Source organism: Aeromonas sp. R2-4 (genome assembly GCF_040908365.1).
In the GTDB taxonomy this organism is placed as follows: domain Bacteria; phylum Pseudomonadota; class Gammaproteobacteria; order Enterobacterales; family Aeromonadaceae; genus Aeromonas; species Aeromonas veronii.
Genome location: NZ_JBFODO010000054.1, coordinates 1 through 114,151 on the forward strand (window position 1 = coordinate 1; position 114,151 = coordinate 114,151).

Here is a 114,151-nt window from a genome sequence, read left to right on the forward strand (position 1 = left end):
CGCCGTGGAACCACCTGATCCCATGCCGAACTCAGAAGTGAAACGCGGTAGCGCCGATGGTAGTGTGGCATTCGCCATGCGAGAGTAGGACACTGTCAGGCACCTATTTAGAAGAGGCCTCCCATTCGGGAGGCCTTTTTGCATTTCTGCGTTCCAAAAATCTGTCATGCCACCGGCATTTTAGTAAAAGTGCTGGGCTATCAAGGGATTGCCCGTTACTCTTTAGCCGTTGCCGATTAACACGTGATGCTGCCAGCGAGGTATTGATGGCTACGTTGAAGGAAATTGCACAGGAAGCGGGGGTTTCTCTCGCCACGGTATCCCGGGTATTGAACGAGGATCCCAGCCTGAGCGTCAAGGAAGAGACCAAGCAGCGGATCTTCGAGATTGCCGAACGGCTGGAGTACAAGACCAGCAGCGCCCGCAAGGGGGTACACAAGAGCAAGCTGCACTTTCTGGTGGTCTATGCCTATCCCCAGAGTACCGAGGTCAACGACCCTTACTATCTTGCCATCCGTTATGGTATCGAGACCCAGAGTGCCCGCCTCAATATCGAGCTGACTCATCTCTACAACTGTGGTGAAGGGCGTGAATTGAGCGCCGTGGATGGCATCCTGGTGGTCGGCACCCTCACAGCCGAGCGCCTTGCCCAACTCAGGGCTTGTTCCAGCCAGCTGGTGTTTGTCGACTGCCGTTCACAGGGAGAGTTCGACTCGGTCGATGTGGATCTTGCCCTGATCAGCCAGCAGGTCGTCGATTACTTCATCGCGCAGGGGCACCAGCGTATCGGTTATATCGGTGGCCAGGATGAGAGTCCGGATCTGCGCGAACTGGCCTTCCGGGATTATGGCCAGCGGTTGGGGGTGGTGCAGGAGAGCGATCTCTATCGTGGCGACTTCTCCAGCGCTTCCGGCTACCAGTTGGCGAAGGAGATGCTGGCAGGGGATTGGCCCAAGGCGCTTTTCGTCGCCTCCGACTCCATCGCCATCGGTGTGCTGCGTGCCATTCATGAGAAGGGACTGGCGATTCCCCAGCAGATCGAGCTTATCAGCGTCAACGATATCCCGACCGCCAAGTTCACCTTCCCGCCGCTCTCAACGGTGCGGATCCACTCCGAGTTGATGGGCTCTCAGGGGGTTAATCTGCTGGTTGAGCGGCTGCGAGACGAGCGGGATATTCCACTCCGGGTGTTGGTACCGAGCAAGTTGACCCTGCGTGGCACCACTCGCTGATTTTAGTAAAACCACTAGCTTTTTAGTCGCACCATCTTGCGGTGGTGCGACACCTCTCCCAAGTAAACCTCTTTCCTACATCATCCCATTACGTCATATCATATTGTTTTATCGTTGATTTTATTGCAGTTCAGCCAACGGCTATCAACATCTATGCCACTCATCCATATCTTGCCCTCCTTTATCTCCCGCTTCTGATCTCGCTCACAAAACCATCTGTTCATTGTGATCAGGTTAAAACTTTACCAATCCAAAGCTGATATTTAGTAAATGTTTATCTAGAGTTTACCCAGTTAACGTTGCCTTGTTCCGGGAGGACATGTGAATAACTGGGAAAACGTCCAATTCGTTGGTGAAAACAGGCTGGCTCCGCGCGCCTACTTCTTCTCTTATGCCGACCACGGGCTGGCGGCCACTATGCAGCGCGAGCTGAGCCGCCGTTTTCTGAGCCTTGGCGGCCAGTGGCAGTTCCACTACTTCGACCACCCCCTGCAGGTGCCGGAGGCCTTCTATCACAGCCCCATGAGCGAGTGGGGCCAGATCACCGTGCCCAACATGTGGCAGATGGAAGGACATGGTCAGCTGCAGTACACCGACGAAGGTTTTCCCTTCCCCATCGACGTGCCCTTCGTGCCGACCAACAACCCCACCGGCGCTTATCAGCGCAGCTTCATGCTGAGCCCGGCCTGGGACGGCGAGCAGGTGATCATCAAGTTTGACGGGGTGGAGACCTACTTCGAGGTCTATGTGAACGGCCACTACGTTGGCTTCAGCAAGGGCAGTCGTCTCACCGCCGAGTTCGATATCAGCGCCTACGCCAAGGTTGGCGAGAACCTGCTGTCGGTGCGGGTGATGCAGTGGGCTGACTCCACCTATATCGAAGATCAGGACATGTGGTGGATGGCGGGGATCTTCCGCGATGTCTATCTGGTGGGCAAACCGGCCGCCCATGTGCATGACTTCTTCATCCGCACCGCGCTGGCCGATGACAATCAGAGCGCTACCCTGAGCTGTGATATCCAGCTGGAAAATCTGGGGACGCCCGTCCGTGATCACCGTCTGGTCTGGTCGCTCCTGGATCAGGGCAACGAGCTCGCCAGCGGTTTGCTCGATCATCTCGCCATCGACGGCAAGTGTGATTGCCGCTTCACGCTGGATCTGGCCAATCCCCATCTGTGGAGTGCCGAAGATCCTTACCTCTATCAGCTGCAACTCTCCCTCTACAACGGTCAGGGCGAGCTGCTGGAAGTGATCCCGCAGCGGGTCGGGGTGCGTGAAATCAAGGTCAAGGATGGCCTCTTCTACGTCAACGGCCACTACCTCAAGCTGCACGGTGTGAACCGTCACGACAACGACCACCTCAAGAGCCGCGCGGTCGGTATGGACCGTGTTGAGCGTGATATCGTGCTGATGAAGCAGCACAACCTCAACTCGGTGCGCACCGCCCACTACCCGAACGACCCGCGCTTCTATGAGCTGTGCGACCAGTACGGTCTGTTCGTGATGGCGGAGACCGACGTGGAGACCCACGGTTTTGCCAACGTCGGTGATCTCAGCCGCATCACCGACGACCCCTTCTGGGAGCCGGTGTTCGTGGATCGCATCGAGCGCCACGTGCACGCCCAGAAGAACCACCCCTCCATCATCATCTGGTCGCTCGGCAACGAGTCCGGCTACGGCTGCAACATCAGAGCCATGTACCAGCGCTGCAAGGGGATCGACCCGACCCGGCTGGTGCACTACGAAGAGGATCGCGATGCCGAGGTAGTTGATGTGGTGAGCACCATGTATTCCCGCGTCTCCCAGATGAACTGCTTCGGCGAGTTCCCGATGGCGAAGCCGCGCATCCTCTGCGAATACGCCCACGCCATGGGCAACGGCCCGGGCGGTCTTAGCGAATACCAGCAGGTGTTCGACCGCCATCCCCACATTCAGGGCCACTACATCTGGGAGTGGTGCGATCACGGCATTCTGGATCAGGACGAGCAGGGCCGCCCCGTTTACAAGTACGGTGGCGACTATGGCGACTATCCCAACAACTACAACTTCTGCATGGATGGCCTCATCTATCCGGATCAGACCCCGGGGCCTGGCCTGCGCGAATACAAGCAGGTGATCTGCCCGGTCAAGGTGCGCGCGCTGGATCTGGCCAGCGGCAAGCTGGAAGTGGAAAACCGCTACTGGTTCTCCAATCTCGACGACATCCGTCTGCTGGTCGAAGTGAAGGCGGAGGGCGAGCTGCTGGCGAGCCAGCAAATCCGGCTGGAAGGGGTGGCTCCCGGTGCCACTACAGAGCTGCAACTTGAGCTGCCCTCTCTTGATGCGCGGGAAACCTTCGTCCAGCTGCGGGTCATCAAGGCCACTGCCACCCGCTACAGCGCGGCGGAGCACGAGCTGGGCCAGTACCAGTTCCGGCTGAAAGAGTCGACTCGCCAGCTGCAGCCCTTTGCCAATCCCAACGCCACTCCGTTGCAGATTGCCGACGAACGGCTCGCGCTGACCTTGAGCGGCAGCGGCTTCGCCCTGCGCTTCTCGCGCCTCGATGGCAAGCTGGTGAGCTGGCAGCAGGATTGCAATGAGCTTATCGAGCGCTCGCCGCGCCTCACCTTCTTCAAGCCGATGATTGACAACCACAAGCAGGAGTACGAGAGCCTGTGGCACCCCAACCACCTGCAGATCATGCAGGAGCACTTCCGCACTCTGAGCTGGCGTCAGCTGGGCGAGGCGGTCGAGGTAACGGTCGAGAGTCTGATTGCGCCGCCGGTGTTCGACTTTGGCATGCGCTGCCGCTACGTCTACACCCTGAGCCCGAATGGCCAGCTACACGTGGCACTCTCCGGCCAGCCCTACGGCGGTTATGACGACATCATCCCCAAGATCGGCTTCGAGCTGGGCATTCGTCAGGATCTCGACCGGGTGCACTACTACGGCATGGGGCCGGGTGAAAACTATCAGGACAGCCGCCAGAGCAACTGGATCGACAGCTTCCAGAGCACAGTCGGTGAGATGTGGGAGCACTACCCCTTCCCGCAGGACAACGGCAACCGCCAGCAGGTGCGCTGGGCGACCCTGACCAACCGCCACGGCGCCGGTCTCTACGTGCGGCCTGATGCCCCCATCAACCTGAGCGTCTGGCCCTACAGCTGGGAGCATATCCACGCGGCGCAGCACATCAACGAGCTGGAACCGAGCGGCTATCTCACCCTCAACCTGGATCACAAGGTGTTGGGGCTGGGCTCCAACTCCTGGGGCTCCGAGGTGCTGGACTCTTGGCGGGTGCGCTTCGAGCCGTTCAGCTTCGGCCTGACCCTGCTGCCCATCGCCCGTGGCAACCTCAATCCGGCTGCGCTGGCCGGGCTCGATCTCACCATCAACGGCGGGAGGAACCTCGCATGATCACCCTGGACAACCTGACCCTGTTCAAAAACATCTACCGGGAGGGCAAGAAGTGGGGCCGCTGCGTGGAGGCCATCAACAACCTGCCCAACCTCAAGCCCGGCATCTGCCACTCCATCGGTGACTCTCTCACCTACCGCTTGCAGGAGGGGGCCAGCCCGGCCACCTCCCTGTTCGAGGGGCAGCGCCGCTACTTCGATCTCCACTACTACCTGGAAGGGGAAGAGACGGTGGAGTGGGCTGCCAAGACAGATCTGCGGGTCGAGCAGGCTTATGACGACACCACCGACCGCGAGTGGCTGGCAGGCGAGGTGCGTGAGCGCCAGCAGGTGGGTAATGGGCAGGTAGTGATCTTCGAGAACGACGAGGCTTACCGATTCGTCGGCGACAGCCCGGTGCGCAAGGTGATCATCAAGGTCACCGTCGAAGGCGGCTACTTCAAAAACAAATAACAAGCCGCCGGTTCTGCACTGATAAAAGCCGGAAGGGCGGGGCTCACCCTACAACTAATGCCCCGCCCTTTCGCCGAGATAACTACAGGTCTGGAGATGCACCATGTCTGATTCCAAACGCAATACGATAGGCAAGTTTGGTCTGCTGTCGCTCACCTTCGCGGCGGTATTCAGCTTCAACAACGTCATCAACAACAACATCGAGATCGGTCTGGCCTCGGCCCCGATGTTCTTTCTGGCCACCATTTTTTACTTCATTCCGTTTTGCCTGATCATTGCGGAGTTCGTGTCACTGAACAAAAACTCCGAAGCAGGGGTGTATGCCTGGGTGAAGAGCTCCCTCGGCGGTCGCTGGGCCTTCATCTCCGCCTACACCTACTGGTTCGTGAACCTGTTCTTCTTCACCTCCCTGCTGCCGCGGGTTATCGCCTACGCCTCCTATGCCTTCCTCGGCTACGAGTACATTCTCACCCCGGTGGCGACCACGGCGTTGAGCATGGTGCTGTTTGCCTTTGCCACTTATGTCTCTACCAATGGTGCCAAGATGCTTGGTCCCATCACCTCGGTGACCTCGTCCCTGATGCTGCTGCTGACCCTCTCCTACATCCTGTTGGCGGGTGCGGCACTGGTGGGCGGCGTGCAGCCGGCTGACCCCATCACGGTAGAGGCCATGGTCCCCGATTTCAGCTGGGCCTTCCTCGGCATCACCACCTGGATCTTTATGGCAGCCGGTGGCGCCGAGTCGGTGGCGGTCTACGTCAATGACGTGAAAGGGGGCTCCAAATCCTTCGTGAAGGTGATCATCGTCGCCGGGATCTTTATCGGAGTGCTCTACTCCATCGCATCGCTTTTGATCAACGTGTTCGTCCACAGCGACACCCTGAAATATACCGGCGGCTCGGTGCAGGTGTTTGAAGGGCTGGCAGCCTACTTCGGCCTGCCGGAGATCCTGATGAACCGCTTCGTCGGTCTGGTCTCCTTCACCGCCATGTTCGGCTCCCTGCTGATGTGGACGGCGACCCCGGTGAAGATCTTCTTCTCCGAGATCCCTGCCGGCATCTTCGGCAAGAAGACGGTCGAGCTGAACGAGAACGGCGTACCCGCCCGCGCTGCCTGGATCCAGTACCTCATCGTGCTGCCGCTGATGGTGATCCCGACTTTGGGCTCCAACACAGCGCAGGATCTGATGAACACCGTCATCAACATGACCGCCGCCGCCTCTATGCTGCCGCCGCTGTTCATCATGCTGGCCTACCTCAATCTGCGCCTGAAGCTCGACCACCTGCCACGGGATTTCAAGATGGGCTCACGTACCACCGGCATCGCTGTGGTCTCGGTGCTGATCGCCATCTTCTCGGTGGGCTTCCTCGCCTCCACCTTCCCGACCGGCGCCGACATCATGACCATCATCTTCTACAACGTCGGCGGGATCGTGATCTTCCTCGGCTTCGCCTGGTGGAAGTACAACCGCTACGAGGCTTCCCTCAGCGCCGAGGCGCGCGCGAAAGAGGCCGAGCCGGCGGCGCAGGTCGCCATGCAGGCACCATAAACACAGCATTTACTCCCAATCAAATCGGGTGGCCGTTGGCCACCCGCAAACCGTTGAACCAGAAAAGGAAAAGAGAATGAGCGAGACGATCGAGTTTGCCGAATTCAAGCGGGTCGAGATGAAGGTGGGCAAGATACTGGAGGTGGTGCGTCACCCCGGGGCCGACAAACTCTACATCGTCCAGATCGACGTGGGTGGCGAGCGGCCGCTGCAGACTGTCACCAGTCTGGTGCCCTACTACAGCGAAGCGGAGCTGATGGGCAGCGAGGTGGTGGTACTGACCAACCTCAAGCCCACCAAAATGCGCGGTGAGCGATCCGAGTGCATGTTGCTCTGCGCCGAGACCCCGGACGAGAGCCAGAGCGTGCTGTTGCAACCGCGGGTGCCGATGGCGCCGGGCACTCCGATCGTCTGAATGGTATTGCGAGCCGGTGCGGGAGACGGCACCGGTTCACCAACGAGGCCGTCCACGCGGCCCGATCATAACAAGAGAGTAAAGCGCGGGGCCGACAGACCCTTGCCGAACACATCACAGAGTCACAGCGTTACCCGCAGGGAGCGCGAGTCCACTGGAGGACACCATGTCTGAATCCGTACGCGGCACCATAGGCAAGTTTGCCCTGTTGTCGATGACCTTTGCCGCCGTGTTCAACGTGCGCAACATCGTCAACAACAACATCGAGCTGGGGCTCAGCTCCGCCCCCATCTTCCTGCTGGCGACCATCGTCTACTTCATCCCGTTCGTCTTCATCATTGCCGAGTTCGTCTCGGCCAACAAAAACTCCGAGTCGGGGATGTACGACTGGCTTAAAAAACCGCTCGGCACCCGGATGGCCTATCTGGGCTCGTTTCTCTACTGGTTCGTGAACCTGTTCTGGTTCGTCTCCCTGCTACCCAACGTCATCGCCTACGCCTCCTACGCCATGCTGGGCTATGAGTACAGCTTCTCGCCCATGGTCACCTCGATCATCTCCATCGTGCTGTTTGCGGCGGCGACCCATATCTCCACCAAGGGGGCGAGCTGGCTCGGCAAAATTGCCGAAATAGTGGCCTACGGGGTGTTTGCCCTGTTCGCCATCTATGTGCTGGGTGCCCTCATGGCTCTGAGTGGCGATCATGTGCCGGCTCAGCCCATCACGCTGGAGGCGATGACTCCCACCGTCAACTGGGCGACGCTGGGCATCATGTGCTGGATCTTCCAGGCGGCGGGCGGTGCCGAGACGGCGGCGGCCTACCTCAATGATGTGAAGGGCGGCCAGAAGTCCTTCATCAAGGTGATCATCAGTGCCGGTATCGTCATTGGTGCCATGTATGCGGTCGGTTCCCTCTTGGTGAACGTGTTCGTGCCGCGCGAGAGCCTCACCTATGCCGGCGGCATGGTGGAGATCTTCACCGGCATGGCGCAGTATTTCGGGCTCTCCGAGGCGCTGGTGGGCCGCTTCGTCGGTGTGGTGCTGTTCATCGCCATGTTCGGCTCCATGATGATGTGGACCTCGGCGCCGGTGAAGATCCACTTCTCCGAGATCCCGCAGGGGGTTTACGGCGAGAAGACCACCCAGCTCAACGAGCACGGCGTGCCGGTACGCGCCGCTTGGTGGCAGTTTGTTTTCGTGTTCGCGATGCTGGTGGTCAACGGCTTCGGCTCCGAGTCGGTGCAGCAGATGATGAACACCGCCATTAACCTCACCGCCGGTACCGCCATGTTGCCGCCGATCTTCATCATGGTGGCCTACTTCGTGTTCCGCTGGAAACATGACGACACCCCCCGCGATTTCCGCATGGGGTCGCGCAAGTTCGGGATGGGCGTGGTGTCGGTGCTGATTGCCATCTTCGTGGTGAGCATGAGCGCCTCCGCCTTCCCGGCCGGGGTGGATCTGGTGCGTGCCTTCTTCATCAACGTCTTTATGACCGCGGTCTTCTCGGCGCTGGCCTACTGGTGGATCTCCCGTTTCGAGAAGCGGCAGGCCCGCAAGCTCGGTGGCAATGAGAAGAAAAGCGGCAACGGCAAGCTGGCCAGCCAGCGCTGATTGGCTGGGTGAAAAAGCGTGACGGGCGGCCTTGGTCGCCCGTTTTTTTATCCATTTCGCGCCGGTTTGGCGCTATCTGGCCGCGGGTCATCAACTTCCGCTATTCGACAAAGTAAAGGCGTTAAGCATTGATGAACAATTAACCGCTGCACAACGTTGCGCCTCTCCGTTATCGGGGTAAGCTGGAGGTTCGCTTTAGCGGGAGGTGCCAGACATCTCCCGCTCTGTTTCTTGTCCTCCCCAATCCTGACTGTCGCCATGGCTGCAGGATGCCCTTCTGATGGAGACCTTTCGTGCGTCTGGATCCCTTTACTGTTGTGCTGATTGCGGTGGTCACCCTGGCCTCCCTCTTTCCCTGCGAGGGGCAGGTGGCTGTCTGGTTCGGTCTGCTGACCAAGCTGGCGGTGGCGCTCCTGTTCTTCATGCATGGCGCCAAGCTGTCGCGCCAGAACCTGCTGGCGGGCCTCGGCCACTGGCGGCTCCATCTGGTGGTGATGCTCAGCACTTTCGTGCTGTTTCCGCTGCTCGGGCTGCTGCTCACCCCGCTGGTACCGAGCTGGCTGAGCCCGGCCATCTACCTCGGCTTCCTCTATCTCTGCGCCCTGCCTGCCACCGTGCAGTCGGCCATCGCCTTTACCTCGATGGCGGGGGGCAATGTGTCGGCGGCGGTGTGCAGCGCCTCGGCCTCCAGCATCCTCGGGATCTTCCTCTCGCCGGTGCTGGTGGGGATGATGATCCACGTGCAGGGGGAGGGGATCGACACCTGGCACTCCATCCAGTCCATCATGATGCAGCTGATGCTGCCATTCGTGGTCGGCCACCTGTCACGCCCGCTCATTGGTCGCTGGGTCGACAGCCACCGTCCGCTCATCGGCAAGCTGGATCAGAGCTCCATCCTGCTGGTGGTCTACGTCGCCTTCAGCGAGGCGGTGGTGCAGGGGATTTGGCATCAGGTCGGCTGGTACGATCTGGCCAGTATCGTGCTGCTGAGCTGTGTCTTGCTGGCGCTGGTGCTCTGCTGGAACGTCTGGATCAGCCGTCGCCTCGGCTTCGACAAGGCGGACGAGATCACCATCGTCTTCTGCGGTTCCAAGAAGAGCCTCGCCAACGGGGTGCCGATGGCCAACGTCATGTTCCCGGCCGCCAGCGTCGGTGTCATGGTCTTGCCGCTGATGATCTTCCACCAGATCCAGCTGATGGTCTGCGCCGTGCTGGCGCGCCGCTATCACGAGCAGGGAGGGTGATACTCGCGCCGTTTTGGCTGTCATAACAAGAGGGAGGCCCGTTGGCCTCCCTCTTTTCATCTGCATGTCGATCGGCGTGCTAGCGTTTGCGCCAGACGGTCAGCTGCGCCACCGTGTGCTGGTATTTGCGGGCGGTCTCGCGGATGACGAAAGGCACATCCCGCGGCGGGCAGTGCTCCTCGAACTCCGCCGCCAGCAGCCGTTGCAGCGCCTGATAGGTGGTGAGCGCCTCGCCGTTTTCACGAATGCCGCCGAGCCAGTTGGCGGGCGGGGTATATTCCGCCAGCCAGGTATAAGGGCTGGTAAGCACCAGCAGGCCACCGCTGCGTAGCCGGGGGGCGATATCCCGCAGGAAGCGAGCGGGCTCCCGCAACCGATCGATGAGGTTGGAGGCGAGCACCAGATCGTAGTGGTCATATTTGGGCTTGAGGTTGCAGGCATCCCCCTGACTGAAGTGGATGCGCTCAGCCTGACTTGCCCCCAGCCCGTGGCTCGACAGGCGCGCCTCGCAATACTCCACCAGTTCACCCTCCAGCGGAATGGCGTAGCGGAAGCTGTCCTGGCTGGCGAGGGCCAGCGCCACATCGATGAAGCGGGCCGAGTAGTCCACCCCGTCCACATGCTGGAAGTGGCGAGCCAGTTCGAAGCTGGCGCGGCCGGTGGCACAGCCGATATCCAGTGCCCGCTGGTGGTTGCTGCACAGCTCGCCAGCAAGATCAGCAAGCGTCTTGGCGTAGTTGGCTACCCCGAAGTGGCTCGGGCCGTACTGGAAGTCGAGATATTGAGCGACCAGCGTGTCGGTTTCATAGGGATTCACGATAACGGGTTCCTGATAACGGGAGACCAGATAGCGGAAACCCGCATGCTGGAAAAAGTGACGCCGGAAGGCGTAACGGGATGATTTGAGCGCTTCGTTACCCGTGCTGATCCAGCTGCCGCCCTTGATGAGGGTGTGCTTGCCATCAAAGGTGGGGGTAGAGAAGTCGTCGTAGAGCGGGTGGATTTTAAAGCCGTCGAAGCCATCGATAGCGGTGCTGGTCCACTGCCAGACATTGCCCACCAGATCGAAGAACTCCCCTTGCGGGCAGGCATCCACCGAGCAAGAGGAGGCGAAACGGGTCAGATTGATATTGCCGGGGGCCTGTGTCCAGTCCGGCTGATCGCCGGGAACTTGCTCGCGCAGCAGCATCCATTCTGCCTCGCTCGGCAGCTGGATGGGGAGTCCGGTCCGGGCCGCCTTCCAGCGACAGAAGGCAGCCGCTTCCAGCTGGTTGACCTCGACTGGCCAGTCCCAGGGCATGGCGACCTGCTCGGTCATCAGCCGCAGCTGCAATTGTTCGGGCTTGGTGGAATCACCCACCCAGAAGGTGGGCATCTGCGCCTTGGCATACTGACACCAACCCCAGCCTTCCTCATCCCACCACTGTTGCTGGCCGTAGCCGCCCGCCTGTACGAAGGCGAGGTACTCGGCATTGCTCACCAGCATGCGGCTGGCCTGAAACGGGGCCAGCTCGATATGGCGCTCGCCATATTCGTTGTCCCAGCCGTAGGTGGCGTCCCGCTTGCCAAGGCGCACCTTGCCGCCGGCCACCGGCAGCAGGCTGTTGGCGGGCACCTGATCAATTCGGTGGCGGGCTTCGGTACAGGTGGGCCAATAAGGCTGCGGCCGTACCCAGGCGAGTGGCAACTGGCGGATCAGCACGCTGGAGGTTTCGAGGTGGATGCGCTCGTGCTCTATCCCCATCAGGATCACCCAAGCCGGGCTCTGCCAGTCGATGGGCAGAGTGAGCGGCATCTGGCGAATAAAATCGCACACCAGCGAACGGACTTTGGCTCGATAGCTGCGCAGCTCGGCGACTTTTGGCCAGTCATAGTGGGTCTCGTCCAGATCGTCCCAGCTCATCTCATCCACTCCGATGGCGACCATGGCCTCAATGCGGGCATCCAGCCGCTGATCGATCAGGCGCGCCGCCAGCAGCTTGTTGATAAAGAAGGCGGCGGTGTGGCCGTAGTAGAAGATGAGCGGGTGGCGCAGCGGGATCGCCTTGTTGAACCAGGCCCGCTCATCGGCCAGACAGTCGAACAGCGAGTCGTAGAGATCGAAGGTCTGGCAGAAGTAGGCGAGCAGTTCGCGCCGTTTCTGCTCGGGATCGCTGCCGGTCAGCAGCGGGGTGCGAGTCGGTTCCGGCAGACCGGTGGCGGTGGCATAGAGAGGGCTTGCTTGGGTCACGCTCTGGCTCCTTGTTGGCAGTGAAGACTGACAAGACAGTGGTAATGACATTACCGCAATGGAGAGCTTGGTACGCACGAAGTACCACTATTGGCTCAACAGACCGGCAGGGCAATTAAAAACTTCCACGGGCTGTCAGCATAGTGACCGGCAGGACGACCCGCCAATCAGCCACAATCATATCCGTTCGAGAATGGTTATTTTCACCAAAATATGGTCTAAATGGCTCTCTTAATTCTTCGGTTTGTTCTGGGTTTAATGGTTATTTCCTTTTGAATCATTAGGTTAATTTTTGGCTCACGCTTTGCAGAGCATGAAAACCAATTGGCCCTGGATGGCCAACACATAAGGAGGAGAGTAGTGATGAAATGGATGATGGTTGTCATGTTGATGGCTGGGCTCAGTGGTTGTCACTGGCTGGATCGGACCAGAGTGACCGGAACGGGGGCTGTGGTCGAGCGCCAGCAGGCGCTCGGTGACGGGGTGACCCGGGTGCTGGCGGGGGTGCCTGCCACCCTCCATCTGGTCGCGGGGGAGCCGCGCGGCATCCTGATCAAGGGGCAGGAGAACCTGCTGCCCTATCTGGTGCTGACCGAGAGCGGCGACAAGCTGGAGATCGAGGTGAAGGAGGGTTACCGGCTCGATCCTACCGAGCCGCTGGAGCTGACCATCACCTTGCCTGTGCTGAACGAACTGGCATTGGCCGGGACCGGCAACGGCGATCTGAGCGGCTTCAAGGGGGATGAGCTGGTGCTGTCAGTGGCCGGTACCGGTGACATCGTCGCCAGTCAGCTGGAGCTGAAACGGCTGGAAGGGAATATCGCAGGCACTGGCAGTCTGGAGCTGGGTAGCGGTTCGGCACAAGCCATCGAGCTGAACATTGCCGGTGCTGGCGATGTGCTCGGGAGCGAGATGCGCGGCAACGAGGTAGAGGTCAATATCGCCGGCAGCGGTGATGTGGCGGTACGGGCGCAGGATACGCTGAAAGTCGGCATCGCCGGCTCAGGCAACATCGCCTACTGGGGCGATCCCAAGGTGGAGCAGCAGATCGCAGGCTCCGGCGGCGTGACCCGAGCGGGCAGCTGATATCAACCGATCACCACAACTGAAACAGGCCCGTCACTGGCCTGTGTTGATCAGAGGTGGCGGGCGTGAAAGCGCAGGTGCGCCTCGATGAAGCTCGCCACGAAGTAGTAGCTGTGGTCATAGCCCTCGTGGCGGTTGAGCTCCAGCGGCCACTCCTTGCTGGCGGCCACTTCGGCCAGCGCATCGATATGCAGCTGCTCGGCGAGGAAGGGATCATCCAGCCCCACATCCACCAAGGTTGGTAGCGGTGTAACCGGCTGGTGGCGCAGCAGCTGGCAGGCATCCCACTCCTGCCACAACAAGGGATTGCTGCCGAGGTAGGCGCCGAGCGCCTTCTGGCCCCAGGGGCAGCGGCTCGGGTGGCAGATCGGGCTGAACGCCGACACCGAGCGGTAGCGACCCGGCTCCCGCAACGCGGCGATCAGCGCACCGTGACCGCCCATGGAGTGGCCGCTGATGGCGCGCCGGGTCGAGACCGGGAAGTGGGTCTCTATCACATCGGGCAGCTCGCGGGTGACGTAGTCATACATCTGGTAGTGAGCCTGCCAGGGGCTCTGGCTGGCATTGACGTAAAAGCCTGCTCCCATGCCGAGGTCATAACCGGGATCGTCTGCCACCCCGTCGCCGCGGGGGCTGGTGTCCGGCGCCACCAGGGCGATGCCGAGCTCGGCGGCGATGCGCTGGGCGCCCGCCTTCTGCATAAAGTTCTCATCGGTGCAGGTGAGGCCGCTGAGCCAGTAGAGCACGGGCACCTTCTGGCCGGTGAGGGCCTGAGGTGGCAGATAGATGGCAAAATTCATCTCGCAGCCGAGTACGCTGGCGTGGTGGCGATAGCGCTTGTGCCAGCCGCCGAAGCTCTTGTTGCTGCTGATAATCTCCAGATTCATCGAAGGACTCCTGCACCCCGCCCACGATTGCGGGCGGGGTGATCATGCTCAGTAGTGGATGACGGTGCGGATGCTCTTGCCTTGGTGCATCAGCTCGAACGCCTCGTTGATCTGCTCAAGCCCCATGGTGTGGGTGATGAAGTCATCGAGGCGGAACTCACCCTGCATGTAGCGCTGCACATAGCTCGGCAGCTCGCTGCGACCGCGTACCCCGCCGAAGGCGCTGCCGCGCCAGACCCGACCGGTCACCAGTTGGAACGGACGGGTACTGATCTCCTGACCCGCTCCGGCGACGCCGATGATGACCGACTCGCCCCAACCCTTATGGCAGCACTCCAGCGCCGCACGCATCACCTTGACGTTGCCGATGCACTCGAAGGAGAAGTCGACGCCGCCATCGGTCAGCTCGACGATCACTTCCTGAATCGGTTTGTCGTAATCGTTCGGGTTGATGCAGTCGGTGGCACCCAGCTTGCGGGCCAGTTCGAACTTGCTCTCGTTGATGTCGATGGCGATGATGCGGCCGGCCTTGGCCAGACGGGCGCCGATCACCGCGGAGAGGCCGATGCCGCCCAGCCCGAAGATGGCGACGCTCTCACCCTCCTTCACCTTGGCGGTGTTCATCACGGCGCCGATGCCAGTGGTGACGCCGCAGCCGAGCAGGCAGACCTCTTCCAGCGGGGCGGCCGGGTCCACCTTGGCGATGGAGATCTCCGGCAGTACCGTGTATTCGCTGAAGGTGGAGGTGCCCATGTAGTGATAGATGGGCTGGCCATCTTTCGAGAAGCGGGTGGTACCGTCCGGCATCAGCCCCTTGCCCTGGGTGGCGCGGATCTTCTGGCAGAGATTGGTCTTGCCGGATTTGCAGAACTTGCACTCGCCGCACTCGGGGGTGTAGAGCGGGATCACGTGATCGCCCACCTTGACGCTGGTGACCCCTTCGCCGACCGATTCGACGATGCCGCCCCCCTCGTGGCCGAGAATACAGGGGAAGACCCCTTCCGGATCTTCACCGGAGAGGGTGAAGGCATCGGTGTGGCAGACGCCGGTCGCGACGATGCGCACCCGCACTTCGCCCGCTTGCGGTGGCATGACCTCGACTTCTTCGATGGAGAGGGGCTGACCCGGACCCCAGGCGATGGCGGCCTTACACTTGATGCTTTGAACCTGTGCCATGAATGACATCCTTCTTGTTGAGCAGGGTGAACAGAGATGAGTTCGGACATTCAGTGTAGTTTCCCGTCGATTTGGTGATAATGAGGGCAAATCTCAAATCACTTTTACACACAGGTAATAATGTTCGGCTGGGAAGGGATCTGTGAATTTGTCAGCGTGGCGGAGCAGGGGGGCTTTACCCCGGCTGCGCGCAAGCTGGGAGTGTCGGTGGCGCAAGTCAGCCGTCAGGTGGCACAGCTGGAAGATCGGCTGCAGGCCAAGTTGCTGCTGCGTACCACCCGTCAGGTGCGGCTCACCGAGCTTGGCGAGATCTACTATCGCCACTGCCGTCAGCTGCTCGACAACCTCTACGAGGCGGAGCTGGCGGTGGGGCGTCATCAGGCGGTGCCGCAGGGTACCCTGCGCATCACGGCCCCCGTCTCCTACGGCGAGAGCCGCATCGCCCCGCTGGTGAACGACTTCATGGTGCGTTTCCCCCAGCTGGAGGTGACCCTCAACCTCACCAACCAGCTGCTGGATCTGGTGCATGAGGGTTACGATCTGGCGCTGCGGCTCGGCCATCTCAAGGATTCGACGCTGGTGGCGCGCAAGCTGGCGCAGCGGGTGCCCTATGTCTGCGCCTCACCGGCCTATACCGCCCGCCACGGCATCCCCAACAGCCTCTCCGAGCTGACCCGCCACACCTGTCTGGTGGGCAACAGCGACGAGTGGCACTTCACCCTGGATGGCCGCCCCCACAGCGTGCGGGTGCGCGGCTTGCTGCAGTGCAACAGCGGCCACGCCCTGCTGGACGCGGCGCTCAAGGGGATCGGCATCATCCAGCTGCCGGACTACTACGTGAGCGACCATCTGGCCCGAGGGGAGCTGATCGAGTTGCTGCCTGAACTGCGGGCCCCGGCGGAGGGAATCTGGGCCCTCTATCCCCACAACCGCCACCTCTCCCCCAAGGTGCGGCTGCTGGTGGACTATCTGGCCGAGCGGCTGAGCGACCCTCACCAACCGGCGCTGGTGATGCCGATAGGCTAGGGCTCTCCCCAGCCGTTGACTCACCGGCGGCGGGCGACAGGTGCGATGGCCTGAAAATAAAAGAGCCCTTGAGGAATCAAGGGCTCTTTTGCAGGCAACAACCGGATAGTCAGCGACTCATCACTCGATGTTTTGGATTTGCTCGCGCATCTGCTCGATAAGGACCTTCAGCTCGACGGCGGACTGGGTCACTTCGGCGTTGATCGACTTTGAACCAAGCGTGTTCGACTCGCGGTTGAACTCCTGCATCATAAAGTCGAGACGACGGCCGCAGGCGCCACCCTTCTTCATGATCTTGTTGGTCTCGCTGATGTGCATCTCCAGACGATCCAGCTCTTCGGCTACGTCGATCTTCTGGGCCAGCAGCACGATCTCCTGCTCGATGCGGGCCGGATCCAGCTCAACCTTGGCTTCGGCCAGCCGGTCGGTGAGCTTCTGGCGCTGCCACTCGATGATCTGCGGCAGGTGTTCGCGCACCTTCTTCACTTCCACCTGAATACCGGCCAGACGCTGCTCGATAAGCGCCTTGAGATTGGCCCCTTCGCTGGCGCGGGAGGCGAGGAAATCTTCCATGGTCTGGTCAAAACCGCCGAGCAGCTCGGTGGCGACCGCGTCCATGTCCTGTTCGGCGGCAGCCATGACACCCGGCCAACGCAGTACGTCGACCGGATTGAGTTGGCCCTGACCCGCCTCTTTCATTACCCAGCTGGCGCTGTCGATGATGAGCTTGGCCAGCTCTTCATTGATGTGCAGCTGGCTGGCGGCGGCTTGCGCGGCCTCAAAGCGCAGGTTGCACTCCACCTTGCCGCGCTGCAGCTTGGCGCGGAAACGCTCACGCAGAACCGGTTCCAGGCTGCGCAGTTGCTCCGGCAGGCGAATGTAGGTTTCCAGATAGCGCTGGTTTACCGAACGAATTTCCCAAACGGCTGTGCCCCAGTCGCCCTTGAATTCCTTGCGGGCGTAGGCGGTCATGCTGTGAATCATTGATTGTTCCGGGCTTGATGAAGTGTGCGGCCAGTATACTCAGCCCGGCCCTGCTCGTCAGCCGATGCCGTGGTTTTAGCGGCTGATATTTGGGGCGGGATCACTTATAATCCCCCGCCAATTTGAGCCAGCCCAGAGGTCCGTTCCATGTCACGTCCAAGCGATCGCAGTGCCGCGCAACTTCGCCCGGTTACCATTACCCGCAATTTCACCAAACATGCAGAAGGCTCAGTGCTGGTGGAGTTCGGTAACACTCGCGTGCTCTGCACCGCCAGCGTCGACACCAGCGTGCCGCGCTTCCTGAAAGGGAAGAATCAGGGCTGGGTGACCGCCGAATACGGCATGCTGCCGCGCTCCACCCACTCCCGGATGAACCGCGAAGCGGCCTCCGGCAAGCAGAGTGGCCGTACTCTGGAGATCTCCCGTCTGATCGCCCGCTCCCTGCGCGCGGCGGTAGATCTGACTGCGCTGGGCGAGCACTCCATCACAGTTGACTGTGACGTGCTGCAAGCCGATGGCGGCACCCGCACCGCCTCCATTACCGGTGCCTGCGTGGCGCTGGTGGATGCGCTGAACTGGATGGTCGAGAAGGGCATGATCAAGCAGAGCCCGCTCAAGCAGATGATCGCCGCAGTCTCCGTCGGCATGTATCAGGGCGAAGCCATCTGCGATCTGGAGTATATCGAAGACTCCGCCGCCGAGACCGACATGAACGTGGTGATGACCGAAGATGGTCGCATCATCGAGGTGCAGGGCACCGCGGAGGCCGAGCCCTTCACCCATGAAGAGTTGCTGGAGATGCTGGCGCTCGCCAAGGGCGGCATCGCCGACATCATTGCGCTGCAGAAGCAGTCGCTCTCCTGATTTTAAAAACGCGGCATTGACCGCGTTTTTTTATACCCCCACACAAGACAACGACAAGCCAAGCAAGGAGCCAGAATGAAAGCCTACCAGCGTCAATTTATCGAGTTCGCCCTGGAGAAACAGGTCCTCAAATTCGGTGAATTTACCCTGAAATCCGGTCGTAAAAGCCCCTACTTCTTCAACGCCGGTCTGTTCAACAGCGGCCGCGATCTGGCCCGTCTCGGCCGCTTCTATGCCGCCGCTCTGATGGATGCCGGTATCGAGTTCGATGTGCTGTTTGGCCCGGCCTACAAGGGGATCCCCATCGCCTCCGCCACTGCAGTGCAGCTGGTGGAGCAGCACGATGTGGATGTGCCCTGGTGCTTCAACCGCAAGGAGGCCAAGGATCACGGCGAGGGCGGCAATCTGGTGGGCAGCCCGCTCAATGGGCGCATCATGCTGGTGGATGACGTCATCACCGCTGGTACCGCCATCCGCGAATCCATGGATCTGATCCAGGCCAACGGCGCCTCGCTGGCGGGTGTGCTGATCGCGCTGGATCGTCAGGAGAAGGGCAAGGGTGAGCTCTCCGCCATTCAGGAGGTGGAGCGTGACTACGGCGCCCACATCATCGCCATCATCCAGATGAGCGACTTGATCCAGTATCTGGAAGAGAAGCAGGCCGAACAGCCGGAGCTGGCAGCGCAACTGGCGGCCATGAAGGCTTACCGCGCTCAGTACGGTATCTGAGTTCAGCTCACACCGCGCAATAGCTGAATGCGGCGCCCGTTTGTTCTCTGGCAGCAAACGGGCGCCGTTTTTTCATCTGCAAAAAGTGGATCATGTGGCTTGAGCTTGCCCTTACAGTAAAGGTTAGGGTTTGCCAGTCGGCGTTTTGTGGTGCCGACGGGTTCCGGGGAGGAACAACATGACCACTCATCTTCAATCACCCATTCATCTGCAGTTGCCGCTCAGCGGCATGAGCTGCGCCAACTGCGCAGGCCGCATCGCGACCAGCCTCAACAAACTCGACGGGGTATCGGCCACCGTCAACTTCGCGCTGGAGCAGGCGGCCATCGAGCTGGCCAGCCCCGATCGCCTGCCTGCGGTGCTCGACAGCATCAAGAGTCAGGGTTACGACTACGGCAGCGAGACCTTTTTGTTCCAAATTACCGGCATGACTTGTGCCGGTTGTTCGGCTCGGTTGAACAAGATGCTGGCCGCGCTGCCCGGCGTTATCTCGGCCGAGGTCAATTTCTCTATCGAACAGGCCCGCATCGTGCTGGTCCCCGGGATGCAGACGCCCGCCGCTTTGCGCGAGCAGATCGAAGCGCTCGGCTTTGGCGCCCAGCTGGCACAGGGTTCAGCCAGCGGCCGCCGCCAGCAGTTGCTGGAGCGGGAAGCGCAGGAGGCCGCCACTGCCCGTCAGGCGCAAACCCGGGTCATCGTATCGGCCCTGCTGACCCTGCCGCTGCTGGTGGGGATGCTGGCCATGGCTGGGTTGTTTCCCTGGCATCTGCCCGCCTGGCTCGAGCTGCTGCTCGCCACCCCGGTGCAGTTCTGGGTAGGCAGACGCTTCTATCGTGGTGCCTGGCTCGCCATCAAGAACCGCGCAGCCAATATGGATGTGCTGGTAGCAACCGGTACCAGCGCCGCCTACTTCTACAGCCTCTATCTACTGCTGACGCTGGGGATGGCCGCCAGCGGCAAGCTCTATTTCGAGGCGAGCGCCATCATCATTACCCTGATTTCGTTGGGGAAACTGCTGGAAGCTCGGGCCAGACGCAGCACCCAGTCCGCCATTCGCGAACTGATGGCGCTGCGGCCGGAAACCGCCACCGTCTGGCGTGGCGAGAGCTGGCAGAGCGTCGCCATCGACGAGGTGCTGCGTGGCGATCGGCTGCGGGTGCTGGTGGGTGAGCGGGTGCCGGTGGACGGCAAAATCGTGAGCGGCGCCAGCGAGCTGGATGAGTCTATCCTCACCGGCGAGAGTCTGCCGGTGCCGCGCAGTGTGGGCGACAAGGTGCTGGGTGGCGCTATCAACCGCTCCGGCGTGCTGGAGATCGAAGCCACTACCGTGGGGGAGGACTCCAGTCTCAGCAAGATTATCGCATTGGTGGAGAGTGCCCAGATGGGCAAGGCCCCGCTGCAGCAACTGGTGGACAAGGTTTCTGCCGTGTTCGTACCGGTGGTGATGGCCATCGCCCTGTTCACCCTGCTGGTGTGGTACGCCATCAGCAACGACTTCGGTCAGGCGCTGCTGGCAGCGGTGGCGGTGCTGGTGATCGCCTGCCCCTGTGCGCTGGGGCTGGCCACACCGGCGGCCATCGTCACCGGCACCGGCGTCGCGGCGCGCCACGGCATCCTGATCAAGGATGTGGATACCTTGCAGAAGGCCCACGCCATCAAGGCGCTTATCTTCGACAAGACCGGCACACTCACTCAGGGCAAGCCTGTACTGGCGAGCTGGAGTGGCAACGACGAGCAGCTGCGCCTCGCCGCCGCCCTGCAGCAGGCGAGCGAACACCCGCTGGCGCTGGCCATACGCGAGGCGGTCGGCAGCGGGGTGGCACTGCCTCAGCCGGAGGCGGTGGAGGTGCGGGTCGGTGCCGGCATAGTCGGTCAGGTGGCGGGCCACAGTGTCGCCATCGGCAATGGTTCCCTGCTAGCCCAGCTCGGCATTGAACCGCCGCAACAGGATGAACAAGCCGCCGATGGGGCGACCCGGGTTTGGGTTGCCATCGACGGTGCTGTGGTTGGTATCGCTGCTTTGGCCGATACGCTGCGCCCCGAGAGCCCGGAAGCCATCGCCACCCTGCGCCAGCGCGGCATCGCCAGCTGGCTGGTGAGCGGCGATGCACCGGCGCCGGTGGCCCATATCGCCGCCAAGCTGGGGCTGGACGGGGCCTTTGACTCCGTGCTGCCAGCGGGCAAGGTGGAGAAAGTGGAGGCGCTGCGGGCGCAAACCCGCGGGCTGGTGGCCATGGTGGGGGATGGGGTGAACGATGCCCCGGCACTGGCGGCGGCGGACGTCGGTATCGCCATGGGCTCCGGCTCCGATGTGGCGATGGAGACCGCCTCCATCACCCTGATGCGATCTGACCCGCGGCTGGTGGCCGATGCCATCGACATCTCGGCGGCGACCTGGCGCACCATACAGCAGAATCTGTTCTGGGCCTTCGTGTTCAATATCATCGGCATTCCGCTGGCGGCACTGGGCTACCTCAGCCCCGAGCTGGCGGGGGCGGCCATGGCCCTGAGCAGCATCACCGTTTTGAGCAATTCCCTGTTATTGAAACGCTGGCAGCCCAGGGCGGCGCACGGGCCAGCATCCAACCCGATCAGTAAGGAGGCATAAATGAACATCAGCAAGGTTGCCAAGGCCACTGGGCTGACCGCCAAGACCATCCGTTATTACGAGAGCATTGGCCTCATCACAGCCCCGGTACGCAGTGACAACGGCTATCGCAGCTACACCGAGGGGGCGTTGCGCGAGCTGCGTTTCGTCAAGCGGGCGCGGGAGACCGGCTTCAATCTGGAGGAGTGTCAGGAGCTGCTGGCGCTCTATCGGGACGAGCACAGAACCAGTGCCCAGGTGAAGAAGCTGGCGCAGGAGAAGATCGTCGATCTGCGGGCTCGCATCGCCGGCTTGCAGGCCATGCTTACCTCCCTGGAAGGGCTGGTCTGCTGCTGCCACGGGGATGAAAATCCCGAGTGCCCGATCCTCGACGAATTGGAGAAGGGGTGAGCAAGGACTCACCTGCCAGCGCAGAAGAAATCGTTATTGATTGATTAACTTCTTAATAAGCGGCGCTTTATTGTTGCGGGTCAGGGGGTAATGGTAGACTGCTCGGCTCTTGTACAGGAGTACTCAGTTGACCCAGAGTGTGACACGCCAGGTTAAGCAGGCCATTATGGCCCAGCTCTATACCCATGCATCGTTCAGTCTCCCCTGTTTGGGCGTGTTGGCATTTGGCTGGAGTCTGCTGTTTCACGACTATCTACCCGCCATCGAGGCGCTCGGTTGGCTGGCAGGCACTTTCCTGTGGTTGCTGGGGCGGGGCTGGCACCTGCGCTGGCGTCGAGCCCGCCTGCACCAGACTCCGCTGCCGGTGCTGGAGCGGGAGCTCTTTATCGGAGCCACCATCACCTCCATCATCTGGGCTCTCGGGGTGCTGCTCTACATGGACAAGCTGCCCGATACCTACCGGGCCGCCATGATGATGCTCTCCAGCCTCATTCTTACCGGCAGCGCCATCATGCTGTTTGGCAGCCGCCGCACCCTCTATGGTTCCGCCCTGCCGCTGGGCATGGCGATGCTGTTCGAGCTGGGCAATGGCAACGAGCAGGAGCGGATTGTCTCCTGCATGCTGGCGGGCTATCTGTTTGTCTTTCTGCCGACCCTGTTGCGCCGGATGCGGCGGGATCAGATCGCCTCGCTCCACCACCGTTTCTCCAACGCCGAGCTGGTGGCCGAACTGAAGGCGGTCTCCGAGCATTTGCGCCTCACCTCCCGCCTCGACGGCCTGACCGGCATCGCCAACCGCGCCCATCTCGACGACTCTCTGGAGCGGGCCTGGCGGCGCTGTCACCGCGCCCGGGCGCCGTTGTCGCTGGTGCTGGTGGATGTGGATTACTTCAAGCAGTTCAACGATCTCTACGGCCATCAGCTGGGGGATGACTGCCTGCAACAGGTGGCTGGCTTGCTGGCCGAGGTGGAGCGGCGTGAGGACGATCTGGCGGCCCGTTACGGTGGCGAAGAGTTTGCCTTGCTGCTGCCCTGCACCGGCATGCAGGGGGCACTGCAGGTGGCCGACAATGTGCGGCAGGCGCTCAAGGAGCTGGCCATCCCGCACCAGAAGTCACTGGTCTCCGGTCGGGTCACATGTAGTTTTGGTGTTGCGACACTGATACCGGACAACAGCATGAAAATCGCCGATTTGATCCAAAAAGCGGATGCGGCACTCTATCAGGCCAAGCATAATGGGCGGGATCGAATCGAAGTAGCCTTGATGGGTAAGGTTGCCTGAATTTAACGTGACAGATTAAAGAGGTTGTCTATGCAATGTCATCGTATCGAAGAGCTGCTGGAGTTGTTGCAGCCTGCCTGGATCAAGGAACAGGATCTCAGCCTGGTGCAGTTTGTTGCCAAACTTGCCCAAGAAGCGGGATTTGAAGGGCCTCTGTCCGAGCTGACCGACGACATGCTGATCTATCACCTCAAAATGCGGGAATCCGACAAGCAGGCGATGATCCCCGGTCTGGCCAAGGATCATGTGCCCGATTTCAAAGAGGCACTGCTCAAGGCACGCGGAATCAAGTGAATCTTTAACGGAAGCGCATCACCTTGGGGTGATGCGCTTTTTTGTTGCCAAAAATTGCGATCCAACCCCAATATTAGATACATCTAATCCACACAATTAGCATGCTGTTTAAGATATAATCCGCTCCATAACAAATAAGGGAGCGATGTCTTGCAATGGCCGACCACGATAAAATCGATATCAAGGACGTCACCGACAAGGGCGTAACCGGGACTTTCAACCCCAATACGTTCAAAGCCAGCGACGACAGATTCAACCCGGGCAACCGCATCTATGTGCGGGCCCAGAAAGGGTATTGGCAGCGGATGCGCAAGGCCATGGGCTGGTTCTTTGTGGCGCTGTTCGTGCTGCTGCCCTGGCTGCGTTACGACGGGCGACAGGCGGTGCTGTTCGACCTCGGTCACCAGCAGTTCCATATCTTTGGCGCCACCATCTGGCCGCAGGATCTGACCCTGCTCGCCTGGCTCTTCATGATCGCCGCCTTCGGACTCTTCTTTATTACCACCTTCCTCGGTCGGGTCTGGTGTGGCTATCTCTGCCCGCAGACGGTCTGGACCTTCATGTTCATCTGGTTTGAAGAGAAGCTGGAAGGGCCCGCCAACAAACGGCGCAAGCTGGACGAGGCACCCTGGAGCGGCGAGAAGCTGGCTCGCAAGGGGGCCAAGCATCTGGCCTGGCTGGCGATCTCTCTGGTGACCGGCCTGACCTTCGTCGCCTACTTCCAGGATGTAACTGAACTGGTGCCGGACCTCTTCACCCTGCAGGCCAGCGGATGGGTGCTGTTCTGGGTGATCTTCTTCACCATCATTACCTACGGCAACGCTGGCTGGATGCGTGCCATCATGTGTATCCACATGTGCCCCTATGCCCGCTTCCAGTCCGCCATGTTCGACAAGGACACCTTCATCGTCGGCTATGACACCAAGCGTGGCGAGACCCGTGGCGCCCGCTCCCGCAAGGCGGATCCCAAGGCGATGGGGTTGGGTGACTGTATCGACTGCGATCTCTGCGTGCAGGTCTGCCCGACCGGTATCGATATCCGCGACGGCCTGCAGTACGAGTGCATCAACTGCGGTGCCTGCGTCGATGCCTGCGACCAGACCATGGAGCGGATGGGCTACCCGAAAGGGCTCATCAGCTACACCACCGAGCATAAGCTGGCCAACGACTCGACCCATGTGGCGCGGCCCAAGCTGATTGGTTACGGGCTGGTGATGGCGGTGATGCTGGGGGTCTTTGTCTACAACGCCATGTCCATCATGCCGATGGGGCTCGATATCCTGCGGGATCGCAACCAGCTGTTCCGCGAGAACAGCGAGGGGCTGATTGAGAACACCTACACCCTCAAGATCCTCAACAAGACCCTGCAGTCCCAGACCTACCAGCTGGATGTGGAGGGCTTGCCCGAGTATCAGTGGTTCGGCCCCCGTGAAGTGACCCTGAAGGCGGGCGAGATCTACACCCTGCCGGTCAGTCTGGCGGTCGATCCTTACAACCTGAAACGGCCGGCGCTGGATATCCAGTTCGTGCTGAAACGGGAGGGTGCGGCGCCCGATGACAGCAAGGGCAACCTGCGCCAGGGCAGCAAGTTTATCAGCCGGTTGTAACTGCGTGTGGCTGCGGGTCGGGCGTGACACCAGTCCGGTCACCAGCGAGCACGGCAATGCCGGTCAGTAGTGATAGAATGGGGCGCAACGGCGCCCCTTTCTTATGGTGGATGACATGCGTTTCAACTATTCCGACCTCAATCCCGACCTCATCATGGATGCGCTCGATCTCAGTGGCCTGCGGCTCGACTCCGGCCTTATCGAGCTCAACAGCTACGAAAACCGGGTCTATCAGTTTCAGGATGAGGATCGTCGCCGCTATGTGGTGAAGTTCTACCGTCCCGGCCGCTGGAGCCGGGCCCAGATCCTCGAGGAGCACGAGTTTGCCACCCGTCTCGCGGAGGCTGAGATCCCGGTCGCCGCACCGCTCGCCTTCGCGGGCGAGACTCTGCTGGAGCACGAGGGCTACCCCTTTGCCATCTGGCAGAGCGTCGGTGGCCGCCAGTTCGAGGTGGATAACCTCGATCAGCTGGAGTGGGTGGGGCGTTTCCTCGGCCGCATTCATCAGATCGGCGCCAGCAAGCCGTTTCACCATCGGGTGCGGCTCGATGTGGAGAGCATGCTGCACGAACCGCGTCAGCTGCTGGCGTCTGGCGAATGGCTGCCGAGCGGGCTGGCGAAGCAATTCTTCGGGGTACTCGACGAGCTGATCAAGCATGTCAGCGACGCCATGACCCTGGATGTGGCGCAGATCTCCCTGCATGGCGATTGCCACCCGGGCAACATCCTGTGGCGCGATGGCCCCATGTTTGTCGACCTCGATGATTGCCGCACCGGCCCCGCGATTCAGGATCTCTGGATGATGCTGAGCGGCGAGCGCCACGAGCAGCAGATCCAGCTCGACACCCTGCTGGCGGGCTACGAGGAGTTTATGGAGTTCGACTCGCGGGAGCTGGCGCTGATCGAGCCGCTGCGGGCGATGCGCATCGTTCATTACATGGCCTGGCTGGCACGGCGCTGGGAAGATCCTGCCTTCCCCCGTCACTTCTCCTGGTTCAATACCGATCACTACTGGCGTCAACAGATAGCGACACTGCACGATCAGCTGGAGGCACTGAAGGCGCCACCGTTGAGTCTGATGCCAAACTGGTGAAATAGAAGGGATCTTGCGCGGCAAGGGGGACTCGATCTCCGGCCCTGACCATTGACGTCAGCATGGCGAAACAATAGGCTTGGCACTGCTTCGGTTCGCCGGGCGTGCCTCACAGTGATCCCTTAACAGGAAACATCATGAAAAAAGTTCTATTTTTCCTTGCTGCCATGCTGATGATCCCCATGGTTCACGCCGCCCCCGAGTTCAAGGAAGGCGTCAACTACGATGTGGTCAAACAGACTGGCAGTGCCCAGCCGGAAGTGATGGAGTTTTTCTCCTACTACTGCCCGCACTGCGCTACCTTCGAACCGATCGTTGAACAGTTGAAGGCCGGGTTGCCAGAGGGTGTTCCCCTCAAGAAGAACCCGGTTGCTTTCCTCGGTCGCGAGATGGGCCCCGAGATGCAGCGTGCCTATGCAGTTGCCAGCCTGCTCAATGCCGAAGCCAAGCTGACTCCGGCCATCTTCACCAAGATCCACACCCAACGTCAGCCGCCGATGAGCCGTGACGATGTGAAGAAGATCTTCGTGGACAACGGCGTACCGGCTGAAGAGTTCGACGGTGCCGTCGACAGCTTCGCCGTCTCCGGCATGGTCTCCCAGTTCGATCGCAACACCGAGAGCTACAACATTCGCGGTGTGCCGGCCTTCCTAGTGAATGGCAAGTACATGGTGAAGATTGAATCCATCACCTCTCAAGAGCAGTTCAACAAGCTGGTGCAGTTCCTGCTGGCCAAGAAAGACTGATACCCCTTGAGTCGATAAAAAAGCCCGTCGGTGCGAACCGGCGGGCTTTTTGTTTTCTGGTGATCGGGAAGATCAGACCCCGACGTGGAACGCCTGTTTGAGGTTGCGGATAAACTCCGCATCCCGACAGAGGGTCTTGCCCGGACTGTCGGAGATCTTGGCGACTGGGCCGCCATTGCACTCGATCAGCTTGAAGACGATGTTCATCGGGCTGACACCGGGCAGATCGCAGGTGAGCTTGGTGCCGATGCCGAAACTGGTGTTGATGCGGCCACGGAAGTGGCGGAACAGCTGCACCGCCTTGTCGAGGTTGAGCCCGTCGGAGAAGACCAGGGTCTTGTCGGTGGGGTCGATGCCGAGGCGCTGATAGTGGCTGATCGCCTTCTCGCCCCACACCACGGGATCGCCGGAGTCGTGACGCAAGCCCTGATAGCTGCTGGCCAGCTCGAAGTCGAAGTCGCGCAGGAAGGCATCCATGGTGATGCAGTCGGTCAGGGCGATGCCGAGATGGTCGGTGAACTCGTCCAGCCAGCTGGTGAGGGCGGCGCGCTGGCTGTGCTCCAGCGGGAAGCCGAGCTGTTGGTGCGCCTGGAACCACTCATGGGCCTGGGTGCCGACCGCGGGCAGCTTGTACTTCTGGGCCAGCATGTAGTTGCTGGTGCCGCGAAACGCCGGCAGCCGTTCCTTGAGGCGACCCACTACCGCATCCTGTACCGCGTGGGAGAAGCGGCGGCGGGTGCCGAAGTCGATGAGGTTGAACTCGCTCATCTCGTCGCTGCTCAGCTCCCGTTCCAGCTTGTCGATCTTCTGATCGAGCCGCTCCAGCGCATGACTGACGCCGAACTGGGGGTAGCGGAAGCGGTTGCGCATCTCGCTGATGATGGCGAGCACCGGGATTTCCCACAGGATCACATCCTGCCAGGGCCCCTCGACCCGCACATTGATGCGGCCATCCTGCTCGAACACCTTGAGCAGGGAGGCGTCGAGCGGCTTGCGGCGCAGGTGGTCGAGGTAGTCAGGGGTGAAGAAGGGGCGTTCGGCCAGAAAATCGAGCTCTGGCTTGGTCAGTCGCAGGGATCCGGCGAGGCGCAGTTGCTCCTCGATCTGGCCCATCATGGGCAGCAGATCCTCTTCATTGCGGCTGTGAAACTCGGCCACCACCTCGGCATCCGGATAGCGATGGAACACCGCCTGCTGCATATGCAGCTTGTAGGCGTCGGTGTCGAGCAGGCTGGTGAGGATTGGGGGCATATCAGGCTCCTCGCAGACTGGTGAGCACGATGGAGCTCCCCTGCCGCATATGTAACGTGCAGGCATCGGTGTCGAGCAGGCTGGTAAGAATCGGTGGCATATCAGGCGTCCAGCAGGCGTTGTACATCGATCAGGGTCTGGGCCAGTTCGGCCCCTGCCTCGATCATCTGGGTGTGGGCGCTGGCAACCGTCTCGGTGGCGATGCCACGGCAGGCATCGAGATGGACGATCACCCGGAAACCGGCGCGGCGCAGTTGCAGCACGCTGGTTTTGACACAGTAGTCGGTGGCGAGGCCGCCGACCAGCACAGTGGTGACACCACGGGCTTGCAGAAATTCGATGAGTCCGGTGCTGCGTCGCTCAGCCAGGTCGTGGAAGCAGGTGCCGTAGGGATGGAGATCCGGCTCGACCCCCTTCCAGACGAAGAAGTCATAGTCGATGGGGGCGGGCAGGCCGTCGAGCAGCTCGAAGCCCTTGCTACCCGGTACGCAGTGCACCGGCCAGGTGAGGTCGGCGTTGGGCAGATCCAGCGGCAGCAGCATTCCGGCGGGGTCAGAGACGGCCCAGTCGGCATTGGCGGGGTGAGAGTCCTTGCTGCCGATCCGCAGCGTGGCGAGGGTGGCCTGAGCGTTGAGCGCAGCCACAATATCATCACCGCCCGCGACGGGCAGTTCGTTCGGGCAGAGGGGGGTAAAGCCCTTCTGCGCATCAATATCCAGGCTGGCGACGGTTCCCATGATTGGCTCCTGCACATACTATTCGTGTGATATTATCTACCAAACATTAATGGAAGGCGAGCAGGGCGATCGGCATGCTGAGAATGAGTCTGGATATGGTGGTGCTGCGGTTGCATGAGGAGCGGCTCGAGCTGCTGCTCGAGACCCGCGATCGCCCCCCCTTTGCCCACTGCTGGCAACTGCCGGCGCTGCGCATCGACGAGACCCGGGATCGGGATCTGGATGCCGCCCAGCGCCGTCTGCTGGCGGAGTGGGGGCTCGGTCACTGCTACAGCGAGCAGGTCTGCACCCTCGGCAATCTGGAACGGGATCCCCGCGGCTGGTCCACGACCCTGGTCTATCTCTGTCTGGTGGATCCGGAAGTGGAAGCGATCCACGGCTGCTGGCATCCGCTCGCCAACCTGCCGGGGCTGAGCCTCGCTTTCGACCATGTCCAGCTCATCGCCAAGGGGTTGGAGCGGCTGCGGATCAAGAGCCGCTACAGCACCCTGCCGCTGCAACTGCTGGGGCCCGAGTTCACCCTCTCCGAGGTGCAGCGCGCCTTCGAAATCATCCTGCAAACACCCATGAATACGGCGGCATTTCGCAAGCGGATCCATCGCGCCGACATTCTTGTAGACACCGGCCGCAAGCGCACCGGCAAACAGCGCCCCGCTATTCTCTACCGGTTGGAGAGTCCCTGCTGCGTGATGTTCGATCAGGTGATGCATGGAGCGGAAGCATGAGTGAGACCGGCGTGCACAAGGTGCTGGTGAGTGCCTGCTTGCTGGGTCAGCCGGTGCGTTACGACGGTCAGAGCAAGGGGATCGTCAGCGACTGGCTGAGTGCGCTGGGAGCCGAAGGACGGGCGCTGGCCTTCTGCCCCGAAGTGGCGGGCGGTCTGCCGACCCCGCGTCCTCCTGCCGAGCGGCAGGGAGAGCGAGTGGTGACGGCGAGCGGACTGGATGTGACTGCCAAGTTTGACCGAGGCGCCGAGCTGGCGCTGGAAATCTGTCAGGCGCAGGGTATTCGCTTCGCCCTGCTGAAAGAGGGGAGCCCCTCATGTGGCAGCGGCCGTATCTATAACGGCCACTTCGAAGGTGTTTCTGTGGCGGGCGAGGGCAAGACCACCGCCCTGCTGCGCCGCCACGGTATTGCAGTGTTCTCCGAGGATCAGTTGGCCGAGTTGGCCTCGGCACTCTCTTTGGATTCATCCCCGGATTTGGCGGCAACCGGCAGCGGCGCCTGACCGCTCTGCCATCCCTCCAGCACCTCGTCCTTCTCCTGCCAGCGCTGGTTTAGCCACTCCTGAAAACCGCGCTTGAACTGCTTGTCGTTGAAGTAATCCCCTATCAGCGCCTCATCCACCGGCAGCTCCTCGATCCGTACCTGAATGCGTTTTACCCGCCCCATCAGGAAGTCCTTGAACGGGGTCTCGGCGTTGTCCGGATAGCGGATGGTGACGTTGATCAGGCTGTCGAACTGTTCGCCCATGGCTGCCAGCGTAAAGGCCAGCCCCGCCGCCTTGGGCGGCATCAGATGGCGGTAGCGGGAGCGTGATGCGTCCCGTTTCTGCTCGGTGAAGCGGGTCCCTTCCACGAAGTTGATGACGGTTGTGGGGATGTGGCGAAACTTCTCGCAGGCGTTGCGGGTGGTCTCGATATCCTTGCCGCGCAGGTGCGGGTTCTTCAGCAAAAACTCCCGAGAGTAGCGACGCATAAAGGGCATATCGAGCCCCCAGCAGGCGAGCCCCAGCAGCGGGATGTAGATGAGCTCGTGCTTCATGAAGAACTTGGGCACCGGCAGCCGGTCGCGGAACAGGTGGCCGAGCACCACGATATCGGTCCAGCTCATGTGGTTGCTGATGATGAGATACCAGCCATCCTTGCGCAGCTTGGTATTGTCCTCCACCTGCCAGTCAATACGGGTGGTGAGGCGGATCACCAGCGCATTGCAGGCAAGCCACAGTCTCATGAGGCGGTTGTTGAGGCGGCTGCAGGCGCGGCCAAAGGCCGGGATCGGCAGTACTAGTTTGGCCAGCGACACCAGCAGGATCAGGCTGGCGCACAAGGCGGTGAAAAGGATGGTCAGGCCCGCGCTGATGATCAGCACCAGCGGGCCGGGAAGCAGGGATAGCATGAATGTTTACTGCGCCTTGGTTGCCAGCAGTTGGCTCAGGGTCTGGTCCTTTTCGTGCCAGATCCCGTTCAACCACTGTTGAAACTCTTGTTGGAACTCGGGGTCATTGAAGTAATCCCCCACCAGCTTGCGGTCGATCGGCAAATAGCGGACCTGAACCTTGATTTGCCTGACCCGGCCACACATGAAGTCCCAGTAGCTGGGGATGCCGTCCGGATAGGCGATGGTGACATCCACCAGTTGATGCAACTGGTCACCCATGGCTGCCAGGGTAAAGGCGATGCCGCCCGCTTTCGGGAGCAGCAGATGACGATAGGGCGAGCCCTGCTTCTGATGCTTGCTGCCGGTGAAGCGGGTACCTTCGACGAAGTTCATCACACTCACCGGAATGTGGCGGAACCTGGCACAGGCTTTACGGGTTGTTTCAATGTCTTTTCCCTTCAGATGGGGATGCTTTTCCAGAAATTTCCTGGAATATCGCCGCATGAAGGGGAAGTCGAGCGCCCACCATGCCAGACCGAGAAAAGGTACCCAAATCAGCTCTTTCTTGAGGAAAAACTTCAGAAATGGGATTTTTTGGTTAAAAACCCGCTGCAGTACCAGTATGTCGACCCAGGATTGATGGTTGGCAATCACCATATACCACTCATTCCGGTGCCCTTTGTCCACTCCGACCACCTCGAAAGGGGTTTTGATGATGGTTTTCTGGATCAGATTGTTGAAACCGATCCAGCAGCTGGCACAGCCATCGAGCAGCCAGTTGCAGAGGGTGCGCCACCCCTTGAGGGGGAGCAGGAGCTTGAGCAGACCCAGCGAGAAGATGGGGACAAACCAGAAGAGGGTGTTGAAAAAATAGAGCAGGGTGGAGAGGCTGCCGCGCAGTCGCTCTGTCAGCTTGTTGGGCATGAGTCGGGTCCGTCTTGCTGTCGATAAAGGGCCATCAAGTGGTCAGATCTGTGGCCATAATATCAGCCGATTGCCCGTGAGACCATTCAGAGCCGTTACGGGGTTGGACTCACCCTTTCCCTTCTGTCAGCTGCTGCGCAATCGCGACAGCAGCCTGTCCATGGCGCGATAACCGAGCGCCTCGATAAGATGCTCCTTGCCGATGGCGGGTTGCCCGGCCAGATCGGCGATGGTGCGTGACACCCGCAGGATGCGATGCCAGGCCCGGATGCTGAGCCCCAGCTTCTGGATGGCGTTCTCCAAAAATTCGGCATCTTGTGGTGATAGTCGGCAAATATCCTCAATCTCGCGGCTATCCAGCAGGTTGTTGAGCTTGCCGTTGCGACTCAGCATGCGCTCTCTCGCCACCAGCACCCGATCGCGGATCTGCTGGCTCGACTCTCCCCGCTCCGCCTTGCCGGTCAGGCTCCCCTTGGGTAGCAGTGGCACTTCCACAGTCAGATCGAAGCGGTCGAGAAAGGGGCCGGAGAGCTTGCCGAGGTAGCGCAAGATCTGATCCGGGCTGGAGCGGGTCTGGCCGTCACCATAGTGGCCGCAGGGGCTGGGGTTCATGGCGCCGACCAGCTGGAAGCGAGCGGGAAAATCCACCTGACGGGCGGCCCGACTGATGGTGATGTGGCCCGTCTCCAGTGGTTCGCGCAGGGAGTCGAGCACCTTGCGCTCGAACTCGGGCAATTCATCCAGAAACAGAACCCCGTTGTGGGCCAACGATATTTCGCCGGGCCTTGGGTGGCTGCCGCCGCCCACCAGCGCTACTGCGGAGGCACTGTGGTGGGGCGTGCGATAGGGTCTGTGGTGCCAGTGACCGGCGCGCGGAGTGAGGCCGCCGATGGAGTGGATGGCGGCGGTCTGCTGCGCCTCCTGCTCGCTGAGCGGCGGCAGAATGCCGGGCAATCGGCTGGCCAACATGCTCTTGCCGGTGCCGGGCGGGCCGATGAACAGCAGGTTGTGGCTGCCGGCGGCGGCGATCTCCAGCGCCCGCTTGGCCTGTGACTGGCCGATCACATCCTGCAGATCCGGTACATCGGGCAGGCTCTCCGCGTTTTGGGGATCCGGTAGCGGCAGTTCGTACTGGCCCGCCAGCCAAGCTGTGACGGCCAGCAGCTGATGGGCGGTGCGCACCTCGGCATCCTGAATGAGGGAGGCTTCCGGGCCGTTCTCTCGCGGTACCAGCAGGGTGCGTCCCGCATCCCGGCAGGCGAGTACGGCGGGCAGCACCCCGAGTACGGGACGAATTTCGCCGGTCAGGGCCAACTCCCCCAAAAATTCATGATCGAGCAGGTATTTTGCAGGTATCTGCTTGGAAGCGGCAAGAATACCGATGGCGATGGCCAGATCGAAGCGGCCCCCCTCCTTGGGCAGATCGGCGGGGGCTAGATTGACCGTGATGTGCTTGCTCGGGAACTCGAAATTGCCGTTGAGCAGGGCGCTGCGCACCCGATCTCGCGACTCCTTCACCGAGGTTTCCGGCAGGCCGACCATGTTGAAGGCGGGCAGGCCGTTGGAGAGGTGAACTTCCACTGTAACTTGCGGGGCCGCGATCCCGAGGCTGGCACGGCTATAAACCACAGCTAATGACATAAATCCCGTCCTTGAGTTGATATATGTTCTGACTAACTGCTTATTGTTGGTTTTTTATTCCAGAGTTCCGGCTGGGGAATAGCCAAAATCAGTGGGTTGTCACAGAAAAAAGGCTTGCCCAATAAAAATCACCGTGCTAGTTCTAATAGCCATTCGCGGTAGAAACCGCCCCAATTTCACAGGATTTCCGGTTGTAACTATGAACATGGCCTCCCGTTTCGTCAGCATTATTGTGGTCCTAGTGGTGATTATTATCTCACCGCTCGGGGCTCGTTTAGCTGCACGGAACAAGGGATAGACCCACCACCGGACAGAACGAAACAAGCGACCCCCGAGCCTCACAGCTCGGGGGTTTTTTTTCGACCAAAGGACAGGATTTTCCACATGAACGGCGCGCAGTTTTTGGTACAGGCTCTCAAGAAACAGGGTGTGACCCAGGTGTTTGGTTACCCGGGCGGGGCCATCATGCCGGTCTACGATGCTCTGTATGACGGTGGTCTGGCCCATCAGCTCTGCCGCCACGAGCAGGGTGCCGCCATGGCCGCGGTCGGTTATGCTCGCGCCTCCGGTCAGGTGGGAGTCTGCATCGCCACCTCCGGCCCCGGCGCCACCAATCTGGTGACCGGTCTGGCGGAGGCGCTGCTCGACTCGGTGCCGTTGGTGGCCATCAGCGGTCAGGTGCCTTGTTCCGCTATCGGCACCGATGCGTTTCAGGAGGTCGACGTGCTCGGCATGTCCCTCTCCTGTACCAAGCACTCCTTCATGGTGACCGATGCCGCCGATCTGGGGCGCGTGCTGGCAGAAGCTTTCGCCATCGCCACCGAAGGTCGCCCCGGCCCTGTGCTGATCGATCTCCCCAAGGATGTGCAACTGGCCGCCGTGCCTGCCCAGAGCCCGCTGTTTGCAGTGGAAGAGCCGGAGGTGCTCAACCCCTCGGAGCTGACCGCAGCCCGCACCCTGCTGGCTGCCGCCAAGCGCCCGGTACTCTACGTCGGTGGCGGAGTGGGCATGGCCAATGCCGAGCAGCAGCTGCGTGACTTTGCCGCCGCCACCGGCATGCCAGCGGTCACCACCCTCAAGGGGATTGGCGCGCTCGACCCCGATAGCCCCGTTTACCTCGGCATGCTCGGCATGCACGGCACCAAGGCGGCCAACTATGCGGTGCAGCAGTGCGATCTGCTGCTGGTGGTGGGCGCCCGTTTCGACGACAGGGTGACCGGCAAGCTGGAAGAGTTCGCCCCCGAGGCCAAGGTGATCCATCTCGATGTGGATGCCGCCGAGTTCGGCAAGCGCCGCGCTGCCGAGGTGGGTATCACCACGGATCTCAAACAGGTGCTGCCGCGCCTCGCCATGACTCTCGACATTGCCCCCTGGCGTGAACACTGCGCCGCCATGGCCCGCGAATATGCATTTCGCTACGACCACCCGGGTCAGGCCATCTACGCCCCAGCCCTGCTCAAGCAGCTTTCTGCCAAGTTGCCGGAGAGCAGCGTGGTCGCCTGCGACGTGGGTCAGCATCAGATGTGGGTGGCCCAGCATATGCGCTTCACCAGCCCGCGCAACCACCTCTCCAGCGCCGGTCTCGGCACCATGGGGTTTGGTTTGCCCGCCGCCATCGGCGCCAAGATGTCGCGCCCGGAGGATGAAGTGGTGCTGGTGAGCGGTGATGGCTCTTTCATGATGAACGTGCAGGAGCTCGGCACCATCCGCCGGGCCCAGCTCAAGGTGAAGATGGTGCTGCTGGATAACCAGCGCCTCGGCATGGTGCGCCAGTGGCAGGAGCTATTTTTCGACGGCCGCTACAGCGAGACCATCCTCTCCGACAACCCCGATTTCGTCGCCCTGGCTGCCGCCTTCGGCATTCCGGGCGAGACCATCACATGCAAGGAGCAGATAGCCGGTGCCCTCGATCGCCTGCTGGCAAGCGAAGGCGCCTATCTGCTGCATGTGGCTATTTCAGAGGAAGAAAACGTCTGGCCCCTGGTTCCGCCGGGAGTCGCCAACCACAAGATGATGGAGCAACGCCCATGAACCCGCACACCCTTGCCCAGCCAGCATTTGCACAGCACACCCTGCATATCCATGCCCAACCCAGACCCGAAGTGATGGAGCGGGTGCTGCGGGTGGTGCGTCACCGCGGCTTCAATCTCTGCGCCCTCAACATGGAGCAGGATTGCCAACAGCTGCGGATCACGGTTACTGTCGAGTCGGTGCGTCCCATCCAGCAGTTGTGGAGCCAGCTGGTGAAGCTGGTGGACGTCTCCCGGGTCGATGCACTGGAACAGCAACCCCGGATCAGAGCTTAAGGAGCCAAGCCAATGTCACAGCCTTCCCAATCCGCCACTCACCCGCAATACATCTGGTTCAATGGCAAACTGGTGCCCTGGCAGGATGCCCAGGTGCACGTGATGAGCCACGCCCTGCACTACGGCTCCTCGGTGTTCGAGGGGGTGCGTGCCTACGATACCCCCAAAGGCACCTGCATTTTCCGTCTGCAGGAGCACACCCGCCGCCTGTTCGACTCCGCCAAGATCTACTGGATGGACGTCCCCTACAGCGAGTCCGAAGTGAATGAAGCCTGCCGCACCGTGGTGCGCGAGAACGGCCTGAAGAGCGGCTATCTGCGCCCGCTGGCCTTTGTCGGCAATGTGGGGCTGGGGCTGCATCCACCGCTGGATGCCAAGGCCGACCTGATGGTGGCGGCCCTGCCGTGGGGCGCCTATCTAGGGGAAGAGGGGCTGAAAAACGGGGTGGATGTCTGCGTCACCTCATGGAGCCGGCTCGCTCCCAACACCATTCCCACCGGCGCCAAGGCGGGCGGCAACTATTTGTCCTCCCAGCTGATCAGCCGCGAGGCCAAGCGCAACGGCTTCGCCGAGGGGCTGGCGCTGGATGTGAACGGCTACCTGAGCGAAGGGGCGGGGGAGAACCTGTTTCTGGTGAAGAATGGCGTGCTGTTCACCCCGCCCGCTACCGCTGCCATCCTGCCCGGCATCACCCGCGACACCATCATGACGCTGGCCCGCGATCTCGGTTACGAGGTGCGCGAGCAGGCACTGCCCCGTGAGGCGCTGTACGTCGCAGACGAAATCTTCATGACCGGCACGGCGGCGGAAGTGACCCCGGTGCGCTCCGTCGATCGGATGAAGGTGGGCGCTGGCAGCCGTGGCCCGGTGACCGAGCGGCTGCAAAACGCCTTCTTCGGCCTGTTCAATGGCAAGACCGAAGACAAGTGGGGCTGGCTGACGCCCGTCAACGACTGATGAGAGAGGGGAGGCGTCATGCCTCCCCGAGTCGCTTCCGGTGAGCGCTTCCCTGAGGAGTCTTCACCAGGATCGATTCCGATCCACTCGTATCATGACCGCATAACGCATCGAGCCCATATGGGCATTCAGGGAGTAGAGACAATGCCGAAGTTGAGATCCGCCACCACCACCCACGGACGTAACATGGCCGGGGCCCGCGCCCTGTGGCGTGCCACCGGAATGACCGATCAGGATTTCGGCAAACCCATCATCGCCGTGGTCAACTCCTTCACCCAGTTCGTGCCGGGCCACGTCCACCTCAAGGATCTGGGCCAGCTGGTGGCGCGCGAGATCGAAGCCGCGGGCGGCGTCGCCAAGGAGTTCAACACTATCGCCGTGGATGACGGCATCGCCATGGGACACGGCGGCATGCTCTACTCCCTGCCATCGCGCGAGCTGATCGCCGACTCGGTGGAGTACATGGTCAACGCCCACTGCGCCGACGCCATGGTCTGCATCTCCAACTGCGACAAGATCACCCCGGGGATGCTGATGGCGGCCCTGCGTATCAATATCCCGGTCATTTTTGTCTCCGGCGGCCCGATGGAAGCGGGCAAGACCAAGCTCTCCGACCAGATCATCAAGCTGGATCTGGTGGATGCCATGATCCAGGGCGCCGATCCCAAGGTGTCGGACGCCCAGAGCGAACAGGTGGAGCGCAGCGCCTGCCCCACCTGCGGTTCCTGTTCCGGCATGTTTACCGCCAACTCCATGAACTGCCTGACCGAGGCGCTGGGTCTCTCCCAGCCGGGTAACGGCTCCATGCTGGCGACCCACGCCGATCGCGAGCAGCTGTTCAAGCTGGCGGGCCAGCGCATCGTGACTTTGGCCAAGCGCTGGTATGAGCAGGATGACGAGACCGCCCTGCCGCGCAATATCGCTACCAAGGCAGCGTTCGAGAATGCCATGGCGCTCGATATCGCCATGGGCGGCTCTACCAATACCGTGCTGCACTTGTTGGCGGCGGCGCAGGAGGCCGGTGTCGACTTCACCATGGCCGATATCGACCGCATGTCGCGCAAGGTGCCGCAGCTCTGCAAGGTGGCGCCTTCCACCCAGAAGTACCATATGGAAGACGTGCACCGCGCCGGCGGCGTGGTCGCCATTCTGGGCCAGCTGGAAAAAGCGGGTCTGGTGCATGGGGATACCCGTACCGTGCTGGGTTGCTCCCTCGTCGAACAGCTCAATGAATATGATGTCAGCCGTCAGCCGAGTCAGGAGGTGGTGGACTTCTACCGCGCCGGCCCGGCCGGTATCCGTACCACCAAAGCGTTCAGTCAGGATTGTCGCTGGCCGGAGCTGGATCTGGACCGCGCCGAAGGCTGCATCCGCTCGCTGGAAAATGCCTACAGCCAGGAGGGGGGTCTTGCGGTGCTCTCCGGCAACCTCGCGGTCAATGGCGCCATCGTCAAGACTGCCGGTGTGGATGAGGAGAACCTCACCTTCCGTGGCCCAGCCCGGGTATTCGAGAGTCAGGAGAGCGCGGTGAACGGCATCCTCGACGGTACCGTGAAAGCGGGCGAGGTGGTGGTGATCCGCTACGAAGGGCCGAAAGGGGGCCCGGGCATGCAGGAGATGCTCTACCCCACTACCTATTTGAAATCCATGGGATTGGGCAAGGCGTGTGCCCTGATTACCGACGGCCGCTTCTCCGGCGGCACCTCGGGTCTCTCCATTGGCCACGTCTCGCCGGAGGCCGCTTCCGGCGGCACCATAGGTCTGGTGGAGGATGGCGACATCATCAGTATCAACATCCCGGCCCGCAGCATGGTGCTGGAGGTGGCCGACAGCGTGCTGGCCGCCCGCCGTATCGCCGTAGAGGCTCGGGGCTGGAAGCCGCTCGATCGTCAGCGTCAGGTCTCCTTTGCCCTGCGCGCCTACGCCATGTTCGCCACCAGCGCCGACAAGGGCGCGGTGCGCGATCGCACCCTGTTGGGGGAATAAATCATGGTCTCTGCGGCTGATTATCTACGCAAGGTGTTGCTCTCTCCTGTCTACGAGGCGGCGCGGGTCACCCCCTTGCAAACCCTGAAGAAACTCTCCGAGCGACTCGGCAACCATGTCAGCCTGAAGCGGGAGGATCTGCAACCGGTCCACTCTTTCAAGTTGCGCGGTGCCTACCACAAGATCGCTACCCTGACCGAGGAGCAGAAAGCGCGCGGCGTCATCGCCGCCTCTGCCGGCAACCACGCGCAGGGGGTCGCCCTGTCGGCCGCCAAGCTCGGTATCAAGGCGATCATCGTGATGCCCAAGACTACGCCGGACATCAAGATCGACGCGGTGCGCCGGCAGGGCGGCAACGTCATGCTGTTTGGCAACAGTTTCGACGAGGCCTACGGCGAGAGTCGCCGCCTCGCTGAATTGGAGGGCTACACCCTGATCCCGCCGTTTGACGACGTCGAGGTGATCGCTGGGCAGGGCACCATCGGCAAGGAGCTGCTGGAGCAGGATACCCACCTCACTCACGTCTTTGTGCCGGTGGGCGGTGGCGGCTTGGCCGCCGGGGTGGCGGTCTACATCAAACAGCTGCTGCCGGATGTGAAAGTGATCGGGGTGGAGGCGGAGGGCTCCGCCTGCCTCAAGGCCGCGCTGGCGGCCGGCGAGCCGGTCAATCTGGAGCGGGTCTCGCTGTTTGCGGACGGGGTGGCGGTCAAGCGCATCGGCGAGGAGACCTTCCGCCTCTGCAACCAGTATCTGGACGAGGTGGTGACCGTCTCCAACGACCAGATCTGTGCCGCGTTGAAAGACATCTTCGACGACTGCCGCGCCATCGCCGAGCCTTCGGGCGCCCTGTCGTTGGCGGGCCTCAAGGCCTACAGCGAGCGGGAGCAGGTCAAAGGGGGGCGGATGGCGGCCATTCTCTCCGGCGCCAACGTCAACTTCCACAGCCTGCGCTACGTGTCGGAGCGCTGCGAGATTGGCGAGAAGCGCGAGGGCATGCTGGCGGTGACCATCCCCGAGCGCAAAGGGGCCTTCCTCGACTTCTGCCGTCAGCTCGGGCCGCGCATGGTGACCGAGTTCAACTATCGCTACGCCGATGCCGAGCAGGCGTCGCTGTTCGTCTCGGTGCGCCTCACCGGCGGTGACGAAGAGCTGGGCCAGATCATCGATCAGCTCGGCGGCAACGGCTACCCGGTGGTCAATATGACCGAGAGCGAGCTGGCCAAGAATCATGTGCGTTACATGATTGGCGGCCGCCCGGCCCGGCCCCTCGGTGAACGGCTCTATAGCTTCAAGTTTCCGGAGCAGCCTGGCGCTTTGATGCGTTTTCTCGAGACCCTGGGCTGTCGCTGGAACATCAGCCTGTTCCACTACCGCAACCACGGTGCCGACTACGGCCGGGTGCTCTGTGCCTTTGAGCTGCCGGACGAGGACGTGGCCGCCTTCCACGACTACCTGCACGAGATTGGCTACGGCTGGAAAGAGGTGAGCGATGACCCTGCCTACCGGCTGTTTCTGGCCAGTTGAGTAAGGGGGCTTCAACAACTCATCAGGAGGGAGGCGTTATGCCTCCCTTGTTTTTAAATTACCCCATAAATATCGCTTTCATCAAAAGAAACAAGCGTCATGGAATGACGCTTGGTCGCAGATAATGTCTCCAGCAAGAATGAAAGAACCTGCACATTTCGTTTAGAGGTGTTCCATGCGGCAGTTATTGAAGAATTGCCTTGTGTTTTCCTCTTCATCAATCCTGCAGTCAGTATAATTTAAAGGGCCGATAAGCATCCAAGGCCAGTTATCGTAATGTTGAGCAGAGGGGGGGGAGAGGGCATTAATATAGATTATTTCATATACATAAAAATAAATAGTCTAATGATCTATTAATTCCATACATATCATAATCATGAAGGAAACTATTATTTCAATAAATTCTACACGATTAAAAATGCAGATGAAAATAAAACGGCAGTATTTATTGACTCGATATCAGGTAGAGAATTCTCTAAAGATGATCTTTTCTTCTACATTAAAAAAGAACATGGGTATTGCTTTGTGTACACATATCTTAATGATAGAAATACGAAGATTGTATATGGCATGTTATTTTTTAATGAAGAATCGGTTTATGACTTTCATGTTCACATAAGCAATCTGATGCTATGACGAGCACATATCCCATTTATTTAACAAAGAGTTTATTAACCATGTTAGTTAATGCAGAAGAATTGCTAAAAAACAAACTCATTGAGCACAACATTCCGTACGAGCATGTTGGAGATCACACGTGGATTGCATTAAGAGCAATCGACAGTCGTGTTGTTGAAATTATAAATAATGTGTTTTCGCCATACTTTTCATTCATAGCCTCAAAAGGCCTTGTTGCCTATTCATATAGTGATAAGCCGACGTTGTATTTTGCTGAACAATTTAATTTAAAAGCGATTAACAGCTATGGAGGATTTAGAGTCGTGAGCTCCCGCCTCGAAGCTGCGTATTCAACGCGGCAGCGAATAGCCGATGAACAAAAAACGTTCATGCAGGTAGCTGATGCGTCAGGTTTCTGTAAGCCTCACAATGAAAAAAAAGATTGGTATTATGCCAATCTAGATATGGCCGCAGCGTCTGAGTTAACAGCGCTAAACGAGGTGTGGTTCTCTTCATTCTCTGAAATTAGTAAGAATGTGGTTGCGGTTACAGGAAAAGTCACCATGCCTAGCCCGACCTCAATGGAAATTGCTATCAAGACGCTTGATAATGAAGTACTGGGTTTCAAGTTGAACAGCCCAAATGATATTAATTTGTCTATTGGTGATATTAGCTATCAAGCTGTTTTAAGACACACTGATAACAACAGCTATTGGATTAGTCCATTTTGTTTTAGAAATAGTAACAAGCTCAAACTTATTGATGTCTTGAGTAGCGCCGGTTTCAATAAAAATGATTCTGTAGATATTTATTTTACAGGACATAACGGGCGTATCTCTCCGGCAAAAAACAGTTCATCTGAGGCTGTTATTCTAAGTGCCAAGGTTATTAATAAAATAGAAATTAACCAGATACTATTTGGCCCTCCTGGGACAGGCAAAACCTATAACACAGTAGCAGAAGCGCTCGATATTATTGAGCCAGGGATTGTTGAGTATCATATTGATGACCGCGATGAACTGCAGGGCCGATTTGGTGAGCTGCTCGCTGAGCAGCGCATCCAATTTGTTACCTTCCACCAAAGCTTCAGTTACGAAGATTTTATCGAGGGTATCAAGGCGGAGAGCCAAGAGGGGGGGTTGCATTATCGAGTAGTCGACGGTCTGTTCAAACAGATCTGCCAACTGGCCGAGGCTGATCCAGAAAATCCCTATGTGTTGATTATCGACGAGATCAACCGGGGTAATATCTCCCGTATTTTTGGTGAGTTGATTACTCTGCTGGAGCCGTCCAAGCGCCTGGGTGCCGAAGAGGAGCTTGAAGTGGTTCTCCCCTACTCGAAGAAGCCTTTTGGCGTGCCCAACAACCTCTATCTGATCGGTACTATGAATACGGCAGATCGCTCGCTGGCTGGCTTAGATTTGGCGTTGCGTCGCCGCTTCTTCTTTAAAGAGATGCCGCCCCGTCCCGACTTGCTCGACAACTTGTATGTAGAGGGGATCCAGATCGGTAAATTGCTGCGGACCATCAACCGTCGCATTACTGCCTTGCTGGGCCGTGACTATTGTCTGGGACACGCCTTCTTTATGCCGCTGCAAAAGGATCCCGACTTGCAACACCTGGGGCGGATTTTCCAAAAACAGGTGCTGCCCTTGCTGCAGGAGTACTTCTTCGAGGATTGGCAGAAGATAGCCCTGGTGCTGAATGACCATCGCAAGTCCAAGGGTGACCGTTTTGTGACTCAGGATGATGATCTCGATCTGCAGAAGCTATTCGGTGAGGAGGCTGAACTGGGCAACTTGTCCGCCGGCTGGAAGATTAAACCGGAAGGGGATGCCGTCTGGTCACTCGCTCCAGCATACGCCGGAATAATATAATCATAGTAAGAACCTGTTGCTATTGTATACACAGAGAATTCATATGAAAGTTGAAGATATTTTAACCAACAACAGATTGGAAAAGCTATATCGGCAATGGCCAGAGGTTACCAAGAAACTATTTTCAGACTTTATTGATATCTTTGACGCTATTTTTCCGGTCTATGATGCTTTTGCTGTTAATAGTCCATCGACCCCTCTCCGATTTGGGGTGAAAGAGCCGAGTCTAAACCAAAAAGGAAAAGTCTTAGTTCGGGTTATATTTAAAAGTCGCACCTTTGGGATAAAAGTAAATAAAAGCGTATGTTCATCTTTTATTCCCAGCTTCGAACAGATGAGAGAAGTGAATGGAAAGTTAATTGTTGATGCTATCAGTGACGAAAGCACGTTGAAACATGTTTCAGCGTTTCTTCGCCAGCTGTGTCAAACGACAGATTTTATTTTCCCGTCAGGTCGCAAAGGATATGTGCCATCCGACTATCAGGAAAGTGAAGATCCTGATGATGATGTGAACATTGTACCTCAAGGAAAAAGTGGTGTAACACAAGCTATAAATCAGATCCTGTTTGGTCCTCCAGGGACCGGCAAAACCTATAACACAGTGACAGAGGCACTCAATATTATTGAGCGCGACTTTACCGACCACAATCACGATGATCGCGATGAATTGCAGGACCGATTTGGTGAATTGGTCGCTGAGCAGCGCATCCGGTTTGTCACCTTCCACCAAAGTTTCAGCTACGAAGATTTTATCGAAGGCATCAAGGCGGAGAGCCAGGATGGCGTATTGCACTACCGGGTGGTCGATGGCCTGTTCAAGCAGATCTGCCAGCGGGCAGAAGCGGATCCCGAAAATCCCTATGTGCTGATTATCGACGAGATCAATCGGGGCAATATTTCCCGTATATTTGGTGAGTTGATTACTCTGCTGGAGCCTGCCAAGCGCCTGGGGGCCGAAGAGGAGCTTAAAGTGGTTCTCCCCTACTCGAAGAAGCCTTTTGGCGTGCCCAACAACCTCTATCTGATCGGTACCATGAATACGGCAGATCGCTCGCTGGCTGGCTTAGATTTGGCGTTGCGTCGCCGCTTCTTCTTTAAAGAGATGCCGCCTCGTCCCGACTTGCTCGACAACTTGTATGTAGAGGGGATCCAGATCGGTAAATTGCTGCGGACCATCAACCGTCGCATTACTGCCTTGCTGGGCCGTGACTATTGTCTGGGACACGCCCTCTTTATGCCGCTGCAAAAGGATCCTGACCTGCAACACCTGGGGCGGATTTTCCAAAAACAGGTGCTGCCCTTGCTGCAGGAGTACTTCTTCGAGGATTGGCAAAAGATAGCCCTGGTGCTGAATGACCATCGCAAGTCCAAGGGTGACCGTTTTGTGACTCAGGATGATGATCTCGATCTGCAGAAGCTATTCGGTGAAGAGGCTGAACTGGGCTACTTGCCCGCCGGCTGGAAGATTAAACCGGAAGGTGATGTAGTCTGGTTTCAAGCGGGCGCTTATATGGGCATTACGGCTCACAACTGGCGCAAGGTTGAGCAATCGGCAGAGGTGGGGAGCGCGCAGTGAAAGGTCACGTCATCGTCCGTGAATACGCTCGTCTGACCTGTGAGCCGCTGGATACGCCTTCACTGGACCGCGCCCATATTAGCCGCTCGGCGTTTATGTGGTTGTGCGAGCTGGCGGGACAATTTAGCAAGCAGGGGGCGCCCATGCTCCATCTGGATGGGCGTCAGTGGCTTCGTCTCGACAACTATGTGGGTGTGTTGGAGTCACCCTGTGGCCAGATCATCGAGATCCTGCCCAAGACCCATGATGCGGCGCCGGATGAAAATATGGCGAGCGAGGTAAGCCGTAGCCGACGCATGCTCAAGAAGATGCTGGCCAGCGCGATGGATCTTCCTCTGCGCGAGGCAGAAGAGGCCGGTCTCGAGCTGGGTGAAGGTTCCTTGAGCGAGTGGGTGATGGGGCGATTTCTCTCCGAGCTGGAGCATCTGGTCAGGCACGGGCTGCGCTTTGATTATGTGCAGGTCGAAGAGGAGGCACCATTTCTGCGTGGGCAACTGGATATGGCGAGGCAACTGCGCCAACCCGCCGGGCGACAGCATAAATTCCGGATCCGCCACGACCTGTTCCAACCAGAGAGCGCAGAGCACAGATTGATCCGCCTTGCGCTCGATCTGGTCTGCAAAGCAACCAGAGTGGCGCATAGCTGGCGGTTGTCCTACGAGTTACAAGGCATGCTCCATGAGTTGCAGCCATCCCGCGAAATAGAGCGAGATCTGCGAGTCTGGCGCACCGACCGCTTGATGGCTCGTTATCAAGCCATCAAGCCCTGGTGCGAATTGATTCTGCAGCGACAGATGCCTATGGCGCTCCACGGGCAGTGGCGAGGACTCAGCCTGCTCTATCCCATGGAGCGACTATTTGAGGCTTATGTTGCTCGCCAACTGAGGCGTCAGCTCCCCTCAGGTCTTGGCCTGAAAACTCAATCGAGCGCTGAATATCTTTGCCACTATGGTCAACTGGGTCATGCTGAGGGAGCCATGTTCCAGCTCAAGCCGGATTTGCTGCTTGAAGGGCACGCCAGTCTGCGGGTTATGGATACCAAGTGGAAACGGCTCGAGCAGGATAATCGTCGAGACAAGTTCGGCCTTGGCCAGCAAGATTTTTATCAAATGCTGGCCTATGGGCAGACCTATCAGAAAGGGGTGGGAGATATGCTCCTTATTTACCCCAAATGGCGTGGGCTGAACCGGGTCATTGGACCATTCTTGCTGGCGAATGCGGCCAGGCAGCCTTTGCGGCTTTGGGCCGTACCGTTTGACCTGGATTCCGGGCAGATGCACCTTCCCGATGAGATAAGTTGGTCGTCACAGCGTCCAGTGGCCAGCTAGCTGTGTGCAGAATAATTGGCCAGCCCTTTACGCAGGCTGGCCAGCATGGTGTCGCGCAAGTCGGGCGGAGATATCACCTCGCTGATATCGGCAATAGACATCAGCCACCAGCGCAACTCTTCCGTGTCATTGACGGTGGCATGGATGATGAAATGGTATGAGCCGTCTGGTTCGATGCGCTGGTTTTCACTTAGCCAGCTCTCTTGCAGGTGATACCCCTTGATATAATCAACTCGCAATGCCAGCTCAATGCTGCGATGGCGGGCGAAGGCCAGGTTCCCCTTGGCCAGATAGTCGGTAAGACTAAATCCTGGGGGCGTGGTGACTGGCTTATCAATGATCTCGATCCGGGTTGCTCTATGGAGGGCAAAGTTTCGATATTCCCCGTTATCTACCAGCGTTGCGATGAGATAGAGGGTTGACCCCTTGGTTACCAAGGCAAGAGGATTAACCAGATAATGCTTGGCCGCGTTTGGCGGGCGGGGGGTATATTCGATATCGATAACCCGCTTTTCCAGCAGCGCCTGTTCGACACCTTCCAGCACAAGTGTATTCACTTTGGGTGGACATAACTGAAAACCTGCCGGATGGGAGGCAATGCAGTTGGGCCACATCGCCAGCTTCTCGTGGGAATTGGCGAGCCGCTGTTCCGCTTGGGCAAAGAAATCGGCCAGATTACCTTGTAACTGGCGTGGCAACAGCCCCTGCAGGTGTTGCTTGGCCATACAAAGTGCCAAGGCTGTACTGGGTGTCATATCCAGCCAACCTTTACTGCCTTGTTTGCGTGACCAGCGATACGGACGCACTGTCTCATCGCTGAGGATGCTATGACGGCAGCTCAGGCTCTCTAGGTCGCGCTGCACTTTGCGCAGGGTGACATCAAAGCCATCGCGCTCCAGTTTGAGTACGATTTCTGTCGTAGAAATTGATTGGGGTTCGTAAGGCAGATAGCTAAGGATAGCGAAATGGCGTTGGGTCTGGATATCGGACATGGCAATGGAGTCAGAGCCTATTGAAGAGGGGGCATACTAGCCCCCGGCTTTAGTCTGACTCAAGTGACACGTTGATATTTTCTGAACCAGAGCCAAGTTTGTTGCCAGAACAAGCTGTTGTTAGGTCTGATGTCATTTAACTCTTACGATTCCACCACGATGATCGACCTGAATGCGCACCAATTTTCGGCAATTGCGACACTGGCCGACACTGGTACCATTACGTGCTACGGAGGTGGAAACTGTGGTTGTCGTACCACAATGTGGGCAGAGGATGGTGAAGTAATGACTCATAGAACTCTCCTGCTAACTTTGTTGCTGTGATGTGTGCAACGTTATAAACGGGAGTTGCGTCACTCAGAGTTGTTGCGGCAAGCGTCACCGGATGACGTCAGTGTGTTATTCAATAACTGCCAGCCGATTAACCCGGAATGCTCCCATGCTGATGTTGATTACCGAGTCGCCGCCAATAGGTGTTGAGCCTGAAGGCATCCTTTATCGCACCCCGGATGAGTTGGCACATACAGATGCCAATACCCCTGTTGCTGTAGTGATTGACCTAGCTTCTCCCTCTCTCGCCTTTTTGGAATGGGTGGCAAACCGCACCAGGATTACTATCTGGTTATCCCCCTCGTTTCTGCCCCCGGAACACCAGTCACAGCTACATGCTCCTGGGCTTGATGGGGTGGCTGTTATCAATTGGTTGTATGGCTGGATGGCACCGGATGATTACTTGCAACCAGATCAATGTCATGAGGTTCAGACATTATTGCAGTCTCATCGTTATGGTTGGTTGTTGGCGCAGAATGATTTGCCGCGCCATGCCGCGTCTCTGCAAGGAATTGATTACTCACTGAAGATTGCTTCAGAGGAGGAATGCATAGGGATGACGTTAGAGGGTTTTGAGAGCCAGTATCAGGAACTTAAAGCAATGCTGGCACCCAAGGTGTTACACAATGCCCTGTTTAACTACTTACCGCAGGAAAGTTGCTTATTGCTGTCGAGGCATCCACGTCATGTCTTGCTCTGATAAAGCTAAAAAGCGGCGATTGGCGAGACTATGCAATCTCGGGATTGAATTCTATTACGGGGTCGGGTCGTCATTTGAGCGTAAACAGATCGATAAAAACCACGCTCGCCAATTGTGGCTACAGGGGGCGAGCGAAGGCTGTGCCGATGCCATGAATATGTTGGCGGGCACCAGTGAACACCCGATGGAAGGCCGCTACTGGTATGAGGCCGCTGCGCGGCAGGGAAGCGTAATCGCTATGTGTGCCCTGGGCGATATCCACTCTCTGGCGGGAGAGTGGGAGCAGGCAAACGCCTGTTTTCTGCAGGCAGCACAATTCGGGTCAGATAGTGCGATGTATTCTCTGGCTTTCAACATCCAGCATGGGCGGGGGTACCGTCAGGATGAGAAGTTGGCGATGTATTGGTATCGCCGGGCGGCAACCAGGGGGCATACATGGGCTATCTACTGCCTTGCCAGATTGCTTGAGTCCGGATCGCCGACAGAGCAGAAGGCATCTCGTGAATGGCTCAAGAAAGGTGTTAGTTTGCGGCATAAGGCGAGTGTCATGTGTTTTGCTTTACTGGAAGCCAAGAAGGGTAAGCGGGGGATTCAATGGTTAGAGATGGCATGTGTGATGCGGCATGTAACGGCAATTTCCTGGCTGGTTCGAGAAGTTGAGCAGGGAAGGCTTGCCCTAAGGGGGGACGTGACTTGCTGCCAGCTACGTACCTTGATTAGCGAGCTGTCATCCTTGCCTGATGACCTGTTGCCTGAAGAGCGATGTTTCTTGCCCTCAGATTATTGGGCCGAGATCACCCCCATGATTGATGAACAGTTGCCAGCTTGGCCGTTGGTACAAAACAGACCACTTTCCATACACCTGCCGCTCTCAAGCTGTTGGATGAAGATATAGTTAGCGACTACCTGCGTGAACTTGGTTGCGTTTGGAAAGAAGTGAACGACGCCCCTGCCTACCGACTGTTCCTGGCCAGTTGATGGTGCGATGAGGAGAGAGGGAGGCGTTGGCCTCCCTCAGTTTTTAGGCTGCAACTGGCCATTTTTGTCTTAGCCATTGAAATCCATGAGCCAGCACCATCAGTAGCAGGGTTCCGGGTAGTACCGTTTGCCACAGGAAGGCTGGCTCTTGTCCTGTCATCAGGATCAGTAAGGGATTGGCGCCCGCTGGAGGGTGGAGGATATTCAGTCCCTGCATCAGGGCGATGGCCAGCCCGGTTGCCAGCGCCATCTGCACTTCTGCGGGGAGGGGAAGCATGCCGATCACCAGTCCGACGCAGGCCGTCAGCAGGTGACCGCCCAGCACGTTTTTGGGGCGCGCCAGCGGACTATCTGGCAGGGAAAACAACAACACACAGCTGGCCCCGAAAGGTGCCATGACTAGCGCGACATGCCAGCTCAGATTGAGCCATCCCAATATGCCGATGGTGAGTGCGGCGCCCACGCCTGCCCATAACGGGCCATACCATTTTGTCATCATGCTTTCCTCTTGGTTTGCCAGAACTGATTAGGCACATTAGGTAGACAGATCGGTGTACTTCAAGAGGCAAATCATGAGTGAGAAGCGTCAACAACTGGTGGCGACGGCCTACCGTCTGTTCAACCGTCATGGCTTTCATGCCACCGGCATAGATCGCATCTGGGCCGAGGCGGGGAGTACCAAGCGCACCCTCTATCGCCACTTCCCGACCAAGGATGCCTTGATTGAGGAGGTGCTGCTCGCTCGTGACCGGGAGTTTTTCGCCTTGCTTGACCAGCGGCTGGCCGGTGTGAGCGGACGTGAAGCTCGCCTGCAGGCGCTGTTTGACGGCTTTGCAGAGTGGTTTGGCCGCTCTGATTTCTATGGCTGCAACTTTATCAACGCCAGTGCCGAGTTTGCAGACCCGCGCCATCCGGTGCGCAAGCTGGTGATGGCCCACAAGCAGGCGTTACTAGGCTGGGTGATAAACCAGCTCAACTGTTCTCTGGCACAGGCCACCGAGCTTTGCCTGTTGCTGGAGGGGGCGATCGTGATGGCTCACAGCTATCAGCAGCCACTGGCGCTGGAGCAGGCCAGAATGCTGGCAAAGACCATTTTGACCGACGATACCGCGATAATGCAGGCCGCTTCACACTCCTGAACTGCTGGTCATTTGAGGCTGCGTTCGGATGGGATACCCTGAATAGCGGAGAGGCCGCCTGACGGCTTCACACAGGGAAGAGTGCGCACTCAGGCGCCCATAACGACTTATTGCAGAGGCGAAAATATGAATAAATCCATGCTTGCCGTATTGGTCAGTGGTTTGCTGGCGGCCGGAGCCGTGCAGGCTGCCGCTCAGGACAATACCTGGTATGTCGGTGGCAAGGCCGGTTGGTCCAATTACTATGGCGTTGACCACAACCAGTATGCCGAGTCGATTGCCCAGACGTTGGGTAATACCAGCGAGAACACGGATGATCTGGGTCTGGGCCTGTTCGCCGGTTACCAGCTCAACCCCAACCTGGGTTTCGAGCTGGGTTATGACTGGCTTGGCAAATACGACACCACTTCGGGCACTGGCGCCAATACCCTCAAGACCGAAGCCAAGAGCCAGATGATTCAGGCCACCATGAAGATCAGCTTCCCGGCAACGAATGTGCTCGATCTTTATGGCCGACTGGGCGGTGCCTATGCCTGGACGGATAGCGAGATCAGCTTCGCCAATACCAGCGAGACCGGCAAAAAGCATGGCGCCGCCTTCGTTGGTGCGCTGGGTGCCGAATATGCCATCGATCGTGACTGGGCCGCCCGTCTGGAGTACCAGTACACCACGCCTCTGGGAGATGCCTCTCTCGATCGCTCCGGTATCGAGATGGATAACGGCCTGATCTCGTTCGGGATGCTCTATCGCTTCGGTCAGCAAGGTGGCGAGGTCGCTGCACCGGCGCCCGCTCCGGCAGCCGAACCGGCACCTGTAGCCGTGGTTGAGCCCAAGACCTTCAGTCTGAGTTCCGATGTGCTGTTCGAGTTCAACAAGGCGACCCTGAAACCGGCTGCCAATCAGGCGCTCGATGCCCTGTTCAGCCAGATTGTGGCGGCCAATCCGAAAGATGGCGTCGCAACTGTCATCGGTTATACCGACCGCATCGGTTCCGACAACTACAACCTGGCGCTATCCGAGAAGCGGGCCCAGAGCGTGGCCAGCTATCTGGTATCCAAAGGCTTGTATGCCGACAAGGTACGGGTCGAGGGGCGTGGCAAGGCCAATCCGGTCACTGGCAACAGCTGTGCCAGCCGCTCCAAGCAAGAGCTGATCGCCTGTCTGGCACCGGATCGTCGGGTGGAAATTCATCTGGAAGGGGTCTCCCAGCCTGTCCAATAAGCAGAGCGACGGGAGCGATAAATGTAAAAACGGGAGGCTTGGCCTCCCGTTTCTTATGGGGTGTTTACGATATCGAGCCTCAGAGCCCGAACAACGGGCGCAGGCGAATGCCGATCAGGCTGCCAGCGAGGGCCATCAGCATCCAGACCCAGCCGTGCAGGCTGCCAGAGGCGGTGCCATCGAAGAAGCCGCCGAGGTTGCAGGCGGCGTACATGGCGCCCATCCCCATCAACAGGCCGCCGATGATGGAGGCCAGACTGTTGCCGATCCGCATCGGGGCGAAGTTGCCGCCACCGCTCAAACAGCGCGCCAGCATGGCCCCCAGAATACCGAGCCAGAACATGCCGACCATGGGGTTGATAAAGAGTGGCTGTGCCAGCTTGGGGTTGCCCTCGAACAGGCCAAACAGGGAGGCGCCGCGCAGCGCCATGTCATAGACGGCGCCGGTGATGGTCCAGGCCGAGCCGTGCAGAGCGACGACAGTGGAGTTGAGTATGGCGATGATGATGCCGCCGGTCAGCACGGTGAATCGGCCATCGCGCCAGAACAGATTGCCGCCGCTGAAGAGGGGCTTGAGCTCGCCGGTACGCTTGAGTTCGCTGTTGCGAAACAGCAGGAACAGCGCGGCGACCAGCGCCAGGTTGAGCAGCATGCCGTTCCAGATATTGCCGGTCAAATCCTGGGCCAGCACCACATGGCTGGAGAAGGTAGCCTCCAGTTCGGGGCGGAACTGGTTGCTGATGAGGGTACCGATGCCGTAGCAGATCAGCACCAGCCAGAAGCGGGGTTGCCCCTCGCCGCAGCAGTAAAGAGTGCCGGTGGCACAGACGCCTGCCAGCTGCATGCCGATGCCGAACAGGAAGGCACCGACGATGAAGGGAATGCCGATAGCCATCACGTTACCCACCATGGCATCGCCAAACAGGGCGTGGCTAAAAGAGAGGAAGGTGGTGAACAGCAGAATTTCGATGGCGATGGTGAGCAGGTGAACCCGCACATAGTAACTGTTGCGCTTGGTCAGCATTTCGCGCCAACCGAAGACGATGCCGAAGCGGCTGAAGGAGAGGGTGAAGCCGAAGCCGAATCCGATCAGGGCCATCAGAGCCCATTTCATACCAAAGGTGTTGCCAAGCCAGAGTAACGCTCCCCCCGCGATTGCCACGATGGGGAGCGACCATTTTCGATTCATGTCTGTTGATCCTTGCAGTTGGTTTTCAGAGGGGCGGATCCTATTCCCTCGTGGAGTCCAATGCTACCCATTTAGTCAATGCAGAGAAAAAGGGGGGCGCTGACTCCCGTCAGCGCCGGGGATCAATGGCGGGTGGTGTCGAGATGGAAGTGGTGAGTCTGCCTGGTCAGGATGCGGGCGTGCTGGGCGACCATGGTCGCCTCTTCGGCGGCGTGACTGGCGCTCTGGTTGGCCTCGGCCGCCAACCGCGACATCTCGCCGACCTGATGGTGGATCCCTTGTATCAGCCGGGTCTCATCGCTCATCAACTGATCGACCTGAGCGATGCGCTGATTGATCTCCTCGCAGCTCTGCGCGATCCGGGCGACGCTCTGGCGCGCTGTCATCGTGTGAGTGACCGCCTGTTCGACCCGGGCCAGCTCGGTATCCATCTCGCTGGCGGCGCGCAGACTGACATCCTGGATCTTGCCGATGATGGTGTTGATCTCGGTGGTGGCGCTGCCGGTGCGGGTCGCCAGCGAGCGTACTTCATCCGCCACCACGGCAAAACCGCGTCCCTGTTCACCTGCCCGCGCCGCTTCAATGGCGGCGTTCAGCGCCAGTAGATTGGTCTGCTCCGCAATATCGTGAATGGCGCCCGCCAGCCCGGCTATCTGCTGCGAGAGGCCAGCCAGATCCGAAATGGTATGGGAGACCTGCTTCACTCCCGTGACTTGCTCCCCGATCACCTGTTCCACGGTGTGGATGGCGATCGTCGCCTCTTGTGCCCGCTCTGCTGACTGCAGGGTTTGCTCCCCTACCTGATGCAGCTGGCTACCCGCCTGTTCAATGGAGTGGGTGAGCTGTTCGATGGCCTGTTCGATATGGTGGGCCGCCCCGACCTGAGCCTGACTGTCATCGGTGTGCCGTTGTGCCATGGCGGTCAGGCTGGTGGCGCGATCATCCAGCGTACTGGCGCTGCGTTGCAGGGACTCCACCAGGGTTGCCAGCTGGTCACGCATGGCCCCGATCTGGCGGATCAGCTCGCCGATGGCATCAAGGCCCGGCTCCGGCATGGGGCGGTTCAACTCCCCTTCGGCGATGGCGGCGGTGGCTTTGCCTGCGGCCAGCAGCCGCTGTTGGGTGGGGCGTCCCAGCCAGAAGATGAGCCCAGCCCCTAGCAGTGCGGCGCACAACAGCAGTCCGTAGCAGAGTCGGGTGGTGTTGGCGAGATGGGCCATCTGCTCGGCGGCATATTCGTTGCCGCGGATGACTGTGGCGTCCACCCCTAGCCGGTGGGCGTTATAGAGGGTGTGCAGGCGTGCCGCAATCGCGCCCGCCTGCGCCAGATCCCCCGCCTTGATGGCGGGGACAAACTTGTCGTTGAGCAACTGCCAGAACAGTTCCCCCTGCACTTTTTGCTCCCCCAGCAGCAGCTCCCTGAGGGGCTCGTTCAGGCTGCTCTCTTGCCAGAAGCGGTTACGGCTCTCGAACTCTTGCTGCAGTCGGGCGAGGGTTTGCAGCAGGGCCTCCCGCTCCTCCGGTTTGGCATGGAGCAGGGTGTAGACCTGCAACTGGGATTCGATGAGGTAGAGAGGCGGCGGCAGAATATCGGCTACCACATCCTTCCCCTGTCCCATCTGATCGGCTGCGCTCCGGACCGAGTAAAGCCCGAAAAAGCTGATGGAGATCAGTGTGATAATGACCATGATCCCCAGAATCTGACCAAAAAGCAGAGATCTGTCGTGAATGTGCTTGAGCATGTTGCCTCCATTCGGCTCCGTTCATGGATAGCATAGCTCTCTGGCGGGATAGTGAGACTCGGGTGTGGTCTGTTGATGGCGAGTCGGATCTGGAGAAGGGGAAGTCGCAGTCTGAAGGCCGCTGGTGGCACGAAAAAGAACCCCGGCTGATGAGCCGGGGTCGCTGGTGGTGAGGCGGTGTCAGGTCCGGCTTGGCGCGGCTTTGCCGCTGCGCAGCCCCTCCAGACTGAACAGCACCAGCGCGCTCCAGATGCAGGCAAAGGTGAGCAGTTTGTCCATTGCCAGTGCTTCCCCATAGAGGGTAACGGCGAGGATGAACATCAGGCTGGGGCCTATGTACTGGAAGAAGCCCAGGGTGGAGAGCTTGAGCCGGGTCGCGGCGGCGGTGAAGCAGAGCAGGGGGGCCGTGGTGACGGCGCCTGCGGCGATCAGCAGCAGGTTGAGCTGCCAGCTGTTCTCCGTCATGTGGCTGGTCGGACTGTCGGCGAAGCCCCACAGATAGATGGCCGCTGGCGGCAGCATGATCATGGTTTCGATCAGCAGACCGGTGAGGGCATCGAGGGCCAGTTTTTTGCGTACCAGACCATAGATGGCGAAGCTCGACGCCAGCACCAGCGCAATCCAGGGCAACGAGCCAAAGGCGATGAGCTGGATCGCCACTCCGGCAAAGGCCAGCGCCACTGCCCACCACTGCAGGCGGCGCAGCTTCTCGCTCAGAAACACCATCCCCAGCAGCACGTTGAACAGCGGGTTGATGTAGTAGCCGAGGCTGGCATCCAGCATATGGCCGTTGTTGATGGCCCAGATGAACAGCAGCCAGTTGCCGCCAACGGTGACCGAGGTAAACGCCAGGGTGATCAACACTTTTGGCTGGCGCAGCACGGCCTGCACCTTGTGCCACTGACGGCCTGCCAGCGTCAGCACCATCAGCAGCACGCAGGACCAGATCATCCGGTGGGTCAGGATCTCGGCGGCCGGGACGGCAGAGATGGTCTTGAAATAGATGGGGGCTATGCCCCAAAGGGTATAGGCGCACAGGGCGTAGATGACGCCCTGACGCTGGATCTGTTGCGGCATGCGGATGACCTTTACTGAAGCGTTGGATGCGGGAAAACATCGCAAAAAATCAGTGTAGCGATCCTTTTGCGGGGAAAGAAGCGAATAAACGAAGTTTGAGGGGAAGGAGGCGAGTGGCTGGCCGGTCAGCCTTTACCGCGGCGGATCTTGTCGACGTCCATCAACAGCCACAACATCAGGGCGATGGCGGAGATCCAGGGGCCCCAGGTCACGTAGGCCTCGCCGTGCCCCAGCACGAAGAACAGCAGGGGCAAACCGATCACCAGAAAAAGTACGCTTCCCAGAAAAAATAGCATTTTTGTCTTTATATTTAACATGTTGGCTTTTTTATCATTATAAGGATTGAGCCCTGTGATGGAAGGCCAAAAATGCAAAAGGGGGATTTCTCCCCCTTTTTGATCCGATAGTGCTGCTTTGTAGTGTTATTCCAGCTGAATCCAGGTGCTTTTCAGCTCGGTGTACTTCTCCAGCGCATGAAGTGACTTGTCGCGACCGTTACCGGACTGTTTGAAGCCGCCAAACGGCATGGTCATGTCACCACCGTCCCAGTTGTTGACGAACACGGTACCGGCGCGCAGGGCGCGGGAGCCTTTCACCGCCTTGTTGAGATCCGCCGTCCAGATCGCCGCGGCTAGGCCGTAGTCGGTGTCATTGCCCAGCGCAATGGCCTCCTCCAGCGTATCGAAGCCGGTCACCGCCAGCACAGGGCCGAAGATCTCCTCGCGGAAGATGCGCATCTGCGGGGTCACGTCGTCGAAAATAGTGGGTTCGATATAGAAGCCGCCACTCTCCATATTGGTGCGGTTGCCGCCAAGCAGCAGCTTGGCCCCCTCCTGCTTGCCAATCTCGATATAGCGCAACACCTGCTCCATCTGGATGTGATCCACCATGGCGCCGATACGGGTCGCAGGGTCGAGCGGGTTGCTCGAGATCCACTCGCGGGCATGGGCCAGCAGTCGCTCCATAAATTGCGGCTTGATGCTGTTTTGCACCAGCAGGCGGGAGGCGGCGGTGCACACCTCGCCCTGGTTGTAGAAGATGGCGCCAGCGGCGCTCTTGGCCGCGGCGTCCAGATCCGGTGCGTCGGCCAGTATGATGTTGGGGCTCTTGCCGCCGCACTCCATAAAGGCGCGCTTGAGGTTGGACTTGCCGGAGCACTCCACCAGATGTTTACCGATCCTGGTGGAGCCAGTGAAGGTGATGCAATCCACATCCATATGCATGGCCAGCGCCTCACCCACGGTATGGCCAAAGCCCGGTAGCACGTTGAACACTCCGTCCGGAATACCCGCCTCCTTGGCCAGACCTGCGATACGCAGGGCGGTCAGGGGGGATTTTTCGGAAGGCTTGAGAATGACCGAGTTGCCGGTGGCGAGCGCCGGGCCCAGCTTCCAGCAGGCCATCACCAGCGGGAAGTTCCATGGCACGATGGCGGCAACCACCCCGAGCGCTTCGCGGGTCACCAGTGCCAGGGCGGACTCCTCCACCGGGGCGACCTGATCGTAGATCTTGTCGATCGCTTCGGCGTTCCAGGCGATACAGTTGGCGGCGGCGGGGGCGTCATAGCCCATGGCATCGCCGATGGGTTTACCCATATCCAGCGACTCCAGCAGCGCCAGCTCCACCTTGTTGAGGCGCATCAGCTCGGCGAAGCGCTGCATGATCTGTTTGCGCTGTTTCGGCGGCAGGCCGCTCCAACGCTTGTCGTTGAAGGCGTCACGCGCAGCCTGTATCGCCAGTTCGGCATCGGCGGCATCGCAGGCTGCTACCTTGGTCAGCAGCTTGCCGTTGGCCGGGTTGATGCAATCGAAGGTGGCGCCATTGACGGCATCCCGATAGCTGCCGTTGATAAAGGCTTGCGAGGGCAGGGTCAGATGGGAGGCCTTGTGTTGCCACTGGGCCAGGGTCAGGTCACTCATGTTCACTCCTTGAACCGGCAAAAGTCAGTTTCTGCGTATCAATATGCTAAACATCCTGCCGCTTGTAAATCCATCTTGTAACAATTCATTAAACATTGCTTCCCTGCCGATGCACCTCTGAATGTCAGAAACTGGCGGGGGTGTTGGCCGAGATCAGCACGCACTCCTGCTCGCCACTATTGCGAAAACGGTGGGGGGTGCGGCTGTCGAAGTAGTAGCCATCCCCGGCGCCCAGCAGGTAGATCTGCTCGCCCACGGTCACTTCAACCTCGCCCTTGATGACGATGCCGCACTCTTCACCCTCGTGGCTCAGCATGTCGTCGCCGGTGTCGGCTCCCGGTGGTAGCACCTCCTGCAACATGCCGATGGCGCGGTTGGCTCGGCTGTGCCCGACCAGCCGGTAGCTGATGGGATGCGTGCCGAGATCCGGCATATCGGCGGCGCGGAAGATCACTTCGGTGCCCATTTCAGTCTCTTCGGTGAAGAAGCTGGCCAGCGACATGGGGATCCCTTCCAGCACCTTGCGCAGGGAGGCGACAGAGGGGCTCACCTGATTTTTCTCGATCTGGGAGATAAATCCGTTGGTCACACCGGAGCGCTTGGCCAGCTCGCGCTGGGATAGGGCTGCCTTGGTGCGAACCGCCTTGAGGCGGTGACCGATATCCATCTATAGACACTCCTTGACTGTTTACTATTATTAAAATTGTGTTAAATATCTTATACCACCCTGCTGATGCGTCTAGCTAGGGGTGGCACCAGACAGGGCGATAACGGGCCCTTTTTTATGGATTCAGGTGTTTAATTTAATAGGCATTGGCCGACAGTTGCTAAACACCTTAAGGATGAGGTGACCATGAAACCGATCAGCGACATCAATACGCCCTCCGACATGTCCGCCTTCTGGATGCCGTTCACCGCCAACCAGCAGTTCAAGGCGGCGCCGCGTATCCTGAAGTCGGCAGAGGGGATGTATTATCACTCAGAGGATGGCCGCAAGATACTGGATGGCACAGCCGGACTCTGGTGTTGCAACGCGGGCCATGGTCGGCGCGAGATTGCCGAGGCGGTCTCCCAGCAGATTTCCCACCTCGATTTCGCCCCCACATTCCAGATGGGCCACCCCCTGCCGTTCGAGCTGGCCAACAAGCTGGTGGAGATCGCTCCCAAGGGGTTTGGCCACGTTTTCTACACCAACTCAGGTTCCGAGTCGGTCGATACCGCGCTCAAAATCGCGCTGGCCTGGCAGCGGGCTCGCGGTCAGGGCACCCGCACCCGGCTGATTGGCCGCGAGCGTGGCTATCACGGGGTCGGCTTTGGCGGCATCTCGGTGGGGGGGATTCCCGGCAACCGCAAGTGGTTCGGCTCCCTGCTGACCGGGGTGGATCATCTGCCCCATACCCTCAATATCGCCAAGAATGCCTTCACCAAAGGGCTGCCCGAGGAGGATGTGGCGCTGGCCGACGAGTTGGAGAAGATCGTCTTTCTGCACGATGCCAGCAATATCGCGGCGGTGATCGTCGAACCCATCGCTGGCAGTACCGGCGTGCTGATGCCCCCCAAAGGCTACCTCAAGCGGCTGCGGGAGATCTGTACCAAGCACGGCATCCTGCTGATTTTTGACGAGGTGATCACCGGTTTCGGCCGCCTCGGTTCCCCCTTCGCCGCGCAGGAGTTCGATGTCATTCCCGACATGATCACCTGCGCCAAGGGGCTCACCAACGGCGCCATCCCCATGGGGGCGGTGCTGGTGCAGAAGCACATTTATGACGACATGATGGCGGCAGGCAAGGGGGCCATCGAGCTGTTCCACGGCTACACCTACTCCGGCCATCCGGTGGCTGCGGCTGCGGGGCTCGCGACCCTCGAGATCTATCGCAACGAGAACCTGCTCAGCCGCGCCGCCGATCTGGCGGGCTACTGGGAGGAGGCGGCCCATTCGCTGAAGGGCTGCAAGCATGTGAAGGATGTACGCAACTACGGGCTGGTGGCGGGTATCGAGCTGGAATCGATGCCGGATGCGCCGGGCAAGCGCGCCTACGAGGTGTTCGTGCGCTGCTTCGAGAAGGGGGCATTGATCCGGGTGACCGGCGACATCATCGCCCTGTCGCCGCCCCTTATCATCGAGCGCAGCCAGATCGACGATCTCTTTACCCTGCTGCAGGATGCCCTGCAGGCACAACCTTAACCCATTTGATGGCCCCGCACTGGCGGGGCCTTGCGTTGATTTGCTCAGCGCATTTACCGCATCAGTTATCACGGAGGATACATGACATACAGGGTCAGCAACTTCATCAACGGCCAGCCGCAGGAGAGTCGCAGCGAGCGCCAGGGGGCCATCTTCAATCCCGCCTGCGGCAAGCAGCAGGGGAGCGTCGGGCTGTCCAGCGCCGCCGAGTGTCAGGAGGCGATCGCCATCGCCGAGCGCGCCTTTGCCGACTGGTCACAAACCCCGCCGCTGGTGCGGGCCCGGGTCTTTTTCCGCTTCAAGGAGTTGATGGAGCAGCACAGGGACGAGTTGGCCCAGCTGATCAGCCGCGAGCATGGCAAGGTCTTCTCCGATGCGCAGGGCGAGTTGACCCGCGGGCTGGAGGTGGTGGAGTTTGCCTGCGGCATTCCCCATCTGCTCAAGGGGGAGCACTCCCTCAACGTCGGTCGCGGGGTAGACAGCTACTCCATGATGCAGCCGGTGGGGGTTTGCGCCGGTATCACCCCGTTCAACTTCCCGGCCATGGTGCCGCTCTGGATGTTCCCGGTCGCCATCGCCTGCGGCAATACCTTTATTCTCAAACCCTCCGAGAAGGATCCCTCTCTCTCGCTGCGGATGGCCGAGCTGCTCAAGGAGGCCGGTCTGCCTGACGGCGTGCTCAACGTGGTGAACGGTGACAAGGAGGTGGTGGATGTGCTGCTGACCGACCCGCGAGTGGGTGCCGTGTCGTTTGTCGGCTCCACCCCCATTGCCCAGTACATCTATGCCACCGCCTCGGCCCACGGCAAGCGGGTACAGGCGCTGGGCGGTGCCAAGAACCACATGGTGGTGATGCCGGATGCGGATCTCGATCAGGCGGTCTCCGCCCTGATGGGGGCTGCTTATGGGGCAGCAGGCGAGCGCTGCATGGCGATCTCGGTAGCCGTGGTAGTGGGTGACGAGACCGCCGATGCGCTGGTAGCCAAACTGACGCCGCTGGTGGAAAAACTGCGGGTGGGCCCGGGGCTGGGCCAGAGCCCGGAGAACGAAATGGGGCCGCTCATCAGCAAGGAGCATCTGGCCAAGGTGCGTGGCTACGTGGATCAGGGGGTGGCCGAAGGGGCCGCGCTGCGGGTCGATGGTCGCACGCTGAGCCACGACGAGGGTTACTTTATCGGGGGCTGCCTGTTTGACGAGGTGACGCCGGATATGCGCATCTATCGCGAGGAGATCTTCGGCCCTGTGCTCTCCATCGTACGGGTGCCGGACTACGAGACGGCGCTGCGCCTCATCAACGAGCACGAGTACGGCAACGGCACCGCCATCTTTACCTGTGACGGCGACACCGCACGGGACTTCACGGCGCGGGTGCAGGTCGGTATGGTAGGGGTGAACGTTCCCATTCCGGTGCCGATGGCGTTTCACAGCTTTGGCGGCTGGAAACGCTCCATCTTCGGGCCGCTCAACATGCACGGGCCGGACGGGGTTCGCTTTTATACCCGGATGAAGACGGTGACGGCGCGCTGGCCCCAGAGCCTGCGCAGTGGTGCCGAGTTCTCCATGCCGACCATGAAGTGACGCGCTGGCGCGTGCTCATGGCCTAACCTCTTGCCCCCGCCGGTCAATGATTGGCGGGGGCGAACTCTGTAAAGGAACAACAGATGCGATTGGGAATTCTCGATTGTGACCGGCTCGATCCCGATCTGGCGGATCGTTTTGGCCCCGTTTACTCCGAGATGTTTATCAGGGGCTTTGCGGCCCTGGCCCCCGAGCTGGAATTTCGGGTCTGGTCGGCTCTTGATGGGGAATTGCCGGAGGATCTGCACGAGTGCGATGCCTGGCTCATCACAGGCTCGCGCCACGATGCTTACAGCGATATCCCCTGGATTCAGGCACTGCGGGCGTGGATCCGTCAGGCGCACGATGCCGACGTCAAGCTGGCAGGCGTCTGCTTCGGTCATCAGGTAATCGCCCAGGCGCTCGGTGGGGAAGTGGTGAAGTCTACCAAGGGGTGGGGGCTGGGTGTGTCGGTGCACCCCATGCTGGCAGATGAGCCCTGGATGGCGCCGGCGCGGGATCAGATCCGCATTCTGGCCAGCCATCAGGATCAGGTGGCCCTGCTGCCGCCGGGGGCGACCCGACTGGCGGGCAACGATTTTTGTCCCAACTTCATGTTTCTGCAGGGGAACAACATAGTGGCCATTCAGGGACATCCGGAATTTTCGGTGGAGTACAACCGGGCGCTGATCGAGCGGCGCCGCGGCCTGTTGCCCGACGAGCGCTACCAGAGCAGCCTCTCCTCGCTGGAGGGGGAGGTGGATTCGGCGACCATGATGCAGTGGCTGCTGCAGTTTCTGGGGATCCTGCCGCTGCGGGCTGGCGCGGCCTGAGCCCGGTTTGTCAGCCACCCCTTCGGATGCTAGATTTTGTAGCAAAATGAAGGATCAAGCGCTGAGATGTCGGGATCGGATGGTACACTGGCCGCCCATGTGGCGGCCTGTTTGTCTGGCTTGATTGCCGTCCCGGCCTGAGCCAAACCTGTCTGAGCCAAACCAGTGTGAGAGTGTGACGCCTTGAAACTACAGCAATTGAAGTATTTGATCGCGATCCGGGACCACAACCTCAATGTGTCCGTGGCTTCCGATGCGCTCTTCACCAGTCAGCCGGGGGTCAGCAAACAGATTGGCCTGCTGGAGAGCGAGCTGGGAGTGCGGATCTTCGAGCGCCGTGGCAAGCATTTGCACCGCATCACCCCGGTGGGTGAGGAGATCATCAAGTGTGCCGAGGCGATGCTCAACATCGAGAGCAAGATCAAGGCGATCTCCCGCGAGTATCTGGATCCGACGGTGGGCACCCTCAATATTCACACCACCCACACCATTGCCCGCTATCTGCTGCCCAAATCGGTTACCTACTTCACCAAGAAGTACCCCAAGATCTCGTTCCACCTCCATCCGGTGATGTCGGCGAGCAAGGAGCAGATCAGCAAGGGTTACTCCGATTTTTCCATCGTTGCCCACGAGATTGGCTTCGACAAGGAGCTGATCGCGCTGCCCGCCTACCTCTGGACTCTCTCGCTGGTGGTGCCGCAGGATCACCCGTTGGCCAAGGTGAAGAAGCCGACGTTGGAGCAGCTCTGCCACTACCCGATCCTCAGTTACGAGAGCGGCGCCACCGGTCGTCAGGTGCAGGACGAGGTGTTTCAGGCGGCGGGGCTGACCCCGAGTTACTACATGACGGTAATGGATGCCGGAGTGATCAAACGCTACGTGGAGCTGGGCTTTGGCATCGGCATCATCTCCTCGCTGGTGGCCAACGACACCGACAGCCCCGGGCTGGTCTCCATCAATCTGGAGCACCTGTTCAAGCCCTGTCCGGCGCAGATCTGTTTCAGCAAGAGCATCTTGCTGCAGAACTACATGTATGACTTCATCAGCTCCTTCTCGCCCCACCTCACCAAGGAGGTGATCCAGAGCGTGATGCAGCAGCCGAGTCAGGCGCGCATCGACGAGCTGCTGGCCGGGGTGGAACTGCCCATCTATTGATCCCGATCGGATTCCCGATCGCTGCCGGTTGTCTCTTCTGTCAGGCTGGGCTCTACTCGGGGTTCAGCCTGTCTCTTTTGGGCTATCTCCATCGTCCGAGGTCTCTATGTCCCGCATTTTGCTGCTTGCCAATCTCAACTGTGATCATGTGCTCTCCCTCTCCGAACCTCTGGTGGCGGGGGCCCGGCTGCAATATGTGGATCAGGGGCGCAGGCTGGGAGGTGGCGCTGCCAATACCGGCATAGGGCTGGTGTGGGCGGGCCACGAGGTGACCATTGCTTCCCGTATCGGGCTGGACGAGACCGGCGACTGGCTGCTGGAGCAGGCGGCCGGTTACGGGTTGGATTGCAGCCATGTGGAGCGCTTTGGCGGCGAGACCGGCGAGCTGCTGATCCTGGTGGACTCCACCGGCGAGCGCACCATACTGCGCCGCCCGCGGCGTCCCGACCTGCCCGGCGATCTGCCGCTGGAGGGGATCGACTGCCTCTATGTGAACTATCCCGGCACCGCCATCATCAGCTACATGCGCCAGATGCTCGGCAAGAGCTTCGTGGTGGCCCAGTATCCCAAGGGCGGCCAAGCGCGCCGTCCCTGCCATGTGCTGGTGGCCTCCCGCTCCGATCTCGGCGAGGTGAGCGACCCCTGGCAGCATGCCCGCCAGCTGGCGGGGGAGCAGCTCGAATGGCTGGTGCTGACCGAAGGAAAGGCGGGCGCGGTTGCCATCCACGGCGATGAGCAGATCCGGGTCGCCGCTCGGCCCGTCTCGGTGGTCGATACTACGGGGGCGGGTGATGCCTTCGCCGGCGGATTGATCCATGGTCTGGCGCGGGGCATGGCGATCAAGGATGCGTTGCAGTGCGCGGTGGACTGGGGCGCGTTTGCCGTCGCCTCCGAGAGCTCCATTCCCTCGGTCGCGCTGAAAAATTGGCTGAAACAGCCCCACTGAACCACCTTTCTGGCGGTCGATTCAGGGGCGGTTCGCGGGCCATATGGCTGCTGGTCGAAGTGGCTTGGTGAAGGAGACTATTCGGGAGATTTACCCGCCATAAAGCGGGTAAACGCCGGGCTAACCCGGCAAGTTTGCGATCAATCAAAGAAAGTGTCGATTTATGTGCATCTTCATCGACACCCGGTTGTGCTGCTCTTAACCTGTCACTCCGCAACTCAGATTAAGAGACAGGCCCTCCTCTGGCGAACCAATGGGCAAACAGAGGCAAACCGGTTGTCTCCTGCCTCTTAGCTCAATGTTGTCGTCCTGATTCCTGGCTTGTAGTAAGAGGCAAGTGCGACCATGCAACTGACACGATTTACCGACTACGCCCTGCGTACCCTGACCTTCCTGGCGGTTCAGCCGGGGGATCGTCTGTCGACCATTACTGAAGTGGCCGATACCTTCGGCATCTCTCGCAACCACGTGGTCAAAATTGTGCACCAGCTTGGCATCAAGGGGTACATCGAAACGGTACGCGGCAAGCACGGTGGCATCCGCCTCGGTCGCTCGGCGGTCTCCATCAATTTGCGGGATGTGGTGATGGACATGGAGCATGTGCTCTGTCCGGTCGATTGCAAGCGTGAAAACTGCCGACTCTCCGGCGGCTGCCGCATTCAGGGCATTCTGCGCCGCGCCATGAACGCCTTCCTCGAAGTGCTGGGTGAGTACACTCTGGCCGATGCGGTGCGCGATCCCAATCGTCTCTGCCACCTGCTGGGTATCGAGCAAGAGACTATTGTGACCATGGCCTGACGGGGCGTGGAATATCGAACAAGATGTGAAAGGGGCCTGATGGCCCCTTTTGCTTTTGTACGCGGGTGGTTTTAGCGACTGCCCGGCTGGCGGATCAGGGTGATGGCGCCGTGCAGGCAGGCGAGGCCGCAGGCACCGCAGCCATTGCAGGCATCCATATTGACGTTGATGCCGTCGGCGGTGGCCTTGATCGCCTGTTGCGGGCAGGCATCTTCACAGAGCAGGCAGTAGAAGCCCTGCCGTGCCTGACAACTATCTTCAATCTGTACCCGGGTCTGCACCTGCCGACCCAGTTGCAGGTCGAGGGCGCCGGTGGGACAGGCTCTGGCGCAGCTGCCGCAGTAGCTGCACTGGCCGCAGGCGAGATCGAGCACCGGGGTACCGGCGATGGGGCTCCCCTCGTACTCCTCCTGGGTGGCCGGTTTGAGCAGGCCGCGCGGGCAGGCCTTGAAACACTCGCCACAGCGGGTGCAGAGGGAGAGGTACTGGGACTCCTCGATGGCCCATGGCGGGCGCGCTTCATGGCATACCACGGCGGGCTTGCGGGAAGCTTGCCAACCTTGTGTCAGCCAACGGAGGAAATAGTGAGTCATGCTCGCCCCTGATACCTATTAGGGGTTAATTTTATCGAAGTTTCGGGAAGCAGGCCAGAGAATAGCGGCCGTCAGGATCGCAAGCGCAGTTGCCCTTGTGTAAGCTAGGCGGGTCTTTTTACGTGGTTGAATGAAAACATATGTGGCTATTTCTCTGGCGTGCGTCCCTGCTCTATGTCTTTCCCCTGCTGATGTGGGCCTACTGCCGCATCAAGGATATCGAGTTCGCCGAACTCGATACCGGCGTCAACACCCACAAGTGGGTGGTGCTGGCCGCCTACCTCATCTACGTGGTGCTCTGGATCCTCGTTAACCGCTATCTCGAACTCTTCCTGCGTCAGCGGAGCCGCAAATGATTGACCCCGGACTCTGGGGGATCTTGTTGCCCGCCGCCGTGCTGGTCCTCGGGCTTGGCTGGCTGATCGGACGACGGGCCGCCACGGCGCAGGCTCAGGAGCTGATGCTGGCGCAGGAGCGTCATCAGGCGCTGCAGGATCGCTTCGACGAGTTGCAGGATGAGCGGATGCAAGGCCAGCAGAAGCTGGAGCAGCAGCAGACCCTGCTCATCAAGCTCACCGCCCGCCTCAAGGATGCGGAAGCGACCCTGCGCAGCGAGCGGCTTGCCGCCGCCGAGAAGCTGCAGCTGCAACAGGAGGCGGAGCAGCGCCTCAGCCAGCAGTTCGAGAATCTCGCCAACCGGATCTTCGAGCAAAACTCGGGCAACTTCCGCGAATTGAACCAGAACAGCCTCGATCTGCTGCTCACACCGCTCAAAGAACAGATCGAGGGCTTTCGCCGTCAGGTGGGGGAGACTCACGCTCAGGAGACGGCCCAGCGCCACAGCCTCAAGTTCGAACTGGAGCGCCTCGCCGAGCTCAATGCCCGCATGACCGAGGAGGCGGCAGCGCTAACCCGCGCCCTCAAGGGTGACAGCAAGCAGCAGGGCAACTGGGGTGAAGTGGTGTTGGCGCGGATCCTCAGCGAGTGCGGTCTGCGCGAGGGCCACGAGTACCACACCCAGGTCAATATCGAGGTGGAGAAGGGCAAGCGCTACCAGCCCGATGTCATCGTCCACCTGCCGCAAGAGAAGGACATCATCATCGACGCCAAGGTGTCGCTGACCGCCTACGAGCGCTGGTACAACGCTGAGGACGAGCTGGAGAAGGCGGTGGCGCTGAAAGAGCACGTCGCCTCGGTGCGCAACCATATCCGCGAGCTGGGTCGCAAGGATTACCAGCAGCTGCCCGGGGTGCGCACCCTCGACTATGTGCTGATGTTCGTGGCGGTGGAACCCGCCTTCCTCACCGCGATGGAGGCCGATCCCTCGCTGGTGCGTTACGGTCTCGACAACAATATCCTGCTGGTGAGTCCCACCAATCTCATGGTGGCGCTGCGCACCATCGAGAACCTGTGGCGCTACGAGCGACAGAACCAGAATGCCCGCCAGATTGCCGAACGGGCCGGTCGTCTCTACGAAAAGCTGCGGCTGTTTGTGGAGGAGATGCAGCAGATGGGCGGCAGCCTGCACAAGGCGCAGGAGAGCTACGACAAGGCGATGGGACGGCTGGTCAACGGTCGTGGCAACCTGATCGCGCAGGTCGAGCGTTTCCGCGAGCTGGGGGTGGAGGTGACCAAGAGCCTGCCAGAGCCGCTGGTGGAGCGGGCGCTGGAGCGTGACAAGGAGCGGGAGTAGTTTTTCCCCTTACAGCCATCAGCAAAGGCCCAGACCCTGTTTGGGCCTTTTGCTATCTGTCAGCTGGCCAAGTGCTTACCCATCATCAGAAATCCGCAAAGCAAACAGCCCACCGAAGTGGGCCGTTTCTATTTGCAGTGCCGGTGTGGATCAGCGGCTGGCGGCGCGGGCGCTCAGTTCGGCTTTCTCGCTATCGCTCAGGAAGGCAAGGGTCAGGCCGTTTTGCTGGGCAGTGCGGATCTCGCTGGCGGTCATGCCAGCGGCCGGGGCAGCCACCTCATATTCGTGGGGCAGGTCGATGCCCTCTACTGCCGGGTCGTCGGTGTTGAGGCAGGCCAGTACACCGGCAGCCAGGAACTGGCGGATCGGGTGCTCGGTCAGGCTCGCTACCGTGGTGGTCTGAACGTTGGAGGTGAGGCAGGATTCGATGCCGATGCGGTGTTCGGCCAGATAGGCCATCAGGGCCGGATCCTGAATCGCTTTGACGCCGTGGCCGATACGCTCGGCGCCCAGCTCGCGAATGGCCTGCCACATGCTCTCGGGGCCAGCGGCTTCACCGGCGTGTACGGTGACGCGCATGCCTGCATCGCGCACCTTGCGGAAGTGGTCGACAAAGAGTTCGCCCGGGAAACCCAGTTCGTCACCGGCCAGATCGATGGCGACCAGCTTGTCGCGGTGAGCCAGACAGGCGGCCAGCTCCTGATTGCACTGCTCGGTGCCGAAGGTGCGGCTCATGATGCCGATCAGGTTGGTCTTGATGCCGAAGTCACGGCTGCCTGCGGCCACGCCGTCGATGATGGCTTCCACCACGCCCTGCGGGTGCAGCTTGTGGGCCATCGCCATATAGGCCGGGCTGAAGCGCAGCTCTGCATAGTCGATACCGGCGCGCAGCAGATCTTCCACGTTCTCGTAGGCGACCCGGCGGCAGGTGTCATAGTCAGCCAGCACGGCCACACCCCAGTCCAGTTTCTTCAGGAAGGCAACCAGACTCGGCTCGTTTTCGACGATCTGTACGTGGGGGCGCAGCGCCTCCAGCTCAAAGGCGGGCAGCTGGATATTGTGTTGGCGACCCAGCTCGAGGATGGTTTGCGGGCGGATGTTGCCGTCCAGATGGCGGTGCAGGTCGGTCAGGGGGAGAGATCTGTCAATCATGGGGGCGCCCTCGTCGAGTCAGGTTTGAAAGCCTGCCATTCTAGGCGGGGCTTTCAAAAAAGATACCCCGTTTATGGTTAAACGGGGTTCTGGCGGACGGTGATTTGTCAGGGCGTGATGGGAATCGTTTTTCCCCGGGACTCAGGAGAGATCGAGTTCCTTCAGCTTGCGGGTCAGGGTGTTGCGGCCCCAACCGAGCAGGCGCGCCGCCTCCTGCTTGTGGCCGTGGGTGTGTTCCAGCGCCGTCTCCAGCATGATCCGTTCGAACTGGGGCATGGCATCGGCCAGGATGTCTGTCTCTCCCAGCGCCAGCTTGCTGGCCACCCACTCCTGCAACTGTTGCTGCCAGCAACCGGGCAACGCCGGTTGACCAGGTTCGGCGTTGTGGGTGATGGGGGTGAGCAGCTCGGCAGGCAGGTCGCCGACCAGCACTTCCTGACCGGATGCCATCACGGTGAGCCAGCGACAGACGTTCTCCAGCTGGCGCACGTTGCCCGGCCAGGGCAGGCGACTGATATAGGCCTGGGTATCGGGGTGCAGGCTCTTGGCCTCGACGTTCAGCTCTTTGGCTGCGCGCAGCAGGAAGTGGCGGGCCAGCTGGGGGATATCCTCACGGCGCTCCTTGAGGGCAGGAATATGGATGCGAATGACGTTGAGGCGGTGAAACAGATCCTCGCGAAACTCGCCATCGGCCACCCGTTTCTCCAGATTCTGGTGGGTGGCGGCGATGATCCGCACATCCACCTGCACCGGCTGGTGGCCGCCGACCCGGTAGAACTGGCCATCGGCCAGCACCCGCAGCAGTCGGGTCTGCACATCCAGCGGCATGTCGCCGATCTCGTCGAGAAACAGGGTACCGCCGTCGGCCTGCTCGAAGCGGCCGTGGCGGATGTTGTTGGCACCGGTGAAGGCCCCCTTCTCGTGACCGAACAGCTCGGATTCGATGAGATCTTTCGGGATAGCCGCCATGTTGAGGGCGATAAAGTTCTTGTGGGCGCGCGGGCTGTGCTTGTGCAGGGCATGGGCGACCAGCTCCTTGCCGGTGCCGCTCTGACCGTTGATCAGCACCGAGATGCTGGAGCGAGACAGGCGGCCGATGGCGCGGAACACCTCCTGCATCGCCGGTGCCTCACCGATGATTTCGGGAGTGGCGGTGGCTTCTTGCTGGCGAGACTTCCGCTTGGTGCGCTGCTCCTTGAGGTGATTCTCGGCGCGGCGCACCAGGGTCACCGCTTCGTCGATGTCGAACGGTTTGGGCAGGTACTCGAAGGCGCCGCGCTGGTAGGCGTTGACCGCGCTGTCGAGATCCGAGTGGGCGGTCATGATGATGATGGGCAGATCGGCCTGACGGCGGTGGATCTGCTCCAACAGGCTCAGGCCGTCGATGCCCGGCATCCGGATATCGGAGAGGATCACATCGGGCGAGCGCAGCTCAAGGGCGTGCAGCAGGGCTTCGCCATCGGCAAAGCTCTCGCAGTTGAAGCCTTCGCTGCCGAGAGTGCGCTCCAGCACCCAGCGGATAGAACTGTCGTCATCGACGATCCACACTTTGGCGGTCATGGGGTTCCCTTACTTGCGAAGCGGTAGAAAAATGGTGAATTCGGTGTGACCCGGCCAGCTGATGCAGTCAATCCGTCCCTTGTGCTGGTCGATCAGGTTCTGGGCGATGGAAAGGCCGAGCCCGGTTCCCCCCTCCTTGCCGGTGATCATCGGGTAGAACAGGGTGTCGCGAATGGCATCGGGAATGCCGGGGCCGTTGTCGATGATCTTGATCTCCGCCGCCAGCCGGTAACGCTGGCCGTGGATGGTGATCTGGAACGCGGTGCGAGTCTTGATGCGGATAAGCCCGGTCTGATCCCCCAGCGCTTCGGCGGCGTTGCGCACTATGTTGAGAAACGCCTGCTGCAGTTGATCCGGCTCCATCTCGAATTCGGGGATGCTGGGGTCGTAATCCCGCTCGATGCGAACAGAGGGAGGGAGTTCGAGCTCCACCAGTCGGCGTACCTGCTCCAGCACCGAATGGACATTGTGCATCTGGTGACGGCCGGGGCGCTGGGGGCCGAGCAGCCGATCGACCAGTACCCGCAGCCTGTCAGCCTGTTCGATGATGATGCCGGTATATTCGCGCAGCGCCGGGTCCGGCAGCTCCTTTTGCAGCAGCTGGGCCGCGCCGCGCAGGCCGCCGAGGGGATTCTTGATTTCGTGGGCCAGCCCGCGCACCAGCTCCTTGGCCGCCAGCTGCTGGGCATGTTGCTGCTGCTCCTGACTGATCTTCTTCTGCTGGTCGATCTTGCGCAGCTCCACGACCAGTAGACGCTGTTCGTGGTCGGCCATCGGGGTCGCGCTCAGCTCCACCAGTCGCGGTTCTCCCTCTACCACCAGAGTCACTTCGCTATCGGTAAAGCCCTGCCCTGACACGATGCACTGCTTGAGCCGCTGCAAATCGAGGGAGATATGTTCCAGCAGATGGGGCAGTTCGATGCCGATCAGCCTGCGTTCACTGAGGGAGAGCAGCTGTTCAGCCGCTGGGTTGACGAATTGGATGCAGAGCCGCTCATCCATCAGGATCACGGCGGTCAGCAAATTATCCAAGAGTGTTTTGGCGTTGTCCGAGCGGGTTGGCACAGGTTTCTCCCTAAAACGGTGCTACACACCTGTTATGCACCGATATGGTGCATAGAGTTTACCCGCATCGGTGCGCTATATCACCCCTGGTCGGCTTTGGGGGTGGGTTTGGGAGCCGGCGTCACGCTCGCTCTATGCAGGTAAAAGGTGACTGCACTGGATTTAGCAAGGATCGTACCGTCTTTGGCGAGCAGCTCGAGCTGAGCCTCGTGGGCGCCGCGATCGACGTTTTCGACCCGGACAGAGAGGCTGTTGCTGACGATGGGAGCGGCTTTGCCATCCAGGGTCAGGCGCACATCATACTGGGTCGGAGGTTTGGGGCTGATGGTGCCCTGAAAGACGATGTTGCCTGTGTTGTCGCGCAGGGTGCTGCCCTGTTCCGGGGAGAGCAGTTCGATGGTCAGCTTGGCCGCCTCTTTCTCTTTCTTGGCATCGGCGCCGGTCAGGCTGTTGAAGTTATCCACCTGCACCGATCTGGGCGCGCTGCTGCCCAGCAGCGGGGCGACCCGCAGATCTACCTCTTTGGCGTTTTTGCCGGGTGGTGGCGCATCCGAGTAGTGGGTGATGCCATTGCCATCGACCCAGGAGTAGACCTTGGCCGCGTCCGCAGCGAACGAGGTCAGCAACAGGAGGCTGAGCACCCCTATGCCATGCTTGTTGTTCATCCATCTCTCCTTGACGGTATTTTGCTTAATCCTATCAGAGAAAAAACCCGCCAGATGGCGGGTTTTGTCACGATTAAGCAAGCTGACCAGATTTAAACGGCCAGTCTGCTGAGCCTTAGACGGAGTAGTACAGTTCGAACTCCAGCGGGTGCGGGGTCATGCGCACACGGTCAACATCCTGCTGTTTCAGTTCCAGGTAGGAGTTGATGAAGTCATCACTGAACACGCCGCCGCGGGTCAGGAACTCGCGGTCAGCATCCAGAGCGGCCAGGGCTTCGTCCAGAGAACCGGCAACGGTCGGCACTTCTGCGGCTTCTTCCGGCGGCAGGTCATACAAGTTCTTGTCCATGGCATCGCCCGGATGGATCTTGTTGATGATACCGTCCAGACCGGCCATCAGCTGGGCAGCGAAGGCCAGGTACGGGTTGGCAGCCGGATCCGGGAAGCGCACTTCGATACGACGGGCTTTCGGGCTCGGTACCACCGGGATACGGATGGAGGCAGAGCGGTTGCGGGCAGAGTAGGCCAGCATGACCGGTGCTTCATAACCCGGAACCAGACGCTTGTAGGAGTTGGTGGTCGGGTTGGCGAAGGCGTTGATGGCCTTGGCGTGCTTGATGATACCGCCGATGTAGTGCAGAGCCATCTCGGACAGACCGCCATACAGGTCGCCAGCGAACAGGTTGACGCCGTTCTTGGCCAGGGACTGGTGGCAGTGCATGCCGGAGCCGTTGTCACCGAACATGGGTTTCGGCATGAAGGTGACGGTCTTGTTGTAGGCGTGAGCCACGTTGTGGATCACGTACTTCAGTACCTGTACTTCGTCAGCTTTCAGCGTAAGAGTGTTGAAGCGGGTAGCGATCTCGTTCTGACCGGCAGTGGCCACTTCGTGGTGGTGAGCTTCAACGACCTGGCCCATCTCTTCCAGCACCAGACACATGGCGGCGCGGATATCCTGGGAAGAGTCGACCGGTGCAACCGGGAAGTAACCGCCTTTCACGAACGGACGGTGACCCTTGTTGCCATGCTCATAGGCAGTGCCGGAGTTCCATGCGGCTTCTTCAGATTCGATTTTCACGAAGCTGTGGCCCATGGTGTTGGAGAAAGTAATGTTGTCGAACATGAAGAATTCCGGCTCCGGCCCGAACAGCACGGTGTCAGCGATGCCGCTGGACTTCAGGAAATCTTCTGCACGTTTGGCGATGGAGCGCGGATCGCGATCGTAGCCCTGCATGGTGGCAGGCTCCAGCACGTCACAAACGATGTTCAGGGTGGTCTCTTCGGTGAACGGGTCCAGCTTGGCGGAGGCTGCGTCCGGCATCAGTACCATGTCGGATTCGTTGATGCCCTTCCAGCCGCCGATGGAGGAACCATCGAACATCTTGCCGTCTTCGAAGAAATCTTCATCAACCTGGTGAGCAGGGATGGATACATGCTGCTCTTTACCCTTGGTGTCGGTAAAGCGCAGATCAACAAACTTGACTTCGTGTTCCTGGATCAGGGCCAAAACGTTCTGGGCTGACATGCTAAGTAACCTCCGGTGTTAAAACTCTCTGGGTGAATGCGTCGTCGTATTCACATAAGCCAGTATCGTGCCAAGTTTGTGACAGCTTGATTTCAGGGCAATCTCGCTGAAGAGGCTCCCCAAAATCAGGCGATCTCGACTCGCGTTGCATCAATTTAGTGCGATGGTGGATCGTTTTGGTGCACTGTAATGGTGCGCGAAATACGGTCACCGCCCATCTAAGCAGGGTTTGTCAGAGAGGTCTATGATCCAGATCTGTTGTTATGCGCGAATGTACTGCAATTCTGCTAGGCAGATCACAAAGGCAAGAGTACAATTAGCGCCCAATTTTACCCGGTGATTGAGGCGAGAATGTTAGAGAATTTACGCAATATTGCGATTATTGCGCACGTTGACCACGGCAAAACGACTCTGGTTGATAAGCTGCTGCAGCAGTCCGGCACCCTGGACCGCTCCACGGAAGGCCAGGAACGGATCATGGACTCCAATGATCTGGAACGGGAACGTGGCATCACCATTCTCGCCAAGAACACTGCGATCCGCTGGAATGACTACCGCATCAACATCGTTGATACCCCGGGTCACGCCGACTTCGGTGGTGAAGTAGAGCGCGTACTGTCCATGGTTGACTCCGTGCTGCTCCTGGTTGACGCCGTAGACGGCCCGATGCCGCAAACCCGTTTCGTGACCCAGAAAGCGTTCGCTCAGGGTCTGAAGCCGATCGTGGTCATCAACAAGGTTGACCGTCCGGGTGCTCGTCCTGACTGGGTAATGGATCAGGTATTCGACCTGTTCGACAACCTGGGCGCGACTGACGAACAGCTGGATTTCAAAGTTGTTTACGCCTCTGCACTGAACGGTTGGGCCACCATGGATCAGGACGTCGAGTCCGAGAACATGGAGCCGCTGTTCCAGGCTATCGTTGACAACGTTGAAGCGCCGAAGGCTGATGCCGAAGGTGGTTTCCAGATGCAGATCTCCCAGCTGGACTACAACTCCTACGTGGGCGTTATCGGTATCGGCCGTATCACTCGTGGTCGCGTCAAGACCAACCAGCAAGTCACCATCGTTGGTGCCGACGGCAAGACCCGTAACGGTAAAGTCGGTCAGGTGCTGGGTTACCTGGGTCTGTCCCGTACTGAAGTTACCGACGCGCAAGCGGGTGACATCATCGCTATCACCGGTCTGGGCGAGCTGAAAATCTCCGACACCATCTGTGACAACGGTGCCGTTGAAGCCCTGCCGCCGCTCTCCGTTGACGAGCCGACCGTGAACATGACCTTCCAGGTCAACACCTCACCGTTCGCCGGTAAAGAGGGCAAGTTCGTGACCTCCCGTAACATTCTGGAGCGTCTGAACCAGGAGCTGGTCCACAACGTGGCCCTGCGCGTGGAAGAGACTGATGATCCGGACAAGTTCCGTGTATCCGGTCGTGGTGAACTGCACCTCTCCATCCTGATCGAAAACATGCGTCGCGAAGGTTACGAACTGGCTGTGTCCCGTCCGGAAGTAATCCTGCGTACCGTTGATGGCGTTCTGCAAGAACCGTTCGAAACCGTAACTGTGGACGTTGAAGAAGCGCACCAGGGTTCCGTAATGGAGCAACTGGGTCTGCGTAAAGGCGAAATGACCAACATGACGCCGGATGGCAAGGGTCGTGTCCGTCTGGACTTCATGATCCCGAGCCGTGGCCTGATCGGTTTCCAGACCGAGTTCATGACCATGACCTCAGGTACCGGTCTGCTGTACCACACCTTTGACCACTACGGTCCGCACAAGGGTGGCAGCATCGGCGAGCGTCAGAATGGCGTGCTGATCTCCAACGCTACCGGTAAAGCACTGACTTACGCCCTGTTCGGTCTGCAAGACCGTGGTCGTCTGTTCATCGGTCACGCGACCGAAGTGTACGAAGGCCAGGTGATCGGTATCCACTCCCGTTCCAACGACCTGACTGTTAACTGCCTGAAAGGCAAACAGCTGACCAACATGCGTGCCTCCGGTACCGACGAAGCTCAAGTGCTGACTCCGCCGATCCGCATGACTCTGGAACAGGCTCTCGAGTTCATCGACAACGATGAACTGGTAGAAGTGACTCCGAAGAACATCCGTATCCGCAAGAAATTGCTGACCGAGCTGGATCGCAAGCGCTCTGGCCGTGGTTAATGCCATGTGCTGAGCCTCGACAGCCTTCGTGGCCGCTGACGGTTCACTGATAAACGGACCCAAACCTCTGGTTTGGGTCCGTTTTTTTATGCTTGTGATCCGTTATGGCCATCCTGATGAGCTCGTTCAGGCCATCCGGTAATGGGGCTGATGAGCGTTGAGCGAAGGTCGTGGGGATGGGTGAGATAAAAAAGCCGCAGCGGATGAACGCTGCGGCTTTTTGATGGCTTGCAGTAAGGGGTTACTGGCGCCAGAAGGAGGGGAAGAAGAGCACGGCGACCGTCAGGATCTCCAGTCGTCCCAGCAGCATGCCGAATGACAACAGCCATTTGGCCGATTCCGGCAGGCTGGCAAAGTTGGTGCTGGGGCCGACCACAGGGCCCATGCCCGGGCCAACGTTGGCGACAGCGGTGATGGAGCTGGAGATAGCCGTCAGGGGGTCAAGCCCGATGGCGCCCAGTAGCGCGGCTATCACCAGAATGATGGCGAAGTAGGCCAGTACGAAGGAGATCATCGAGCGGATGATGGCGTCATTGACCGTCCGGCCGTTGTACTTCTGGGGGAAGACGGCAGAGGGGTGCATCAGCTGGCGCATCTGCTTTCTGAACAGGGCGAATGCCACCTGTACCCGGAAGATCTTGAGGCCGCCCGCAGTGGAGCCTGAGCAGGCCCCCAGCGCCAGCAGCACGATGAAGACGATGCTGGCGAGCGGCCCCCAGGTGCCGAAGTCACCAAGGCCGTAGCCGGTGGTGGTGAGCACCGAGACGATGTTGAAGCAGCTGATGCGCAGGGCATCCCAGAAGCCGAACAGGTCTCTCTCCCACAGATAGAAGGTCATGATGACGGTGACCCACACCACCAGCCAGAAGAAGCCGCGCACCTGGGCATCCTTGAACAGGCTGTAGTCCCTGTGGTTGAGGCTTTGCACATAGAGCAGGAAGGGCAGGCCGCCGAGGAACATGAACAGGGTGCCAATCCAGTGTGCCGAGTTGGAGAAGTGGGACATAGATTGATCGGAGGTGGAGTAGCCGCCGGTACTGAGAGTGGTCATGGCGTGGTTGATCGCCTCGAACATGTTCATGCCGCTGGCCCAGTAGGCCATGAAGCAGAGCATGGAGAGCACCAGATAGACGACGACGATGTTGTTGGCGACTGTCTTGGCACGCGGGGCGCTTTTGTCCGACCAGTCCGAGCTCTCGGTCTGGAACAGCTTCATGCCGCCGACGTTGAGGTAGGGCAGCACGGCTACCGCCATCACGATAAAGCCGACCCCGCCCAGCCACTGCAGGATGGAACGCCACAACAGGATACTGTGGGCCATGTTGTCGAGGCCGGAGAGCACGGTAGAGCCCGTGGTGGTCACTCCCGACATAGTCTCGAAGTAGGCGTCGGTGAAGTTGATGTGGGTGATGAAGACAAAGGGCAGGGCGCCGAAGGCGCAGGCCACCACCCAGACCGAGGTGGTGAGCAGGAACATCTCCCGCACCCCCAGATGAAACTCCGCCTTGCGACCATAGTGGAGGCAGAGCAGGGCGGCGCCGTGGGTGATGAGCACGGACTTGAGAAACTCGACAAATCCCTCTGACCCGGTGAGCAGTGCTAGCAAGGTGGGCAGCCACATGAAGAGCGCCAGCTTGGAGAGCACCAGCCCGAGGGTGAAGATAATGGGACGCAGCTTGATCATGTTCGATAACCTGGTCGTTGATTAACAAAAGACCCGGACCATCCCCTTGGGGGAGCTGAGCCGGGTCTGGTTTGACAGCCTGTGCGCATGAAGACGTTACAGGAAGAAGGGGCTTGGCTGGAACAGCCGCTCCACTTCCGGGATGTACTTCTTGTCCACCAGGAACATGACCACGTGGTCATCCTGCTGGATCTTGGTGCGATCGTGGGCGATCAGCACCTCATCTCCGCGTACTACGGCACCTATGGTGGTGCCCGGCGGCAGCTTGAGCTCGCCCACCGTCTTGCCGACCACCTTGGAGGTGTTCTCGTCACCGTGGGCAATCGCCTCGATCGCCTCGGCCGCGCCGCGGCGCAGGCTGTAGACGTTGGCGATATCGGCCCGGCGCACGTGGGTCAACAGCGCCGAGATGGTGGCCTGCTGGGGCGAGATAGCGATATCGATGGAGCCACCCTGCACCAGATCGACGTAGGCGCCGCGCTGGATCAGCACCATGGTCTTCTTGGCGCCCATCTTCTTGGCGAGCAGCGCCGACATGATGTTGGCCTCATCCTCGTTGGTCACGGCGATGAAGACGTCGATCTGGTCGATGTGCTCCTCGGCCAGCAGCTCCTGATCCGCCGCATCGCCACAGAAGACGATGGTGTTCTCCAGCAGTTCGGAGAGCTGCTCCGCCCGCTTCTGGTTGCGCTCGATGAGCTTGACGCTGTAGCGCTTCTCCAGCTGGCGGGCGAGACCGGCGCCGATGTTGCCACCACCGACGATCATGATGCGGCGGTAGGGGCTCTCGAGGCGCTGCAGCTCCGACATCACGGCACGGATATGGCCTGCGGCGGCGACGAAGAAGACCTCGTCATCCGCTTCGATGATGGTGGTACCTTGCGGACGGATCGGGCGGCCCTGACGGAAGATGGCCGCTACCCGGGTCTCGATGTTGGGCATGTGCTCGCGGAGGGTGGAGAGGGCGTTGCCCACCAGCGGGCCACCGTAGTAGGCCTTGACCGCTACCAGACCGACGCGGCCACCTGCAAAATCAACCACTTGCAGGGCGCCCGGATATTCGATCAGGCGACGTACATAGTCGGTCACCAACTGCTCCGGCGCGATCAGGTGATCCACCGGCACCGATTCCGGCAGGAACAGGCGATCCCGCTCGGTCAGATAGGCTGGCGAGCGGATCCGTGCCACCTTGTTCGGGGTGTTGAACAGGGAGTAGGCCACCTGACAGGCGATCATGTTGGTCTCGTCACTGTTGGTGACCGCGACCAGCATGTCGGCATCCTGAGCGCCCGCTTCGCGCAGCACCTTGGGGTGGGCGCCGTGACCGTTGACCACCCGCAGGTCAAACTTGTCCTGCAGTTCGCGCAGGCGTTCGCTGTCGGTGTCGACGATGGTGATGTCGTTGTTCTCCCCGGCCAGGTTCTCGGCCAGAGTGCCGCCGACCTGGCCGGCTCCCAAAATGATGATCTTCATAGGGAACGTCTACTCACGTTGATGCTGTAAAGGGGAGCGCCAGAATGGATCTGGCAGCTCTCCCGAATGAGGTTTGTCATGCCCGGCTCAGAGCTTGACCAGTTTGGCGTAGTAGAAGCCATCCATCTCGGCTTCACCCGGCAGGAACTGGCGACCCGGGCAGTCCGGGGTATCCTGTTCGTGCAACGGTACCAATTTGGCATCTTTGGTCGCGGCAAGGAAGGCGCGGATCTGGTCGCGGTTCTCTTCCGGCAGGACGGAGCAGGTGGCGTAGAGCAGGGTGCCGCCGCTTTTCAGCTTGCCCCAGAGGGCGTTCAGAATACGGCGCTGCAGCTCGGCCAGCTCGCGGATGTCCTGATCACGGCGCAACCACTTGATGTCGGGGTGGCGACGGATAACACCAGTGGCGGAGCAGGGGGCATCCAGCAGGATGCGGTCGAACTGGCCCTCCGGCCACCACTGTTCCGGTGCCGCGGCATCGCCGTGGATCACTTTGGCGGTCAGGCCGATGCGATCCAGGTTCTCCTGCACCCGCTTGAGGCGGTTCTCGTCGGCATCAACGGCAACCACGCCAGCCAGCTTGGGCTGACGCTCCAGCAGGTGGGCGGTCTTGCCGCCGGGGGCGGCGCAGGCATCCAGCACCCATTCACCCGGTTGCGGGTCGAGCAGGGCGGCAGCCTGTTGTGCTGCACCATCCTGTACCGAGCAGTCACCGACCTCGAAGCCGGGCAGCTTGGTCACATCGCAGGGACGCTCCAGCAGGATGCAATCCTCGCCCTCTTCACCGGCCACGGCATTGATGCCGGCTTCGGCCATGCGAGCCAGCATGGCATCGCGGCTCTGGCGCTGGCTGTTGTTGCGGATCCACATGGGGGGGCGCTGGTTGTTCGCCTCCATGATGAATTCCCACTCATCGTGATAGGCCTGACGCAGGCGCTTGGTGAGCCACTCCGGATGACCGAGGCGAATGCTGGGAACACGGTCGATACGCAGCAGAATGACTTCGGCGCTGCGCTGGAAGTTGCGCAACACGCCGTTGATGAGGCCACGCAGGGAGGTACCCTTGAGCAGTTTGACGGCGTTGACGGTCTCGGCCACCGCGGCGTGAGCCGGAATGCGGGTGTAGATGAGCTGATAGAGACCGACCAGGATGAGGTAGTGGAAAATGCGGCTCTTGTTCTTGAGCGGCTTGTCCATCATCTCGTTGACTGCCGCATCGAGGCGGGGTAGCCAGCGCAGGGTGCCGTAGCAGAGTTCTTGCAGGAGAGCGCGATCGCGAGGCGCAACCTTCTCCTGGGCAGCAGGCAGAACAGCGGAGAGGGATTGACCCTGATCCAGCACCTGTTGAATAACGAGAGCGGCCTGTGCACGTGTTTTCATAGAGTTACCTTAGATGCGCAAGTCGGGGCCTGGGCCCCGCTTGTGTCAATTCAATCCAGTTCAATTCAATTGCGTGCCGGGTTCAAACCAGTCGCGGCGAGAGTTGAGCAGATCCGAAACGGACATCGCCTTCTTGCCGGGCGGTTGCAGGGTCAGCAGGCGCAGTACTCCTTTGCCGGTCGCGATATCGATCCCCTGCTTGTCGGCCTTGAGCAGGGTGCCGGCGGGTTGGCTGTGGTCGCTGTCAATGACGGCGGCTTGCCATACCTTGACGGTCTGGTCAGCCACTTCAAACCAGCTGATGGGCCAGGGGTTGAACGAGCGGATGCAGCGTTCGATGGCAACAGCCTCCATCGACCAGTCGATGCGGGCCTCTTCCTTGGAGAGTTTTTCGGCGTAGCTGGCCAGCGCATCATCTTGCGCCTCGGCAGCGGTTTCACCGGCGGCCATGGCATTGATGGTGTCGACCAGAGCCTGCGGGCCCAGCTCGGCCAGCTTGTCATAGAGGCTGGCGGAGGTCTCGTCGGCGGCGATGGGGCAGCTTACCTTGCGGATCATGGCGCCGGTATCCAGTCCCACATCCATCTGCATGATGGTGACGCCGGTTTCGGCATCGCCCGCCCAGATAGAGCGCTGGATCGGTGCGGCACCGCGCCAGCGGGGCAGCAGGGAGCCATGGACGTTGATGCAGCCCAGCCGCGGGGTATCGAGTACCACCTTGGGCAGGATCAGACCATAGGCCACCACCACCATCAGGTCGGCACCCAGTACAGCAAGCTCGGCTTGCGCCTCTTCCTTGCGCAGAGAGGCAGGTTGGTAAACCGGCAGGTTGTTGGCCAGTGCCAGCTCTTTGACCGGGCTGGCGGTGAGCTTCTGACCACGGCCAGCAGGCTTGTCAGGCTGGGTATAAACGGCAACGACCTCGTGGTCGGAAGACAACAACGCCGCCAGGTGACGGGCGGCGAAGTCGGGAGTACCGGCAAAAATCAGTTTCAGCTTATTCAATGGGGCAGATCCTCAGAGGACTTTGCGATCTTCACGGGCCATCTTTTCCAGCTTCTGGCGAATGCGCTGGCGCTTGAGCGGGGACAAGTAATCCACAAACAGCTTGCCGACCAGATGATCCATCTCATGCTGGATGCAGATGGCGAGCAGATCGTCGGCTTCCAGCTCGAACGGCTTGCCGTTGCGATCCAGGGCGCGGATTTTGATCTGTTCGGCGCGAGGCACCAGAGCACGGCTGCCGGGCACGGAGAGGCAACCCTCTTCAATGCCGGTGCTGCCGCACTGCTCGATGACCTCCGGATTGATCAATACCAGAGGATCTTCACGGTTTTCAGAGACATCGATCACTATGATGCGCTGGTGAATGTCGACCTGAGTCGCGGCCAGGCCAATGCCTTCCTCCGCGTACATGGTTTCGAACATATCATCTACAATCTGTTGTAACTCGGGTGTAAAGGTCTCGACAGGGGCTGCAACGGTGCGCAGGCGCTCATCGGGAAAACGCAATACATCTAGAATGGCCATAGTTTTTTCTTTAGTTTCGTATAAATGCAGTCAATATTGGCGTAATTCTAGTCATTTACGCCGACAAAAAACAGCAACACTTTGCGTACAGAAGTAACAGGGAGTGTTATGTATCTGAAGCAAACCATCCTCGCCTGCCTGCTGGTGACCGTGAGTCAGGCAGCAGTGGCCGATCAGCTGAGGCTGAAAGCGGGTTACCCCGAAAGCTATGTAGTGCAAAAAGGCGACACCCTGTGGGATATCTCCGGCAAGTATCTTTCCGAACCTTGGCTCTGGCCCCGCCTCTGGAACATCAATCCGCAGATTGCCAATCCTCACTGGATCTACCCCGGTGATGTACTGCATCTGAACTGGGTCAATGGTGAACCCCGACTCGGCAAGGCGATGCAGGGTGGCAAGCAAGTCATCCGTCTCGGCCCGAAAACCCGTTACGAGAACAAAGCCAACCCCATTCCGACCCTGCCTATCAGCGAGATAGGCCCCTTCCTGCAAACTGACCATATTCTGGCAGACAGCCAGCAGCAGAAAACCTTGCCCTATCTGCTGGGGTCGGATCAGAAGCATATCGGCATGCTGGAGGGGGACACCCTCTATGTGCAGGGCTCCCTGACGCCGGGGCAGGTTTATGGCATTTATCACCCCGGAGTGGTCTACAAGGATCGCGAAACCGGTGAACTGCTGGGCCAGGAGGCGATCTTTGCCGGTGTGGTGCGGGCCGTGGCGCGTCTTGATGGCGATCGGACTGAGGTGACTCTGACTCATAACCAGCGCGAAGTGCTGCAGGGCGACAAGGTGATGCCGCTGCCGGCTCAGGAAAACATGCCCGCCGTCTTCACACCGAAAGCGGCACCTGCCATCACGCCGGGCTATATCATCGATTTGCCGAACAAGACCCGGGGCGGTGGCAAGTTTGATGTGGTGCTGATCAATCGGGGTGGCCGTGATCAACTGGTCGCCGGGGATGTGTTGGATGTCAGACGACCCGGTGCTGCTCTGGTTACCAAGAATGGCGATGTACAGTACAAGGAGCTCTCGTCGGTTTTTAACCGGGTGTTTTACAGCAGCAACAAGAAGGCACCACTGCCCTCTGAAGCGATTGCCCGTGTCATGTTGTTCAAGGTGTATGACAAGCTGAGTTACGGTCTCATCATGCAGAGTAACGACATGGTGAGTGCGGGCTATCAGGTCACTCACTTCTGACGTGAACTACCCCGACGCGCGTCTGGCGCTCTGGCTAACCCTGGATGCGGTCACCGGTATTGGTCCGGTGACCGCAGCGCGTTTGCTGGAGCGGGTCGGGGGAAGTATTGAGACCCTGTTCCAGAGCGATGAAGCGCAACTGCATGGTATGGGGTTGTCGTCAGAGCAGATCAAACAACTGCGCTGGCCCTCGCCGGTGGTTGAGCAGAGCCTGGCTTGGGCCGCTTTGCCTGACAATCTCCTTATTCCACAAGATCACCCGATTTATCCACCCTTGTTGCGGGAAATTCCCGCGGCACCCCTGTTGCTCTACTGTCGTGGCGATCTTGCTGCGCTGTCGCTACCCCAGCTGGCTATGGTGGGGACACGCCATCCTACCTATGCAGGCAAAGATAATGCTTCCCGCCTTTGTAGCGAGCTGGTTGGATGCGGGTTAGCGATCACCTCGGGCCTTGCGCTCGGTATCGATGGTGTTTGCCATCAGCAAGCGCTGGCTTGTAGCGGTATCACCCTTGCCGTGTTGGGTTCCGGGCTGGATTGCCTCTACCCCAAACGCCATCAGGGGCTGGCTGGTCAGATTCTGGAGAGCGGTGGTTTGCTTATCTCCGAGCTGGCGCCGGATAAAGGACCGCTGGCTGAACATTTTCCTCGTCGCAACCGTATTATCAGTGGTCTGTCGCTGGGAACTCTGGTGGTGGAGGCGACCGAGCAGAGCGGTTCGCTGATCACCGCTCGCTATGCGCTTGAACAGGGGCGCGAAGTGTTTGCGGTACCCGGCGCCCCGCAAAATGCCCAGGCGATAGGGTGCAACAGATTAATTCAGCAGGGAGCCAAACTTGTGCTGAGTGCGGCCGATATAGTGGAAGAGCTGCCAGAGTGGGTTGCACGGCCACATCCGTCGGTCATACCATCTGAGCAACCGCATAATAGCGAATTGCCTTATGCCGATTTGTTGGATAACGTAGATTATGAGACCACGAGCGTGGATACCGTTGCCGAGCGGGCCCAGCTTCCTGTCGAAGTGGTATTGGGCAGGTTGGTAGAGCTGGAGCTGGCCGGTGCAGTGATGGCGGTAGCCGGTGGATACGTCAGAGCGAGGAGGGCGAATCATGTTTGATGTATTGATGTACCTTTTCGAGACCTACATCCACAGCGATGCAGATGTGATGGTCGAGCAGGATGAGCTCACCGATGAGTTGAGCCGGGCCGGTTTCGATAAAGAAGAGATCGACAAGGCGCTCGACTGGCTGGAGCGACTGGCCAATCTGCACGATAGCGAGCGGGAGGTCTATGTCACCGCCAGTGCGCAAGGCTCGATGCGTATCTATGCTCCGCAAGAGCTGGCGCGCCTCAGCACCGAGTGCCGCGGCTTCCTGCTCTTTCTGGAACAGGCCCAGGTGCTGAATGCCGAAACCCGCGAGATCTGTATCGAGCGTCTGCTCGAGCTGGACAAGCCGGATATCGAGCTGGATGACCTGAAGTGGGTCGTCATGATGGTGCTGTTCAACGTACCGGGCAGTGAAAATGCCTACCAGCAGATGGAAGAGCTGGTGTTTGATGAGTCAGACGGCGTCATTCACTGACAGTCCGGTGCCGCGCTGGTAGAATTCAGGCCATCTGGATTTCAAGGCGCGGCCCATGTCAAAAATCGATCATCACCTCTTTTCAGCCCACGAACATGCCTTCGAGCGCGAGCCGTGCCCGCAGTGCGGGGCCGAGCTGGTGATCCGCCAGGGCAAACATGGCCCCTTTCTCGGCTGTTCTGCCTATCCAGCCTGTGATTACATCCGCTCCCTGACGCCATCCGGCCGCGACATCGAAAAGGTGCTCGAAGGCTCTGCCTGTCCCGATTGCGGAGAGCCGCTGGCGATCAAGAAGGGGCGTTACGGTCTCTTTGTCGGTTGTACCCAGTATCCGGCCTGCCAGCATATCGAATCCCTGCAGGAGAGCGATGATACCCAGATCCTCTGCCCCGAGTGCGGCAAGGGGCATCTGGTGAGCCGTACCTCCCGCTACGGCAAGCAGTTTTACTCCTGTGATGGCTATCCCCATTGCAAATATGTGGTGAACGACAAGCCGATCCCCATGCCTTGTCCCGCGTGTGGCTGGGGCATCATGATCGAGAAAAAAGTGAGGGGAACTCTGCGTTGGGTCTGTCCGCAAAAGAAATGCGGCCACCAAAGTGAGCAGGTATAATCCCGCCGCCGCAACCGGATTGAAACGTTTTCGGCGAACTTCAACCCCCCACTTGGAGTAAGGAAATTCCCACCATGAATAAACCCTTTGTTGCCGTATTGATGGGCTCTGATTCTGATTTCCCCGTGATGCAGACCACCCTCGAGGTGCTCAAGTCATTTGATATCGCAGTGGAAGTCAAAGTCACCTCCGCGCACCGCACGCCGGCTGCGACTCATCAGTATGTGACCGATGCCGAGGCCCGTGGCTGCAAGGTCTTTATCTGTGCTGCCGGTCTGGCGGCGCATCTGGCGGGTGCCGTAGCCGGCATCACGACTCGTCCTGTGATCGGGGTACCCATCGATGGTGGCCCGCTCAAGGGGCTGGATGCGCTGCTCTCCACCGTGCAGATGCCGGGTGGTGTACCGGTGGCGACCGTGGCGATCGGCAAAGCCGGTGCCAAGAACGCAGGTTATCTGGCAGCCCAGATGCTGGCAGTAGCCGATGATGAACTGGCGGCCAAGGTTCGGGCCGAACGCCAGAAGAATGCCGAAGAGGTGATGGCCAAGGATGCCGCCCTGCAGGCTCAACTCAAGTAAGTGAACGGGTGGCGATCCGGATGTGTCGTATTTTCCTATGCAACAGCAAAACGTCACTTTGCCATGGTCGCCGCCATGCGGATTCAACTTGCTACTAAGTGACGAGGCGGCAGCCTGGCTGCCGCATTTTTCCTATGCCAAATGAATTTGAACAGGCGGTTGCTGCTCTCCAACAGGAAGGGGTGATTGCCTATGCGACCGAGGCCGTGTTTGGTCTGGGGTGTGATCCCGACTCCGAAGTTGCGGTGCAGCGACTGCTGGCCATCAAACAGCGTCCGGTAGAGAAAGGGTTGATCCTGATTGCTGCCGACGTGGCGCAATTACAGGATTACATCGATCTGAGTCAGCTTAGCGGTGAGCAACTGGCTCGGGTTGAAGCCAGCTGGCCCGGTCCTTTTACCTGGATCATGCCTGCCCGTGCAACGACGCCGGCCTGGCTGACCGGGCAGTTCGAGACCCTCGCGGTACGCGTGACGGCTCATCCTCAGGTGCAGGCGTTGTGTCGCGCCTTTGGCAAGCCGCTGGTCTCTACCAGCGCCAACCTGACCGGTGAGGAGCCTGCCCGTCGGGTGGCCGATATCGGTGAGCGGCTGGCAAGCAAGTTAGCCTATATCCTGCCCGGTGAAGTGGGTGGTCAAGCTAACCCGTCCGAGATCAAGGACGCCCGAACCGGAGCCATTATTCGCCCCTCCTGAGCAGGCGGATACGTCATGATTTGCTATCAATCCGCTGAGCGGTGAGCTCATCGGATTGATTTAACTATAAAAATGGACAGGGCGTTCACGATCCTGCCTGACTGGAGACAAGATGAGCAAACCGGATGTGGCCCAGGTCAAGGCCTTCCTGTTGCAGTTGCAGGACGAGATCTGCCGTGGTCTGGAGCAGGCCGACGGCAGTGGACACTTTGTGGAAGATACCTGGAGCCGTGAAGGCGGTGGCGGTGGTCGCACCCGTGTGCTGCGCCACGGCGCGGTGATCGAGCAGGGGGGCGTCAACTTCTCCCATGTCTATGGCGATGCCATGCCTGCCTCTGCTACAGCCCATCGGCCCGAGTTGGCCGGTCGCAAGTTCGAGGCGATGGGCGTGTCGCTGGTGATCCATCCGCACAACCCCTATGTGCCGACCAGCCACGCCAACGTCCGTTTCTTCATCGCCGAGAAAGAGGGTGAAGAGCCCATTTGGTGGTTTGGCGGTGGCTTCGATTTGACGCCCTTCTACCCGTTTGCCGAGGATGTGCAGCACTGGCATCAGGTCTCCCATGATCTCTGCCAGCCCTTTGGTGATGAGATCTACCCCGAGTTCAAATCCTGGTGCGATCGCTACTTCTTCCTCAAGCATCGCAACGAGACGCGAGGGGTGGGCGGCCTCTTCTTCGACGATCTGAATCGCTGGCCTTTTGCCGACTGCTTTGCCTTTATGCAGGCGGTAGGTCGGGGATATCTTGATGCTTACCTGCCGATCATCGAACGACGCAAGGCGCTGCCCTATGGCGAGCGGGAGCGGGAGTTCCAGCTCTATCGTCGCGGCCGTTATGTGGAGTTCAATCTGGTGTATGACCGTGGCACCCTGTTCGGGCTGCAGACCGGCGGACGTACCGAGTCGATCCTGATGTCGATGCCACCGCTGGCACGTTGGGAGTATGACTGGCAGCCGGAGGCGGGCACTCCTGAAGCCTTGCTCTACACCGATTACCTAACGCCGCGAGAGTGGCTGTGACCAGAGGGACCATGATGGTCCCTTTTTACTGGCCGTTATTCGGCTTGTTCCCGAGTGCGAAAACCCGTTAAATCGGAATATTGCCCTCTGATGGAACTCTTTGATGGATCGTTATCTGGTTTTTGGCCACCCGGTGCGCCACAGCAAGTCCCCCTTCATTCACACCCTGTTTGCCAGACAAACCCAGCAAGAGCTGGAGTATGGGCTGGCTGAACCCGCCGTCGACGAGTTTGCCCAAGCCCTGTGCACCTTCTTTGACCAAGGGGGCAAGGGCTGTAACGTCACTGTGCCGTTCAAGGAGCAGGCATTCGCGCTGGTTGATCGGTTGAGCCCAAGGGCCAAGCGGGCGGGCGCGGTCAATACCATCAAGCTGACCGATGATGGCGTGTTGCTGGGGGATAATACCGATGGCGCCGGATTGGTCGCCGATCTCAAGTCCCATGGTGTGACGCTGGCGGATAGCCGGATCCTGCTGCTGGGGGCCGGTGGCGCGGCTCGTGGTGCATTGGCGCCGCTGCTGGCTGAGTTGCCGAGCGAGCTGGTGATCGCCAACCGCACCCACACAAAAGCGCAACAGTTGGCTGCCGAATTCCACGATCTGGGGCCTGTGACTGCCCAGACCTATGAGCAGTTGGCAGGGCCATTCGATCTCGTCATCAACTCTACCTCCGCCAGCCTGCAAGGGGAGCTGCCGCCGTTGGCCCCTGCCCTGATCCACACTGATATTGCCATCTACGACATGATGTATAGCGCCTCGGATACGGCGTTTATCAGTTGGGCCAAACAGCATGGGGCCAGTCAAACCATGGATGGACTCGGCATGCTGGTGGAGCAGGCCGCCGAAGCGTTTACCGTGTGGCGCGGAATTCGTCCCGGGACTAAACAGGTATTGAGAGAGCTGAAGCGTAACTTGGGGGTGATATGAACCAGGGTATTCTGTTTCCCGATCTGGTCGAGTGGCAGGCTGACGAACAGCGGGTGCGTTTTCCTGCCCAGCGGATGGGGGCGCTGATAGATTGTTACATCAGCCTGCGGCGACTGGAGAGAATGACAGGTCTGGCGCTGACGAGGGAGGATGATATTGTCAGAGCCTTCGAAAGTGTACGTTTTGATATTGAAGACATGGCTGAAAAACTCATTGAAGAACAAGAGTTTGCTGAAGATGGCGCTATCTATCTCTGATTTTTCAAAGTTTTTTTGTTTTGTAGCGGAACTACTTTGAAATGGCGCTGACTAACTAGATAGTTGAGGAAGTGCTAGCTAGTCACCTTTATAACTCCCCGGTATTCGTACTGGGGATTTTTTTATCTACATGAAAATAAAAGATTTTTTATCAATCTGTAAGTTGTGAAACTAAATTACATAAATTACTTTCACTTTCTGCTGCTTTGCTGTACAGTTGTCTGCGTAGGGTACAGAGGTAAGATGTTCTATCTTTCAGACCTTTTATTTCACGTAATTGAATGTGGCTGAATAGCTGCCCCGATGAGGTTCTCGTCGGGGTGTTTTTTTATGCGTGCAATTTAGAGTAAATGCTTTAAATTGGCGATGCATTTGATAGAATGAGGCTGCTTCTTGAGGAATACCTGTCGTCTGGTACTCAAGATTCAGCTTCTTCCCAATTTTTTGAACTTATTATTTCAGGCTGGATGGCATCACTGTCGTCCGGCCTCATTTTTATCCCTTTTAGTTAGATCTTGTAATTAAATTTCATTTTTGTCTCTTTTTGTAATTCTGGTTCGTTTTGAAAGAACGAATTTGAAAACGCTATCAACGTCTCCTGAAGTTAATTTCTAATGTGAATTAACTACCTATCTATATGAAATGTAAGCTGTATTGGATATGGCAGGGGGGGGCGAATGCAGGGTGTTTGTTGTGAGGCAGGTGAAAGCGGCAATCTGAAACCCTTTCAATCAGCGGAGGAGTGCTCCGCCAATTGCAAGGAGAGCGAGGAGTAGATTACTCCTCGACAGGTTGCTGTTCGTCAGCGTTCAGCAGGTCGGTATCGTCACCACTGACGTACCATTCGGTCAGGGTTTGCGCCAGCTTCTCCACACCGATATTGGTGAGAGAGGAGAATGCTTCGACCTGGATCTGGGAACCAAGGTTGGCAACGGCCTGGCGCACCTTGATCACCTGGTTGTTGCGCGGGCCGGGGCTCAATTTGTCAGCCTTGGTCAGCAGCAGCATGACGGGCAACTGACGGTGCGAGCTCCACTCCAGCATGTTCATGTCGGTATCTTTGAGCGGGTGGCGGATGTCCATCAGGATCACCAGACCTTTCAATGACTCACGGCGCTGCAGATACTCTGCCAGTGACTTTTGCCACTTGAGCTTCATTTCCAGCGGAACTTGCGCATAACCATAACCCGGCAAGTCGACCAGACGCTTGCCCGGTTCCAGCTCAAACAGGTTGATCAGCTGGGTACGACCAGGTGTCTTACTGGTGCGCGCTAGGTTCTTGTGTTTGGTTAAGGTGTTCAATGCAGATGACTTACCGGCGTTGGAACGGCCGGCAAACGCGATCTCGACACCCCCATCATTTGGCAGGTGACGGATGTCGGGTGCGCTGGTCACAAAATGCACCTTATTGAAATTCAGAGTTTGTGTATCCAACGTAAATTCCCCATGGAGATAGAGGGTTATAGAGTTACTTTTTTGTAAAATGGTGTAAAATAGCGTCGCTTAAACGCGTTTATTTTAACATGCCTTCAGCGGCATGGGATCTGGAAGCCTAATAACGAAAAGTTGGAACGCCATGAAGAACCTAGTCATTACTCTTGCTCTGATGGTTGGCGTAACGGGGATGGCACAAGCCAAGGGCGATGCCGCTGCGGGACAGACCAAGGCTGCCGTTTGTGCGGCTTGTCATGGACCGGACGGAAACAGCCTGGTTGATATGTACCCCAAAATTGCTGGTCAGCACGCATCATATATCAAAAAGCAGTTAGTTGAACTGAAGGCTGCCGCTTCTGGTCAAATTGGCCGGGTTGCGCCAGTGATGGGGCCGATGGCGTTACCTTTGTCGGAACAGGACATGGATGACCTGGCGGCTTATTTCTCCAGCCTGAAGGTTACCCCTATCGCTGTCCCTGACGACGTGGTCGAAGCGGGCAAGGCGCTCTATATGGGTGGTGACATGAGTCGCGGTCTGGCAGCTTGTACGGCTTGCCATGGTCCCCGTGGCTCGGGTGTCGAACAGGCGAAGTATCCCAACCTGTCCGGCCAGCATCCTGCCTATATCAAAGCTCAGCTCACCGCATTCCGTGCCGGCACGCGTGACAACGATCCGAATGGAATGATGCGGGACGTTGCCAAGAAACTGACTGATCAGGATATCGAAGCCCTCTCCAAATATGTGGCGGGCCTGCACTGATATAGTCGATACGGTTGATTTGAGTTGAAACGGGGAGCTTGGGCTCCCCGTTGTTTTTATGGCTTTCAGATAATTCTCGGTTTAATCCCCCCGTTCTGTAAGAGATCTCCCATTCTCAAGGCAGGCCAAGGCTCATAAAATTGCATAAAATATTAAATAATCATTATTTATCAACAGATTATATAAATATTGATATTTTTCGACATGTTGAGAATGTTTTGAGTGGATTGAGCCGCTTTATAGAGTTGGTACAGTAGGCTTAATGGATTCACCCACGGATTGGGTGGCGGTTTCACGACAGGGTGTTGTGAGCAGAGGACGGCTGGCGTGGCGGGATGCCATGGGCTCGGATGAGCTGGCAAAGGATTGAAGGATCAGGATGGTGACCATCTCCGGAGCGGGATGGGGTTGCGGGATGCAGACTCCCCGGCACGATGGCAGGATGCGGTCGAGACGGGTCAAACAGGCACACGCACATTCAGGAACGACCAATATAAGGTCAGGATGACCACACAACGATATGATGCGGCGACAAGTTGTCACGGAGAGGACGAAACAGATTGTTTTGCCATTCAGGATGACGCACGCATGAACATATCAAGGCAGCTTCGGCTGCCTTTTTTCTTTTGGGTCATTAACCCGATTAGCCATTCTGTGTCAAAATACCAGCAACATGCCCAGAGGATACCGATCCTGCGGTGTTCAGTGGCCTGATTGGGCCTGATTGGTGCGGGATCCTGCTCTTGTTCCAGCCTTACTGTTCCTCGCATCGTATCCCACCGGGTGAGATCATCCCGGGTACGGGTCAAACCAGTTATTTTCGGAGTTAGCCATTCATGTCTGCCAAACAACCCACTCGCAAGCCTACTGGCAAGCGCAAAGAATCTGATGTCAGTGCTCAGGAAGGCCGTGAGCGTAAACGGGCTGCCAAGCGAAAGGGCCTGAAGGCTGGTTCTCGTCAGCAAGTTGAACAGCCGAAGAACAAGTCTGGCAACAGCCAGTCCAAAGATCCGCGTATCGGTTCCCGCAAGCCGGTAGTTCTGGTGGTGGATGACAAACAGAAGAAGCCGGCAGCACCCAAGGCGGTGAAAGAGAAGAAGCTGGTGATGACGCCCGAGCAGGAGCTGGCTTCCATCGAAAACGATGACCACTTGAATGATCTGCTGGATCGTCTTGATGCCGGTGAAACCCTGGAAGCGGCCGAGCAGGCCTGGGTTGATCAGCGTGTCGACCGTTATCAGGAGCTGATGGATGAGCTGGGCATCATCGACAATGACGATGATGAAGATGACGATCTGCCGTTTGATGATGCCGAGTTCGACGAGCAGAAACCGGCCTCCGAAGAGGAGCTGTGGGACCGTTTCAACCAGGTCGATTTCAAGCCGGAACCCAAGCCTGAGCCGAAGAAAAAGTGATGAGTGGATGGATGCTGGCCGCCCTGTTGGGCGGCCTGATTTTGTCAGGGTTGGCCATCTATGCAGGCATGCTGCTGGCCAGACTGAGACGACAGCAAGCGATGCAGTTGCAGGCTATTACAGCTCGCAATGAACGAATTCTGGAGAGCGTGCGGGTCATTGCCCATGCGGTGCAGGAGGGGCAGTGCGATTACTCCGAAGGCGCCATTCGGCTGACCAATCTGCTGGATGCGTTGCAGATCAAGGGGGGGCGGGCGTTCGTTGCCGAGTTCCCGGGTCTGTACGGGCTGTATGAGAAGGTGAAAGATATGCCGACTCATGAGGCCAGACGCGCCCTCAAGCGCAATGAAGTGATGAAGATGGATCTCGAACGCAGCGGCTACGAGGCCGAGCTGGAAGCTCAGATCCTCAAGGATGTGGCCCAGCTGAAGGATTTTCAGTTAGGTCGGTGAGCCAACAATAACAACAAGAGAGGAAGCGAGCGTGCAAGCAGAACAGATTGTGTGGGATCAGGCCCTGATCGAAAAATATAACTACAGTGGCCCGCGATACACCTCTTATCCCACTGCGCTGGAGTTCAACGAGAGCTTCGGCTATCCGGATTTTGTCCGTGCTGCCGGTCAGTATCCCGAGCGCAATCTGTCGCTCTACGTGCACATCCCTTTCTGTCACAAGCTCTGCTACTACTGCGGCTGCAACAAGGTCATTACCCGTCATCAGCACAAGGCTGACGAGTATCTCGACTACCTGGAGCAGGAGATCAAGGCGCAAGCCCCGCTCTTCAAGCGCCGTCTGGTCACCCAGCTGCACTGGGGTGGCGGTACACCCACCTATCTGGATGAAGCGCAAACGCGCCGCCTGATGGCCATGCTGCGTGAGCACTTCCATTTCGCCGAAGAGGGGGAGTTCAGCATCGAGGTCGATCCGCGCGAGATTGCCATTACCATGCTGGATGTGCTGCGAGACGTCGGCTTCAACCGCATCAGCCTTGGGGTGCAGGACTTCAACAAGGATGTGCAGGTTGCGGTCAACCGCGAGCAGGACAACGACTTTATTAAAGCCATGTTGGAACGGGCCCGTGAACTTGGCTTCCGCTCGACCAACCTCGACCTTATCTATGGCCTGCCGCATCAGGATCGTGCCAGCTTCCACCATACGCTGGAAGAGGTGCTCAAGACGGATCCGGCGCGCCTCTCCATCTTCAACTATGCCCATCTGCCGAGCCGCTTTGCCGCCCAGCGCAAGTTGAAAGAGGTGGATATGCCTGCGCCGCAGGAGAAACTGGCCATGCTGCAGGACACCATCGCCTTCCTCACCGGTCAGGGTTACCAGTTCATCGGCATGGACCATTTTGCCAAACCCGATGACGAACTGGCGGTCGCGCAGCGCGAGGGCAAGCTGCACCGCAACTTCCAGGGCTATACCACTCAAGGTGATTGCGATCTGCTGGGGCTGGGTGTCTCCTCCATCAGCATGATCGGTGATGCCTACTCCCAGAACCAGAAAGAGCTCAAGACCTATTACGCACAGGTTGCAGAGCTGGGTCATGCCCAGTGGAAAGGCTGCTCGCTCAATCAGGATGACTTGATCCGCCGTGAGGTGATCAAGCGGCTCATCTGTGATTTCCGTCTGAACTTTGCCGCTGTCGAACAGGCGCACGGGCTCAATTTCAGAGAGTATTTTGCCGACGATCTCAAGCTGCTGCAGACCTTCATCAACGATGGATTGGTGCGTATGACGGAGGATGGTCTGGAGGTCTCTTCCACGGGGCAGCTGCTGATCCGCAATATCTGCATGTGTTTCGACGTGTACTTGCGCAACAAGGCACGCCAGCAACAGTTCTCTCGCGTGATATAAGCTTATTTGCCGATTAGAAAACAGAGAAGGGCGCTATCTTGGCGCCCCTTTCATATGTATTTTTGCTCAAGCAGCGCGTCGGGAAGGTTCTGGTAAGAAGTCTCTGCGCTGAGGCAAGCAATTGAGAGCCAAGCAAGGGGACGGTGAAATGCAGATAAAAAGATGGGGGCGACTTGCGTCGCCCCCGGTAGTCGTATCGCTCAGATCCTTGAACGAAGTTGCTCCCTGCAATCCCTGACTGTTTACCTCTTCCTTTAGGTTTCCCCTTCCCAATCCTTTGGGGTGTCCTTTAGCCATCTTGGCCTGACGAGTCATCCTGTCCCGTCGCACTTTCTCCGTCCTGGGAGGTGTCCTTTACCACATCCTGTGGTGAGTCCATTTGCCCAACCCTGGCAGCCAGTCTTCCTGACCGACTTCATTGCGTCCGTGCATGAGTAACTATAAGGATTTTCTAACCGGCTACAACGCCAGATTGGAAAACGTTTTTGTCATTAGCTATTTCGAAAGTGATGAGTTTCTATTTATTCATTTATAAACAGCTAGTTAAGTTTATCACCTTCATATTTTAAGATCTTATCTTCCGATTATCTCGGGGATCTTTTCGGCTGTTGGCTTACATATGGAATGGCAGATCTCTTACAGCGCGTTTTGGTTGCTTCAGAAACAGATTTTGCAGTCTGATGATGGTCATTCGGGGTGAGTTGGCGAGGCACACAAAGAGCGGTTGAATGGAGAAATTATGAGCGCTGGTTGAGCCGCTCATAGATGGTCTGGCGCTCTTCAGGAGTCAGCGAAGAGAAGTAATGGGTAAAGAGGCGCAGCAACAGGGACTTGTTCATGCCATCTTGCTGGGTCAGATTACCCAGTTCGTCGATGGCCACCGTGCTCATGGAGAAGGTGGCTTTTTTGTAGCTGGGCTTCAGGTGCTCGCCACTCTCGATAAAGGCCAACGCCGACAAGGCCTCATCACGATGCAGGCCCAGTTCGAGGCTGACCACCTTGGGTTTGCCCTTGGCGTAGAACTCCGCATCTTCGATAAATTCGTCGACGGTGAACTTCTTCTGGTGATGCAACTGGTGCTTTTTCTTCAAATCGGCCAGACCCATCTCACACCCCCACTTGCAGGAACTCTTTGGCGATGGCCCGGATCTCTTCGGCGGATTTGCCATCCGGCTCGATCTCCATCACTGATAGTCCCTTCTCTTCGCTGTCGTCATAGACGTTGCGGCCATAGGTGATGGCATTCAGGACGTCGACACCGAACGAGGAGCAAACCTCTTTCGCTTCCAGAATGCGTTTTACCTGATTGGGCAGGGCGGGGCACTGGGTCAGCACTACGGCTGCATTGAGGGTCGGATTGACCATCTTGCAGGTAGTGATGAGATCTTCCATGTGGGGTAGGGTCTTGAGGTCGCGGCGTTTCGGACGCAAGGGGATCAGGGCGTGGGTGGCGACAGCCATAGTGGAGCGCAGTGCCCGGTTGTCTTGCCCGCCGCAATCGACGATGACGTAGTCGTAGCGGTTTTTCAGGCTGAGCAGGTCGTTGCGAATATTGCCATAGAGCTGTACGCAGTTGATTTGTGGCAGCTCCGGGTTGTCATTGCGCTCCTGAATCCAGTCAGAGGTGGTGCGCTGCGGGTCGCAGTCGACCAGTAACACCTCCCCCTGAAATTGGGATCTGAGGTAGACCGCCAGATTTTGTGCCAGGCAGCTCTTGCCACTCCCCCCCTTCTCTCCACCGACCAACAAGATCATGACGTTCCCCTATCCATGAGAAAACCGCTGATTTCAGTATAGGAGGGGGCTGTCTCATCACAAGGCGAGAGGAGTGATGCTCCTCTCGTTGTTTCGACTAGTAATGAACGCTGCCTCCCTGCCAGCGGCAGACATAGTCAGGCACCAGCATCTGGGGGGCCTTGTCGACATGGCATACCACCATGGGCATGGCAGGGGCTCCTTCAGCCTGACTGAGGGTGGGGAGCGCAGAGAGCAGCAAAGTCGCGAGCAACAGCATGGGTTTCATTTTCATAACAACTCCTTGGTAGTGCCATTCCTGTGTGATCTGGATCACTTTCTGAGTTAAGTCGAGGTTGGCGCCAGCGCAAGGTGAGACGAATAAATTCAATTAATGAAAAAAGTATCAAAAGGCGTTGTGGTGACCGACGAGGATGGCTGCCCACCTTGATGCGGACTTTGTGCATATTAAGTTGAACTGCACAAAGAGGTGATGACTTATAAGGCCGAACCTGATGGGGTTGGCATCAATGCCATGATCTGGAACAAGAAAAGATTTATGCAGTGAATATGGTAGATGTGAGTATTTATTTCTCCCGCGTTCCTCCCGTCACGGCGATGTATTCAATACCTGGGGAGTAATATTCAAATTCTATTTGTAAAGTTATTTACAGTAATGATTTTTAACGGTTTTTGTTATTTGCATTTAATCACTCCAGTGAACTGGCATGAATAAAAAATGAATCAATCTGAAATATAGCAGAGTGGTTTTGCATGGTTATTCGGTTTGCCTTGTGTGGAAAATGCGCAATTTGTTACCGGGGTCATAGATTGGATGGTGAATATATTCAGTTCTGAGTGAATGTGATCAATCTCTAAGTTTGCAGTGATTGGCAGGTCTAACCTCGCTCTCGAAAGGCAAGGGCAGGATAGAACATAAGCCGATTACCCTACATAAAGAATATCCCGCCTTAGCCACGAGCATGAATAGAAGGAATCTATTCAATCACTCGCAGGGACCACTGCTAGACGGAATATAATCATGAGCAAATTTTATGTAGGTTCTGAAGTTGGCCAATTGCGCCGTGTCATGTTGCACCGCCCCAACCTCAGTCTGAAGCGTCTGACTCCTTCCAACTGCCAGGATCTGCTGTTCGATGACGTCCTGTCTGTTGAACGTGCCGGTCAGGAGCACGACAAATTCGCTCAGGTACTGCGCGATCAGAATGTCGAAGTTTTCCTGCTGACCAATCTGCTGGCCGAAACACTTGATGTGCCGGAAGCCAAAACCTGGCTGCTGCAACACCAGGTCTCCGACTACCGCCTCGGCTCTTCTTTTGCCAACGACGTGCGCTGCTTCCTGGCTGACATGCCGCACCGCGAGCTGGCCCGCATTCTCTCCGGCGGCCTGACCTACTCCGAGATGCCCTACAGCGGCGTCAACATGGTAGTAGGCATGCACGCACCGACCGATTTCATCATCGAGCCGCTGCCCAACCACCTCTTTACCCGCGACACCTCCTGCTGGGTTTACGGTGGCGTTTCCATCAACCCGATGGCCAAGGCCGCTCGTCGTCGTGAGACCAACCATGTGAAGGCCATCTACCGCTGGCACCCGCAGTTCGCCGGTCAGGACTTCATCAAATACTTCGGTGATGAAGATCGCGATTACGACAACTCCACCATCGAGGGTGGCGACGTGCTGGTCATCGGCCGCGGTGCTGTGCTGATCGGCATGTCCGAGCGCACCACCCCGCAAGGTGTCGAACACCTGGCTCGCAGCCTGTTCAAACACGGTCAGGCCAAGCAGGTCATCGCCATGGAGCTGCCGAAACACCGCAGCTGCATGCACCTGGATACCGTGATGACTCACATGGATATCGACACCTTCTCCGTCTATCCGGAAGTGATCCGCAAGGATGTGCAGTGCTGGAGCCTGACTCCGGGCGGCGCCACCGGCATGAACATCAAGGAAGAGGGTTACTTCGTCACCGCTATCGAGAAAGCACTGGGCGTGGATCAGCTGAAGATCATCACCACTGGTGGTGACAGCTTCGAAGCCGAGCGCGAGCAGTGGAACGATGCCAACAACGTGCTGACCGTACGTCCCGGCGTGGTGGTGGGTTACGAGCGCAATACCTACACCAATGAGAAATATGACAAGGCCGGTATCACAGTTCTCTCCATCCCGGGTGATGAACTGGGCCGTGGCCGCGGCGGCGCCCGCTGCATGAGCTGCCCGATGGAACGCGACAGCATCTGATGAGACGGCGTGGCGCCGGCAGAGGCTGGCGCCACACAGAACCAAACTCGAGATTAACCACTATGAAAAAACCAACTGTCGTCGTCGCTCTGGGTGGCAATGCACTGCTCCGTCGTGGTGAGCCACTGGAAGCGGATATCCAGCGCAAGAACATCGCAACTGCCGCCAAGACCATCGCCCTGATCGCTCAGGAGTACAACGTGGTGCTGGTGCATGGCAACGGCCCGCAAGTCGGCCTGCTGGCCCTGCAAAACAGCGCCTACACCAAGGTATCCCCCTATCCGCTGGATGTGCTGGGTGCCGAGTCTCAGGGCATGATCGGCTACATGCTGATCCAGGAGCTGAAAAACCTGATGCCGAGCCGCAACGTCACCGCGCTGCTGACTCAGGTGCAGGTCGATCCCGAGGATCCAGCATTCGCCAACCCGACCAAATTTATCGGCCCCGTCTACGAAGAGGCTGAAGCCCGCGCCCTGGCAGAAGAGAAGCACTGGGTGGTCAAGGCTGACGGCAAGTTCTTCCGCCGCGTAGTGCCGTCCCCGCTGCCCCAGCGCATCGTCGAAGGCGACGCCATCGAAACCCTGATTGCCCAGGGCCACCTCATCATCTGTACCGGTGGTGGTGGTATCCCGGTGACCTGGGATGGCCAGAGCCTGACCGGTATCGAAGCCGTCATCGACAAAGACATGTCTGCCGCCTATCTGGCCAAGCAGATCAAGGCCGACGCCCTGCTGATCCTGACCGATGCCGATGCCGTCTATCTGGATTGGGGCAAACCGACCCAGCGTCCGCTGCGAGTCACCAGCCCGGACGAGCTGGCCGGGGTCAAGTTCGATGCAGGTTCCATGGGACCAAAAGTCGAAGCCTCCTGTGAATTTGTCAAAGCGACCGGCGGCATGGTCGGCATCGGCTCGCTGGAAGATGGCCTCGCCATCCTCAAGGGTGAAGCCGGCACCAATATCGTCGCCACCCGCACCGTACATGCGTAATTACCGATATCTGTACTGAGAATGCGTAGTCAACACTACTGCCCTAACTGGTCTGAAACATATAGAGAGAACTCATCATGGCTTTTAATCTGCGTAACCGTAACTTCCTGAAACTGCTGGACTTCACCCCGCGCGAAATCCAATACATGATCGATCTGGCCATCGACCTGAAGAAAGCCAAATACGGTGGCTACGAGCGCAAGCATCTGGTCGGCAAGAACATCGCCCTGATTTTCGAGAAGACCTCCACCCGTACCCGTTGTGCGTTTGAAGTAGCGGCCTTCGACCAGGGCGCTCAGGTCTCCTACCTTGGCCCAAGCGGTTCCCAAATCGGTCACAAGGAGTCCATGAAGGACACCGCCCGTGTACTGGGCCGCATGTATGACGGTATCGAATACCGCGGCTACGGTCAGGAGATCGTGGAAGAGCTGGGGGCCTACGCCGGTGTTCCGGTCTGGAACGGCCTGACCAACGAATTCCACCCGACCCAGATCCTGGCCGATTTCATGACCATGCTGGAGCACGGCAAGGGCAAGCGTCTGGATCAAATCAAGTTCGCCTACCTGGGTGATGCCCGCAACAACATGGGTAACTCCCTGATGGTCGGCGCCGCCAAAATGGGCATGGACATCCGTCTGGTCGCGCCGAAAGCCTTCTGGCCGGAAGAGGAGTTGGTTGCCAAGTGCCGCCTGATCGCCGAAGAGACCGGCGCACGCATCACCCTGACCGAAGATGTGAAAGAGGGTGTGCTGGGTGCGGACTTCCTCTACACCGACGTCTGGGTATCCATGGGTGAAGCGAAAGAAGCCTGGGATCAGCGCGTCAAACTGATGACCCCGTATCAGGTCAACATGGATGTCATCAACGCCACCAAGAATCCTGATGTGAAGTTCATGCACTGCCTGCCGGCGTTCCACAACGACGAGACCACCATGGGCAAGGAAGTTGCTGACAAATATGGCATGAAAGGCCTGGAAGTGACCGAGGACGTGTTCGAATCCGAGCACAGCATCGTGTTCGACGAGGCCGAAAACCGGATGCACACCATCAAGGCAGTGATGGTTGCTACGCTGGGCGACTAAGGTCGCAGTAGTGGTGCCGGGGGGCGACCCCCGGCTTTTCGACCATGTGACAGCGGCATAATACCTCTAACCCTACAACCCGCAGCCTGCATGGATACCACACCCACAGAAGGAAGCTGGACCATGACCAAATTCAAGTTCCCGTCAGCCTACACGATACTGTTTGTGCTGATCGCCCTGGTGGCCGCCCTGAGCTGGATAGTGCCGGCCGGCAAATACGAGATGACCATGAACGAAGCCCTCGGCAAAGAAGTGCCGGTGGCGGGTACCTACAAACTGGTGGAGGGGAATCCCCAGGGGATCGTCGACGTGCTGCTGGCACCTATCGATGGCCTCTACAACCACGACACCTATGAGGCAGGTGCCATCGACGTCTCCCTCTTTATCCTGATCATCGGTGGTTTTCTTGGCATTGTGACCAAGACAGGTGCCATCGATGCCGGTATCGAACGTGTGACCGACCGTCTGCGTGGCCGTGAAGAGTGGATGATCCCGATCTTGATGGCGCTGTTCGCCGCAGGCGGCACCATCTACGGCATGGCCGAAGAGTCGCTGCCTTTCTACACCCTGCTGGTGCCGGTGATGATGGCCGCCCGCTTCGACCCTGTGGTGGCAGCGGCAACCGTATTGCTGGGGGCCGGTATCGGTACTCTCGGTTCCACCATCAACCCGTTTGCCACCGTTATTGCGGCCAACGCCGCCGGTATCTCCTTCACCGACGGTATCTGGCTGCGCGTCGCCATGCTGGTCGCTGGCTGGCTGCTCTGCGTTGCCTACGTCATGCGTTACGCCAAGATGGTGCGCAGCGATCCGAGCAAATCTCTGGTGGCTGACAAGTGGGAAGAGAACCGTGCCCACTTCCTCGGCAACAAGAGCGACCAGATGCTGGAGTTCACCCTGACCCGTAAAATCGTGCTGGGTATCTTCGTCGCCGCCTTTGCCGTGATGATCTATGGTGTGGCCGTGCTGGGCTGGTGGATGGCGCAGATCTCCGGTGTGTTCCTGGCTGCCGCTATCATCGTTGGTCTCATCTCCCGCATGAGCGAGGAGGAGTTGACCTCCAACTTTATCGACGGTGCTCGCGACCTGCTGGGTGTGGCGCTGATCATCGGTATCGCCCGCGGTATCGTGGTGGTAATGGATAACGGTATGATCACTCACACCATTTTGCACAGTGCAGAAGGGATCGTGACCGGCCTCTCCACCATCGTCTTTATCAACGTGATGTTCGTGCTGGAAGTGGTGCTCTCCTTCCTGGTGCCGTCCTCCTCCGGTCTGGCCGTACTGACCATGCCGATCATGGCGCCGCTGGCCGACTTCGCCAACGTGGGCCGCGATCTGGTGGTGACTGCTTACCAGTCTGCCTCCGGTCTGGTGAACCTGGTGACCCCGACCTCCGCCGTGGTCATGGGCGGTCTGGCCATCGCCAAGGTGCCTTATGTGCGCTGGCTGAAGTGGGTGGCTCCGTTGCTCGGTATCCTGACCGTGTTGATCGTGGTCTGCCTGAGCCTGGGGGCCGTGCTCTCCTGAGGGATAACAAGCAAGATGAAACGGGAGCCTGCGGGCTCCCGTTTTTTATGGGCGCAAGAAGTGATGGGCACAAAGTAGCAGGTAACAAAAAGGCGACCCGCAGGTCGCCTCGATGTATTTAGGGGAAATAGCTTAGCGGGCCTGCGCCAGTGTACGCACTACGGCGGCGTGGGCCTGACGGGTGCGGCTGATGTGGCGCGGCGCGACCAGCACCACGTCATTGCCCGCGACGGCGCCCATGATCTCGGGATTGGCGTTGCGATCCAGCAGGCGAGCCACCACGGTGGCGGCCCCCGGAGTGGTGTGGATCAGCACCATCTGCTGGTTGTGTACCACTTCGCGCACCATGTCGTGGATCGAGCGGGTACTGCCGGCGGGCTCCAGCTGCTCATCGACTAGGGTGTAGACCTTCTTGCCGTTGGCATTCTGCGCCTTGGCAACGCCGAGGCGGCGCAACAGGCGGGAGATGGTGGACTGGCTGATGTCGGCAAAGCCGCGCTCCGACAGCTCGCGGCGGATCTCTTCCTGGGTGCTGTAGCAGTGCTGACCGATGATCTGGCGACAGGCATCCAGCTGGGCCAGATCGGGCTCTTGGGCAACGGGACGACTGAGGGTTTTGACCACGGCGAATTCCTTTGATGATGACCGGAGGTAAACGCGCGATATTTGCCATAGTAGTCAGTTATCAGGCAAAAACACTGATAATCCATCTATATGCAGGGAATGAGCGGGCATTACCATCTTGCGATGGCAAATTATAGCTGACTGGAAATTCGGTGATGTGACAGGGTTCAAAAATGGGCCCCGCGGGGCCCAATCAGATATCAGTAACGCTCGCTGACGATGTCCTGAGTGAAGGACTTCTCGCAATATTTGCACTTCATCCGCACCACGCCTTTCACTTCGCGCACCCGGAAGTAGCTGTCCACCGGCTCGTTGTGGGAGATGCAGTTGGAGTTGGGACAGTGGAACACCCCGGCAATGAACTCCGGCAACTCCAACTGGTGCTTCTTCACCACATTGAAGTCTTCAATGATGTTGACGGTCGCTTTCGGGGCGAACAGCGCCAACTGGTTGGCTTGTTGCTCGGTCAGACGGGTGTTCTCAATCTTGATGAGATCCTTCTTGCCCAGCGCGCCGGATTTCAGGTTGAAGCCGACGGTGATCCGCTCCTGGGTTTCGACCAGCTGGAACAGCTTGAGGATCTTGATGCCCTGGCCAGCGGGGATGTGATCGATGACGGAGCCGTGACGGATGGCTTCGACTTGCAGTTGGTTCTTGTCAGACATGATATTCCCCTAAACTCAGACAGTTTCGTTCAGTACCAGTGCCAGCAGCGCCTGGCGTGCATAGACCCCGTTCTCCGCCTGCTGGAAGTAGCAAGCGTGGGGGGTCTTGTCGACCGCCACATCGATCTCGTCGACGCGGGGCAGGGGATGCAGGATCTTCATGGTGGGCTTGGCCCCTTCCAGAGTCGCCAGCTCCAGAATGAACTTGGCGGCCATGTGCTTGTATTCGGTCTCGTCGAAGCGCTCTTTCTGGACGCGGGTCATGTAGAGGATGTCCAGCTCCGGCATCACCTCTTCCATGGTCTGGTGGACGCTGAACTGGATACCCTTCTCTTCCAGCTCTTCGCAGATGTAGTCCGGCATCGCCAGCGCTTCCGGGGAGATGAAGAAGAAGCGGCAGTTGAACAGGCTGAGGGCCTGGGCCAGCGAGTGCACGGTGCGGCCATATTTCAGGTCACCGACGAAGGCGACGTTGAGGTTGTCCAGACGGCCCTGGGTCTCATGGATGGTGAACAGGTCGAGCAGGGTCTGGCTCGGATGCTGGTTGGAGCCGTCGCCGCCGTTGATGACCGGCACGCGGGAGAACTCGGAGGCCAGACGGGCCGCGCCCTCTTTCGGGTGGCGCATCACCACCGCATCCGAGTAGGAACCGATGATCTTAATGGAGTCAGCCAGCGTCTCGCCTTTCTTGGCGCTGGTGTTGCCACCATCGGCGAAGCCGATGATGTTGCCGCCAAGGCGCTGTACCGCGGTCTCGAACGAGAGGCGGGTGCGGGTGGAGGCTTCGAAGAAGCAGCTGGCAACCAGCTTGTCTTTCAACAGGCTGGTGTCAGGTTCAGCCTTCAACCGTTGTGCGGTTGAGACTACCAGTTCCATTTCTGACCGGGTCAGGTCCGAAATGGAGATGACATGTTTCTTATAGAGTGGATTGGTCATCGTCTGCATTCCCTTTGACATCATTGGAGGTTTTTCGGGCACAAAAAAAAGCCCCTGAAACAGGGGCTTTTTTTAAAAATAACTGGGGATCGTTGGGGTGGGAACCGGAAACAACGGGGCCGCTCTGGTGCGCACCACCCGTCTGCAAGGCTGTTTTCTGAATCAAAAACTGCATCGTTTCGTCCCGACCTTTTTCAAAACCGGACAGATTATAGGGCCGCATTTTTAATTGTCAAAATTTTATTTCCGGTGCCAATTTCAGCATGAAAAACGTTTAAGTGGCGGAAACATGACGACAAATCCACACTCTGTGCGTCTCTTGCAGCGATTCCCCATCGCGGGCCATGGCGCGCAAATAACCGAGTCTGTGGTGTCCTTCCAGCAGGCAATAGGGGCGGGGCAGGGGATGACCGTTCGGGTAGCTGGCACCCTCCTCCGGCACCAGCACGATGACAGGTTCGGGCCAGGTGCCGTCGTTCAGCATCTTCTCGCCGAGCCAGGAGCGACGCACATAGCGGTTGCTGCGCAGCATCTCCCCCCAGCGCTCGATCACCTCCATATGGCGGGAGTCCACCTGATCCACCAGTTGCGCGGTGGGCCAGCTTTCACAGGTGAACTGATGGTTGGCGAGATCGATAAAGCTCCAGTTGGACTCAAAACCGCGCCAATGACGGTAAATCCACTGGGAAAGCACATTTTCAGGAATAAAGGGCACCAGCGGCGCGACCCGTTCAAGATAGGCGGGCAGGGACTCTGTTTTGCGTTCATCCCTGAAGTTGAGGGGCGCCAGTTGTTGGAGCAGTCGGTAATTGAGCATAAGTGGCCTCCCGGTACCTGATTTCACCCTACCCCCATTTATGTTCCATTCCTACCCCGGCAGGGCTGCAAATACAGCAAGTTATCCCGCTTTGCTGCACAAACAAGCGCGACTTGTTCGGGATTTGTGCAATCGCATCGAAAGCGTAAAAAAAGCCTTTACCTTTGATCTCCACTTTGTATACTACGCCTCGTTTGTTGCAGGGGCGTAGTTCCAATTGGTAGAACAGCGGTCTCCAAAACCGATGGTTGCGGGTTCGAGTCCTGCCGCCCCTGCCATTTTCAGAAAGGCCAGCTCATTGAGCTGGCCTTTCGCATTTCCGGCGTTCGCCAATTTATCCCTCTCTCCTTTCTCTTCTCCTTCTTGCCGTTAGCAGTCCGGTGACTGTGGCCACATTGATCTCGATGTCTGCCGCAAGAGTGTTCAATGTGCAGCAACCCGCTGTTTCAGGACGGTGACCAGCCGCTGGTGGCGGGCGGGGAGTGGCCACTCTGCGCGGTAGATCAGCCAGAGGGTGTCGATCACTTCAATGCTGCTCTGGATCACCCGGATCTTCTCCTGCTGGGCAAAGGCGGTGACGGCGAAGCGGGGCAGCACGGTAAAGCCGAGGCCACGGGCGACCGGCTCCAGGATCAGGCCGATCTGGTTGGTAAAGCCGCGCAGCGGGATCTCGTCAACGCGCTGGCCGGGGTAGCGTCGTCCCAACAGGCGTTGTGCCATACTGCGGCCATCCGGGTGGTCGATAAAGCCGAGCTGACAGAGGTGCTGCCAGCTCGGCTCCTTGCCATTGTTGGGCACCACCAGGCAGAGGGGTTCGCGGGCGAAAGGCTCGGCGGCGATGCTGGGGTGCTCCGGCGGTTGATCCACCAGTCCCAGATCGCTGCGCCCTGCCAGTATCGCCTGCACTATGTCGGGGGTGGGGGCAAAGCGGTGCTGGATGGTGAGTCCGGGGTGCTCCTGTTGCTGGTCGAGCAGCAGGGGATAGAGCAGCAGGCCGATGCTGCCGGGGGTGGACAGGGTGATGGCGCCGCGGTGAGGGTCATCGTCAGAGAGGCGCGCCCGCAGCTGTTCGGCGGCCTGCGCCTGCTGGCGGGCGAAGTCGAGCAGCACCAGCCCGCGCGGAGTGAGCTCCAGCTGACGAGGCTTGCGCAGCAGCAGGGTGCCAAATTCGGCCTCGAGGCGCGAGATATGCTGACTGACGGCGGCCTGGGTGAGATCCAGCCGCTCGGCGGCGCGGGTAAAACTGCCGGTTTCATGCACCACCACCAGGGTGTGGAGCCAGAGTGGATTAACCATAAATTTAATTTATGCCTTCCATTAGTTTGACCTTATTTTTCATTATGTCGCCCCTTCCTATCATGTCACCTGTTTTCCACACACAATTTCAAGGTGACGTATGACCTATCCACGCAACTTCTCCCATATCGGTATCACGGTGACTGACCTCGACAAAGCGGTCGAGTTCTATACCAAGGTGATGGGCTGGTATCTCATCATGCCGGCGACCACCATCACCGAGGATGACTCCGCCATCGGCGTGATGTGCAACGACGTGTTCGGTCCGGGCTGGGGTTCTTTTCGCATCGCCCACCTCTCTACCGGCGACAAGATCGGCATCGAGCTGTTCGAGTTCCCCAACAGCGAGCGCCGTGAGAACAACTTCGAATTCTGGAAGACCGGAGTGTTCCACTTCAGCGTGCAGGATCCGGATGTCGAGGGGCTGGCGGCGCGCATCGTCGCGGCGGGCGGCAAGCAGCGGATGCCGGTGCGTGAGTACTACCCGGGCGAGAAACCCTACCGCATGGTCTACATGGAAGATCCCTTCGGCAATATCGTCGAGATCTACAGCCACAGCTATGAGCTGACCTACTCCGCCGGTGCATATCAGGGGTAAGTGACAGGTCGCCTTCGGGCGGCCTGCTGCTTTGTTGTTACAAGAGTCAGTAGCATGGAATAGCGATCTGGTTCACACGAATAGCGCGTTCTGTTGTTGATAGATGGGAAAATATACAGATTCACTAAAGTCTGTTCATATTGCGGCCGATAGCCTTTGATACATCAGGGTTTTCCCTGCCTGACACAACAACAAGGATTCGTCGTCATGACCCTCTCTCTGCGCGGCAAGCTGCTGGCCACCAGTCTTGGCGTAGTGCTGCTGATGGCATCACTGCTCGGTATCGTTGCCTTTCACACCCTAAAATCCCGCACCATGAGCGCCATCCAGAGCGAGGCGGTCAACTATGGCCACGCCTACTCGGTCGCCATCGGCGAATGGATGACGGATCGCAAGAACACCGTCCATGCGCTGGTCAATCTGATCAGCGATAACCCCCAAGCCGAGCTGGTGCCCCACCTGAAGCAGGCCTACACCTCCGGTGGGTTCGGCCTCACCTATTTTGGCTCCGCGCAGGGGGTGATGACCCGGCAGGATCCCTCCCTCAACACCGGCAACTATGACCCGCGCGAGCGCCCCTGGTATCAGGATGCGGTGAAGGCGGGGCAGCTGATCGTCACCGCCCCCTATGTCAGCGTCACCATGCAGAAGCTGGTGGTCACCCTCTCCGAGCCGGTGCGCCATCAGGGGGAGCTGGTCGGTGCCGTGGGGGCCAACCTGGCGCTCGACAAGCTGATCGACGAAGTGCTGGCGATGAAGGTGCAGGGTGAGGGCTACGCCATGCTGCTCGACAGCAGTGGCCTCATCGTCGGCCATCCGCAGAAGGAGCTGGCGCTCAAGCCCATCGCCGAGCTGGCGCCGGGGCTCTCTGCCGCCACCTTCCAGCAGTGGGGCCGCGAAAACAGCGAGCTGCACGCCGCCACCCTCGACGGGCGCGACGTGCTGCTGGCGGTACAACCGGTACCGGGCACCGACTGGCTGCTGGCCATGGTGATGTATCGCGATGTGCTGGAGGCGCCGCTCAGCAGTCTGCTGTGGGAGCTGGTGGGGTTGACCCTGGTGCTGATGCTGGTGTTCAGTGCCCTGCTCACCGCTACCTTCAAATACCTGTTCGCCGATCTCGGTCGGGTCGCGCACGCCCTGCACGACATTGCCCACGGCGAGGGGGATCTCACCGTTCACATCAACACCCACAGCAAGGATGAGGTGGGTCAGCTGGCCCAGAACTTCAACCAGTTCGTGGCGCGGCTGCACGGCATCGTCAGCCGGTTGCGGGATGTGACCGTCGAGCTGGCGGCACAGTCTCGCGCCCAGGCGGCCGGGGCGCAGGCCCGCAGTCAGCGGGTACGCCAGCAGCAGGACGAGATCGTGATGGTGGCGACCGCGGTGACCGAGATGGCTTCCGCTACCCAGGAGATCGCCGGCAACGCCGAGTTTGCCGCCACCACCGCCACCGATGCGGTCGCACTGGCGGTCGCCGGTCAATCCCAGGTTGGCCAGAGTCAGCGCAGCATTACCGGTTTGGCGGACGAAGTGGCCGATGCCAGCCAAATCATCAATGAGCTCGACAGCCATGCCCAGAAGATCAGCGGCATTCTGGCGACCATCAGCGGCATCGCCGAGCAGACCAACCTGCTGGCGCTCAACGCCGCCATCGAGGCGGCCCGGGCCGGTGAGCAGGGCCGCGGCTTCGCGGTAGTGGCGGACGAGGTGCGGGTGCTGTCGCGCCGTACCCACGACTCCACCGACGAGATCCAGCAGATGATCGAGACCCTGCAGCAGACCACCCGTCGCGCCGTGGGTGGCATGGAGACCAGCCGTCAGCTGGCGGGTACCAGCGTCGAGGATGCGGAAGCGGCCAACCAGAGCCTTGCCCGGATCAACGAGGCGATCGGCTCCATCAGCGACATGGCGACCCAGATCGCGGCGGCGGCCGAGGAGCAGACCTCGGTGACCGGCGAGATCAGCCGCAATACCGAAAATATCCGCCACGTCTCGCAAGAGCTGGCCGAGCAGGCGGGCAACGAGGCGGCGCAGGCGGCCGAACTCAAGTCGCTGACCGAGCGGCTGGAGCAGGAGATCGGCCGCTTCCGGCTCTGATCATCCCGCCATGCCAGCAACAGAAAGGGCAGCCCGCGGGCTGCCCTTTGTTATTTTACGACTGGCTTAAGGGGTCTGCTTGACCCAAATCAGCTGGTCGGTGGCAAAGCCCAGCGACTTCGCCTTGGCGACCAGCGCATCCACCTTCGCCTTGGGCGGGTTGGGTGAGCGGGCGAGGATCCAGAGGTAGTCGTGGTTGTAGCTGGTCACCAGCGAGAGCTGGTAATCGGGATCGAGGTCGATGACGTTGTAGCCGCCGTAGAAGGGGCCGAAGAAACTCACCTTGAGCCGCGCCTCGTCCGGGTTGCCGACGAAGTAGGCCTTGCCCTCGGCTTCGCGCCAGCTGCCATCGCTCTGCTTGCCGCGGTTGAGCACCTTGACGCCGCCATCGTCCCGCAGGCTGTAGGTGGCGCTCACCTGCTCCAGCCCCCGTTCGAAGCTGTGGTCGAGGCGGGCGATTTCGTACCAGGTACCGAGATAACGATCGAGCTGGAAGCCGGTAACGGGGCGAATGCCATCGGCAATCCCGGTACAGGCCGTCAGCAGTAAAGCGGTGAACAGGCAAAGCAGTGAACGCATAAGTAATCCCTCTCTTGTTATCCCTCGATGATGCGCAGCTGGCCATCCCGGAAGCGGGAGGCCTGATCCGTCGGCGTGCTGCCGAAGAAGCGCTTGTACTCCCGGCTGAACTGGGAGTTGCTCTCGTAACCGACTCTGGCCGCCGCGGTGCCCGCCTTGATACCGTCGTGCAGCATCATCATCCGCGCCTTGTGCAGGCGAAACGACTTGATGTACTGCAGCGGCGAGGTAGCGGTGACCGCCTTGAAGTGGTGGTGAAAGGCGGAGACGCTCATGTTCACCTCCCGCGCCAGCTCCTCCATGGTGAGGTTGTCGGCATAACGGGACTCTATCATACGCAGCACCCTGGCGATCTGGCCCACATGGTTGTGGCGATTGGCGAGCGCTTGCAGCGCCGGGCCGCCCCCCTCGGTGAGAGCGTGGAACAGCATTTCCCGCACCGTCTGAGGCCCCAGCACCCTGGCGTGCAGCGGGTTGTCCATCAGCTCGATCAGTCGCTCGGCAGCGCAGAACATGGTTTCCGACAGGGGGACCGAGTGGACGCCGCTCTTTTGTGGCGCGGGGGCGGGCAGGGCATCGCCCAGCTCCAGCAGCAGCTCTTGCAGGGTTACCAGATCGATCTCGATGGTAAAACCGATAAGCGGCTGCTCGGGGGAGGCGAAGCACTCGCACTCGCAGGGCAGCGGCAGGGTCATCAGCAGATAGTGGTTGGGGTCGTAGCGAAACACCTGATCCGCCAGATAACCCACCTTGTGCCCCTGCAGGATTACGATCATCCGCGGTTGGTAGAGCACCGGGGTGCGGCCATGGTGTTCGGTGGTATAGATGAGGTTGACCTGTTTCACCGGTGATGGGGTGATGCCGGGGGCGGTGACGTGGCGGGTCAATCTGGTTGCGAGGTCGCTGTAACGGTTTTGCATGGGGGCTCTTTGATTCGACAGTTCTGGTTTTCGCTGCTTTGTAGAAATAGGCAAGAATCAAGCAGGATGTTGTCTTGATGGTAGTCTGGTTCTGGAGAAAAATGCAATCACGATTTCGCGGCCAGGCCGCCCTGACTATCAGAAGAAGGCAATGTCGATGAACAACTTTACTCTCCATACCCCGACCAAAATCCTGTTCGGCCAAGGGCAGATCGCCCAGTTGCGCGAGCAGCTCCCGAGCGATGCCCGCGTCATGATCACCTATGGCGGCGGCAGCGTGGTACGCAGCGGCTTGCTGGAGCAGATCCGCAACGAGCTGGCTGGCATGACCCTGTTTGAATTTGGCGGCATCGAGCCGAACCCGGCCTACGAGACCCTGATGGGCGCCGTGGAGCTGGCCCGTGCCGAGCGGGTCGACTTCCTGCTCGCCGTTGGCGGTGGTTCCGTGCTCGATGGCACCAAGTTTATCGCCGCTGCCGCGCACTACGATCTGGCCAAGGATCCCTGGCACATTCTCGAGACCGTCGGCAGCGAAGTGCGTTCCGCCATCCCGCTCGGCTCAGTGCTGACCCTGCCGGCGACCGGTTCCGAAATGAACATGGGCGCCGTCATCACCCGTCGCAGCAGTGGCGACAAGGTGCACTTCTTCTCGCCGTTCGTGATGCCGCGCTTCGCCGTGCTCGATCCGGTGCTCACCTACACCCTGCCCGAGCGTCAGGTGGCGAACGGGGTGGTAGATGCCTTTGTTCACATCGTGGAGCAGTACCTCACCTATCCGGTCAATGCCAAGGTGCAGGATCGCTTCGCTGAAGGCTTGCTGCTGACCCTGATCGAAGAGGGCCCCAAGGCGCTGGCCGAGCCGCACAACTACGAGGTGCGCGCCAACATCATGTGGAGCGCCACCATGGCGTTGAACGGCCTGATCGGCGCCGGTGTGCCGCAGGATTGGGCCACCCACATGCTGGGTCACGAGCTGACTGCCCTGCACGGCCTCGACCACGCCCAAACTCTGGCGGTGGTGCTGCCCGCCCTGCTGCAGGCCAAGCGCAAACAGAAGCATGCCAAGCTGCTGCAATACGCAGAGCGGGTGTGGGGTCTGAACAGCGGCAGCGAAGCGGAGCGCATCGACGATGCCATCGCCGCGACCCGCGACTTCTTCGAGCGGATGGGGGTCAAGACCCGGCTGCGCGACTACGGTCTGAAAGATCTGGGTATCGACACCCTGATCGGCAAGCTGGGTGAGCACGGTATGACACGTCTGGGCGAGCACGGCGATATCGATCTGGTGCAGAGCCAGCATATTTATGAAGCGGCCTGGTAAGGGCCGCCAATCGGTGCCAAACGGGCGAAACGATTGAATTGCCGGGGCCCTCTCCCGCTATCTGGCGGCTGAGCGGCCCCGCTTTTGTTGGGAAAATGTTACTTTTCGGCGTTTCGCTGCGAGAAGTGAGACGAAAGCGGATTTCGTAAGAACAAAAAACGCTAAGATAGAGGGCCGGTAAAACATTTTTTTTGACTGGTTGGATCACTTTTTTCAGCCGTTTTTACTGGTATAAGCCTCTAATTTGGTTTGTTTTTTTTAATCGTAGCCAGGGATGGGCTGAATTCTGTACGAGTGCCGTCGGGACTGCGGTTGTAATAAAACTCCAAAATTTGATACTAATCACCTTCGCGCCTGAAAAGCGGGGGCCTGACCATGACAGGAGGTTGAGGTAAAGCCTACTGATTTTCATAACAAAGAGCCCTGGACCTGCACTTTGGTCATGTCTTGTTTCGTCAGAAGTGAGACACTGGGCAGCGATTGTTTATTAACCATCAGGGAATAGTCATGCAGATTGGAATACCGAGAGAGAGTCTCGCCGGTGAGACCCGGGTCGCAGCGACCCCGGCTACCGTCGAGCAGCTGAAAAAGCTCGGCTTCGAGGTCGCCATCGAGACCGGCGCAGGCCTGTCGGCCAGCTTCGATGATGCCGCCTTCGAGGCTGCCGGTGCCAGCGTGGTGCCGAATGTCTGGCAAGCCGACCTTATCTTCAAGGTCAATGCGCCGACCGATGCCGAGATCGCACAAATTAAAGATGGCGCCACTCTGATTAGCTTCATCTGGCCTGCCCAGAACCCCGAGCTGGTCAAGAAGCTGTCCGAGCGCAACATCAATGTAATGGCGATGGATATGGTGCCGCGGATCTCCCGTGCCCAGTCCCTCGATGCCCTCTCCTCCATGGCCAACATCGGTGGCTATCGCGCCGTGGTTGAAGCTGCGCACCAGTTCGGTCGCTTCTTCACCGGTCAAATCACCGCAGCCGGTAAAGTGCCGCCTGCCAAGGTACTGGTGATCGGTGCCGGTGTTGCCGGTCTGGCTGCCATCGGTACGGCCGGTTCCCTCGGTGCCATCGTGCGTGCGTTCGATACCCGTCTGGAAGTGGCCGAGCAGATCGAATCCATGGGTGGGGAATTCCTCAAGCTGGACTTCGGTGGCGAAGACGGTGCATCCAGCGATGGTTACGCCAAAGTCATGTCCGATGAGTTCATCAAGGCCGAGATGGAGCTGTTCGCCCAGCAGGCCAAAGAGGTGGACATCATCATCACCACCGCCCTGATCCCGGGCAAGCCGGCTCCCAAGCTGATCACCAAAGAGATGGTCGACAGCATGAAGCCGGGCTCTGTCATCGTGGACATGGCCGCTCAGGCTGGCGGTAACTGTGAATACACAGTGCCGGGTGAGCTGCATGTCACCGACAACGGCGTCAAGGTGATTGGTTACACCGATCTGCCGGGTCGTCTGCCTGCCCAATCCTCCCAGCTCTACGGTACCAACCTGGTCAACCTGATGAAGCTGATGTGCAAGGAGAAGGACGGCAACGTTGCCATCGACTTCGAAGACGTGGTTCAGCGCAACATGACGGTGATCCAGGCCGGTGAAGTGACCTTCCCGCCGCCCGCCATCTCCGTCTCTGCTGCCCCGCAGAAACCGGCCGCCGCCAAACCGGCAGCCAAGAAGGAAGAGGCCAAGCCTTCCAACAAGAAGTTCGTGTTCGGTGCCCTCGGCATCGCCGCCTTCGGCTGGATCGCCTCCGTTGCCCCGGCAGCCTTCCTCTCCCACTTCACCGTATTCATCCTGGCCTGTGTGGTCGGTTACTACGTGGTGTGGAACGTCTCTCACGCCCTGCACACGCCGCTGATGTCGGTCACTAATGCCATCTCCGGCATTATCGTGGTCGGTGCCCTGCTGCAGATCGGGCAAGGGTCGACCCTGGTCACCGCGCTGGCGTTCATCGCCGTGCTGATTGCCAGTATCAACATCTTCGGCGGCTTCACCGTCACTCAGCGCATGCTGAAGATGTTCCGTAAGGATTAAGGGGGTTTAACGTGTCTCAAGGACTGGTAACAGCATCCTATATCGTTGCCGCCGTGCTCTTCATCCTCAGTCTCGCGGGACTGTCGAAGCAAGAAACGGCCAAGCATGGCAACCTGTTCGGTATTGCGGGTATGGCTATCGCCCTGCTCGCCACCGTATTCAACCCGGAGACCAGTGGCGTTCACTGGATTATCCTGGCCATGGTGATCGGCGGTGCCATCGGCGTGCGTCTGGCACTCAAGGTCGAAATGACCGAGATGCCCGAGCTGGTGGCCGTGCTGCACAGCTTCGTGGGTATGGCGGCAGTGCTGGTGGGCTTCAACAGCTTCATCGATCTGCACCCTTCTGCACCTGCTGAGGTTGTCGTCTCCGTCGGTTCCAATCTGGATGCCACCCTGGCAGCCGCCCGTGCGGCGTTCGAGCAGGCCAACAGCGTTGCCCAGGTCGAGCACCTGACCGGCGCTATGCTGAACATCCATCTGGTCGAGATCTTCCTGGGCGTCTTCATCGGTGCCGTAACCTTCACCGGTTCCGTGGTTGCCTTCGGCAAACTGCGTGGTCTCATCTCCTCCAAGCCGCTGATGCTGCCGCACCGCCACAAGCTGAACCTGCTGGCCGTGGTCGCCTCTCTGGCGCTGATGGTCTACTTCGTCAACGCGGGCGGCTCTACCTTCGCCCTGCTGGTGATGACCCTGATCGCCTTCGCCTTCGGCTGGCATCTGGTTGCCTCCATCGGTGGCGCAGACATGCCGGTCGTGGTCTCCATGCTCAACTCCTACTCCGGTTGGGCGGCAGCGGCGGCGGGCTTCATGCTCTCCAACGACCTGCTGATCGTCACCGGTGCTCTGGTAGGTTCCTCCGGTGCGATCCTCTCTTACATCATGTGCAAGGCGATGAACCGCTCCTTCATCTCCGTGATCGCCGGTGGCTTCGGCTCCGACGGCGTGGCCTCCACGGCTGATCAGGAGATGGGCGAATACCGCGAAACCAGCGCCGAGGAAGTGGCTGACCTGCTGAAGAACTCCAGCTCCGTCATCATCACCCCGGGCTACGGCATGGCGGTGGCGCAGGCCCAGTATCCGGTGGCTGAAATCACCCAGAAGCTGCGTGATCGTGGCGTCAAGGTGCGCTTCGGTATCCACCCGGTGGCCGGTCGTCTGCCTGGCCACATGAACGTGCTGCTGGCGGAAGCGAAAGTGCCGTATGACATCGTGCTGGAAATGGACGAGATCAACGACGACTTCGCCGATACCGATACCGTGTTGGTGATTGGTGCCAACGACACCGTCAACCCGGCCGCGATGGAAGATCCGGGCAGCCCGATCGCCGGTATGCCGGTGCTGGAAGTGTGGAA

The 114,151-nt window shown here is 59.1% G+C and carries 103 protein-coding genes, 1 tRNA gene and 1 rRNA gene (1 of these 105 cut by a window edge); 65 read left to right on the top strand and 40 right to left on the bottom strand.

The window, feature by feature from the left end:
• The 8 genes from rrf to AB5Z05_RS19670 all read left to right on the top strand — a co-directional run.
• Positions 1–101, top strand: a 5S ribosomal RNA gene (gene rrf / locus AB5Z05_RS19635); the annotation flags it as partial.
• A gap of 165 nt (positions 102–266) precedes the next feature.
• Positions 267–1,232 carry a transcriptional regulator EbgR gene (gene ebgR, locus AB5Z05_RS19640; RefSeq protein ID WP_111901720.1) on the top strand — a complete coding sequence of 322 codons (966 nt, stop codon included), beginning with the start codon at positions 267–269 and terminating at the stop codon, positions 1,230–1,232.
• A gap of 321 nt (positions 1,233–1,553) precedes the next feature.
• Positions 1,554–4,628 carry a beta-galactosidase subunit alpha gene (ebgA, locus tag AB5Z05_RS19645; protein ID WP_244774408.1) on the top strand — a complete coding sequence of 1,025 codons (3,075 nt, stop codon included), beginning with the start codon at positions 1,554–1,556 and terminating at the stop codon, positions 4,626–4,628.
• Positions 4,625–5,080: a beta-galactosidase subunit beta gene (locus AB5Z05_RS19650; RefSeq protein WP_202044875.1), complete on the top strand. Its 456-nt coding sequence runs from the start codon at positions 4,625–4,627 to the stop codon at positions 5,078–5,080. The genes ebgA and AB5Z05_RS19650 overlap by 4 nt, the downstream gene beginning before the upstream one ends.
• 103 nt (positions 5,081–5,183) lie before the next feature.
• Positions 5,184–6,629, top strand: coding sequence for an amino acid permease (locus AB5Z05_RS19655; RefSeq protein ID WP_368152839.1), 1,446 nt, complete (start codon positions 5,184–5,186; stop codon positions 6,627–6,629).
• Between the two features lie 76 nt (positions 6,630–6,705).
• Positions 6,706–7,044, top strand: coding sequence for a tRNA-binding protein (locus AB5Z05_RS19660; protein ID WP_368152840.1), 339 nt, complete (start codon positions 6,706–6,708; stop codon positions 7,042–7,044).
• A gap of 166 nt (positions 7,045–7,210) precedes the next feature.
• On the top strand, positions 7,211–8,656 hold the full coding sequence (locus AB5Z05_RS19665; protein ID WP_139494383.1) for an amino acid permease: 1,446 nt from the start codon (positions 7,211–7,213) through the stop codon (positions 8,654–8,656).
• A gap of 293 nt (positions 8,657–8,949) precedes the next feature.
• On the top strand, positions 8,950–9,900 hold the full coding sequence (locus tag AB5Z05_RS19670; protein WP_368152841.1) for a bile acid:sodium symporter family protein: 951 nt from the start codon (positions 8,950–8,952) through the stop codon (positions 9,898–9,900).
• Between the two features lie 79 nt (positions 9,901–9,979).
• Here the strand turns inward: AB5Z05_RS19670 and ovoA are convergent, their stop codons facing one another.
• Positions 9,980–12,130: a 5-histidylcysteine sulfoxide synthase gene (gene ovoA / locus AB5Z05_RS19675; RefSeq protein WP_368152842.1), complete on the bottom strand. Its 2,151-nt coding sequence runs from the start codon at positions 12,128–12,130 to the stop codon at positions 9,980–9,982.
• Positions 12,131–12,493: 363 nt separating this feature from the next.
• On the opposite strand from ovoA, the gene AB5Z05_RS19680 reads away from it, so the two are divergent.
• Positions 12,494–13,216 carry a head GIN domain-containing protein gene (locus AB5Z05_RS19680; protein ID WP_368152843.1) on the top strand — a complete coding sequence of 241 codons (723 nt, stop codon included), beginning with the start codon at positions 12,494–12,496 and terminating at the stop codon, positions 13,214–13,216.
• A gap of 50 nt (positions 13,217–13,266) precedes the next feature.
• Here AB5Z05_RS19680 and fghA read toward each other — a convergent pair whose 3' ends face one another.
• Entirely contained in the window at positions 13,267–14,103 is an 837-nt protein-coding gene (fghA, locus tag AB5Z05_RS19685) for an S-formylglutathione hydrolase (RefSeq protein ID WP_123174019.1), read from the bottom strand.
• Positions 14,104–14,151: 48 nt separating this feature from the next.
• Entirely contained in the window at positions 14,152–15,279 is a 1,128-nt protein-coding gene (locus AB5Z05_RS19690; RefSeq protein ID WP_005356101.1) for an S-(hydroxymethyl)glutathione dehydrogenase/class III alcohol dehydrogenase, read from the bottom strand.
• Positions 15,280–15,399: 120 nt separating this feature from the next.
• Here AB5Z05_RS19690 and AB5Z05_RS19695 point away from each other — a divergent pair, with 120 nt between their 5' ends.
• Complete coding sequence (locus AB5Z05_RS19695) at positions 15,400–16,305, top strand: LysR substrate-binding domain-containing protein (RefSeq protein WP_005342034.1); 906 nt, start codon at positions 15,400–15,402, stop codon at positions 16,303–16,305.
• 120 nt (positions 16,306–16,425) lie between these two features.
• Here the strand turns inward: AB5Z05_RS19695 and AB5Z05_RS19700 are convergent, their stop codons facing one another.
• Positions 16,426–17,289 carry a YicC/YloC family endoribonuclease gene (locus tag AB5Z05_RS19700; protein ID WP_005356103.1) on the bottom strand — a complete coding sequence of 288 codons (864 nt, stop codon included), beginning with the start codon at positions 17,287–17,289 and terminating at the stop codon, positions 16,426–16,428.
• 147 nt (positions 17,290–17,436) lie between these two features.
• On the opposite strand from AB5Z05_RS19700, the gene rph reads away from it, so the two are divergent.
• From rph to AB5Z05_RS19745, 9 genes are all read left to right on the top strand, one after another.
• Entirely contained in the window at positions 17,437–18,153 is a 717-nt protein-coding gene (rph, locus tag AB5Z05_RS19705; RefSeq protein ID WP_005339589.1) for a ribonuclease PH, read from the top strand.
• 75 nt (positions 18,154–18,228) lie between these two features.
• On the top strand, positions 18,229–18,882 hold the full coding sequence (gene pyrE / locus AB5Z05_RS19710; protein ID WP_368152844.1) for an orotate phosphoribosyltransferase: 654 nt from the start codon (positions 18,229–18,231) through the stop codon (positions 18,880–18,882).
• 178 nt (positions 18,883–19,060) lie between these two features.
• Positions 19,061–21,490, top strand: a complete 2,430-nt coding sequence (locus tag AB5Z05_RS19715) for a heavy metal translocating P-type ATPase (RefSeq protein ID WP_368152845.1) — start codon at positions 19,061–19,063, stop codon at positions 21,488–21,490.
• Positions 21,491–21,880 (top strand): Cu(I)-responsive transcriptional regulator, encoded by a 390-nt coding sequence (gene cueR / locus AB5Z05_RS19720; protein WP_005356117.1) that lies wholly within the window; start codon positions 21,491–21,493, stop codon positions 21,878–21,880. It begins immediately after the preceding gene.
• 127 nt (positions 21,881–22,007) lie between these two features.
• The gene (locus tag AB5Z05_RS19725) at positions 22,008–23,162 is read left to right on the top strand and encodes a GGDEF domain-containing protein (RefSeq protein WP_005339596.1); all 1,155 of its coding nucleotides are present in this window, start codon (positions 22,008–22,010) and stop codon (positions 23,160–23,162) included.
• Positions 23,163–23,192: 30 nt separating this feature from the next.
• On the top strand, positions 23,193–23,456 hold the full coding sequence (locus tag AB5Z05_RS19730; protein ID WP_005339598.1) for a YihD family protein: 264 nt from the start codon (positions 23,193–23,195) through the stop codon (positions 23,454–23,456).
• A 155-nt stretch (positions 23,457–23,611) separates the two neighbouring features.
• Positions 23,612–25,063 (top strand): cytochrome c oxidase accessory protein CcoG, encoded by a 1,452-nt coding sequence (ccoG, locus tag AB5Z05_RS19735; RefSeq protein ID WP_005357450.1) that lies wholly within the window; start codon positions 23,612–23,614, stop codon positions 25,061–25,063.
• A gap of 103 nt (positions 25,064–25,166) precedes the next feature.
• A complete protein-coding gene (locus AB5Z05_RS19740) occupies positions 25,167–26,156 on the top strand; it encodes a serine/threonine protein kinase (RefSeq protein ID WP_368152846.1) in 990 nt (329 codons plus the stop codon).
• 137 nt (positions 26,157–26,293) lie between these two features.
• Positions 26,294–26,902 carry a thiol:disulfide interchange protein DsbA/DsbL gene (locus AB5Z05_RS19745; RefSeq protein ID WP_005339604.1) on the top strand — a complete coding sequence of 203 codons (609 nt, stop codon included), beginning with the start codon at positions 26,294–26,296 and terminating at the stop codon, positions 26,900–26,902.
• A gap of 72 nt (positions 26,903–26,974) precedes the next feature.
• Here AB5Z05_RS19745 and pncB read toward each other — a convergent pair whose 3' ends face one another.
• The gene (gene pncB / locus AB5Z05_RS19750) at positions 26,975–28,153 is read right to left on the bottom strand and encodes a nicotinate phosphoribosyltransferase (protein WP_127007191.1); all 1,179 of its coding nucleotides are present in this window, start codon (positions 28,151–28,153) and stop codon (positions 26,975–26,977) included.
• A 101-nt stretch (positions 28,154–28,254) separates the two neighbouring features.
• A complete protein-coding gene (locus AB5Z05_RS19755; protein ID WP_120416228.1) occupies positions 28,255–28,890 on the bottom strand; it encodes a nicotinamidase in 636 nt (211 codons plus the stop codon).
• 74 nt (positions 28,891–28,964) lie between these two features.
• On the opposite strand from AB5Z05_RS19755, the gene AB5Z05_RS19760 reads away from it, so the two are divergent.
• Both AB5Z05_RS19760 and AB5Z05_RS19765 read left to right on the top strand, forming a co-directional pair.
• The gene (locus AB5Z05_RS19760) at positions 28,965–29,615 is read left to right on the top strand and encodes a DNA mismatch repair protein MutT (RefSeq protein WP_005339607.1); all 651 of its coding nucleotides are present in this window, start codon (positions 28,965–28,967) and stop codon (positions 29,613–29,615) included.
• A complete protein-coding gene (locus AB5Z05_RS19765; protein ID WP_368152847.1) occupies positions 29,612–30,118 on the top strand; it encodes a DUF523 domain-containing protein in 507 nt (168 codons plus the stop codon). Before AB5Z05_RS19760 ends, AB5Z05_RS19765 begins: the two co-directional genes overlap by 4 nt.
• On the opposite strand, the gene AB5Z05_RS19770 is transcribed toward AB5Z05_RS19765, so the two are convergent.
• The 3 genes from AB5Z05_RS19770 to AB5Z05_RS19780 all read right to left on the bottom strand — a co-directional run bounded on the left by AB5Z05_RS19770 (position 30,043) and on the right by AB5Z05_RS19780 (position 33,555).
• Positions 30,043–31,008, bottom strand: a complete 966-nt coding sequence (locus tag AB5Z05_RS19770; RefSeq protein WP_368152848.1) for an acyltransferase — start codon at positions 31,006–31,008, stop codon at positions 30,043–30,045. The genes AB5Z05_RS19765 and AB5Z05_RS19770 overlap by 76 nt on opposite strands.
• Positions 31,009–31,014: 6 nt before the next feature.
• A complete protein-coding gene (locus AB5Z05_RS19775) occupies positions 31,015–31,914 on the bottom strand; it encodes an acyltransferase (protein ID WP_368152849.1) in 900 nt (299 codons plus the stop codon).
• A 126-nt stretch (positions 31,915–32,040) separates the two neighbouring features.
• A complete protein-coding gene (locus AB5Z05_RS19780; RefSeq protein ID WP_266135671.1) occupies positions 32,041–33,555 on the bottom strand; it encodes a YifB family Mg chelatase-like AAA ATPase in 1,515 nt (504 codons plus the stop codon).
• Between the two features lie 384 nt (positions 33,556–33,939).
• Here AB5Z05_RS19780 and ilvG point away from each other — a divergent pair, with 384 nt between their 5' ends.
• The 8 genes from ilvG to AB5Z05_RS19820 all read left to right on the top strand — a co-directional run bounded on the left by ilvG (position 33,940) and on the right by AB5Z05_RS19820 (position 45,727).
• Positions 33,940–35,586, top strand: a complete 1,647-nt coding sequence (gene ilvG / locus AB5Z05_RS19785) for an acetolactate synthase 2 catalytic subunit (RefSeq protein WP_368152850.1) — start codon at positions 33,940–33,942, stop codon at positions 35,584–35,586.
• Positions 35,583–35,861: an acetolactate synthase 2 small subunit gene (ilvM, locus tag AB5Z05_RS19790; RefSeq protein ID WP_005342011.1), complete on the top strand. Its 279-nt coding sequence runs from the start codon at positions 35,583–35,585 to the stop codon at positions 35,859–35,861. The genes ilvG and ilvM overlap by 4 nt, the downstream gene beginning before the upstream one ends.
• A 12-nt stretch (positions 35,862–35,873) precedes the next feature.
• A complete protein-coding gene (locus AB5Z05_RS19795) occupies positions 35,874–36,818 on the top strand; it encodes a branched-chain amino acid transaminase (protein ID WP_368152851.1) in 945 nt (314 codons plus the stop codon).
• A gap of 144 nt (positions 36,819–36,962) precedes the next feature.
• Complete coding sequence (ilvD, locus tag AB5Z05_RS19800) at positions 36,963–38,804, top strand: dihydroxy-acid dehydratase (RefSeq protein ID WP_368152852.1); 1,842 nt, start codon at positions 36,963–36,965, stop codon at positions 38,802–38,804.
• Between the two features lie 3 nt (positions 38,805–38,807).
• Positions 38,808–40,328: a threonine ammonia-lyase, biosynthetic gene (gene ilvA, locus AB5Z05_RS19805; protein WP_011707857.1), complete on the top strand. Its 1,521-nt coding sequence runs from the start codon at positions 38,808–38,810 to the stop codon at positions 40,326–40,328.
• A gap of 677 nt (positions 40,329–41,005) precedes the next feature.
• Positions 41,006–42,823 (top strand): McrB family protein, encoded by a 1,818-nt coding sequence (locus tag AB5Z05_RS19810; RefSeq protein ID WP_368152853.1) that lies wholly within the window; start codon positions 41,006–41,008, stop codon positions 42,821–42,823.
• Between the two features lie 43 nt (positions 42,824–42,866).
• A complete protein-coding gene (locus AB5Z05_RS19815; RefSeq protein ID WP_368152854.1) occupies positions 42,867–44,399 on the top strand; it encodes an McrB family protein in 1,533 nt (510 codons plus the stop codon).
• Positions 44,396–45,727, top strand: a complete 1,332-nt coding sequence (locus AB5Z05_RS19820; protein WP_368152855.1) for an McrC family protein — start codon at positions 44,396–44,398, stop codon at positions 45,725–45,727. The genes AB5Z05_RS19815 and AB5Z05_RS19820 overlap by 4 nt, the downstream gene beginning before the upstream one ends.
• Here the strand turns inward: AB5Z05_RS19820 and AB5Z05_RS19825 are convergent.
• Positions 45,724–46,719 carry a WYL domain-containing protein gene (locus AB5Z05_RS19825; protein WP_323887919.1) on the bottom strand — a complete coding sequence of 332 codons (996 nt, stop codon included), beginning with the start codon at positions 46,717–46,719 and terminating at the stop codon, positions 45,724–45,726. The genes AB5Z05_RS19820 and AB5Z05_RS19825 overlap by 4 nt on opposite strands.
• Before the next feature lie 439 nt (positions 46,720–47,158).
• Between AB5Z05_RS19825 and AB5Z05_RS19830 the strand changes: the two genes are divergently transcribed.
• Together AB5Z05_RS19830 and AB5Z05_RS19835 are read left to right on the top strand one after the other, a co-directional pair.
• A complete protein-coding gene (locus AB5Z05_RS19830) occupies positions 47,159–47,749 on the top strand; it encodes a hypothetical protein (protein ID WP_160882413.1) in 591 nt (196 codons plus the stop codon).
• A complete protein-coding gene (locus AB5Z05_RS19835; RefSeq protein WP_160882412.1) occupies positions 47,736–48,644 on the top strand; it encodes a tetratricopeptide repeat protein in 909 nt (302 codons plus the stop codon). The genes AB5Z05_RS19830 and AB5Z05_RS19835 overlap by 14 nt, the downstream gene beginning before the upstream one ends.
• Before the next feature lie 126 nt (positions 48,645–48,770).
• Here AB5Z05_RS19835 and AB5Z05_RS19840 read toward each other — a convergent pair whose 3' ends face one another.
• Positions 48,771–49,223, bottom strand: coding sequence for an HPP family protein (locus tag AB5Z05_RS19840; protein WP_149153812.1), 453 nt, complete (start codon positions 49,221–49,223; stop codon positions 48,771–48,773).
• 76 nt (positions 49,224–49,299) lie between these two features.
• On the opposite strand from AB5Z05_RS19840, the gene AB5Z05_RS19845 reads away from it, so the two are divergent.
• Together AB5Z05_RS19845 and ompA are read left to right on the top strand one after the other, a co-directional pair.
• Complete coding sequence (locus AB5Z05_RS19845; RefSeq protein WP_040067639.1) at positions 49,300–49,866, top strand: TetR/AcrR family transcriptional regulator; 567 nt, start codon at positions 49,300–49,302, stop codon at positions 49,864–49,866.
• A 126-nt stretch (positions 49,867–49,992) separates the two neighbouring features.
• Positions 49,993–51,087 carry a porin OmpA gene (ompA, locus tag AB5Z05_RS19850; RefSeq protein ID WP_144715800.1) on the top strand — a complete coding sequence of 365 codons (1,095 nt, stop codon included), beginning with the start codon at positions 49,993–49,995 and terminating at the stop codon, positions 51,085–51,087.
• A gap of 79 nt (positions 51,088–51,166) precedes the next feature.
• Here the strand turns inward: ompA and AB5Z05_RS19855 are convergent, their stop codons facing one another.
• From AB5Z05_RS19855 to AB5Z05_RS19880, 6 genes are all read right to left on the bottom strand, one after another.
• The gene (locus tag AB5Z05_RS19855; protein ID WP_368152856.1) at positions 51,167–52,276 is read right to left on the bottom strand and encodes a YeeE/YedE thiosulfate transporter family protein; all 1,110 of its coding nucleotides are present in this window, start codon (positions 52,274–52,276) and stop codon (positions 51,167–51,169) included.
• A gap of 122 nt (positions 52,277–52,398) precedes the next feature.
• On the bottom strand, positions 52,399–54,018 hold the full coding sequence (locus AB5Z05_RS19860; protein ID WP_368152857.1) for a methyl-accepting chemotaxis protein: 1,620 nt from the start codon (positions 54,016–54,018) through the stop codon (positions 52,399–52,401).
• Between the two features lie 180 nt (positions 54,019–54,198).
• Entirely contained in the window at positions 54,199–55,095 is an 897-nt protein-coding gene (gene rarD, locus AB5Z05_RS19865; RefSeq protein ID WP_368152858.1) for an EamA family transporter RarD, read from the bottom strand.
• Positions 55,096–55,220: 125 nt separating this feature from the next.
• Positions 55,221–55,391, bottom strand: coding sequence for a hypothetical protein (locus AB5Z05_RS19870; RefSeq protein WP_005341999.1), 171 nt, complete (start codon positions 55,389–55,391; stop codon positions 55,221–55,223).
• A gap of 126 nt (positions 55,392–55,517) precedes the next feature.
• Positions 55,518–57,014: an aldehyde dehydrogenase gene (locus AB5Z05_RS19875; RefSeq protein WP_368152859.1), complete on the bottom strand. Its 1,497-nt coding sequence runs from the start codon at positions 57,012–57,014 to the stop codon at positions 55,518–55,520.
• A 124-nt stretch (positions 57,015–57,138) separates the two neighbouring features.
• Positions 57,139–57,681 (bottom strand): cupin domain-containing protein, encoded by a 543-nt coding sequence (locus tag AB5Z05_RS19880; RefSeq protein WP_005339643.1) that lies wholly within the window; start codon positions 57,679–57,681, stop codon positions 57,139–57,141.
• Between the two features lie 186 nt (positions 57,682–57,867).
• On the opposite strand from AB5Z05_RS19880, the gene AB5Z05_RS19885 reads away from it, so the two are divergent.
• The 6 genes from AB5Z05_RS19885 to AB5Z05_RS19910 all read left to right on the top strand — a co-directional run bounded on the left by AB5Z05_RS19885 (position 57,868) and on the right by AB5Z05_RS19910 (position 64,488).
• Positions 57,868–59,199 (top strand): aspartate aminotransferase family protein, encoded by a 1,332-nt coding sequence (locus AB5Z05_RS19885; RefSeq protein WP_005357473.1) that lies wholly within the window; start codon positions 57,868–57,870, stop codon positions 59,197–59,199.
• Positions 59,200–59,280: 81 nt separating this feature from the next.
• Complete coding sequence (locus AB5Z05_RS19890; RefSeq protein WP_368152860.1) at positions 59,281–60,777, top strand: CoA-acylating methylmalonate-semialdehyde dehydrogenase; 1,497 nt, start codon at positions 59,281–59,283, stop codon at positions 60,775–60,777.
• An 83-nt stretch (positions 60,778–60,860) separates the two neighbouring features.
• Entirely contained in the window at positions 60,861–61,589 is a 729-nt protein-coding gene (locus AB5Z05_RS19895; RefSeq protein WP_069527013.1) for a glutamine amidotransferase, read from the top strand.
• Positions 61,590–61,772: 183 nt separating this feature from the next.
• Positions 61,773–62,744 (top strand): LysR substrate-binding domain-containing protein, encoded by a 972-nt coding sequence (locus AB5Z05_RS19900; protein ID WP_005339651.1) that lies wholly within the window; start codon positions 61,773–61,775, stop codon positions 62,742–62,744.
• A 106-nt stretch (positions 62,745–62,850) separates the two neighbouring features.
• Positions 62,851–63,690 carry a PfkB family carbohydrate kinase gene (locus AB5Z05_RS19905; RefSeq protein ID WP_042079777.1) on the top strand — a complete coding sequence of 280 codons (840 nt, stop codon included), beginning with the start codon at positions 62,851–62,853 and terminating at the stop codon, positions 63,688–63,690.
• Positions 63,691–64,035: 345 nt separating this feature from the next.
• Complete coding sequence (locus AB5Z05_RS19910; protein ID WP_005339654.1) at positions 64,036–64,488, top strand: Rrf2 family transcriptional regulator; 453 nt, start codon at positions 64,036–64,038, stop codon at positions 64,486–64,488.
• Positions 64,489–64,559: 71 nt separating this feature from the next.
• Here the strand turns inward: AB5Z05_RS19910 and AB5Z05_RS19915 are convergent, their stop codons facing one another.
• Positions 64,560–65,081: a ferredoxin-type protein NapF gene (locus tag AB5Z05_RS19915; protein ID WP_368152861.1), complete on the bottom strand. Its 522-nt coding sequence runs from the start codon at positions 65,079–65,081 to the stop codon at positions 64,560–64,562.
• 140 nt (positions 65,082–65,221) lie between these two features.
• On the opposite strand from AB5Z05_RS19915, the gene AB5Z05_RS19920 reads away from it, so the two are divergent.
• Together AB5Z05_RS19920 and rmuC are read left to right on the top strand one after the other, a co-directional pair.
• Positions 65,222–65,437, top strand: a complete 216-nt coding sequence (locus AB5Z05_RS19920; protein ID WP_005339659.1) for a hypothetical protein — start codon at positions 65,222–65,224, stop codon at positions 65,435–65,437.
• Positions 65,434–66,774 (top strand): DNA recombination protein RmuC, encoded by a 1,341-nt coding sequence (rmuC, locus tag AB5Z05_RS19925; protein WP_110304148.1) that lies wholly within the window; start codon positions 65,434–65,436, stop codon positions 66,772–66,774. Before AB5Z05_RS19920 ends, rmuC begins: the two co-directional genes overlap by 4 nt.
• 150 nt (positions 66,775–66,924) lie before the next feature.
• Here rmuC and add read toward each other — a convergent pair whose 3' ends face one another.
• The 5 genes from add to glnA all read right to left on the bottom strand — a co-directional run bounded on the left by add (position 66,925) and on the right by glnA (position 72,741).
• Positions 66,925–67,926: an adenosine deaminase gene (gene add, locus AB5Z05_RS19930; RefSeq protein WP_110304147.1), complete on the bottom strand. Its 1,002-nt coding sequence runs from the start codon at positions 67,924–67,926 to the stop codon at positions 66,925–66,927.
• Between the two features lie 141 nt (positions 67,927–68,067).
• Complete coding sequence (gene glnG / locus AB5Z05_RS19935) at positions 68,068–69,486, bottom strand: nitrogen regulation protein NR(I) (protein WP_005339666.1); 1,419 nt, start codon at positions 69,484–69,486, stop codon at positions 68,068–68,070.
• A 9-nt stretch (positions 69,487–69,495) separates the two neighbouring features.
• The gene (gene glnL / locus AB5Z05_RS19940) at positions 69,496–70,551 is read right to left on the bottom strand and encodes a nitrogen regulation protein NR(II) (protein ID WP_110304146.1); all 1,056 of its coding nucleotides are present in this window, start codon (positions 70,549–70,551) and stop codon (positions 69,496–69,498) included.
• An 80-nt stretch (positions 70,552–70,631) separates the two neighbouring features.
• Positions 70,632–71,216: a DUF4124 domain-containing protein gene (locus AB5Z05_RS19945; RefSeq protein ID WP_019445773.1), complete on the bottom strand. Its 585-nt coding sequence runs from the start codon at positions 71,214–71,216 to the stop codon at positions 70,632–70,634.
• A 115-nt stretch (positions 71,217–71,331) separates the two neighbouring features.
• A complete protein-coding gene (gene glnA, locus AB5Z05_RS19950; protein WP_005339672.1) occupies positions 71,332–72,741 on the bottom strand; it encodes a glutamate--ammonia ligase in 1,410 nt (469 codons plus the stop codon).
• Positions 72,742–73,092: 351 nt separating this feature from the next.
• Here glnA and typA point away from each other — a divergent pair, with 351 nt between their 5' ends.
• Positions 73,093–74,904, top strand: coding sequence for a translational GTPase TypA (gene typA / locus AB5Z05_RS19955; RefSeq protein ID WP_005339679.1), 1,812 nt, complete (start codon positions 73,093–73,095; stop codon positions 74,902–74,904).
• Positions 74,905–75,145: 241 nt separating this feature from the next.
• Here typA and AB5Z05_RS19960 read toward each other — a convergent pair whose 3' ends face one another.
• From AB5Z05_RS19960 to def, 5 genes are all read right to left on the bottom strand, one after another.
• Positions 75,146–76,588, bottom strand: coding sequence for a TrkH family potassium uptake protein (locus AB5Z05_RS19960; RefSeq protein WP_042054858.1), 1,443 nt, complete (start codon positions 76,586–76,588; stop codon positions 75,146–75,148).
• A 96-nt stretch (positions 76,589–76,684) separates the two neighbouring features.
• Complete coding sequence (gene trkA, locus AB5Z05_RS19965; RefSeq protein ID WP_005339689.1) at positions 76,685–78,061, bottom strand: Trk system potassium transporter TrkA; 1,377 nt, start codon at positions 78,059–78,061, stop codon at positions 76,685–76,687.
• An 87-nt stretch (positions 78,062–78,148) separates the two neighbouring features.
• On the bottom strand, positions 78,149–79,441 hold the full coding sequence (gene rsmB / locus AB5Z05_RS19970; protein WP_005341964.1) for a 16S rRNA (cytosine(967)-C(5))-methyltransferase RsmB: 1,293 nt from the start codon (positions 79,439–79,441) through the stop codon (positions 78,149–78,151).
• 60 nt (positions 79,442–79,501) lie between these two features.
• Positions 79,502–80,446 carry a methionyl-tRNA formyltransferase gene (gene fmt / locus AB5Z05_RS19975; RefSeq protein ID WP_236368067.1) on the bottom strand — a complete coding sequence of 315 codons (945 nt, stop codon included), beginning with the start codon at positions 80,444–80,446 and terminating at the stop codon, positions 79,502–79,504.
• A gap of 12 nt (positions 80,447–80,458) precedes the next feature.
• Complete coding sequence (def, locus tag AB5Z05_RS19980; protein WP_005357510.1) at positions 80,459–80,971, bottom strand: peptide deformylase; 513 nt, start codon at positions 80,969–80,971, stop codon at positions 80,459–80,461.
• 108 nt (positions 80,972–81,079) lie between these two features.
• Here def and AB5Z05_RS19985 point away from each other — a divergent pair, with 108 nt between their 5' ends.
• From AB5Z05_RS19985 to AB5Z05_RS20025, 9 genes are all read left to right on the top strand, one after another.
• Positions 81,080–82,171, top strand: a complete 1,092-nt coding sequence (locus AB5Z05_RS19985) for a LysM peptidoglycan-binding domain-containing protein (RefSeq protein ID WP_335874270.1) — start codon at positions 81,080–81,082, stop codon at positions 82,169–82,171.
• Position 82,172: 1 nt separating this feature from the next.
• Entirely contained in the window at positions 82,173–83,288 is a 1,116-nt protein-coding gene (dprA, locus tag AB5Z05_RS19990; protein ID WP_368152862.1) for a DNA-processing protein DprA, read from the top strand.
• The gene (locus tag AB5Z05_RS19995; protein WP_005339699.1) at positions 83,281–83,754 is read left to right on the top strand and encodes a DUF494 family protein; all 474 of its coding nucleotides are present in this window, start codon (positions 83,281–83,283) and stop codon (positions 83,752–83,754) included. Before dprA ends, AB5Z05_RS19995 begins: the two co-directional genes overlap by 8 nt.
• A 55-nt stretch (positions 83,755–83,809) precedes the next feature.
• Positions 83,810–84,367, top strand: a complete 558-nt coding sequence (locus AB5Z05_RS20000) for a type I DNA topoisomerase (RefSeq protein WP_181223191.1) — start codon at positions 83,810–83,812, stop codon at positions 84,365–84,367.
• Between the two features lie 74 nt (positions 84,368–84,441).
• Entirely contained in the window at positions 84,442–84,945 is a 504-nt protein-coding gene (gene purE / locus AB5Z05_RS20005; RefSeq protein WP_005339704.1) for a 5-(carboxyamino)imidazole ribonucleotide mutase, read from the top strand.
• A 134-nt stretch (positions 84,946–85,079) separates the two neighbouring features.
• The gene (locus AB5Z05_RS20010) at positions 85,080–85,640 is read left to right on the top strand and encodes a Sua5/YciO/YrdC/YwlC family protein (protein ID WP_005357519.1); all 561 of its coding nucleotides are present in this window, start codon (positions 85,080–85,082) and stop codon (positions 85,638–85,640) included.
• Between the two features lie 112 nt (positions 85,641–85,752).
• Positions 85,753–86,661 carry an oxygen-dependent coproporphyrinogen oxidase gene (gene hemF, locus AB5Z05_RS20015; RefSeq protein ID WP_368152863.1) on the top strand — a complete coding sequence of 303 codons (909 nt, stop codon included), beginning with the start codon at positions 85,753–85,755 and terminating at the stop codon, positions 86,659–86,661.
• Between the two features lie 103 nt (positions 86,662–86,764).
• Positions 86,765–87,586, top strand: a complete 822-nt coding sequence (gene aroE / locus AB5Z05_RS20020; protein ID WP_368152864.1) for a shikimate dehydrogenase — start codon at positions 86,765–86,767, stop codon at positions 87,584–87,586.
• Positions 87,583–87,843 (top strand): DUF1488 domain-containing protein, encoded by a 261-nt coding sequence (locus AB5Z05_RS20025; RefSeq protein WP_330125136.1) that lies wholly within the window; start codon positions 87,583–87,585, stop codon positions 87,841–87,843. Before aroE ends, AB5Z05_RS20025 begins: the two co-directional genes overlap by 4 nt.
• Positions 87,844–88,620: 777 nt before the next feature.
• Here AB5Z05_RS20025 and yihA read toward each other — a convergent pair.
• Positions 88,621–89,277: a ribosome biogenesis GTP-binding protein YihA/YsxC gene (gene yihA / locus AB5Z05_RS20030; RefSeq protein WP_330125137.1), complete on the bottom strand. Its 657-nt coding sequence runs from the start codon at positions 89,275–89,277 to the stop codon at positions 88,621–88,623.
• A gap of 142 nt (positions 89,278–89,419) precedes the next feature.
• Between yihA and AB5Z05_RS20035 the strand changes: the two genes are divergently transcribed.
• The 4 genes from AB5Z05_RS20035 to hemN all read left to right on the top strand — a co-directional run bounded on the left by AB5Z05_RS20035 (position 89,420) and on the right by hemN (position 93,309).
• Positions 89,420–90,037 (top strand): cytochrome c, encoded by a 618-nt coding sequence (locus AB5Z05_RS20035; RefSeq protein ID WP_005339710.1) that lies wholly within the window; start codon positions 89,420–89,422, stop codon positions 90,035–90,037.
• 836 nt (positions 90,038–90,873) lie between these two features.
• A complete protein-coding gene (gene yihI, locus AB5Z05_RS20040; protein WP_368152865.1) occupies positions 90,874–91,452 on the top strand; it encodes a Der GTPase-activating protein YihI in 579 nt (192 codons plus the stop codon).
• 11 nt (positions 91,453–91,463) lie between these two features.
• Positions 91,464–91,904, top strand: coding sequence for a DUF2489 domain-containing protein (locus AB5Z05_RS20045; protein ID WP_076492627.1), 441 nt, complete (start codon positions 91,464–91,466; stop codon positions 91,902–91,904).
• 31 nt (positions 91,905–91,935) lie between these two features.
• The gene (hemN, locus tag AB5Z05_RS20050) at positions 91,936–93,309 is read left to right on the top strand and encodes an oxygen-independent coproporphyrinogen III oxidase (RefSeq protein ID WP_368152866.1); all 1,374 of its coding nucleotides are present in this window, start codon (positions 91,936–91,938) and stop codon (positions 93,307–93,309) included.
• 737 nt (positions 93,310–94,046) lie between these two features.
• On the opposite strand, the gene AB5Z05_RS20055 is transcribed toward hemN, so the two are convergent.
• The 3 genes from AB5Z05_RS20055 to AB5Z05_RS20065 all read right to left on the bottom strand — a co-directional run bounded on the left by AB5Z05_RS20055 (position 94,047) and on the right by AB5Z05_RS20065 (position 95,338).
• The gene (locus AB5Z05_RS20055; RefSeq protein WP_005339715.1) at positions 94,047–94,415 is read right to left on the bottom strand and encodes a hypothetical protein; all 369 of its coding nucleotides are present in this window, start codon (positions 94,413–94,415) and stop codon (positions 94,047–94,049) included.
• A gap of 1 nt (position 94,416) precedes the next feature.
• Positions 94,417–95,064: an AAA family ATPase gene (locus tag AB5Z05_RS20060; RefSeq protein WP_005339716.1), complete on the bottom strand. Its 648-nt coding sequence runs from the start codon at positions 95,062–95,064 to the stop codon at positions 94,417–94,419.
• Positions 95,065–95,161: 97 nt separating this feature from the next.
• Positions 95,162–95,338 (bottom strand): hypothetical protein, encoded by a 177-nt coding sequence (locus AB5Z05_RS20065; protein WP_005339717.1) that lies wholly within the window; start codon positions 95,336–95,338, stop codon positions 95,162–95,164.
• A gap of 747 nt (positions 95,339–96,085) precedes the next feature.
• Between AB5Z05_RS20065 and arcA the strand changes: the two genes are divergently transcribed.
• The 4 genes from arcA (at position 96,086) to AB5Z05_RS20085 (ending at position 100,907) form a co-directional block, all read left to right on the top strand.
• Positions 96,086–97,306 carry an arginine deiminase gene (gene arcA / locus AB5Z05_RS20070; protein ID WP_278169983.1) on the top strand — a complete coding sequence of 407 codons (1,221 nt, stop codon included), beginning with the start codon at positions 96,086–96,088 and terminating at the stop codon, positions 97,304–97,306.
• 62 nt (positions 97,307–97,368) lie between these two features.
• Positions 97,369–98,295 (top strand): carbamate kinase, encoded by a 927-nt coding sequence (gene arcC / locus AB5Z05_RS20075; RefSeq protein ID WP_368152867.1) that lies wholly within the window; start codon positions 97,369–97,371, stop codon positions 98,293–98,295.
• Between the two features lie 77 nt (positions 98,296–98,372).
• A complete protein-coding gene (gene argF, locus AB5Z05_RS20080; protein ID WP_005339721.1) occupies positions 98,373–99,377 on the top strand; it encodes an ornithine carbamoyltransferase in 1,005 nt (334 codons plus the stop codon).
• Positions 99,378–99,500: 123 nt separating this feature from the next.
• Entirely contained in the window at positions 99,501–100,907 is a 1,407-nt protein-coding gene (locus AB5Z05_RS20085) for a YfcC family protein (protein WP_005339725.1), read from the top strand.
• 132 nt (positions 100,908–101,039) lie between these two features.
• On the opposite strand, the gene AB5Z05_RS20090 is transcribed toward AB5Z05_RS20085, so the two are convergent.
• The 5 genes from AB5Z05_RS20090 to AB5Z05_RS20110 form a co-directional block, all read right to left on the bottom strand.
• Positions 101,040–101,531 (bottom strand): arginine repressor, encoded by a 492-nt coding sequence (locus tag AB5Z05_RS20090; RefSeq protein WP_005339728.1) that lies wholly within the window; start codon positions 101,529–101,531, stop codon positions 101,040–101,042.
• A 200-nt stretch (positions 101,532–101,731) separates the two neighbouring features.
• A complete protein-coding gene (gene pyrI / locus AB5Z05_RS20095; RefSeq protein ID WP_005339730.1) occupies positions 101,732–102,196 on the bottom strand; it encodes an aspartate carbamoyltransferase regulatory subunit in 465 nt (154 codons plus the stop codon).
• A gap of 15 nt (positions 102,197–102,211) precedes the next feature.
• On the bottom strand, positions 102,212–103,132 hold the full coding sequence (gene pyrB, locus AB5Z05_RS20100; protein WP_005339735.1) for an aspartate carbamoyltransferase: 921 nt from the start codon (positions 103,130–103,132) through the stop codon (positions 102,212–102,214).
• Positions 103,113–103,307, bottom strand: a complete 195-nt coding sequence (locus AB5Z05_RS20105; RefSeq protein WP_013724188.1) for a hypothetical protein — start codon at positions 103,305–103,307, stop codon at positions 103,113–103,115. Before AB5Z05_RS20105 ends, pyrB begins: the two co-directional genes overlap by 20 nt.
• A 99-nt stretch (positions 103,308–103,406) precedes the next feature.
• A complete protein-coding gene (locus tag AB5Z05_RS20110) occupies positions 103,407–103,949 on the bottom strand; it encodes a hypothetical protein (RefSeq protein WP_113740326.1) in 543 nt (180 codons plus the stop codon).
• A gap of 201 nt (positions 103,950–104,150) precedes the next feature.
• Here AB5Z05_RS20110 and AB5Z05_RS20115 point away from each other — a divergent pair.
• A tRNA-Trp gene (locus tag AB5Z05_RS20115) sits at positions 104,151–104,227 on the top strand.
• 145 nt (positions 104,228–104,372) lie between these two features.
• Here the strand turns inward: AB5Z05_RS20115 and AB5Z05_RS20120 are convergent.
• Positions 104,373–105,245, bottom strand: a complete 873-nt coding sequence (locus AB5Z05_RS20120) for a LysR family transcriptional regulator (RefSeq protein ID WP_368152868.1) — start codon at positions 105,243–105,245, stop codon at positions 104,373–104,375.
• Positions 105,246–105,345: 100 nt separating this feature from the next.
• Between AB5Z05_RS20120 and AB5Z05_RS20125 the strand changes: the two genes are divergently transcribed.
• Together AB5Z05_RS20125 and AB5Z05_RS20130 are read left to right on the top strand one after the other, a co-directional pair.
• Positions 105,346–105,843: a lactoylglutathione lyase family protein gene (locus AB5Z05_RS20125; RefSeq protein ID WP_005339743.1), complete on the top strand. Its 498-nt coding sequence runs from the start codon at positions 105,346–105,348 to the stop codon at positions 105,841–105,843.
• 207 nt (positions 105,844–106,050) lie between these two features.
• Entirely contained in the window at positions 106,051–107,943 is a 1,893-nt protein-coding gene (locus AB5Z05_RS20130; RefSeq protein WP_157161597.1) for a methyl-accepting chemotaxis protein, read from the top strand.
• Positions 107,944–108,009: 66 nt separating this feature from the next.
• Here the strand turns inward: AB5Z05_RS20130 and AB5Z05_RS20135 are convergent, their stop codons facing one another.
• Together AB5Z05_RS20135 and AB5Z05_RS20140 are read right to left on the bottom strand one after the other, a co-directional pair.
• A complete protein-coding gene (locus AB5Z05_RS20135; RefSeq protein ID WP_164537341.1) occupies positions 108,010–108,522 on the bottom strand; it encodes a lipocalin family protein in 513 nt (170 codons plus the stop codon).
• 17 nt (positions 108,523–108,539) lie between these two features.
• Positions 108,540–109,442: an AraC family transcriptional regulator gene (locus AB5Z05_RS20140; RefSeq protein WP_005339751.1), complete on the bottom strand. Its 903-nt coding sequence runs from the start codon at positions 109,440–109,442 to the stop codon at positions 108,540–108,542.
• A 157-nt stretch (positions 109,443–109,599) separates the two neighbouring features.
• Here AB5Z05_RS20140 and yqhD point away from each other — a divergent pair, with 157 nt between their 5' ends.
• The 3 genes from yqhD to pntB all read left to right on the top strand — a co-directional run.
• Positions 109,600–110,763, top strand: coding sequence for an alcohol dehydrogenase (yqhD, locus tag AB5Z05_RS20145; protein ID WP_040070066.1), 1,164 nt, complete (start codon positions 109,600–109,602; stop codon positions 110,761–110,763).
• A gap of 507 nt (positions 110,764–111,270) precedes the next feature.
• A complete protein-coding gene (gene pntA / locus AB5Z05_RS20150) occupies positions 111,271–112,797 on the top strand; it encodes a Re/Si-specific NAD(P)(+) transhydrogenase subunit alpha (protein WP_043823153.1) in 1,527 nt (508 codons plus the stop codon).
• 11 nt (positions 112,798–112,808) lie between these two features.
• A protein-coding gene (gene pntB, locus AB5Z05_RS20155) for a Re/Si-specific NAD(P)(+) transhydrogenase subunit beta (RefSeq protein WP_005339759.1) crosses the window boundary here: on the top strand, positions 112,809–114,151 show its 5' portion. It continues 142 nt past the right edge of the window; only the first 1,343 of its 1,485 coding nucleotides appear in the window; it begins with the start codon at positions 112,809–112,811; its stop codon lies off the right edge, out of view.

Excerpts from the sequence above, each read along its gene's own strand:
- yqhD (WP_040070066.1), top strand. The coding sequence starts at position 109,600 with ATGAACAACTTTACTCTCCATACCCCGACCAAAATCCTGTTCGGCCAA.
- AB5Z05_RS20140 (WP_005339751.1), bottom strand. The coding sequence starts at position 109,442 with ATGCAAAACCGTTACAGCGACCTCGCAACCAGATTGACCCGCCACGTC.
- AB5Z05_RS20025 (WP_330125136.1), top strand. The coding sequence starts at position 87,583 with ATGAACCAGGGTATTCTGTTTCCCGATCTGGTCGAGTGGCAGGCTGAC.
- ccoG (WP_005357450.1), top strand. The coding sequence starts at position 23,612 with ATGGCCGACCACGATAAAATCGATATCAAGGACGTCACCGACAAGGGC.
- AB5Z05_RS20065 (WP_005339717.1), bottom strand. The coding sequence starts at position 95,338 with ATGAAAATGAAACCCATGCTGTTGCTCGCGACTTTGCTGCTCTCTGCG.
- def (WP_005357510.1), bottom strand. The coding sequence starts at position 80,971 with ATGGCCATTCTAGATGTATTGCGTTTTCCCGATGAGCGCCTGCGCACC.
- AB5Z05_RS19960 (WP_042054858.1), bottom strand. The coding sequence starts at position 76,588 with ATGATCAAGCTGCGTCCCATTATCTTCACCCTCGGGCTGGTGCTCTCC.
- ilvA (WP_011707857.1), top strand. The coding sequence starts at position 38,808 with ATGGTCTCTGCGGCTGATTATCTACGCAAGGTGTTGCTCTCTCCTGTC.
- argF (WP_005339721.1), top strand. The coding sequence starts at position 98,373 with ATGGCTTTTAATCTGCGTAACCGTAACTTCCTGAAACTGCTGGACTTC.
- AB5Z05_RS20055 (WP_005339715.1), bottom strand. The coding sequence starts at position 94,415 with ATGGGTCTGGCCGATTTGAAGAAAAAGCACCAGTTGCATCACCAGAAG.
- pncB (WP_127007191.1), bottom strand. The coding sequence starts at position 28,153 with ATGCCCCCAATCCTCACCAGCCTGCTCGACACCGACGCCTACAAGCTG.
- pntA (WP_043823153.1), top strand. The coding sequence starts at position 111,271 with ATGCAGATTGGAATACCGAGAGAGAGTCTCGCCGGTGAGACCCGGGTC.
- add (WP_110304147.1), bottom strand. The coding sequence starts at position 67,926 with ATGATTGACAGATCTCTCCCCCTGACCGACCTGCACCGCCATCTGGAC.
- AB5Z05_RS19760 (WP_005339607.1), top strand. The coding sequence starts at position 28,965 with ATGCTGAGAATGAGTCTGGATATGGTGGTGCTGCGGTTGCATGAGGAG.
- ompA (WP_144715800.1), top strand. The coding sequence starts at position 49,993 with ATGAATAAATCCATGCTTGCCGTATTGGTCAGTGGTTTGCTGGCGGCC.
- AB5Z05_RS19910 (WP_005339654.1), top strand. The coding sequence starts at position 64,036 with ATGCAACTGACACGATTTACCGACTACGCCCTGCGTACCCTGACCTTC.
- AB5Z05_RS19655 (WP_368152839.1), top strand. The coding sequence starts at position 5,184 with ATGTCTGATTCCAAACGCAATACGATAGGCAAGTTTGGTCTGCTGTCG.
- AB5Z05_RS19715 (WP_368152845.1), top strand. The coding sequence starts at position 19,061 with ATGACCACTCATCTTCAATCACCCATTCATCTGCAGTTGCCGCTCAGC.
- AB5Z05_RS19700 (WP_005356103.1), bottom strand. The coding sequence starts at position 17,289 with ATGATTCACAGCATGACCGCCTACGCCCGCAAGGAATTCAAGGGCGAC.
- rmuC (WP_110304148.1), top strand. The coding sequence starts at position 65,434 with ATGATTGACCCCGGACTCTGGGGGATCTTGTTGCCCGCCGCCGTGCTG.
- AB5Z05_RS19665 (WP_139494383.1), top strand. The coding sequence starts at position 7,211 with ATGTCTGAATCCGTACGCGGCACCATAGGCAAGTTTGCCCTGTTGTCG.
- AB5Z05_RS19855 (WP_368152856.1), bottom strand. The coding sequence starts at position 52,276 with ATGAATCGAAAATGGTCGCTCCCCATCGTGGCAATCGCGGGGGGAGCG.
- fghA (WP_123174019.1), bottom strand. The coding sequence starts at position 14,103 with ATGAATCTGGAGATTATCAGCAGCAACAAGAGCTTCGGCGGCTGGCAC.
- AB5Z05_RS19885 (WP_005357473.1), top strand. The coding sequence starts at position 57,868 with ATGAAACCGATCAGCGACATCAATACGCCCTCCGACATGTCCGCCTTC.
- AB5Z05_RS19995 (WP_005339699.1), top strand. The coding sequence starts at position 83,281 with ATGTTTGATGTATTGATGTACCTTTTCGAGACCTACATCCACAGCGAT.
- AB5Z05_RS19740 (WP_368152846.1), top strand. The coding sequence starts at position 25,167 with ATGGTGGATGACATGCGTTTCAACTATTCCGACCTCAATCCCGACCTC.
- purE (WP_005339704.1), top strand. The coding sequence starts at position 84,442 with ATGAATAAACCCTTTGTTGCCGTATTGATGGGCTCTGATTCTGATTTC.
- pyrI (WP_005339730.1), bottom strand. The coding sequence starts at position 102,196 with ATGTCTGACAAGAACCAACTGCAAGTCGAAGCCATCCGTCACGGCTCC.
- hemF (WP_368152863.1), top strand. The coding sequence starts at position 85,753 with ATGAGCAAACCGGATGTGGCCCAGGTCAAGGCCTTCCTGTTGCAGTTG.
- AB5Z05_RS19765 (WP_368152847.1), top strand. The coding sequence starts at position 29,612 with ATGAGTGAGACCGGCGTGCACAAGGTGCTGGTGAGTGCCTGCTTGCTG.
- AB5Z05_RS19870 (WP_005341999.1), bottom strand. The coding sequence starts at position 55,391 with ATGCTATTTTTTCTGGGAAGCGTACTTTTTCTGGTGATCGGTTTGCCC.
- typA (WP_005339679.1), top strand. The coding sequence starts at position 73,093 with ATGTTAGAGAATTTACGCAATATTGCGATTATTGCGCACGTTGACCAC.
- ilvD (WP_368152852.1), top strand. The coding sequence starts at position 36,963 with ATGCCGAAGTTGAGATCCGCCACCACCACCCACGGACGTAACATGGCC.
- AB5Z05_RS19780 (WP_266135671.1), bottom strand. The coding sequence starts at position 33,555 with ATGTCATTAGCTGTGGTTTATAGCCGTGCCAGCCTCGGGATCGCGGCC.
- AB5Z05_RS19810 (WP_368152853.1), top strand. The coding sequence starts at position 41,006 with ATGTTAGTTAATGCAGAAGAATTGCTAAAAAACAAACTCATTGAGCAC.
- AB5Z05_RS19660 (WP_368152840.1), top strand. The coding sequence starts at position 6,706 with ATGAGCGAGACGATCGAGTTTGCCGAATTCAAGCGGGTCGAGATGAAG.
- AB5Z05_RS19945 (WP_019445773.1), bottom strand. The coding sequence starts at position 71,216 with ATGAACAACAAGCATGGCATAGGGGTGCTCAGCCTCCTGTTGCTGACC.
- AB5Z05_RS19835 (WP_160882412.1), top strand. The coding sequence starts at position 47,736 with ATGTCTTGCTCTGATAAAGCTAAAAAGCGGCGATTGGCGAGACTATGC.
- AB5Z05_RS19755 (WP_120416228.1), bottom strand. The coding sequence starts at position 28,890 with ATGGGAACCGTCGCCAGCCTGGATATTGATGCGCAGAAGGGCTTTACC.
- AB5Z05_RS19890 (WP_368152860.1), top strand. The coding sequence starts at position 59,281 with ATGACATACAGGGTCAGCAACTTCATCAACGGCCAGCCGCAGGAGAGT.
- AB5Z05_RS19680 (WP_368152843.1), top strand. The coding sequence starts at position 12,494 with ATGAAATGGATGATGGTTGTCATGTTGATGGCTGGGCTCAGTGGTTGT.
- rph (WP_005339589.1), top strand. The coding sequence starts at position 17,437 with ATGTCACGTCCAAGCGATCGCAGTGCCGCGCAACTTCGCCCGGTTACC.
- AB5Z05_RS19840 (WP_149153812.1), bottom strand. The coding sequence starts at position 49,223 with ATGACAAAATGGTATGGCCCGTTATGGGCAGGCGTGGGCGCCGCACTC.
- AB5Z05_RS19775 (WP_368152849.1), bottom strand. The coding sequence starts at position 31,914 with ATGCCCAACAAGCTGACAGAGCGACTGCGCGGCAGCCTCTCCACCCTG.
- AB5Z05_RS20085 (WP_005339725.1), top strand. The coding sequence starts at position 99,501 with ATGACCAAATTCAAGTTCCCGTCAGCCTACACGATACTGTTTGTGCTG.
- pyrE (WP_368152844.1), top strand. The coding sequence starts at position 18,229 with ATGAAAGCCTACCAGCGTCAATTTATCGAGTTCGCCCTGGAGAAACAG.
- glnA (WP_005339672.1), bottom strand. The coding sequence starts at position 72,741 with ATGTCAGCCCAGAACGTTTTGGCCCTGATCCAGGAACACGAAGTCAAG.
- rsmB (WP_005341964.1), bottom strand. The coding sequence starts at position 79,441 with ATGAAAACACGTGCACAGGCCGCTCTCGTTATTCAACAGGTGCTGGAT.
- AB5Z05_RS19875 (WP_368152859.1), bottom strand. The coding sequence starts at position 57,014 with ATGAGTGACCTGACCCTGGCCCAGTGGCAACACAAGGCCTCCCATCTG.
- AB5Z05_RS19815 (WP_368152854.1), top strand. The coding sequence starts at position 42,867 with ATGAAAGTTGAAGATATTTTAACCAACAACAGATTGGAAAAGCTATAT.
- arcC (WP_368152867.1), top strand. The coding sequence starts at position 97,369 with ATGAAAAAACCAACTGTCGTCGTCGCTCTGGGTGGCAATGCACTGCTC.
- AB5Z05_RS20135 (WP_164537341.1), bottom strand. The coding sequence starts at position 108,522 with ATGCGTTCACTGCTTTGCCTGTTCACCGCTTTACTGCTGACGGCCTGT.
- AB5Z05_RS19915 (WP_368152861.1), bottom strand. The coding sequence starts at position 65,081 with ATGACTCACTATTTCCTCCGTTGGCTGACACAAGGTTGGCAAGCTTCC.
- AB5Z05_RS20105 (WP_013724188.1), bottom strand. The coding sequence starts at position 103,307 with ATGCAGTTTTTGATTCAGAAAACAGCCTTGCAGACGGGTGGTGCGCAC.
- glnG (WP_005339666.1), bottom strand. The coding sequence starts at position 69,486 with ATGACCGCCAAAGTGTGGATCGTCGATGACGACAGTTCTATCCGCTGG.
- AB5Z05_RS19895 (WP_069527013.1), top strand. The coding sequence starts at position 60,861 with ATGCGATTGGGAATTCTCGATTGTGACCGGCTCGATCCCGATCTGGCG.
- AB5Z05_RS19770 (WP_368152848.1), bottom strand. The coding sequence starts at position 31,008 with ATGCTATCCCTGCTTCCCGGCCCGCTGGTGCTGATCATCAGCGCGGGC.
- AB5Z05_RS20045 (WP_076492627.1), top strand. The coding sequence starts at position 91,464 with ATGCTGGCCGCCCTGTTGGGCGGCCTGATTTTGTCAGGGTTGGCCATC.
- rarD (WP_368152858.1), bottom strand. The coding sequence starts at position 55,095 with ATGCCGCAACAGATCCAGCGTCAGGGCGTCATCTACGCCCTGTGCGCC.
- AB5Z05_RS20060 (WP_005339716.1), bottom strand. The coding sequence starts at position 95,064 with ATGATCTTGTTGGTCGGTGGAGAGAAGGGGGGGAGTGGCAAGAGCTGC.
- AB5Z05_RS19795 (WP_368152851.1), top strand. The coding sequence starts at position 35,874 with ATGTCACAGCCTTCCCAATCCGCCACTCACCCGCAATACATCTGGTTC.
- AB5Z05_RS20035 (WP_005339710.1), top strand. The coding sequence starts at position 89,420 with ATGAAGAACCTAGTCATTACTCTTGCTCTGATGGTTGGCGTAACGGGG.
- arcA (WP_278169983.1), top strand. The coding sequence starts at position 96,086 with ATGAGCAAATTTTATGTAGGTTCTGAAGTTGGCCAATTGCGCCGTGTC.
- AB5Z05_RS20125 (WP_005339743.1), top strand. The coding sequence starts at position 105,346 with ATGACCTATCCACGCAACTTCTCCCATATCGGTATCACGGTGACTGAC.
- AB5Z05_RS19845 (WP_040067639.1), top strand. The coding sequence starts at position 49,300 with ATGAGTGAGAAGCGTCAACAACTGGTGGCGACGGCCTACCGTCTGTTC.
- yihI (WP_368152865.1), top strand. The coding sequence starts at position 90,874 with ATGTCTGCCAAACAACCCACTCGCAAGCCTACTGGCAAGCGCAAAGAA.
- AB5Z05_RS19695 (WP_005342034.1), top strand. The coding sequence starts at position 15,400 with ATGTTCGGCTGGGAAGGGATCTGTGAATTTGTCAGCGTGGCGGAGCAG.
- AB5Z05_RS19920 (WP_005339659.1), top strand. The coding sequence starts at position 65,222 with ATGTGGCTATTTCTCTGGCGTGCGTCCCTGCTCTATGTCTTTCCCCTG.
- AB5Z05_RS19825 (WP_323887919.1), bottom strand. The coding sequence starts at position 46,719 with ATGTCCGATATCCAGACCCAACGCCATTTCGCTATCCTTAGCTATCTG.
- ebgR (WP_111901720.1), top strand. The coding sequence starts at position 267 with ATGGCTACGTTGAAGGAAATTGCACAGGAAGCGGGGGTTTCTCTCGCC.
- AB5Z05_RS20000 (WP_181223191.1), top strand. The coding sequence starts at position 83,810 with ATGTCAAAAATCGATCATCACCTCTTTTCAGCCCACGAACATGCCTTC.
- AB5Z05_RS20110 (WP_113740326.1), bottom strand. The coding sequence starts at position 103,949 with ATGCTCAATTACCGACTGCTCCAACAACTGGCGCCCCTCAACTTCAGG.
- AB5Z05_RS19745 (WP_005339604.1), top strand. The coding sequence starts at position 26,294 with ATGAAAAAAGTTCTATTTTTCCTTGCTGCCATGCTGATGATCCCCATG.
- AB5Z05_RS20120 (WP_368152868.1), bottom strand. The coding sequence starts at position 105,245 with ATGGTTAATCCACTCTGGCTCCACACCCTGGTGGTGGTGCATGAAACC.
- AB5Z05_RS19880 (WP_005339643.1), bottom strand. The coding sequence starts at position 57,681 with ATGGATATCGGTCACCGCCTCAAGGCGGTTCGCACCAAGGCAGCCCTA.
- AB5Z05_RS19985 (WP_335874270.1), top strand. The coding sequence starts at position 81,080 with ATGTATCTGAAGCAAACCATCCTCGCCTGCCTGCTGGTGACCGTGAGT.
- AB5Z05_RS20010 (WP_005357519.1), top strand. The coding sequence starts at position 85,080 with ATGCCAAATGAATTTGAACAGGCGGTTGCTGCTCTCCAACAGGAAGGG.
- AB5Z05_RS20130 (WP_157161597.1), top strand. The coding sequence starts at position 106,051 with ATGACCCTCTCTCTGCGCGGCAAGCTGCTGGCCACCAGTCTTGGCGTA.
- cueR (WP_005356117.1), top strand. The coding sequence starts at position 21,491 with ATGAACATCAGCAAGGTTGCCAAGGCCACTGGGCTGACCGCCAAGACC.
- trkA (WP_005339689.1), bottom strand. The coding sequence starts at position 78,061 with ATGAAGATCATCATTTTGGGAGCCGGCCAGGTCGGCGGCACTCTGGCC.
- ilvG (WP_368152850.1), top strand. The coding sequence starts at position 33,940 with ATGAACGGCGCGCAGTTTTTGGTACAGGCTCTCAAGAAACAGGGTGTG.
- ilvM (WP_005342011.1), top strand. The coding sequence starts at position 35,583 with ATGAACCCGCACACCCTTGCCCAGCCAGCATTTGCACAGCACACCCTG.
- AB5Z05_RS19730 (WP_005339598.1), top strand. The coding sequence starts at position 23,193 with ATGCAATGTCATCGTATCGAAGAGCTGCTGGAGTTGTTGCAGCCTGCC.
- AB5Z05_RS19690 (WP_005356101.1), bottom strand. The coding sequence starts at position 15,279 with ATGGCACAGGTTCAAAGCATCAAGTGTAAGGCCGCCATCGCCTGGGGT.
- AB5Z05_RS19860 (WP_368152857.1), bottom strand. The coding sequence starts at position 54,018 with ATGCTCAAGCACATTCACGACAGATCTCTGCTTTTTGGTCAGATTCTG.
- AB5Z05_RS19650 (WP_202044875.1), top strand. The coding sequence starts at position 4,625 with ATGATCACCCTGGACAACCTGACCCTGTTCAAAAACATCTACCGGGAG.
- aroE (WP_368152864.1), top strand. The coding sequence starts at position 86,765 with ATGGATCGTTATCTGGTTTTTGGCCACCCGGTGCGCCACAGCAAGTCC.
- AB5Z05_RS19830 (WP_160882413.1), top strand. The coding sequence starts at position 47,159 with ATGCTGATGTTGATTACCGAGTCGCCGCCAATAGGTGTTGAGCCTGAA.
- AB5Z05_RS19905 (WP_042079777.1), top strand. The coding sequence starts at position 62,851 with ATGTCCCGCATTTTGCTGCTTGCCAATCTCAACTGTGATCATGTGCTC.
- pyrB (WP_005339735.1), bottom strand. The coding sequence starts at position 103,132 with ATGACCAATCCACTCTATAAGAAACATGTCATCTCCATTTCGGACCTG.